Raw genomic sequence first — 115343 nt, forward strand, 5'->3', positions numbered from 1 at the left:
GGCGCACCGTGGGCGCGGGCATGGCCTGCCTGATCCTCTCGGTTGCGGCCGAGCTGTACCCGCCGCTGGTGTGGCAGCAGGTGGTCGATGTGGGCCTGGCGAACCGCGACTGGTGGTACATTGGCGAGAAGCTGGTGCTGCTGGTGGCGGTGTTTGGCGTCGGCCAGATCTGCTCGGCCGTGCGCGGCGTGCTGCTTGAGCGCGCCGGCCAGCGCCTGACGCTCGACCTGCGCTTGCGCCTGTACGCCAAACTCCAATCGCAGTCGGCGGCCTACTTCGCGCAGCGCCGCACCGGCGACCTGCTTTCGCGCATTACGTCCGACGTGGACAGCATTCAGGATGTGATGATTCGCGGCACCGACTCGGTGGTGGCGAACGCGCTGCGCGTGGCAGGCGTGGCGGGCATTTTCATTGCGCTGCAGCCTGCGCTCGGCCTGATTGTGCTCATCCCAATGCTGCTGGTGGGTCTGCTGCTGCGGCGCTACAATCGTCGCGTGCGCCCGATCTACCGCGCCGCCCGTCAGCGCCTGGGCGACCTGACCGCGCGCCTGGCGGATAACCTCAACGGCATTCGCGTCATCCAGTCGTTTGCGCAGGAACGGCGCGAGTCGATCAGCCTGGAAGCAACCGGCCGCGAGCTGTACGATCAGCAGGTGCAGGCCGTCACATTGCGCAATCGCGTGTTTCCGCTGGTGCGCTGGGTGGCGAACTTCGGCAATGTGCTGATGCTCGGCGGCGGCGTGCTGTTTATTATGCGCGGGCAGTTCACGCTGGGCGGCCTGCTGGCCTATCGCGGCTACGGGCGCTATTTCTACGGCCCGATCGACGACCTTGTGAACATCAACGACCTGCTGCAGCAGGCCGCCGCCGCTGGCCGGCGCATCTTCGAGGTGCTGGATGCCGACGTGACGGTGGCCGACCTGCCCGATGCGCAGCCGCTGCCCGCGCCTCTGCGCGGCGACATTCGCTTCGAAAATGTGCGCTTTGGCTACGACCCGGCGCGGCCCGTGCTGCAGGGCGTGAATCTGCACATCCAGCCGGGCGAGCGCGTGGCGCTATTGGGGCCGTCGGGTGTGGGAAAATCGACGCTGCTGGCACTTGTGGCGCGGCTCTACGACCCCGACGCCGGGCGCGTGCTGATCGACGGGTGCGATCTGCGCGGGGCGACGCTTCAGTCGCTGCGCAGCCAGATGGCGCAGGTGCAGCAGGAAACCTTTCTGTTCAACACCAGCGCGCTGGAGAATTTGCGCTATGGCCGCGCCGACGCCACCCGCGAAGAAGTTGAGCTTGCCGCCCGCGCCGCCAACGCGCACGGCTTCCTGAGCGCGCTGCCGCAGGGCTACGACACCCAGCTTGGCGAGCGCGGCATTCGGCTTTCGGGTGGGCAGAAACAGCGCCTGGCGGTGGCGCGCGCGCTGCTGGCCAACACGCCGCTGCTGCTGCTCGACGAGCCAACCAGCGCGGTTGAGCCCGAATCCGAGGCGTCGATCATCGAGGCGCTGGAGCGGCTGATGCACGGGCGCACGACCTTGATTGTGTCGCACCGCCTGTCGCTGGCGCAATCGGCCGACCGCGTGATCGTGGTTGCCGACGGCCAGATTGTCGAAGATGGTGCGCCGGGCGAGCTACTGACGCGGCCGGGCGGGCATTTCGCCGCCATGGTGCGCGCCGACTCGGCCTTTGCGCTGGCGGGGGAACGTGATGTTGAGGTTGTGGCAAGGTAAGGCAATTTCGCGAGCAACAAGAAGAGGAAGGCGCTATGCGCCTTCCTCTTCTTGTTGCTCGCGAAAAGAGTCTTACTTCATTTTCTCGCCGGTGTAGGGGTCGTACTTCCACTGCTCGACCGGGCGCGGGTGGTCGGGCAGGGCGACGGGCGTGCTGGCCGAATTGGTCAGCGCCTGCTCTTCGGGCATCACAATCCACAGCACGACATAAATCAGCGGGCTGGCGCCGCCGAGCACCACGGCCAGCACAAACAGCAGCCGCACAATCGCCGGGTCGATATTGAAGTAGCGTGCCAGGCCGCCACACACGCCGGCAATCATCTTGTCGTTTTTGCTGCGCACAAACTGCGAGTTCATTCTTACTTCCTCCACTATATTGTCGAACGCCGCACAGTTGCGGGTGTTCTGTTCTGCCCAATACGACGTTCAGCCCGCCAAAAGGTTGCGCCCCGCGCCCCGATTGTTCGCCCCGATTGGCGCGCTTTGTCTCTCGACAATTCGCCCGCCAGCATGGATACTTGCAGGCATCAGATGATCTGATCTGCTTCATATTACTAATCGGCTGGCATCATAGTGCGTCATGCGTAGTGCGTAAATGCTCATTACCTGTGGTCTATAATCGGCGAAATCTGCGTAATCTGTGGATGACTTTTTGGACTCTGACCCCTGACTCCTGCTAAAAGAAAGAACAGCCCAATGGAACAATCGGTTGCGCGCGAGCGCATGCCCGCCGAGACTGCGGGGCTCTGGTTTGGCCTGCTGGGGGTGCTGAGCTTCAGCCTGACGCTGCCTGCCACGCGCGTGGCGGTGGCGGTGCTCGACCCGACGGTGGTGGGGCTGGGGCGCGCGCTGCTGGCGGCCGCCGTCGGCGGGGCGCTGCTGCTCCTGACGCGGCAGCGCCGGCCCACGCGTGCCGAAGTGCGCAGCCTGGCAATCGTCGCGGCGGGCGTGATCTTTGGCTTCCCGCTGCTTTCGGCCTGGGCGCTGCGGCAGGTGCCCGCCTCGCACGGCGCAATTGTGATCGGCTTGCTGCCGCTGGCCACGGCGCTGGTTGCTACCCTGCGCGGCGGCGAGCGCCCATCGCGCCTGTTCTGGATTGCGGGCGTGGCCGGTAGCCTTGCGGTGGTGGGCTTTGCGGCCAGCGGCAGCGCGGGCGGCTTCGAGGGGGCCGACCTGGCGCTGCTGGGGGCGGTGGCGGCCGGCGCGGTGGGCTATGCCGAGGGTGGGCGGCTGGCGCGAACGCTTGGTGGCTGGCAGGTGATCTGCTGGGCGCTGGTGCTGGCCGCGCCGCTGGTCTGCCTGCCGGTCGGGCTGGCGCTGTGGCAGCACGGCGCGTCCGCCCCGCCGATGGTGTGGCTGTGCTTTCTGTATGTCGCGCTGGTAAGCCAGCTGCTGGGCTTTTTCGCGTGGTACCACGGGCTGGCGCTGGGCGGCGTGGCGCGTGTCAGCCAATTGCAGCTGCTGCAACCCTTTTTCACGCTGGTGGTCTCCGCGCTGCTGCTGCACGAGCAGATCACGCCCGCGACGATCCTTGTGGCGCTGGTGGTAATGGCGGCGGTGGCGGTGGGTCGGCGCGCGCCGGTGCGGCGGGTGCAGGGTTGAAGGTTTGCAGGTTGCAGGTTGCAGCCGCGGCGTATGGCATACGCATGTTTCAGGTTTGAAGGTTGCAGGTTACAGCCGCGGCGTATGGCATACGCATGTTTCAGGTTTGAAGGTTACTGCCGACTGCCGACTGCCGACTGCCGACTGCCGACTGCCGACTGCCGACTGCCGACTGCCAACTGCCGACTGCCAACTGCCGACTGCCTGGTTCTCGGTTAAACTGGTAGTACAATAGCTGCCCTGAACGCTGCCTGATGGAGGAACTATGACACCGCTTACGCTTCCGCGCTACGCCGACGAATTCCTGCTCCGCCCTGACATGGCCTTCCTGAACCACGGCAGCTTTGGCGCTTGCCCACGCCCGGTGTTCGAAACCTACCAGAACTGGCAGCGCCAGCTTGAAATGCAGCCGGTCGAATTTCTGGGCCGCCGCATCAACGAGCTGCTGGCCGATGCGCGCGCCGCGCTGGCACACTACCTGGGCACCGAGGCCAACAACCTTGTGTATGTGCCGAACGCGACCTATGGCGTGAATATCGTGGCGCGCTCGCTCGATTTGCAGCCCGGCGACGAGGTGCTGGCCAGCGACCACGAGTATGGCGCGTGCGACCGCGCCTGGCGTTTTGTGTGCAACAAGCGCGGCGCGCGCTACATCAACCAGCCAATCGACCTGCCATTGGAAAGCGCCGAGCAGTTTATCGAGCAGCTGTGGGCGGGCGTGACGCCGCGCACCAAAGTCATTTTCCTGAGCCACATCACTTCGCCCACCGCGCTGATCTTCCCGCTGGAAGAGGTGTGCCGTCGTGCGCGCGCCGAGGGCATTATGACGGTGATCGACGGGGCGCACGCGCCCGGCCAGATCGATCTTGCGCTCGACGATCTGGGCGCGGATTTCTATACCGGCAACTGCCACAAGTGGATGTGCGCGCCCAAGAGCGCGGGCTTTCTGTATGCGCGCCCCGAGCAGCAGGCGCTGCTGGAGCCGCTGATCATAAGCTGGGGCTGGGAAAGCAACAACCCGGGAACGTCGCCCTTTATCGATTACTTCGAGTGGCGCGGCACGCACGACCCGGCCGCCTACCTGAGCGTGCCCGCCGCAATAGATTTTATGACCGAGCGCAACTGGCCGGCGGTGCGCGCGGCCTGCCACGCCCTGGCGCTCGACGCCCGCGACCGCGTGGTGGCGCGCTACGGTCAGTCGCTGCCCGCCAGCGACGCATGGTGGAGCCAGATGACGCTGCTGCCACTGCCGCCCTGCGATGTGACCGCGCTCAAGCGCCAGCTCTGGGATGAGTTTGCGGTGGAAATCCCGAACATCGAGTGGAAGGGCCGCCAGTACCTGCGCATCTCGGTGCAGTGCTACACCGGCCCGCGCGACATCGACCGCCTGCTCGGCGCGATTGGCGAGCTGCTGCCCGAGTAGCGGTAACTGCCAATACGGGCGTATTGCAATACGCCCCGATACATTCGGCCGGCGACCGAAAAATTACCACGGAGGCACAGAGGCACGGAGGCTTCAAGATGCGGATTCTAGCACCTGCCGAGTGACGGAACATACCCCTCTCACATCCTGAGTAGGCCGAAGGCCGTATCGAAGGGTGCGAGAGGGGTATGTCATCAAACGTGCAACCTGCAAACGTGCAACCTGCCAACTTGCTAACTCACCCCACGCGCGCATTCAGCCATGCAATGATCTCGGCCAATACTTCGTTCTGCTCGGGCTCGTTATGGATCTCGTGGCGCAGGCCCGGCCATTCTTTGAAGGTGCAATCGGGCGCGCGCGCGGCGAACTCGCGGCTGGCCGCCGCCGAGGTGATTGGGTCGTTGGCGCCGTGCAGCAGCAGCAGGGGCAGCGGAAACTCGGCGGCATGTTCGAGTGCCCACAGCCCGGCAGTATATACGCCCATGTACAGACGCGCCGACATCTTGCTGTGCACCAGCGGGTCGGCGCGGTAGGCCGTGCCCACGGCCGGGTCGCGCGAAAGGCCCTCGGTGTTCAGGCCAGTATCCTGAATCAGCGCGGGGTAGACGCGATCCATCACGCGTGCCAGCGTCACCTGCCAGCGCGGCGGGTCGGTCACCAAGCGCAGCCACGGCCCGGTCGCCACCACACCGGCGAGCTGTGGGCGGCGGCGCAGCACATAGTTCAGCGTGAAATTGCCGCCCATGCTATGCCCGTAGATGAACTGCGGCACACCCGGAAAGCGCGTTCGGGCCGCTTCCAGCATTGCGCCAATATCGTCGAGAATATGCTCGTAGCTGGGCGTGTGGCCGCGCGCGCCGCCCGACTTGCCGTGCCCGCGGTGGTCGCCCGTCACCAGTGCGAAACCAGCATCGGCCAGCGCCGCCGCCACATGCTGGTAGCGCCCGGAATGTTCGCCATAGCCATGCACCAGCGTCACGGCGGCGCGCGGTGGCGCGTCTGGTTCGCAGCTCTGCAAATGCAGGCGAATGCCGTCGGCGCTGGTGCGCGCCCACTCAAATTGCTTCATGGTTCTGCCCTTTTCGTCGTGCGGTCGCACAATATCTTTGAGATGCTACGCAGTTGCGTATTTCTGGATCTCGACGCAGTGCATTTTGCCTGCGGCAGCAAGGAATTGCCAATATATTCTTGATGATTTTTGCGCATAGACATGGTTTCAGGCAGACCAAGCCAGCTTTACAGTCTTTCCCTGCCTGCTGACAGACAAACTCCCTAGTGGTATGGTTGAAGGGCCAACCACAACCAATCACTAGGGAGAACCCAATGGGTCGCACACATCCTAGCACGCCCGAGATGCGTGCACAATCCGCAGCGCTGCTGCTGGCACATCAAGGCGAGTATGGTATCGTGACACGCCTCAGCCGCATACATCACGTCTCGCGCCCGACCTTGTATGCTTGGCGCGAGCACGCCCGACGCGCCATCACGGCTGCCTTTTCGCCGCCGTCTGCTCACGCGCCTGCCCGCTCCAGCGCTCGCCACATTCTGACGCTGTGGATCGCGCATGCCTCTCAGCGTGGCATTCAAGCCGCGACCCAGGAATTGCTCGGACAGGGCCTCAGTTTGCCCACCATCGTCGCAGTCCTGCACCAGGCTCAGCAGCGCGCTCTGACCTGGATGCACACGCACCTTCCTTCTTCCACTCGCGCCTTGGCGCTCGACGAAATCTTTCCCGCTCACGGTCGAGCCGCCTATCTGAACGTGGTCGATGTGCACAGCGGCGCAGTTTGGGCCTCTGAAGGACCGCTGGCGGTCGATACCGAGAGTTGGACCTTGCTGTTGTGGAGCTTGCAGGAGCGTGGCCTGCGATGGGAGCGGGTTGTGATGGACGATGGCGCACCCATGCACAGTGCCTGCCAGCACGTCACGCCCGATGTGCTGGTGCAACTCGACCACTGGCATCTGTTCCAAGCCTGCTCGCTGGTGCAGGCTCGCCTGCAGCGCCGCCTGAGCCAGATGCACGCGCGTACAGCGGCAGTTGAGCGCCAAGCTGCCTGCCTCGAGCTTGGGACACGTCAGCGCGGTCGGCCGACCAAGCGCACGCTTGAGAGCCACAGCCAGGAATTGGCGGCAGCGACCGATGGTGTCGCTGCGCTGGCCTATTTGACCGACGAGTTGCATCGATTGCTGGCGGTGGTGGTGGTCGGGCGCAAGCGGTTGCTGAGCTTGGCCGAGCGGCAAGACGAACTGGACGCGCTGCTGAGCTTGTTGGACGAATTGGCAGAAAGCAGCGCGGGAGAGCAGCAGGCCGAACTGGGGCGCCTGGCGCGCCGCATTCGGAGGCAAATGCCAAAGCTGCTGAGTTTTGGTGCCCAGGTGCAGCAGGTGCAGCAGGAGCTGAGTGGAGTGCTGGCAGCCGAGCGGCAAGCGCTGCTGGGATGGGCTTGGCTGAGGCGGAAGGAATTGGCGTGGACCGATGCGGAGGTGATAGCGGCGGTGCCAGTGGACTGGCGTGCGGCGGCGCGAGTGCTGCTGACAGCCTGGCAGGAGGCGGTGCAGGTTTCGAGCGCGGTGGAGCGGTGGCATAGCATCCTGCGCCCACATCTGGCGGTGCGGCGAAGGCTGACAAACGGTATGCTGGCGTTGCTGGCAGTTTGGCACAACCATCGTGTGTTTACTCGTGGGAAGCATAAAGGTCAGAGCCCGCTGCATCTGAGCGGGATGCGCGATGCGCCGACTGACTGGCTGGTGGCATTAGGCTATCCACCAGCCAGCACGGAGCATTCACCAGCGCATCTGATGCCTGAGTGGACGCTGGCCGCCTAATCACAAACTGTAAAGTACCTACAAACCATGTCATAGCGCAAAAATCATCAAGGAAATGTATGGTATGCGACATAGCAATTACAGTACGGTGTTCGATTTTTCGTAGGGCGCGCAGAAAACCTGAATACAAAGCGAAAAAGCATTATTAGAGAGAATGCAATTTTTCAGAAAATGATGCTCTGCGTTCTCCCAAATCCCCATCCCCTAATCCCTAACACCCATCCCCCGCCCCATCTCACGCAGCGCATCCCCAAGCGCGCGGCGCTCGGCCGGGTCGTCGGTGGCGGCGAGGAGCGCGGCCAGCACCGGCAGCCACTCGGCGCGCACCGCTGCGGGCGCGTCGCCGCCCAGCCGCGCGGCCCAAGCCATGTCGCGGCGCAGCAGCGCCAGCTGGTGCTCGGCGGCTGTGTAGCAGCACACCGTCGCGGGCAGGCGGTCGGATTTGGCGGGCGGGTATGCGGTGCCGGCCACCAGTTCGTGCGGTGCGAGCTTGAACAGCCCGGCCAGCAGCAGCACCGTGCGCTCGCTCGGCAGCGCCAGCCCCAGCTCGAAGTGCGACACCGCCACGCGCGATGCCGCCAGCCGCGCCGCCAGCTGCTCCTGCGTCCAGCCGCACGCCGCGCGCAGCCGCGCAATTCGCGCCCCCAGCGACTCAGGCAGTTCGGGATGCTGTGGTATCATAGGCCGATTATACTGGCAAATTCGTCTGCGCGCGGCTAAGCCAGTTAGCAGACAGCGCGCCGCTTCGCGAGTATACTGCTGCGGCAGAGCAACACTGCGACGCCATGCATCGCGTCGCACAATAGGAGAAATTCGTTCACATGGCCAACAAAAAACGCGCCCTGATCACCGGCATCACCGGGCAGGATGGCAGCTACCTCGCTGAATTCCTGCTCGCCCAGGGCTATGACGTGATCGGCATGATCCGCCGGTCCAGCACCGTCAACTTCGAGCGCATCAAGCACATTCAGGACGATATTACCCTGACCACCGGCGACCTGCTCGACGAAGTCTCGATCATCAACCTGCTGCGCGAAAGCCGCCCCGCCGAGGTCTACAACCTGGCCGCGCAGTCGTTTGTGCAAACCTCGTGGGGCCAGCCGGTGTTCACGGGCGAAACCACCGCGCTGGGCGTCACGCGCATGCTCGACGCGATTCGTATTGTCGATCCGGATATTCGCTTCTACCAGGCCAGCTCGTCGGAAATGTTTGGCAAGGTGGTGGAAGTGCCGCAGCGCGAAACCACGCCCTTCTACCCGCGCAGCCCCTATGGCGTGGCGAAAGTGTACGGCCACTGGATCACGGTGAACTATCGCGAGAGCTATGGCATGCACGCCAGCAGCGGCATTCTGTTCAACCACGAAAGCCCGCGCCGTGGCCTGGAGTTCGTCACGCGCAAGATCACCAACGCGGTTGCGCGCATCAAGCTTGGGCTCGACAATGAGCTGCGGCTGGGCAACCTCGAAGCGCAGCGCGACTGGGGCTTTGCCGGCGATTACGTGAAGGCGATGTGGCTGATGCTCCAGCAGGATCAGCCCGACGATTTTGTGGTTTCGACCGGGCAAACGCAGTCGGTGCGGCGCTTCTGCGAGCTGGCCTTCGGCCACGTCGATCTCGACTACAGCAAGTATGTCGTGCTCGACGAGCGCTTTATGCGCCCGGCCGAAGTCGATCTGTTGGTGGGCGATTCGACCAAGGCGCGCGCGGCGCTGGGCTGGGTGCCCGAAACCTCGTTCGAGCAGCTCGTGACCATGATGGTCGAAGCCGACCTGGCGCTGCTGAAAAGCCAGCAGTAGCGGCAGCTTCTAAACTCGATCTCAGATTCGGCAATCGCTACGCACTACGCGCTCCCAAACAGGAAGTGCGTAGTGCGTAGTGCTCTGGAAAGAAAGTTCTTTCATACAACGGGCAAGCTTCCAGCAAGCTCATCTGGTTATCAGATTGACGCAAACTGGCTTGAGCTTCCTGGAAGCTGAGTACAGGGAATTTATTTTCCAGAGTAGTAGTTATAGTTGCGGAGGTGGCTTCACACACCATAGATGCGATCGAGCCGATCCTGCTCGCGCACGCACACCGTCTCGACAAAGCGATGAATGTCGCGCACTGACTGGATTGCGACAAAGCCAGTGCGCAGGAAACGGTGGATGTCGGCCATGCCAACCGTTTGGGCCAAACCCTGCGTGCTTTTCAACACCCCGCCGATTAGCGGGCGCTTGGCCATGCGGTAGACATTGTAGAGCGAGAGGCGCACCAGCTCGATCTGGCGCACCCGGTCGTCGTAGTTGTCGGCCGCAGCGTAGGCGCGCTCGTAGCTTTCCTCGTCGAAATCGAGCGGCGCGTCCACTGCCACGAGCGCCTGCGCGACCGCGTCGTCCAGCGTATTCGTCAGATCGATCAGCTCCAGCACATTTTGCACATCGCCGACGTTCAGGCCGGGCGCGAGGTGCGTAAACTGCTGCAACCTGCGGGCCTGTTCGTCGCGCGCGGCAAAATCGCGCGGGCCATACATTTCCTCGAAGAAGAACTCGCCAATATCGTGATATTGTGTTTCAGCTGCCAGGTCGGCGTGATCGCGGCGCAACCGTCGCGACTGAAAGGCCTGAAGTGCAGTCTTCATTTCTTGCAACGTTGCCATAGTATTCGTGTGGGCAAGCTGACGCGGGAAGCACAGCGCGGCCCGGTCATCCTGCCAGCGCCTCCTCGAAAATCCGCACCGCCTGGCGAATTTGCTCGGCATCGACGACGAGCGGTGGGATGAAACGAACCACATTGTCATACGAACCGCAGTTGAGCAGCAGCAGCCCGCGCTCGCGGCAGCCGGCCAGCACGCGCTTGCACAGGGCCGCGTCGGGGCCGCCATCGCTGCGCACTAGCTCAACGCCAACCATCAGGCCCAGGCCGCGCACATCGCCCAGGGCGGGATTGCGGCTTTGCAGTGCGGTCAGCTCGCTGCGCAGCAGCGCGCCCATGCTGGCGGCATTCTCCACGAGTCGATCTTCCTGAATGGCCGCAATTGTTGCCACGCCCGCCGCGCAGGCCAGCGCGTTGCCGCCATAGGTGCCGCCGTGCGAGCCGGGGTGCCACTTGTCCATCAGCTCGCGCCGCGCCGCAATGCCCGAAAGCGGCAGGCCCGAGGCAATGCCCTTGGCCATCACCATGATGTCGGGCGTGACGCCAAACTGCTCGACGGCGAAGAACGTGCCGGTGCGGCCAAAGCCGGTCTGCACCTCGTCGGCAATCAGCAGAATGCCGTGCTCGTCGCAGATTTCGCGCAAGCCCCACAGGAACGAGGCTGGGGGCACGATGTAGCCGCCCTCGCCCTGCACCGGCTCGACCAGCATGGCCGCGATCTCTTCGGGCACGGTTTCGGTTTGCAGCATGTGGCGCACCTGGCGCAGCGGGTCGCCGCAGCACTCGGCGGTGTTGGGCGCGGCGGCCGACATGGCGGCGGTGTTCTTGCCGGCGGCGCGGCCAACCGCGCACTGGTAGCAATAGGCGAAGGGCGCAATATGCACGCCCGAGGGCAGGGGCGCATAGCCGCCGCGATATTTGCCCTTGCTGGTTGTCAGCGCCATCGCGCCGGCGGTGCGGCCGTGGAAGCCGCCGCCAAACACAATCACGTCGGTGCGGCCGGTGGCCTGGCGTACTAGCTTCAGCGAGGCTTCAATTGCTTCGGCGCCGCTGTTGCTGAAAAAGAAGGTGTCGAGCGAGGGCGGCACCACGCCGCGCAGCGCCTCGACCAGCTCGAGCATTGGGCGGTGGTAGACGATATTGGCCTGGCCGTGCAGCAAGAGGCCGGCCTGCTCGCGGATGGCTTCGACCACGCGCGGGTGGCAGTGGCCGGTGTTCGTCACGCCAATGCCGCAGGTGAAATCGAGGTAGCTGCGGCCGTCGGCGGCATACAGGCATGCGCCCTCGCCGCGCTCGACCAGAATGTCGGTGTAGCGCGCCCACACTGGCGAAAGGTGCTGCTGCTGTTCGAGAAGCGTCATGGCTTGCTCCATTTCAAAAACCGTTATTCTCGCAAGCGATAGTTTACTGCTGTTTCAGGCGAGCCAGCGCCGTGCGCGCTTCGCCGGCCCACTCGCCGTTCGCGTTTTGCTCAAGCGCGCTTTCATACGATTGCACCGCGTCGGTGCGCTGCCCAAGCTGTTCTTCTGCCAGGCCCTGGTAGAAGCGTGCATCGGCATAATCGCCACTGCGGTTGGTGATGGCGGTTGCAAACTCGGCGCGGGCGTCCTTGGCTTTGCCTTGCGCCAGGTATACGCGGCCCAGCCAGTAGTGCGCTTCGGAGAAATTGTCCTGCAAATCGATGGCCGACTGGAGGTCGCTGGCTGCGCTGTCGAGGTTGTTGGCGCGCAGGTACAGAATGGCGCGGCGGTAGTAGGGTTCGGCGAGCTTGGTGCTGGTGTTGATCGCTCTGGTGTAGGAGCTCAGCGCCGCGTCGCGGTTGCCCTGCTGCTCGTACAGCGTGCCTTGCAGCAGCAGTGCCTCGGGGTAGTTTGGCTTGATCTGGAGCGCCAGCGCGAGGTTTTCCTGCGCCAGGTCGGGCCGTCCGTCGGCGGCCTGCGCCTGCGCCAGCCCGAAGTAGGCTTCGGGGTAGCGATTCTGGCGCAGCTTTAGCGCCGCAACATAGGCGTTGATGGCGGCGGGCGGGTTGGGCTGGCGAATGAGCGCCTCGCCCAGCCACAGCTGCGCCTCGGCCGACTCAGGATCGGCGGCAATCGCATCGTTGAAATGCGCCTGCGCCACCGTCCACTGATCCTGCGCGCCAGATGCGCGGCCCAGGCCAATATTCGCCGCCACGCGCTCGTCTTGGCTGATCGAGTCGAGCTGAAGCGCGGCTGTGTAGCGGTCGCTTGCGCCCTTGGGGTTGCCGCTTTGCAGCGCCACATCGCCCAGGCCCACCAGTGCGGCGGCGAAGTTGTTGTTGCGCAGCTCCAGCGCGCGCAGCTCATCGGTTTGGGCTTCGGTGAGCTTATCCTGTTTTAAGTTGGCCTGGCCGCGCCCGTGGTACAGGTCGGCCAGCAGGGCGTTGGGGTCGGTTCCATTGGCCAGCGGGGCCGGGTTGGTCGCCGTGCGCGCCGTAATCGCCTGATCGTAGGCGTCGGCGGCAGTGCTGTATTCGCCATTCTTCAGCAGCACATCGCCAATATCCTTCAGCGCCTGTGGGTCGTCGGCACCGGCGTGCAGCGCGATTTCATACTGCGCGCCCGCCTCGGTGTACATACCTTTGCTCGCGTAGAGCCGGCCCAGCGCAAGATGTGCCTGTGTGTTGGTTGTGTCGAGATCGACGGCGTGCTGGTAGGCGGCGAGTGCCGCATCCTGGTTTTTCTGCTCTTCCAGCAGCGTGCCATACTCAAACGCGACATCGGAATTCGTCGGGGCGGCTTGCTGTGCCCGCTCCAGCGACTGGCGCGCGCCTTCGGCATCACCACTTTGCTGGTACAGGCGGCTGAGCGCAATCATTGCGCCGATGTTGTTTTTGTTCGCCAGGGGCAGCAGCAGCGCTTCAGCTTCCTTCTTGCCGGCCTGATCGGTTTTGCTCAGCGCCTCAGCCAGCGCCAGGGTATTGGCATCGCTCGGTCGATTTTCCGCAAACCAGCGCCGCTGCACCACCACAGCAGCCCAGTCTTTGTCTTCTTCTGCCAGGGCAATCAGGCGCTGGCGTGCCGGGAAGAATGCCGGCTTGAGCGCGACCGCCTGGTTGAGCAGCTGCCTGGCGGTGTCGCGCTCGCTCTTGGCGAGGTGGGCCAGCGCCTGCCCATACACCGGCTCGGCGCGGTCGGGCGCGAGCGCGGCGGCCTTGTTGAACTGCGTCAGCGCGTTGTCGGGCTGGCTGTTCAGCAGCTCGCTGTTGCCGAGCAGCACGAGTGTATCGACATCGCCGGGCTGGCTGTTCAGCAAGTCTTGCAGAATGGCGCGCCCCTGCCCGGCTGGCGAGCGGTCGCCCGCGATTGCCGCCCAGATCGACGCAATCGTGTTGCTGGGCGCGCGCACGCCTTGCACACTGCCGCGCTCGAGCTCCACCAGCGCAAGCCAGCGCTGGCGCACACGCAATTGCGCCTGGGCACGCTGGGCCTGGTTGATCGCCACCTGACCGGCCACCAGATCGCTGGCCGCATCCTTCGCAGTTGCCAGGCGCGTCCATAGCTGGCCAACCACGGCAGTATCGTCCACTGTTTTCGACAAATTGTTGCGAATGGTGTCGAGCTGCTGGATGGTAAGTGCATCGCTGCCCAGCAATTCCCACTCCAGCGGGCCGCGCGCATTGGCACTCTGCGAAAGGTCGATCAGCACCTGTTCCATTTCGGCGTCGGCGGCGAGGCGGCCGCGCGCGCTGTTGCGCGATTCGGGCGTCATGCTGTTGCTGTCGATAGTGATGCCGCGCTGGGCCGCTTCAAGTGCTGCGCGCGCCTGCTCGAACTGCCCGTTCTGGCGGTAGGCTTCGCTGAGGGACAGCAGCATAGGCACGGGCGGGGTGTCGCTGCCGAGCAGGTTGGGCGTGCGCGCAATTTCCAGCGATGTGACTGCGTCTTTGGAATTGTTGTCGCGCAGGTTTTGCAGGCCGAGGTTGTAGCGCAGGGCGCTCAGGTCGCCGCCTTCCAGCGCCTTGATCGTGTCGTTGAAGCTGGCTGCGGCCCCGGCGTCGCCCGCATCCTGCTGAATCGCGCCGAGGTTGTTGAGCAGCAGCGCGGCCTGCTTGCGCTCTGGGGTGGTGCCAATTGCGCGAATGGCGGCCTGGTATTCCTCGATTGCCTGCTGAAACTCGCCACGCGCCCACAGGATGTTGCCGCGCAGTGCGCGTGGCAGCGTAGGCACCAGCATGGGGTAGCCGTCGGCAAGCTGGCCGAGCGAGGTAAAGGCGCTGTTGAGATGGCCGGCATTGTAGTCGGCCAGCGCGCCAAGCAGGTTGGGCAGAACGTCTGCGCCATTCAGGGGGCTGCTGGCAAGCGTATACTCGGTGGGCATGGCGAAGCGGCCGGCATACCCTTCCCATGTGAGCGGCGTCGACGTGCCACTCGGCCGGTAGGTAAGCTGCGGGCGCAGGGTTTCGCGATCCACCACCCCGCCGGCGGTGATTTCGCCCCACACCAGCGCATCGGCGCGCTCACGATTGAGCACCTGGAGGGCGGTGGCGCTGTCGGCCGGCGCATCGTTCAGCAGGCGCGCAATCACGCGCTGACCGCTGGCCTCGGGCAGGCTTACCGCCAATGTGCTCGCCACCTCGCGGCCAGTTTGCCCAACCGTGCCGCCCGGCTCGCGGAACGGCGCAACCAGCACCACAAACTGCTCGGGCGTGGGCGCGTTCGTCAGGCTGAAGATCTGCCAGCCGGCCAGCACAATAATCAGCGCCAGCAGCACCACCAGAATACGCTGGCGACGCATACCGGCGGCACGGATGCGCTCGCTCAGGCGTGGAGGCGCAGACTCTTCGCGAGGAGTGTATTCTTCACCATTTGGTTCGATGATGGTGAGACCGGTGTTGGCTGGTGGAGGGGGTGGGGGAAAGAAGCGTTGCCGGAGGCGGCCAATCTGGCTCGACGGCGACGCGCGAACTGCGAGAATGAGAGCGGCAGCGATGAGAACGAGCAGCAGCACTGCGATGAGAGAGAGGGGTGACATAGCTTCATCCTGCTATTTGTCGACGCGTTTCACTCCTGACGATGGAAAAATGGTTCGGTTGCCGCTTGAAATGCCGCTGGCTCAACCGGCTGGCGCAGCACAAGCTTGAAGCCATGCGCCTGAGCAGCAGTGGCGGCTTCATCGCTGTTCGCAATCGCCAGCAGCGGCACATCTGGCAGGTCGAGCTGCAATGTTTCGCTGAGCTCCCAAAGCTCAGCGCCTAACTGTGCATCGGCGATGATCATATCAGGCTCGGGCACCTGCTGCAGCAGGGCGTTGGCTTCCAGCAAACCGGATGCTTCCAGCACGCGCTGGCCCTGCTGGTGCAGGTAGCCGCGCAATGTCCGGCGCAGCGGCGATTCGGGCGCAACCAGCAGCACCACAGGCAACTTGCTGCCACGTCGCTCTTCCATCACCGTGCCGTCTTTGCTGCGCACATCAACCGCGTACGAACTGCCCGATTCCTGCTTGGCGAACTGCTTCATCTCCGCCGCCACGCGGCTCAGTTCCTCGTAATCAGCGAAGATACGATTGCGATTTGTTGCAACGCCAATTGAGAGCGACACAAGCGGGAAACGCCGCATAATGCCCTGCCGGTCGATGCCCTGCAGGAAGCCACGCGCGAGATCGCCTTCATCGTACAATAAACGCACGCGCTGATCAAATGCGGTCATCACCGCTTTGCACAGCGCTTCGAGCTTTTCGGGCGTCGTCAGCACTGCAAAGTCGTCGCCACCGATATGGCCAATGAAATCGGAGCCAGTGCCACGGGAATCGACCATCTCGGTGAGCACATCCGCCAGCAGCTTGATCACACGATCGCCGCGCGCCGGGCCGTAAGTGTCGTTAAAGGCCTTGAAATTATCGAGATCGACATACAGATAGGCAAATTCATCGGGCTGGTTCAGCCGGTATTTCAGCTCTTCGGCCAGCAGCACATTGCCCGGCAGGCCGGTGAGCGGGTTGCGCACTGGCTGCTGCGATGCGCGGCGCAGGTGCCCTTTGATGCGGGCCAGCAGCTCGGGGATGTTGAAGGGCTTGGTGATATAGTCGTCGGCCCCGGTTTCAAAGCCCGTCACCACATCATCGAGCGTGGATTTTGCCGTCAGAATAAGCATGGGCAAATGGGCGGTGCGCGTGTCGTTGCGCAGTTGGCGAATGGCCTCGTACCCATCCAGCTGCGGCATCATTAAATCAACCAGCACCAAATCGGGCACGCGCTCTTGTGCCATGCGCACGAGTTGCGCGCCGTTTGCTGCCAGCGCGACCTCATACCCTTGCCCAACCAATACAAGTTCCAACAGTTGCCGAACGGCGAGTTCGTCGTCGGCTATCAGGATGCGTGTTGTCATAGAGTTCGAAGCCACCAACACAGATCTGGGTATGATATTATACGAGGCCGCACCAAATTGTACAACAGATTATCCATATTGCGAAAAAGGCCTGCTGCCTAGTGCGCTTTCAGCGCAGGGTTTAGGGGATGGGGAATAGGGATTAGTCTTTGCAATGCTGGTGTTCTTCCCTGATTTCCGCATCGCTTTCTTGATAATGCACTAGATGACGAGCTGTGCATAGAGACTTTCCAGGCTGAGATCCTGCCGCACAGTGTCGATCGATTCGAGCGTGAGCGTTGCGGCGCTGACGCCGAGGCGCACCGCTTCGTCAACCGGGATGTCGTTGAGCAGCGCATAGATCACTGCACCCGTCAGAGCGTCGCCCGCGCCGGTCGGGTCGGTTATTTCAACTGAAATAGCGGGAACATAGCCGCTGGAATCGGCAGTGGCATACACCAGGCCAGCCTCGCCCAGGGTAATAATTGCGATGCTGACGCCCAGGCTTACCAGTTGCTTGGCGGCCAGTGCGCCTTGCTCGGTATTACCAACTGGCAAGCCAGTGAGCGCCTGCGCCTCCACCGCATTTGGTGTTACCAAAAAGAACTGGCCAGCCAGATCGCGGTAGCGCAGCGCCGGCGCATAGGCTACCGGCTCCAGCGCCACCGGCACGCCCGCCGCCCGGCAGATCGCCAGCAGAAGCTCGGCGCTTTCAAGCGGCACGTTCGCGTCGATTGCCACCATGCGCGCCTGTTCGAACAACTCGGCGTGCTCCTGAATATAGTCGGGGGTGAGCGCCTGGGCGGCGGCGGTATCGTCGATGCCCACCAGCATGGTGCCGCTGCTGCTCAGCAATGCCATATAGGCGGCCGAATGCTGCTCGCAGCTGATCAGCACGTGGTCGGTGTTGACACCGGCGCGCTCGGTTTGCCGCACCACAGTGCGCCCGAAATCATCCTGGCACACCACGCTCAGCAGCACCGTATTCAAGCCCAGCCGCGCCATATTTTCGGCGACATTGCGCGCGCAGCCGCCCACGCTGATACGCACATCGCCCGCATTCGAGGTGCCCGCCACAATGTCGCCGGCAATGCGCCCCTTGATATCGAGGCAGGCCGCGCCAACCACTACCACGTCGATCGCCTGATTGTCGGTGCCATGCTGCTGGGCCATGTGCCCTCACTTCATGCCTACATGCGGGTCGTGTTCATCTCGATGGTTGCTTCAGCCGCCGCATGAATCGCATCGAGCACAATATCACGCAACGAATCGGGTGAAAGATCGACGCCGGCTTCTTTCAATGCCTTCACCATTTCAGCCACGCGCATTGCCTCGGCCTGGGCCTGGGCTGCGCCGGTGACACGAATGCGCGTGGCCTCGCGCTCGGCCTTGATCTTTTCCATCAGGGTTTCGTCTTCGCGCACACCAGCTTTGTTGATGCCTTTAGCAATGTCAGGGTTGAAATCGACTTTCTCGATCTCCAGCGCCGACAGATCGATCCCCCAGCGGCGCACCGCGTCGGCCAGGCGCTCGTGCATCAGCTCGGCCAGCGAGTCGCGGTTGTTGTAGATCTCAACGGCATTCTGCGCGGTGGTATTGTTGAAAATAACCGTGCGCGCAATATCGCGCATCTCTTCTTCCATCTGCCGGTGAATGAGTTTTTCCCAGTACACCACATCGAGCCGCGCTTCGCGAATCGGCTTGCTCATCGACTTCGCGATATCGGCTTCGACCTGGCTGCGGTTTGGAATGCCGCTCAGAATGAGCTGCGGATCGCGCACCCGATATTCGGCGTGCAGCTCAAGCGCATCGACATTGTGCCGCCCACGCGTATTGAGCTTTTCGACCTTCACATCGCTGTGGAGCTGGTACATCGGAATTTCGGCCAGCTTGTACTCGACGCCGGGCGTCAGCGGGGGGGAGATCGGGCCTTCGGCCAGCCGCACGCCGCCGCTGTAGTAATTGCCAACCAGCACTCGCCGGTCGGGCGGCACGCGCATAATATTGCGCTGTGTCCACGAGAACATGCCCAGCAGCGCCACTGCCCACAGCGCAGGCACGACAATGCGGCCAACCCCGCCGAAAAGCGCCCGCCCAAGCAGCGCCGCCGCCACCAGCGACACCAGCGCAGCAAAAATAGCCATTGCGCCAATATCGCGCCAGCGCCGGCTTTGCCCAACGATCAGGCTGACCAGCATAATCAGAACCGATAAAAACAGCACCAGGCCATTTGCTGGAATAAGCAGATAGATCACGACCAGAGAAGCGAAGAGAAGCCCCAGAACGGCGGAAGAAGCGACGGTTTTGATGGCCATTCAGACCCCCTTGTGTATACAGTTGCGGTTGCTGGGCGCGTGGTTTGGCGGTATAGTTCGATGCAGAATGCCGCCCAGAGTTCTGCGTTGCCGATTGTATAACACGCCGGCTGCGCGCAGCGGGCGGTCGAAACCAGTTCAGTTCGTGTGTGGTGGGCGGCGTCGGGTGCCGTTGGCGGCCAGCGCTTGGCTGCGCCGGGAACGCTACACTCCGTTTTGGCGAAATGGCGCATCAGATTGCGCAATGATGCGCCGCGTCGTTGCATTATACTACAGCTCAAGCGGCAGATGCAATAGTGGCATGCTGCCCGCCAGGCCGGCGGGGACGTCACGCTACCGTATATATAATAAGGAAGCGAGCGCTATGCGAGTGATATTTCTGGGCACGCCCGAGTACGCGGCCATTCCTCTGCGCGCCCTCGCTGCCGACCCGCGCTACACGGTTGTTGGCGTGGTGACGCAGCCCGACCGGCCAGCCGGGCGCGGGCGCAGCGCCGAGCCGCCGCCAGTGAAGCGCGCCGCGCTTGAGCTGGGCCTGCCCGTGGTGCAGCCGCCCACCCTGCGCGACCCTGCCGTTGTGGCGCAGCTGGCCGAGATGCGCCCCGAGGTGGGCGTGGTGGCGGCCTATGGCGAGATATTACGACGGAATGTACTAGAGATTCCGCGGCTTGGCTACCTCAATATTCACCCCTCGCTGCTGCCGCGCTACCGTGGCCCCACGCCCGTGCACGCCGCAATTTTGGGTGGCGACGCCGAAACGGGTGTGACGGTGATGCGGCTCGATGCCAGGATGGACAGCGGGCCGATCCTGGCGCAGGAGCGCGTGCCCCTCCCGTCCGACGCGCGCAACGGCCCGCTTACCAATGAGCTGTTCGCGCATGGCTCGCGCCTGCTCCTTGGTGCGCTGGCCGCCTACGCCGATGGCAGCCTGCAGCCCGCGCCGCAGGACGACGCGCAGGCAACCTATTGCGCTATGCTGCAAAAAAGCGACGGCGTGATCGAGTGGAATGTGCCGGCCGCGCAGATCGAGCGCATGACCCGCGCCTACGACCCCTGGCCCGGCGCGCAGACCACCTGGCAGGGCCAGCCCTTCAAAATCATCGCCGCGCGCGCCGAGCCGGCTGCCTCGGGCGATGCTGCGCCCGGTACGCTGCTGCTGCGGCCAAATGGCGTGGCGGTGGCCACCGGCGACGGCGCGCTTGAGCTGCTGACCGTGCAGCCAGCCGGCAAGCGCCCACTGCCCGCGAGTGCATGGCGCAATGGCCTGCACAGCACCGCAGGCGCGCACCTGGGCGGCTGACTCACCAATCCTTCATCCCAAAGGTTAAGGCCAAATGGTATACTGACACTGCTTTTACGCCGGCCGCGGCGCGCGGTATGGGCGAGCTTTCGCAAGGAGCAGGCTACGGCCTGAGTGAAACATATGCGTGATTCCGTATCGCGGGTGATGCGAATCCAACTCCCCATCTGGCTGGTTGTGCCCATGGTGGCGCTGGCCCTGGTTGCTGGGGTGGGTGGCGGCTATTTCGGAGCTACCTTTCTTAACCTGAACCACAGTTCAAGCTGCCCTGAGTCGGCCGAGGTCTGCGCGAGCTTCGAAAACTTCTGGAAAACCTGGGACCTCGCGCGCGACGAGTATGTCGACCCGAGCGCGGTGGTGCCGCAGAAAATGATCGACGGCGCGATCGAGGGTATGCTCGACACGCTGGGCGACAATGGGCACACGCGCTACCTGCCGACCGACATTGCCAAGGCCGAGCGTGAAGAGCTATCAGGCAAGTTCGAAGGCATTGGCGCCTACATCGACGTCAAGAACGACCAGCCGATCATTGTGCAGCCAATGGAAGGGTCGCCCGCTGAGCAGGCCGGCTTGCGCTCCAACGACCAAATCCTGAAAGTCAATGGCGAGGATGTGCACGGCATTTCGGTTGCCGAGTTGCGCAACAAAGTGCGCGGCCCGAAAGGCACGCAGGTGACGCTCACCGTTCAGCACGCTGGCGAAACCGCGCCGGTCGACATCACCATCACCCGTGCCGAGATCACCTCGCCAAGTGTGACATGGCGCATGCTGCCTAACCAGGTCGCCATGATCCACCTCAACCAGTTTGCCGAGCGCTCGGGCGATGAGCTGAAGCAGGCGCTTACCGATGCGCGCCAGCAGGGTGCGGCTTCGATTGTGCTCGATCTGCGCAACAACCCGGGTGGCTACGTGAACGAGCTGGTGGCCGTTGCCAGCCAGTTCCTGCCGGCGGACACCACTGTGCTCCTTGAACAGAATCGCGCAGGCGACCAGACGCCCTACAAAACCACGGCTGGCGGCGTAGCAACCGACCTGCCGCTGGTGGTGCTGGTGAACAACAATAGTGCCAGCTCGGCCGAAATTCTGGCTGGCGCGCTGAAAGACGCCGGCCGCGCGCGCCTGATTGGCGATCCAACCTTTGGCACAGCCACGGTGCTGCGTACCTTCAACCTGAACGATGGCGCGCAGGTGCGAATCGGCACCACGCAATGGCTCACGCCCAAGGGCGAAGTTGTGCGTGGCAAAGGCATTCAGCCCGACGAACGCGTGTCGCTCGCGCCCGAGGTGGCCCCGCTGACGCCCGCCAACGCGGCCAAGCTCGATGCGCAGGCGCTGCTCTCTAGCGACGACGTGCAGCTTGTGCGCGCGCTCGAAGTGCTGAAAACACTGGCCGGCCATTAGCTGCAACAAAGTGCTGGGCGGCTGCGTCCTACGTGCATCGAACATAGTACGTTTGGCGAATGCTAAACGAGATGAGGTGTACAATGCAAGGCAAACGATTAGTGCGCAGCCGCAACGACCGGATGGTTGCCGGCGTGGCGGGTGGTATCGCCGCTGTTTTCAATATCGACCCGCTGCTGGTGCGGATTGGCTTTCTGGCGCTGGGCATGCTCAACGGCTTTGGCGTGGTGATCTACCTGGTGCTGTGGTTGCTGGTGCCGAACGAGGATAGCGTCACCGTCGATGCGCGCAGCCAGGTGCGCGAGAACGTCGGCGAGATGCAGTCGGCCGCTGAGTCGCTGGTGGATCGCGTGCGGGGCATGTTTAGCTAAACAGCACGGCAAAAGCAGCAAGAGCCGCCGGGTGCATATGCATCTGGCGGCTTTCTTATGAGGCCGATTGTAGCGGTGTGGCGTGCAGGTGCTGCCAGAAGTAGAAGGTCGCAATCGTTCGGTATGGCCGCCACGGCTCGGCCATGGCGCGGATCGCCGCCGCCTTGGGTAGTTCGGCCATCCCATAGGCGCGCTGAATCCCCGCCCGCAGCCCCAGGTCATCCACAGCCAGCACATCCAGCCGCCCCAGCGAAAAAATCAGAAACATCTCGGCCGTCCAGCGCCCAATGCCCTTCACCTGGCACAATTGCGCAATCACCGCTTCGTCATCCAGGGTCGGCAGGTGTTCGAGGTTCAGCGCGCGGCTGGCGATTTTGCTGGCAAGATCGTGCATGTAGTTGGCCTTGGCAGTGGAAAGCCCAACCGCCCGCAGCTGTTCAAACGGCACGTCCGCCAGTGCGTCGGCGTTCACCTGCTGGCCGGCGGGCAGCAGCGCCAGCAGCCGCCCCATGATCGCCGCTGCCGCCTTCACCGAAATTTGCTGGCCAACGATTGCCGACATCAGCGCGTACAGCGGCGGCCGGTTGCGCTCGCGCTCTACCACCCCATAGCGCGCAATCAGGTCGGCCAGCACTGCGTCGGCCTGTGCGAGGTGTTCGAGCGCACCGGGCGGGTACCCTGCCAGTACAGATTCATTCTGGCTCATTCGCGCCCCACGCAACGCCTGAGTCGGCATCGAGGTGCATGTCGGTCGTGAGCTGGCGTGGCTCGCCCAGGCGCAACGTTCCCGCTGCGTCGGTCTGCACGTCGGCAACCCACAGATCAAAGCTATTCGAGCCTGCCGTAGTGGCAAGAAAGGCGAGCATGTGCCCATCGGGCGAAAAGGCCGGCGCGCGCGCAAAGCCCATTGTGGTGAGCTGCACGGCTGCGCCGCCAGCCACAGGCATCGCATAAATATCGGTGCCGCTGCTGGTGCGCGCGGCACATGCCAGCCACTGCCCGTCGGGCGAAAAGGCCGGATCGTAGCTTTGCGGCGGCGCGCCGGGCAGAACTGCTGCGTGATCGCTGGCGAACGTATAACGATACAGAGCTGGCGCTTCTTCTTGTTTCACCGGGCTAAACGCAAACACAATTGTCTTGCCGTCGGGCGCATAGGTTGGCCGGCCAACGTGCCCATCTGCGCTGCCAAAGGCCTGGCGTTCGCGCGCCCCTTCAGCCGAGATGGTATACAGCGACATGCGATATTCAGCGGCGGGTGATCCAGCCGGCGGCCCAAACTGTGACGCAAAGGCCAGCGTCGCGCCGTCGGGCGACCAGGCTGGGTAAAACGCCCAGCGGCTGGCGTAGATGCGGTCGTAGCTATAGGTAGAAGGGTCGGGCGTGTTGTTGGTGAGGGCCAGCGGCGCAGGCCCCCCGCCCGAGCGCACCACAATATCGCTGCCGCTGGTGACACGGCGGGCATAGGCAATCTGCTGCCCGTCTGGCGAGATCGCTGGCTGAAAGGCATCGCCACTGCTCGTGAGCTGCTCGCCATTATCGCCGCGCCAGCGCCACAGGTTGCCTGCCTGCACAACAACCAACTGGCCCGGCAGCGCTTCACTGGAAGGGACTGGGCTTGGGCTGGCCTGGACAACCGATTGCGCAGCTGCGGTGGGCGCTGGCGCGACAAGCGTACTCGTTGGCGCAAGCACTGGTTGCAATGTTGGGGCAGCGTTTGTGGCCGAGCTGCAACCGCACAGCAGCAGGCCCAGAGAAAAAGCGGCCAGCCTGGCCAGCAAATGTTGAATTAACTGTGGTACGCGGAATGCGCTGATCATAGATGTTCTGCGGTGCCCTAACTACGCGACGCTGGCTGATGTTTGCTTGCGGGGCGTCGCTGCATCAGGCGGCCAACCAGCCTGCGCCAGGCATAGCGCGGTGGCTGCACCTCGGGCCGTACGAGATCTTCGGGCATCGAAGACGGCAAGAGCGCAATCAGCGCGCCCGGCACAGCCTGGAATGTCAGCGGTGTTTCGCCAATATGGTCGCCATCTACCTGAACGGGCACCGGGCGGCGTGTCGCGATCTTTACTTCGCGGGCGCGGTGATATTCAAGTTTTGGGTCGATATTGTAGCGCTGGGTAATGATCGAAAGCAGGCGAAACGGCGCGCTCCACAGCGTGCGCCCTTTAATAATGCACACATCGAGCAAGCCATCGTCGATGCTGGCGCGCGACGTGAGCTTAACCACGCCACCATAAAGCTGGCTGTTGCCAAGCACCACCATCAGCACGCGGCTGCGAATTGGCTTGCCATCGATAACTATGCGTGCCACCGTGCCGCGAAAGCGCGTGGCCAGGTTCACCGCGCGTAGCAGGTAGGCGAAAATGCCCAGGCGGCGCTTTTCGGACGAGCGAACCTCGGCCGTCACGGCGGCGTCGAAGCCGATCCCGCTCATCAGCAAAAAATAGCGGTCACCAGCGCGCCCCAGATCGATCGCGCGGGGGCGGCACGCCAGCAGCGCCTCGGCGGCGGCGCGCGGCTGCAGCGGAATGCCCAATTCGCGCACCCAAACGTTCATCGTGCCAATAGGCAGTGCGCCCAAAGCGGTTTTTGTGCCAGCCAGGCCGTTCACTACCTCGTTGACAGTGCCATCGCCGCCAGCTGCCACCACGACATCAAATCCACTGGCGGCCGCCTCGCGCGCAATGCGGGCGCCATCGCCGGGGCCACGAGTTGGCTGCAATTCGACCTGCCAGCCATTGGCCTGCCAGATATCGCGCGCCGTATGAATGTCGGCCTCGAGTGAGTTGGCCTGGCCAGCTGTAGGGTTAAAGATGATTAAAGCTCGGGTTGGCTGATGTTCGTGGTTTTGCATGCGCGAGAGTATACCACAGGCGCAAGCGCTTTAGATGAGGAAATGAGCTATGGAGATAGATCCGAGTCTGGCAAGCGTATCTTTATTCTCTAGAAGCTGCATGCGACTATTTGCCAGCCATAGGACCTTCTGATCCAGCCTGAAATCTGGCGCAAGATCTTTTACTTTTGCGATTGAGGAAAACATTCACAAACTCTATGGAATGGTTTCTTGTACCAAGATGAACGAATAGCCATAATATGTTCATCAAACTTGCCCTGTTTTACTACTTCGTGGCGTGCTACTTGCTGTAATGGACGTGCTAAGAATTTTCCTGGCTCACAATGCTGCCAGGGAAAATACACCCGGAACAATGCTACTAGATTGCGTTTTTGTCATAATTGAAAGGGTGGCCCCAAAGGGAATACGGCGTACAGATGCTGTAAACCCAAATATTTCCTGTTATGAGCTGGGAAATTCCCCCCACCCCCCTCATAACTAATCTCAAAGTGCTCGCGTTATATCATATAACCTGCACTTAAAGAACCATACGTGGTGCCTTCGGCGATGTAGCCAGGAAAGTGAGCTTGCTCACGACTGCAAAGCGTTTCCTAACAAAGGCAATTCATAGTCTAGAAGCGATAACTTGGCAAAAAGCCGGAAATCGGTGGTGGTGGTAGCTGGGTAGGGTTGTGTGAACTGCCAGATGTGGGCGCGCTCGACGCAGGCGCAGGTTGCTGCTGCCCAAATCGGTATTGCCGACGGGAAAGCACAGCTGCCTCGTCAATTCCAGAAATATTCTGACTACCGGAATCGTCTAAACATTTTGTTATTTGATCTTCGGTCAGCTTCATACGGGATTTACATGTTAATCCTATGATAAGCCTGACCAGCTAGGTTTTAACATAGTTGTGTATGTACGTTGATGTGGCGCAGAGATAAAAGAGCGTAAGATTGAGATTGGGCTTGCCTTTGTGCGTAAGATCATGGCCAAAGGAAAGCATCGCAAAACTATCATCTGATGTCATCACGAAGGAAGAGGACATATGAAGTCAATTCGCTGGCGAGTAGCCTTTACGATTTTATGGCTCAGCCTGTTATTTAATATAGAGCGGTTCGATTTCGAAAAAGGGGCAAATGTAAATCTCAGCTCTTCCTTCTATATTATTGCTGCCGTGACGGCCGCGCTGTTTTTGCTGGTGCGCATGCCCCAGCGTGTTATGTATGTGGCGAGCGCCGGCATCCTTGCTTTGTTCACGGTGACAAAAGTAACAAGCACCATTCCAGTATTTCAGGGGTTTCACAAATACATCACTATTACTGAAATTGTTGCCCTTCTTATTACGATTGCACTAACCTGGCTGGTAAACCAGGGCCTGCGCGACTTTGAAGATGCAGTGGAAGCGATTTCGCTGCCCAAGGGCCGGGTTGGAGTGTTAGATTACGACCAGATGCAAGAGCGCATTCGCACCGAGCTGGGGCGCGCCCGCCGCCACCAGCACCCCATGAGCCTTGCGGCGATCGAGATCGACGCAAGTTCCTCGAACGCGGCACTACACCGGGCCGTGCGTGATGCGCAGGTTGCCCTCCTGAAGCGGTATGTCCAGGTTCAGTTCGGGGTCTTCCTCAGCAAGAACACTCGCGAAACCGATGCAGTGGCGCATCACGACAACAACGGCCACTTCTTGCTGCTGGCACCCGAAACACCAGCCGACCAAACCGAAGGCTTGCTGAATCGGCTGTCGCATCAGGTTGAAGAGCATCTGGGTTTGCGCTTCCGTTTTCACGTTGCCGATTTCCCGAAAACGGCGCTGACTTCGGAAGAGCTTGTGCACAAGGCAACCGAAAAGCTCCGGCGTGAGACAGAGACGTCGAACGACCAACGGGCGAAGCCCGAACCGTCTGTGGCGACTCGAACTGCCGATACGTAGGATATCGGCACCTCTTCTCAACTCCCTCCGAGCAACGCAGATTGAGGAAGAGAATGGAACGGCTCACGTAAATCGTGTGGGCGTGAAGGAGTATGGTAATGGTACAGGATGTGACCAATCGGTCCAGGTCGGCTTCGCCCTGGTATCTCGATTTCGAGCCGCAGAATCGCATCATTCGCGGGAAAGCGTATTTCTTTGTCAAGCGAGCAATTGATGTGACAGCATGCCTGATGGTTGCGCCTATTGTGGGGCCCCTGCTGCTGCTGCTTACAATTTTGGTATATATTGACTCGCCGGGCCCAGTCTTTTTCCGCCAGCTGCGCACTGGCAAAGGCGGCCGGCGGTTCAAGATGTATAAATTTCGTTCCATGGTGCCGAACGCCGAAGAGCTTAAGATCAAATATGCGCACCTGAACGAACTCACGTGGCCGGATTTCAAGATCTCAAACGATCCGCGCATCACACGTGTTGGCAAATTGCTGCGGAAAACAAGCCTCGATGAACTCCCGCAGCTGTTGAATGTGCTGAAAGGTGATATGTCGCTGGTTGGCCCGCGCCCAACTTCATTCTCGCCAGAGACATACCGGCTGTGGCACACCGAGCGCCTTGAGGTCGTGCCAGGTCTCACTGGCCTTGGCCAGGTCAGTGGGCGCAGCAACCTCGACTTCGATCAGCGGTTGAAACTGGATATCGCCTATATTGAGCGCCAAAGCCTGATGATGGACATCCGTATTATCTTTCTGACTGTCGCTCAGGTTTTCATTGGCGATGGCGCGTACTAGCAAAAGCGGCTAGTAGCCATTCTGGCGGTAGATGGTCGCTCAGGCGGCAGATGCAGAGGCCCGGCGCCCGGGACTGGATCTGGAAGAAAATGATCGACGTGTGGTTCGCTGTAAATACTACAATGTAGCACGCGTGCCGGCACACCAAGCAAAACCGCTCGGCTGAGCGACAAGAAAAGTGGGTTGGCTCACTGCCAACCCAATCTCGACGGAGGAAAAAGAACTGTATGGAACTCAAGAATTATTTTTCGGTTTTTCAACGGTGGGGATGGATTGTACTTTTATGCACTGCTTTGGCCGGAATTACAAGTTACTGGTATTCATCGCAACTGCCACAGGTCTTCCAGGCGCGCTCGCGCTATCTGATTGGTTCGGTGCTGGATAATCCGAATGTAACCAGCAACGACCTGCGGGCGAGCACCCAGATTGGCCAGACCTATGACTCGCTGGTGAATAGCCGCCCGGTGCTGGAGAACGTTATTGCCAAACTGAAGCTGAACACCACAGCCGATGCGCTGACTGAGCAGGTGAGCGGTACGTGGATCGACACGACCCAGATCCTGAGCATTCGCGCCAATGCCAATAATGACAAGCTGGCGGCGGATATCGCGAACGCCGTCGGCGACGAGCTGATTGCTCTGAGCCCCAGCGGCCCCGGTAGCAAGCAGGTGGCTCGCCGGCAGGATGGTGAAGCCCAGATCGCCCGCTTGCAGGAAACTATCCGTGCAACGCAGGCCGAGATTGATCAGCTGACCAACCAGATCCAGCAGACCACCGAGGCCACCGCCCAGCGCGCCCTGATCATCCGCCTTGATGATCGCCGCGCCCAGCTGGCCGCCGCGCAGCGCGCCTACACCGACCTGTACCAGCTGCTGCTGACCAGCGATGTCAACAAGATCACGCTGGTTGAGCCGGCTGTGGCCGACCCCACGCCAATTGCGCCGGATGTCCAGCGCAACGTGCTGGCCGCCGTTATTGCAGGCCTGGTGCTTGGCCTGGCCGCGATGATGCTGCTCGAGTTCTTTACCGACGTCATCCACACCCCCGAAATGCTGCGCAGCGTGACTGGCCTGACCTATCTGGGTGGTCTGGCGCGTCACAAGAAGCTTTCGGGCAAGGATGGCGCGCAGTTGGTGACGCTGGCCGCACCTGAGACGCTGGCCGCCGAGAGCTTCCGCGTTCTGCGCACAAATCTGCAGATCCCGGGCACCGACCGCCACCTGCCGTCACTGCTTATTACCAGCCCGTCGCGTGGCGATGGCAAAACCGACGTTGCCGCAAACCTGGCGGTTTCCTTCGCCCGCACTGGCAAGAAAGTCATTCTGATCGATGCCAACATGCGCCGGCCGCAATTGGCTGCGCTGTTTGGCCTTGCCGACAAGGCTGGTCTTTCGAGCCTGTTCGAAGTGCGCGATCGCCTGCCGCAGCCGGTGCCTGTGCCGTCTGTTCCTGGTCTTTCGGTGATTACGGCTGGCACCAGCACCCCGAACTCGTCGGAAATCCTGGGCTCGCAGCGGATGTATGAGCTGCTGCAAATGTGCAAGGCTCACGCTGATATGGTGATCATCGACAGCCCGTCGCTATGGTACTCCGATACGCTGGCGCTGGCCCCGCAGGTCGATGGCGTGCTGCTGGTCGTCGGCAGTGGCTCGACCGGCCGCGAAACCACTATCAGCGCGGTTGAAAGCCTGCGTCTGGTGGGCGCCAACATCATCGGCGCGGTGATGAACCGCGTGAAGGCTGGCCCGGCCTACCAGTACTACCCAAGCTTTGCGGCTAGCCGCCCGGCGCTGGAAGGCCCGACCTCCTCGACGCCAGTGCGCGCGCTGAACAGTGGCACGCCCAGCTCCACCACGCAGGCGAACAAGCCTTCGGCACAGTCGACTGGTGGTGCGGTGGGAAAATCTCAACCGGCGGCACCGACGTCGAATAACACCAGCGCTTCGGCTCCGAACGCAACGGTGGTGCTCGACACAGTGTCGTCGGGTGAGCCAGTGGCAACACACCTCAACGGGACGGCAAACGACCCGAACGCCTCGCGGAAGAAATAACTTCCACGCCTTGGCTGTTATGTGGGCCAGCGTTACCTCACAATGCTGGCCCACGACTTTTGCAAAGCCAGGCAACTCCGAGCCGATTCTTCCAGTGTAATGAATTTGTTTGAGTAGAGATATAGGCGTGATCTATGCACACGTTGTTGCTTCATGTTTTCAAACAGCTAGAACAAACGCAGATTTGCTATTGTGTAATTCGTGGGTATGAAGAGCTAGAAACGCTGGATGATCGCGGCGATGTTGATTTGTTGGTCGCTGCTGATCAGATGCCCGAACTCCGCGCGATCCTTGCGCAGCTTCAGTTTGTTCGCTTGCCCAGCTGGGGGCACGCGCCGCACCAGTTCTATGTGGCGTATGATGAAACGACTGATCGCTGGATCAAGCTTGATATTGTTACTGAAGTTGTCTATGGCAAACCCATCCCAACGCTGGCAACCGACCTTGCCGCAGGCTGCCTGGCGCGCAGGCAAGGCCGTGGCGAAACATATGTGCCGGCCCCCGAGGATGAGTTAGTGACCCTGCTGCTGCACTGCCTGCTCGACAAAGGCGCGTTTGCGCCGCACCGGCTGGCACGCGTGCAGGAGCTCCGTCACGAAGTGCGCGACGAAGCTCTGATGAATCGTCTGCTGCGCAGTGCCTGGGCCGCCGATATGTCCTGGGCGCGGCTGGCAGCGCTGATCGACAGTAAATCGTGGTCGGCGCTGCTGGCTGCGGGGCCTGGCATCGCCCGGCGCTTGAAGCGCGGCCAGCGCCTGGCTGCGGTGCGGCGACGTGTTGGCGGGATGGCACTCCGCAAGCTCGATCGGGTGGCTGGCGCGCTTCAGCCGCGCTCGCTCACAGTGGCGCTGCTTGCGCCCGACGGCGGCGGCAAAACCACGCTGGCCACCGAGCTGGCGCGGCGCTTCTTCTTACCTAGCCGCTATATCTACATGGGCACGAATATCGAGGCAAGCACGGTGGGCCTGCCAACAACGCGCTGGATCCAGAAGAAATCGCGCAGCGGCTCGAAGCCATTGCGACTGCTGACGCGCGGGCTGCGCTTCCCCAACAACGTCGCCGAGCAGTGGTATCGCTATGGTGCCAGCTACTATCACATGCTGCGTGGCCGGCTGGTGCTGTTCGACCGCTATGTCTACGACGCGCCGGGTGGTGCCCGTAAAATGTCGCTCAAGTCGCGGTTGCGGCGCTGGGCGCTGGTGGCGATTGCGCCCGAGCCCGATCTGGTAGTGTTTCTCGATGCGCCGGGAGCAGTGCTCTATGCGCGCAAAGGCGAGCATAGCCCGACTATTCTTGAAGAACAACGCCAGCACTACCTTGGGCTTCAGCAGCATCTGCCCCAGATGGTTGTGATCGATGCAACTAACAGCGCCGATCAGGTGCGTCGCAAAGTCACCGCCTTGATCTGGCAATGGTATGCGAAAAACTTGCGCGGCGAAAAATCTCCGCGTCCGAAACGGCGTGCTGCCCTGGGAGATCGATGATGACGCTGCGGGCTTTGCGAAATGTGCAGTTCCAGCACTTGCTCAAGCGTGTGCAGCGCCCCTGGTCGCGTATGCTTGAGCGCCGTACGCTTGAGCGCGCTGATGCACTGGCCGGGCGCTTGCTTACCGAGCTCCAGCGCACTGGGCAGGGCGAGTGGGCGAACGGCGCACCACGCGTTATTTCCTCGCTCCTCACGCGCAGCGATGTGGTGGTAATGATGGTGAGCGACAGCCAGCAAGCTGCCCCGAACCAGGTGTTGAAGCTGCCCCTTTCGCCCGACGCCATTAGTAGCACCGATCGGCATCGCCAAGTGGTGGCAACACTGCACAGCATGCCAATGCTACAAAACTTCGTGAGCCTGGTGCCGCGTGCTCTGGCGTGGGGCGAGTTTGAGGGCCAGAGCTATTACCTGGAAACAGCCCAGGGCGGGATCGTTGCCAGCGACCTTGTGCGGCGAAAAGCTGAACCCGCTTCGTTCAAGGCCGATGCTGTACGCGCGATTCGCCGCCTGCATATCGGCAGCGCCCAACGCCGCGTTCTTGGCTCCGAAGGGTTTGCGCGCCTGGCTGGCGATGATTTTGCCGTGCTGTACCAGCAAAGCGCCAGCTGGCCTGCATCCGCAGCCATGCGCGACGCGCTCCAGTCGCTTGAGGCCTTTTTGCGGCGAAAGTTCATTGGCCTCGATCTGCCCTTTGGCTGGACACACGGCGACTACTGGCCGGGCAATATTCTGGTGCACTCGGGCGGCGGTATCAGCGGTATTATCGACTGGGATCGGGCAGCGCCGAATCAGCTTCCGTTGCTCGATATTCTGCATACATTTGCCTATGTGCACAAAATGCAGCAGCGCGTTGAGCTTGGGGAAGCACTGGTTGAGTATATGCTGCCGGCTGCTTTCGATGGCCAGGAGCGTATGCTGATTGATGAGAGCCTGGATCAGTACGGCTTGCCGGGGGATACAGAATTTTGGCGGGCAGCTGTTGTGCTGTATTGGCTGCGTTTTTCCGCCGCAAATCTTACGCGCTATCAGCGCTTGCAGAACGATGGTTTTTGGCTAGAGAAAAATATTTTTACTGTGTTGAAACGGGGAATTGGATGAACGTTTTAATTATAGATCGCTCGCCACCGTGTAATTTACTCCAGGGCAATGCCCTGATTGGCCAGCACGTTTTCCGGCGCCTGCGCCACCACCACCTGACACTGATTTGCCCGGCACCAGCGGAAGATATTGCACGCTACCAGGCCGAACTGGCAGATATGTTTGATGTCGTCCATCTAGTGCCGCGCGCGCGGCCAGTGTCGGCGTTGGTGGGAATGATGGAGCCAACCCTGAGCCGGCTGGGTGTCAAGCAGGCTGGCTCGGCCGAGCCGGAAGCTGCGCGCGCATTTGCGATCAAGCTGGGGCAGGTTTTGCGCGAACGCCCTTACGATGTGATCCACACGCGCCAGCTGCCAATGGCGGCCTTTAGTGGCAGTATCGATCATCCAGCCAAGCTACTAGAACTGATCGACTCCGAAACCCTGCAAGCCGCGCGGCGTGTGCGGGCCAGCGCGCCAAAAACAAAAGTGCGCGCCGCCACCGCCCGCATGATGGAACAGCGCGCGGTGCGGAAGTTCCACGCCTGCACCACCGTCGCCGATGCCGATGCCAAAGTCATTCGTGAGCTTGCGCCAAGTCTGCCGGTGTACGTTACACCCAATGGCGTCGATGCCGATTTCTTTCACCCGCTCGATTTGCCAGAAAATCCCGATACGGTTGTTTTCACCGGTGCGATGTCGTTCCCACCAAACGTCACCGCCGTAATGAATTACTACAACAATATTTTGCCGCTGGTGCGCCAGGAAATGCCGAATGTCCGTCTGATCATCGCCGGGCGCGACCCGGCACCCGAGATTGCCGCGCTGGCGAACGACCCATTTGTGACAGTGACGGGTTTTGTTGAAGATATTCGCCCGTGGCTGGCGCAGTCGTGCGTCATGATTTGCCCAATGACAAGTGGCAGCGGCATCAAAAACAAGGTGCTGGAAGCTATGGCGATGGCGCGGCCAGTGATTGCGACGACTCTGGGCATGGAAGCGCTGGAAGTCACCAACTGGCGCGAGCTGGTGGTGGCTGATCAGCCCGCCGAATTTGCGGCGGCGGTCGTGAAGCTGCTGCGCGACCCTGCCGAGCGCAAGCGCATTGGCGAGGCCGGACGCGACCTTGTGATGCGGCGCTATACATGGGATGCCTGCGCAGCCAGCTACGATGCGATCTACAGCCAGCTTGCTGCGCGGCGCGCCTACCCATCGGCGTTGTCAGTTGCCGTGCCCGAGCAGGGCGGACGCAGCAAATAAAGAACCATGAGAGGAGGTAACGAGCGAGAACCAAGCTAGTTTGGGCACTGATAAACACATCATCGACATACCAGTACAACATCAAATGAAGGGGTTGTGTGAGATGAAAAACGTAATTACTGCAATTCAAACTTCTGCTAAAGAATGGAATATTTCGTCGCGGACGGCCTGGTGGATGATTGCAATCCCACTGATTGGCGCGGTTTTGGTGGCTGCTTCGCGCGTTAACTATCAATTATTTCGCTTTTTGACCATGGAAGATGGCCCAATTGAGTGGCCGCAATTTTTCTGCTTCCTTGGTGCTTCGATTGCAGCGATGGGCGTGGCGATCAAGCGGCTGCGCGCCGGCCATCCCTGGCAGGGCTTGCTCTTCATTGGCTTTGCGCTGGCTACGTTTGTGATTGCCGGCGAAGAAATCTCATGGGGGCAGCGCATCTTCGGCTGGCAGACTCCAGAGGACCTTGCGGCGATCAATCACCAGGGCGAAACCACGGTGCACAACATCCGCTGGGTGCAGGAACTGCTGGGTAACCTGCTGATGGTTGCCAGTGGCATCGCAGTGGCGCTGCCCTTCCTGAACAAAAAATATGGCTTTGCCAAGCGCTGGGATCAGGGAAGCTTCTTGTTTGTTCCGCCGCTGTTTCTGATCACCTGCTTTGGCACCATGTTCCTCTACAAGCTTGTGCGCCTGGTCGCCTTCCAGACATCGGATTTCACCGTCACCAAGTACGGTGAGTGGCCTGAACTGTGCTTTGCCGCCGGCCTGATGCTGTTCGCCTACCTGAACTACCGCCGCCTCTCGGCGCCCGTGGCTACGCCCGCGCCGGCGGCGAGCAACCAGGCACCGGCTGCAAAATAAAGCCACGCCGACGTGGGGGGATATCGCACATCGCTTGGGTGCGTTCGCGCCCGGGCGATGTGTGTATTTATCGATGCGGACGTGACAATGTTCTCATCCAAGTAACTTTTAAGCCCATATTATGATTGAATTAGTAGAGAAAAAAGTTTGTTATAGCGTGTGATTAAGGAAACGAGCGAATGGCCATTACCGATCAGGCTGTTAGCCGGCGCGAGCGCGTACAGCTCAATTCTTCCAGTGCGCCGCCAGCCGTAAAAGTTGCATATATCATGTCGCGCTTCCCCAAACTGAGCGAGACATTCGTCCTTTACGAAATGCTTGCCTTGCAGCAGCAGGGCGTCGATGTCGAGGTTTTTCCGCTGATCAGCGAGCGCGCCAAAGTGGTGCACGACGAGGCCAAGCCCTTTGTTGAGCGGGCGCATTATCTGCCAGTGCTTTCGCTGCCTATTCTGAAGGCCAACCTGCATTTCCTGCGCACAAAGCCAGCCGCCTACCTGGGGGTGTGGCTCGAGGTGCTGCGCGGCACCTTGGGCAGCATGAACTACCTGATCGGCGGGCTGGGCATTATCCCAAAGGCGGCGAAATTTGCCTACGATATGCAGCGCATGGGTGTGCAGCATGTGCACGCGCACTTCGCTAACCACCCGGCCGTCGCGGCGCTGGTGATCAACCGCCTCACGGGTATTCCATTCAGCTTCACCGCCCACGCCCACGACATTTACGTCGACCAGCATATGCTGAAGGAAAAAGTGCAGGCCGCCAAGTTTGTTGTGGCGATTTCGGAATATAACAAGGCGCTGATCACGCGCCATGCTGGCGAGGCAATGCGCGACAAAATCAAGGTTGTGCATTGCGGCGTTGATACGAGTTTGTTCCAGCCGCGACAGCGACCGACCGGTGATGCCCCCTTCACAATTGTGTGCGTCGGTTCGCTGGAAGAGAAAAAGGGCCAGACCTACTTGGTCGAGGCGTGCCGCCTGCTGAAGCAGCGCGGCCTGCGCTTTGTGTGCCACCTGATTGGCGATGGTCAGAACCGCGCCGATCTGGAAGAACAGGTGCGCCGCGACAATCTCGGCGACGTTGTGAAACTCGCCGGGGGCATCCCGCGCGCCGAGGTGCTGAAGATGCTGGCAAAGGCCGATGTGGTGGCGCTGCCGAGCATTCGCACCAAATCGGGCAAGATGGAAGGCATCCCTGTTGCACTGATGGAGCCGCTCGCCTGCGAGGTGCCGGTGGTCTCGACGCAGACCTCGGGCATTCCTGAGCTGGTGGAAGATGGCGTGACGGGCCTGCTGGTGCCGCCGGAAAACCCTGCCGCGCTGGCCGACGCATTGCAGCGGCTGGCGAAGGACCCTGAACTGGGCCAGCGTATGGGCCGCGCCGGGCGCGAAAAAGTGCTCCGCGAGTTTGATCTGAACGACAATGCCGCAACGCTCGTGCAACTGATGATGGGAGGAGCACGATGATTCTTGCACTGCAAATCGTATTCTGGGCAGCGGTTGCGATTGCCGCTTTCACCTACGTTGTATTCCCCGGTATTATTTTTGTGCGCGGCCGGTTTGTGCGCAAGCCGTATACCACCGCCGAGATCACGCCGCCGATCTCGATGATTATTGCCGCCCACAACGAGGCCGATAATATCGCTGCCAAGCTGGATAATGTGCTGGCGATGGATTACCCGCGCGAGCAGCTTGAGGTGATCGTCGCGTCGGATGGCTCGAACGACGGCACGAACGACATTGTGCGCAGCTATGCCAGCCACAACGTGCGCCTGCTGGCGCTGCCGCGCCAGGGCAAGGCTCCGGCGCTGGATGCGGGCGTGGCGGCATCGCGTGGCGAGGTTCTGGTCTTCTCTGACGCGAACAGCATGTATCACCCGCAGGCGCTGCGCGCGCTGGCCCGCCCCTTCGCTGACCCCGAGGTGGGCGGCGTGGCCGGCAACCAGGTGTATACTTCCAAGAAAAGCGAAAGCCTGAGCGGCGACGGCGAGCAGAGCTACTGGAGTTTCGACCGCAAGCTTAAGCAATCGCAGAGCAAATCGGGCAATGCGATCTCGGCCACGGGTGCAATCTATGCCATTCGGCGCGCACTGTTCCGTGGCGTGCCTGTGGGCGTGACCGACGATTTTGCGGTTTCGACCGATGTGATTGTGCAGGGCTACCGGCTGGTATTCGCGCCCGACGCGATTGCCTACGAGCCGGTTGCCGGCACGGGTGGCGTGGAGTTTGGCCGCAAAACCCGCGTGATCACGCGCGGCCTGCGCGGTGTGCTGGTGGTGCGGCGCGAGCTGCTGAACCCGTTCCGCTATGGCTTCTACGCCTTTCAACTTTTCTCCCACAAAGTGCTGCGGCGGCTGGTCGTCTTCCCGCTCCTGCTCTTGCTAATCGTCAGCCCGCTGCTGTGGAACTCCGGTCTGATCTACCAGATTGCCACGGTCGCGCAATTTGCCTTCTACGGCTGCGCACTGGTTGGTATGCTGCTGAAGAACACGCGCCTGGGCCGGCTGAAGATCTTTACTATTCCGTTCTTTTTCTGTATGGTGAACGTGGCATCCCTGATCGCTGCAATCAATCTCATCCGCGGACACCGAATTGACTTCTGGGAACCTCAGCGCCAGGACCGGCCCGTTTCGGCCGTGGCCGACCAGGCAGCCCAGTCGAACGCCGTATCGGATCGCAGTCAAGCGGTTTCGCGGCAATAGCCCGCACATTCCACGCAGGAGGTTTGTATGTTTCAGGTCAATACGTTATACCAGCGTTTCCCGGCGCTCCGCAGCGGCATGCTAGTGCCGATTCTTCTGATGGCGCTGGCGGGCGTGCTGGGTCTTATTGCGATTGGGCAGGCCGCGCTGGCCACAACGATTATTCTGACGGTGATGCTGACACTGGCGATCCTGGCGTGGCCCGAGCTTGGCACGCTGGTGGTGTTGTTTGTGCTCTTCACCAATGCTGCTGTCATTGCCGTTAAATTTCACGATGTGCCCAGCCTGATCGGCGGCGCGCTGCCGGCATTGCTGGTGTTCCCATTGGCAACATTTATTGTCTTCCGCCGCGAGAAAATCATTATCAGCCCGATCTTGCTGCCGATCTTCCTGTTTATGGCGGTGCAGGTCGTGGGCGCGCTGTTCTCCGACTTCAAGGGTACAGCGTTGAGCAATGTGCAAACCTTCCTGCTCGAAGGGCTGGGCCTGTTTTTCATGCTGTCGAACGCCATTCGCAGCTCGGCAACCCTGCGGCACGCCACCTGGGCGCTGCTGATCGCGGGCGCATTTATTGGCGGATTGTCGCTGTATCAGCAGGCAACCGGCACGTTCAGTAATAACTACTGGGGCTTTGCCCAGCCCAGCGAGGCGGTGTTCAACGCTGGCCAGAAAGACGCGATCACCGGCGCGGTTGACCAGTGGCGTTTGGCAGGCCAGATCGGCGAGAAGAACCGCTATGCGCAGGTGATGCTGATGCTGGTGCCGCTGGGCATCTTCCGGATGCTGGGCGAGCGTAAGCTTTCGCTGCGCATGCTCGCAGGTGTGTGCACGGCGCTCAGCGCCACCGGCGCGGCACTGGCATTTTCGCGCGGTGCAGCGGTGGGCTTTGTGCTGATGCTCGCAATCATGGTCTTTATGCGCTATATCAAGTTCTACCAGATCGCAATCATCGCGGTGGGCTTGTATATCTTGCTGCTTGCGCTGCCACAGTATAGCCAGCGCCTTGTCTCGCTCGAAAGCTTTGGCTCGCTGTTCTCGGACGGCACCGAGGCGGTTGGTTCGACCGACGGCGCAACGCTGAGCCGCCTGACGGAAATGGGCGCGGCTGGCCTGGTCTTTCTCGATCACCCGCTGATTGGTGTCGGGCCGGGTACCTTCCCGAACTACTATCAGCAATACTCGGAGCTGATTGGCCTGCGCACACTGAACGAGGACCGGCAGGCGCACAACCTCTACCTCAGCATCGCCGCCGAAACTGGCATTGCTGGCCTGGGCTGCTTCCTGATGGTGCTGTATGTGACTATGACCGGCCTTGCACGCGCGCGTAAGCGCTGGATGAAAGCCGACCCGGAAATTGCCAATATGGCAACGGCCTATATGCTTTCGATCGTCACCTACCTGACGACTGGCCTGTTCCTGCACTTCGCATTCATCCGCTACTTCTGGATGTTTATTGCGCTGGCCGGCGCGGTTATGTATATCTCCGAACAGCGCGCGCGCGCAGCCGGCGAGGTGGCGGCCGAAGAAACTGCAGCAGGCGCGGCGCTGGCTACCTCGTAATTCTGGACCGTCATTCACGCATATGCCAAAGGAGGCTGCCTGCCCAGCAGCCTCCTTTGTAAAAGGATTTGATTTCATGGAAACAGCTTCGACCCCGCCAGTGGACGTTGTGAAGGGCGACACGCAGCCGCGTGCGAAGCACTCGTCTACCAATCGCCAAATCCGCGGCTCGAGCCTGATGCTGGTAGGCCGCACAATCTCAATGGTGGCGAATTTCGCCATTCAGGTACTGATTGTGCGCTATCTTTCAAAAGCGAATTATGGCGCGTTTGCCTATGCGATGTCGTTTGTAACACTCGGGCAGACGATTGCGACGTTTGGGCTTGATCGCGCGATTACGCGATTTGTGCCAATTTACCACGAGCGCCGCGATTATAATAAGATGTTTGGCACAATTCTGCTGGTGATTGGCACGATTGTGTCGCTTGGCCTGCTGATGATTGTTTCAGCATATATATTCCAGGGATTTATTGGCCAAACACTCCTGAATGAAAAGGAAGGCGATAAAGATCAAATCATTGCATTGTTGCTGATTTTGATTGGACTGGCCCCCGTGCAGGCGCTGGATGACCTGATCGCGTCGATGTTTGCGATCTTTGCCAGCCCGCGCGCTATTTTCTTCCGAAAGTATATTCTTTCGCCGGGCTTGAAATTGAGTGTTGTGCTGCTGCTGATGCTGTTCGGCAGCGACGAGTTCTTTCTGGCGAGTGGCTACCTGGCGGCTGGCATTCTTGGTACGACGGTGTATGGCTTTACGCTGTACCGCACCCTGAAAAAGCAGGAGCTGTTCAAGCAGTTCCACTTCAATTCGCTAACCGTGCCGGCACGCGAGCTATTTGCCTTCACCATTCCGTTGCTTACCTCCGACCTTGTGTATGTGCTGATGAGCTCGTCGGATGCGGTGCTGCTCGGGCATTTCCGCTCGACCACCGAGGTGGCGGCGTTTCGTGCCATTCTGCCATCGGCAGTGCTGAACCAGTTTGTGCTGCAAAGCTTCACGATCCTGTTTACGCCGATTGCATCGCGCCTTTTTGCGCGGCAGGACTACGAGAGCATCAACAACCTCTACTGGCAAACAGCGGTGTGGACGTCGGTGCTGTCGTTCCCGATTTTTGCGCTGACGTTCTCGCTTTCCAGCCCACTCACGGTGCTGCTGTATGGTGAGAAGTATGCGTCGTCGGCGGTGCTGCTGGCGCTGCTTTCCTTTGGCTATTACTTCAACGCGGCGCTGGGCTTCAATGGTCTGACGCTCAAAGTGTATGGCAAGCTGCGCTATATCGTTATAATTAATATCATCGCAGCGGTGGTGAACGTCATCATTAACCTGATGCTGATTCCGCGCTATGGCGCGCTCGGCGCGGCCTGTGGCACCTGCGGCACAATGATCATTCACAATTTCCTGAAGCAGGCCGGCCTGCGCTTTGGCACCGGGATCAGCCTGTTTGAGTTCAAGCATTTCAAAGTTTACCTGAGCATTATCATTGCCTCGGTGGCGCTGCTGGTCTTCCAGTCGGTGATGCCGCAGAACTATTCGCTCAAGCACCCGTATATCTATATTAGCTTTGCGGTGACTGGTGTGGTGGCGCTGGCGGTGGTTGCGCTCAATCGCAAGTCGCTGAATATCGAGCAGACCTTCCCTGAGCTGCTGAAAATTCCGCTGATGCGGAAACTGTTTACCTAGACACTAGCCGTAGCGAACATCTTGTCTTGTCGCATTCGGCGCTGGTTCGGCTTGCTTCGGCAGGTCGTGCCAGCGCCGAACCAAATAAAAGAGAATTTTGGCGCAGCTTCGCGGTGTGCTGCGTACTTCTGAAGAAAGCGATTGCCCTCTATGCTTGATATAACACTGGCAACCGAGTTTCTGCCCGGCACGAACGTGAAAGGCGAGGTTGCGGGCGCGAACTGGCTGTTTCTGTTACCACATATTGAAGTCGCGCGCGCGGTGTGCTTTGGCGCGCCGGCCCGCGCTGCCCTTGCGGCACTTGCCCGCGCCGCCGGTGAGCTGCTTGTGTGCGCCGACGGAACTGCGCTGGATGAAGTAAATACGGCGGCGTTAAGCCTTGGTTTGCTGAATGTGCGGCTTGTTACCGATACGCTGAGCTTGCCGCAAGGCAGCATCGATCTGGTGTTTGTTGCCAACGCCGAGCAGCTTGCGCGCTTTGGTGCCGATGCCGCGCTGGTGAGTGAGCTTCGGCGTTTGCTCGCGGCCAACGGTGTCGTGTATGTCGAGCAGCCCGGGCTGCTCGCCGGCAGGCGCGACCAGGCTGCCGTTCGCAAGCTGGCCGCCGCGGTTGGCACACCCCAGCGTTTCTGGCTGACGCCACTGGGTGGCGAGATGCACACCGCCATTCCCGAAAACGACCGCGCGACGACGAATTACTTTCTTCGCTATGGCCTGACGAGCCGCTCGGTGAATTTTTCGAACTTGAAACGCGCTGTGCGGGCGCGCGGCGCGGGCGGCAAAGGCACGCCGAAAACGCCCGGCCAGGCCCGCCCGAGCGGTGCACCGCGCGCCCGCCGTGGCCTGAAAACCAAAGTTAAGCGCTCGGCGCGCACCACGCTGGTGTCGGTGTATAACCAGGTGCAGAGTGTCTTCGACCGCGCCGAGCAGCGCCTGAGCCGCAGCGCCATGCTGGGCGAGCTGACACGGCGCTATGGCCTGCTGCTGCGCGCGGAGACCGATGCTGCGGGCGCGCCACCCCGCTACCTGCGCGAGATTGCCCATGGCGCGGGTGTGAACCTCGATCTGCACCGCTGGGGTCTGTCGGCACGCGGCGAGTATAGCTCGCGCAAGGTGCTGGTTTTCCTGTTTGGACCACGGAGCCAGCAGCCCGAGTATATTGTCAAAATGACCCGCGACCCGGCCCTGAACCCGCGCCTCGAAAACGAGTATCGCGCGCTGCGGCTGCTGGCCGACAAAAGCATTGGCGACGAAGAAACGCTGCCGCAGGTCGCGTTCTTCGGGCACCATAGCGGGCTGGCTATTGTGGGCGAGACGATTGTGGACGGCGTGCCATTCGAGCAGCGCTCGACGGGAACGCCCGCCTGCGCCTACATGCGCAACGCCGCTGATTGGCTCACCGACATGAGTGTAGCTACCACCAACTGGGATGCTGCCGCGCCCGCGCAGGTTGCAGAGGCGCTGAACGACCTGTTCGAGCGTTTTGCGGCGATCTACCCGCTGCTGCCCGAGCAACGGCGTTTTCTGGCCGGCCAGATCGAAACGCTGGGCCAGAGCCAGCAACCCTTCCCGCTGGTGTTTCAGCATGGCGATCCGGGCACCTGGAACATCTGGGTCACACCGTCGGGCCGCACCGCCTTTCTCGATTGGGAGGCGGCCGAAACGCAGGGCATGCCGCTGTGGGATCTGCTCTACTTCATTCGCACCTATGGCGCGTGGTCGGCGCGGGCCACCATTTCGGGCGATGTGACCAAGGGCTTTGGCGATCAGTTCTTGGCGGCCTCGCCATTTCAGGCGCTGATGGCCGAGGCGACGGCGCGCTACTGCGAGCGGGTTGGCCTGCCTGCGGAGTTCGTCGAGCCGCTGTTCTACACCTGCTGGATGCACCGCGGCCTGAAAGAAGCCACGCGCCTGACCCCAACGATGCTTGCACGCGGCCACTACTTCAATGTGCTGCGCGCCTCAATCGATCAGCGCGCCGCGCTTGCGCCTTTATTCGCGCTGCAAACACATGCGGTGAAATAGCCATGAAGCAGCGTTTCTTGCCAGCCGGGCGGCAGATTGGGCGTTGGTTGAGCGTGGGCATGCTGGCCGCCGTGCTGGCGGGCTGCGCGCAAACACCCGCACAAACGCCTACCCCTGCGCCGAGCGCTGCGGCTACTGCTGCCGCGCTGCCGCCCACGGCCGCCACAATTGCCGAGACTGCCACACCACCTCCTGCGGAAGCCACCGCCGCGCCGGCCGAGCAGCCAACCGCGCTGCCAGTGATAAATGCCGAGACGTTTCTGGCAATGCCGACCCTGGCGCGTGGCTACCTGACTTCGCCGAACGAGCTGCGCCGCATTGCGGTGCTGGCGGCCAATGGGCAGGAACCCTACGCCACTGCCGTCAAGGCCGAGCTGGCGTTTGCTGCCGACACGCTCGACGACAAGCCGATCAAAGTGCCCGATATCATTAATATCAACGACGATATCGACTCGCCCAAGTTCATTTCGGCCGGCGCGAAAAACGTGTACGCCTGGGCATTGGCGTACAACCTGCTGCGCGACCACGATCCCGAGCAGGCGGCGCTGTACGCGCAGGGCGTGCGCGACTGGATCATGGCGATGCCCGAGGCGCAGACGCAGGTGAAAGACTACGACCACAACACGCGCCTGAATTTGTCCGTATATATGCAGAATTTTGTGTACGCCGCCGACCTGATCGCCGACTGGACGCCCGACGGCGCGAGCCAGCCCTTTGCCGAAAGTGCCGACGCCCAAGCCTTCAAGCAGTGGCTGGGCGCGGTGATCGTGCGCTACCCCTACAACGCCGCGTTCACCCGCGTGAACAACTGGGGCGCGTGGGCACGCCTTTCGGCAGCAGTGATCGCCGATTATGTGGGCGATGCCGCGCCACTGTATGTGCAGGGCGTGCAGAAAAACCCGAACGGCGCGTATGAAATCGACCCGGCGCTGGCGTGCGAGTCGGGCGGGCTGGCCGATTGCAAGACCGTGGACGCCCAGACCATGTACACCGACGCGATTCGCCTGCACTACGATGCGGTGGATGGGCGTATGTACGAGTTCAGCGACTCAAGCTGCGATGGCAGCGGCGAGAAATCGATGATTCGCCCCGACGGTGGCATCCCCGACGAGCTGCGCCGCCAGTACGACTGTGCCGCGACAGCGATCCCCGACTCGTATGGCGCTGCGGCGCGCTATTCGCAGTTTGCGATCGAGGCAATGGTGTCGCTGGCGGAGGTGGCGTGGCGGCGCGGCGACCCTGGCCTGTACACACATATCGACGCCGACAATGGGCGCGGCGCGCTGTACCGGGCGGTGAACTTCCTGATCGAAAACAAGGTCACGCTGACGCGCGGCTCGATGCTCGAGATGGTCAATCGTTTCTACGCCTACCAGCTCACGCAGGCGAACATGGCACCGGCGCGTGATGAATACGAGCAGCTGCTTGCCCACGACCTGCCGGGTATTCTGAAACAGGAAGGCGATTGGCCGGAAGGCCCGGGCTTTGTGAGCTTCGGCACGCTGACCCACGGCTTTGCCGAGGGCGAGACCATCCAGCCGCCGCCGGCCGTCCCGGCGCGTTAAACAACACCAAACAGAAATGCGCAGGGCCGGTCGGGTATTCCCGACCGGCCCTGCGCCGTTGGTGCTACGCTGGATTAGAACGGAATGCCGTTGGTCAGGGTCGTCCAGCGCTCAGCCGAGTGGCCATCCGCGCCATACGGGCGGCGCTTCTGGATAATCGACTTGTAGGCCGGGTTCTGCCAGTGCTGGTAGGCGATCTCCCACAGCGGGTGGATGCTCGCCGACGCGCCGCTCGACCACGGCCACGAGCCCGGGTTCAGCACATATGGGGCCACATAGTCCACCGCCTGCTTGAAGCGGCCATAGCTCCACAGGTCGATGCCGCGCCGCTGGGCGATGACTACCACCGCGATTTTGTAGTCCAGCGCCTCCTGCGTGTAGTTGATACCACTGGTGCCGCGGCGGGTTTCCTCAGGAATGTGGCCGTCGGCGGCAATCAGGTCGACCAGCGACTTCCACTTGGCAACCGCTGCCGAGAAGCCAGCCGCGTCGCCCAGGTAGTCGGTCACGGCAGCGCGCAGGAAGGTACCGGCGTCGCCCCAGTTGTTGTTGCGAACCGAGGCGGTAGGCAGGATGACCGTGCGCAGCCAGTTGCGGAAGGCGGTGTCGTCGGCGGCCGAGAAGGCGCCTGACGGCTTGATCAGGTTGGCGGCGAAGACGAAGCCCGGGCCGACGCGACCGATAATCAGCGAGGTCTGGCACGAACCGCTGTCCGGGCAGGTGTTGCTGGTGCTCTTGGTCGTGTTCACCCACGCCATGATGTAGTCGCGCGATTTCTGGGCGTACTTGACATCACCCGTGCTGCTGTAGGCCAGCGCCAGGCCATAGGCTGCCGCCGTGTCGTCCACAAACGGGCCAGTTGTGCCGGGGATGTTCAGCGGGTTCTGCGGCGAAGGGCTGCTGCCCAGCTTGCCATTCGCAAAGCTCACCACGTCGCTGTAGGCCGACTTGTAGGGTTCGACGCCCTTGCTCGCCAGCGTTTTGCGCTGCGCCAGCTCAAGCGCGCTGCCCAGGTAGCCGCCCGTGGCCGGTTGTACCAGAACGACATTGCCGCTCGGGGCCGGGACGTTGGTCGGCACCGGGGTCGGGTTGGCCGGGCTGGTGGGCACAGTCGTCGGGTTCGAAGGGCTGGTCGGGTTCGACGGGCTGGTGGGCGCGGTGGTCGGCGCGGTGCCACCCGGCAGCGTGATGATCAGCTGCGGGCGATTCGCGGCGGTGCCGTCTTCGCGCGAGGCGTAGCCCACGGTGTTGGTGTTGCCGGCCGGGCCGCTGATGGCAAAGCTGTAGGTGCCGTCGGCAGCAATCGCCTTGGTCACGTCAACTTCTACCACCTGGTTCACAGCCACCGCGCCAAGCGTGGCAAGCTGCGCGCCATCGATGGCCGGGCGGGTGTTCCAGGTTGTCGCCTCAGGCCAGCTATTATTGCTGATCTTGGCCACAACGCCGCCGCTGGTCGAGTCGTTCGTGACGACCAGACGCAGCTTCGCGGATTGAATGGCCGTGCCAGCCGGGATGCCGCTGACATTGAAGCGCAGGAATGCCTGGCGGGCGTCGCTGCCGCCAACCGCATTGATCTGCGAGTTAGTGGCGTAGCTGCCCGTCGCCGTCGACTGGCGGACAAAGGTGTCGGCCACTGGCCCGAACAGCAGGGTGCTGCTGGCCGCGCCCGAGGCACCCGGCAGACCGACGGCGATGATGCTTGCGATAACACAGATGACCAGGATGGCTCCGCCAAGCAGCTTCATAAAATTCGACTGCTGGCGGCCCGTACTTCCAGGGTTCACTTTCATCGTGTGCGAGTTCATTGTAGTGCTCCTTGTGCCGATCGTGCGATGTTCGACGATGCGACAATGCGGGTGGGAGAATGAAAAGCGAGAGAGTCGTGTTGGCTCCAGCCGTCCACGCTGGCGTGAATGTGCCAGCGGGTGCGCGCTCGCCAGGGCGAAACGCGCCTTTTTTTGCCTTTGCTATCCGGTTTTTAAGGTGCCGGACCGCGTTAACGGTTCCTTAACCTGGCATTACGATAGCATTCGGAGCGTGCCAGCGTCTACGCCAGAATGTTCGCGCCATGCTCAGGGCTGGAAACGCACTATGAATAAAAGTTAAGAAGTGGTAAATAACCGATTGAGAGCGGGCGAAGGGCTGATTGAACGACCGGGGGTGGTAGGAAAGGGCTGTGCCAGAAAGGCTTGCCGCGCGTGCCAGCGGGCCTTGCCAGGTGGGGTTTGCCGGGGTGAAAAGCGGGCTTTGTGCGCCAGCAAAGGCAGTATGCTATAATGCCGCGGCGTTGTGCGGTCGGCTATGGGCCGGAGGAATACATGAACCTCACTGATCTTTTGTTTATTCTTGTTCTTCTGGGCGGCCTGGCGCTGGGATTTTTCCAGGGCACCATCAAGCTCCTTATTACCATTGTTGCGTTTTATGTGAGCATTGTGCTGGCCAGCCTGTATTTCCAGTCGGTTGGCAACTTTTACCGCGAGCGTTTTCACAGCAGCGCCGAGGTCGGGCAGATCACCGCCTTTGCCACCGTGCTGCTGGTGAGCTTTCTGCTGCTGACGCTTGCCGGCCTGTACACCTTTCGCTATTTCCGCATGCCGGCCAGCCTTGATTTTTTCGACAAGATTCTTGGCACGCTGCTGGGCCTGGTGATGGCGGCGCTGTTTATGGGCATTCTGGCAATTTTGCTGAAAGACCTGTTTATTTTCCGCAGCCCTGCATCCGATGCCTCGCTGCCGTTCGTCATTTCTATGCAGAGAAGTGTGCGCGCGTCGACGCTGGTACACTTTTTCGGCGATACCATCCTGCCGTTGATCTATACGACCGTGCGGCCCGTGCTGCCACGCGAGTCGAGCATTATTTTCCGAGTACAGTAAATGCCAATCAGTGAGCAAACGCTCGAAACCCTCGAGTTCCCAAAAATTCTTGAACGGCTGGCCCGCCACACGGCCTTTTCCGCCTCGCGTGAACTCGCGCTTGGTCTGCTGCCCAGCACCGACGCCTACACCATCCGCCGCGCAATTGAGCTTACCAGCGAGGCGCGCCGCCTGCTCGACGAGCGCCCCGACATTACGATCGGCGGCGCGCGCGACATTCGTGGCGCGATTGGGCTGGCGCGGCGCGGCGGCGTGCTGGAAGCCAGCGCGCTGCTGGAGGTGAGCGCGACCCTCGCCAGCGGGCGGCGATTGCGCGCCAGCCTGCTCAAGCTCGATTCTGCGCTCTTCCCCATGCTGAACGAGCTGGCCGCCGACCTGCCAAACCTGCCCGCAATCGAAGACGCCATCACCACCACGATTGGCGACGATGGCACTGTGCTCGATAGTGCCAGCCCGCTGCTTGGGCGCCTGCGCGCCGAGGTGCGCGTGGCGTTTGGCCGCCTGCAAGACAAGCTGCAGAATATCGTCAACTCGTCGCAATATTCCGACGCGCTGCAGGAAAACATCATCACCGTGCGCAATGGCCGCTATGTCGTGCCCGTCAAGGCGGCGAACAAACGCACTGTGCGCGGCCTGGTGCACGACCAGTCGGCCAGCGGCGCAACGCTCTACATCGAGCCGTTTGCGATTGTGGAGCTGAACAACAAGTGGCGCGAGCTGCAACTGGCCGAAGAAGAAGAAGTTGCCCGCATTCTGGCCGAGCTATCCACCCGCGTGGGCGAGTTCGCCGTGCCGATTGTGGCGGGCGTGGAAGCGATTGCCGGCATCGACCTGGCCTTTGCCAAGGCGAAATACGCGCTGGCGCTGCGCTGCACCCCGCCCGAGATCGTGGAAAGCAATGCCGAGGGCGCGCCAGCCGCAAACGGCGAGCCGCCGCTGCTGCTGAACCAGGCGCGCCACCCGCTGCTCGACCAGCAGACGGTTGTGCCGACGGATATGCGGCTGGGCGGCGATTTCCGCATGCTGCTGATCACTGGCCCAAACACGGGCGGCAAAACCGTTGCGCTGAAAACCACTGGCTTGCTGGCCCTGATGGCGCAAGCCGGCCTGCACATCCCGGCCAACGCGCCGGCGCGCCTGCCGGTGTTCGGCCAGATTTTCGCGGACATTGGCGACGAGCAAAGCATCGAGCAAAGCCTTTCGACCTTTTCGTCGCACATGACCAACATTATTCGCATCCTGCGCGCGCTTGAGGCCGCCCAGGCCAACTGGCAATCGACTGAGCCGCTGGCCGCGCTGGTGCTGCTCGACGAGCTGGGCGCGGGCACCGACCCGGTGGAAGGCGCGGCGCTGGCACGCGCAATCATCGAGCGCCTGCTTGAGCTGGGCGTGCTGGGCGTTGCTACCACGCACTACGCCGAGCTGAAAGCCTTCGCCTACGCGACCGATGGCGTTGAGAACGGCTCAGTGGAGTTTAATGTCGAAACGCTGGCGCCAACCTACCGCCTGACGATCGGCATTCCCGGTCGCTCCAACGCGCTGGCAATCGCCACGCGCCTGGGCCTGGAGGTGGCGCTGGTCGACCGGGCGCGTGGCATGATGGCGCGTGAAGACGCGCAGGTGGAAGACCTGCTGGCGGGCATTCACCGCGAGCGCGAGGCCAGCGCAGCCGAGCTGCAGCGCGTGGAAGATTTGCGCGCCGACGCCGAAAAGTACCGCGACCGGCTGGCCGCCGAGCTGCACGAGTTCGAGCGCAACCGCGACGCCGAGTGGCAGAGCGCGCGCGACCAGATCGACGCCGAATTGCGCGAGGTGCGCGGCCAGCTGCGCCGCCTGCGCGACGAGTTCCGCTCGGTGTCGGTGACGCGTCAGTGGATGGAAGAAGCCGAGCAGCGCTTGCAGGCCGCGCAGGCGCAGGCGAAAGATGTGCAGCGCCCGCAGCCGCCCAAAGCTGCCGAGGTGGTGGCCGCGCCCGCCCCATCCGAGCAGGCGCCGCGCCCGGTTCAGGTGGGCGATACGGTGCTGGTGCGCTCGGTCGGCCTTGAAGGCGAAGTGCTCTCGATCGATGAGGAAGAAAACACCGCCGAGGTGCAGGTGGGTGGCTTCCGCATGCAGGCCGACCTGGCTGAACTGCGCCGCCCGACGCGCAGCGAGCGCAACGCCAGCCGCACGGCAGCGGCACGCCGACCCGAGCCTGCCCGGGTTGCCACGCCCGCCGCGCCCGACGTGTCGCTGAATTTCGACATGCGCGGCTGGCGCGCTGGCGATGTTGCCGACCGGCTGGAGCGCTATTTGAACGACGCCTACCTGGCTGGGCTGCCGTATGTGCGGCTCATCCACGGCAAAGGCACCGGCGCGCTGCGCCAGATCGTCCGCGATGTACTGAAAGGCCACCCGCTGGTCGCCTCGTTTGGCGGCGGCGGCCCCGACGGCGGCGAGGGCGTGACGGTGGCGCGAATTGTTGAACGTTAGGCGGTTTCGGTTCGGTGGCGGGTAATGTGCGAATGTGGCTCGCCGCTGAACTGAAACCGTAGATGGATATGTCCCAAACAATTGTGTATCTTTTGCTGGCCCTGGCGCTGTTCCTGCCGCTGATTGGCGCGCTGGCATTGCGCGTGCTTGGCCCGCGCCTCAACGCCACCCAGTTCTATGGCTCGGCGGCGGCGATGTTCGCCATTACTCTGCTCAGCGTGTTTATGCTGGCGCGCAGCGACCTGCCGAGCTTGCAGCTTGGCCAGCTCTCGATCCTCCTGCCGGTCACCTCGCCGGGTGATGTTGCGGTCGAGCTGCCCCCAGAGCCGCCGCCCGAACAGCCAGCCGAACCTACCAGTGGCGCAGTCGCGAGCGAGGCCACCGCAGCCGCGCCAACCGAAGCGCCCAGCGCGGCGGCAACCGAAACCGCTGCCACTGAAGCGCCGACGGAAGTGCCAACGACTGAACCCACCGCTGCCCCAACCGACGTGCCGACCGCAACGCCCGCGCCAACAGAAGCACCAACCGCTGCGCCCGAACCAACCGCGCCGCCCGCGCCCGCCGGCCCGCGCAAGTACACAGTGCAGCCGGGCGACACACTGCGCTCGATTGCCGAGCAGTTTAATGTTTCGGTGAAGTCGATCATCGACGCGAACCAGCTTTCCGACGCCGAGGCCGACTCGCTGCGCGTGGGCCAGGAACTCGTCATTCCCGAATAATGGAAAGAAATCACCATCCCGGCCCGCGTTCCACCAGCCTGCCGCTGATCATCATCACGCTGCTGGCGGGGATTGCTTTGGGCTGGCTGTTGCGCGACCTGCTGGGCGGCACGCAGCGGCGGGAACCTGTTTCTTCACCCGTGCCAACCCTCATGCCGAGCGCCGCTGCCGAAGCACCAAGCAGCGTGCCAACGACTCAACCCGCGCCCACGCTCGCGCCTTCGTTCACGCCCGCCCCTGAGCCAACGCCCGCGCCAGCCGACACAGCCACGCTCCTTCCTGCCACACCCACCAGCGTGCCAACCGATGTGCCCACGCCCGTGCCAACCGAAGCGCCAACCGCCGCGCCCGCCGCAGCGCCGCAGGTGAGTGCCTACGCTGGCTATCTGGTGGTCGCGGGCGACACGCTCGAAAGCATTGCAGCGGCGGGCGGCAGCTCGCCCGAGCTGATTACGCAGTACAATCATCTGCCGGGTGCGCCGCCGCCGGGCCGCGCGCTGATCGTGCCGCAGATCGATGGGGCGAGCGCGACGCTTGCCAGCCAGCCCTTGCTGGTGCGCAAAGGCCCACCCGCGCAGCCCTGGGTGGCGCTCACGCTCGACGCGGGCGCTGGCTCAGAACCCACCGCCGACATGCTGGCGACCCTGCGCGCCCACAACGTCACGATCACCTTTTTCCTGACCGGGAAGTGGATCAGCGAGAACCCCGACCTGACACGCCAGATCGTTGCCGACGGCCACGAGATCGCCAACCACACCTTTACCCACCCCGACATGCGCAATCTGAGCGCGGAAGCGATCGCCAGGGAATTGAGCGATACCGAGGCGGCGCTGGCCGAAGTCGCGCCCGGCACCAGCGCGCGGCCATTCTTCCGCCCGCCCTACGGTGCCTACGACGAGCGCGTGCTGACGCTGGCCGAGGCGGCTGGCTACCTGCCGATCTACTGGACGCTGGATAGCCTCGATTCGGTTGGCGAAACCAAAACGCCCGAATTCCTGCTCGAACGGGTGACGGGCAAGCTCACGCCTGAGCAACTGCGCGGCGCGATCATTTTGGCGCACTGCGGCAGCCGCCCCACGGCCGATGCGCTGCCGGCAATTCTGGATCGCTTCGCGGAAATGGGTTTTGCGGTGAAGAAGCTCTCGGAGGTACTTGCGAGTGAATAGGGGTTACGCCTGGCTTTGTAGTGCGGCCAGCACGCGCTCGGGGCCAATCACTGCGCCAAGCGCGGCAAGCAGGTTTGGCTCCTCGGCCCACAGCCACTCTTCTTTCAGCCAGAAGCTGGGCAGCACTGCCGAGCGATAAATGCCACCGCTTTCGGGCGGCACTGGCTGGTAGCGGCCTTGTGCGTCGAGCACATGCAGGTCGACGCGCTGATTGCCGGCGCGTGGGTCGATGATCCAGTATTCGCGCACACCGCCGGCCTGATATTCATAGAACTTGTCGGCGCGGTCGCGCGCGACGCTCTCCGCAGAAATCACTTCAATCACAAGGTCGGCCGGGCCTTCGAGCGCGCGCTGAGTCAATCGCTCGCGGTGCTCCTGGGCGAGAAAGAAAAGATCGGGTTCGCGGGCGGGGCCGCCGGGCACGATGCGCATGGTGAAGGGAGCTATGCGCACGATGCCAAGCTGAAAAACTTGGACAAACATGTTCAGCAAGCTGGTAAGAAGGCCGACAATACGCTGATGGTCGTCTAATGGCGGCATATCAACAATTACCTCCCCATCGACCCATTCGCTCAGGCCGTCGTGTTCCCATTCCAGCCAGGCTTGGTAGCTCATTTGCAGCAGCGGGCTTGTCGGCGCAGTTGTGGCGGGCGTTTCGGTTGCAGTCATCGCGCACCTCCCTTCATATTCACCATTATACAGCAGCCTGCAATGCGCCGGGCGTTGCAGATGCGCCAAAACCGGGTATAATCCCCACAGGAAAAGGCAACCGTAAAGGCAAGAGGATGACAAACCAAGCGTCGCAGCGCCCCGCCGAAATGGCGAAAGCATATGAAGCCCAGCAGGTCGAACAGCGCCTGTATGAGTGGTGGGAAGAGTCAGGGTTCTTCAAGCCCGCCGACGACCCCGCGAAGAAACCCTTTACACTCTCCATGCCGCCGCCAAACGTCACCGGCGAGCTGCACATGGGCCACGCCATGTTCGTCACCATCGAAGACGTGATTGTGCGCTGGCACCGTATGCTGGGCGAATCGACGCTCTGGCTGCCCGGAACCGACCACGCGGGCATCGCCACGCAATCGCAGGTTGAGAAGCTGCTGCGCAGCGAAGGCACCAGCCGGCAGGACGTTGGGCGCGAAGAATTCCTGCGCCGCACCTGGGAGTGGAAAGCCAAGTATGGCGGCGAGATCACCCGCCAGCTGCGCCGCATCGGCGCGTCGTGCGATTGGTCGCGCGAGCGCTTCACGCTCGACCCGGGCCTGTCGCGCTCGGTGCGTGCCGCCTTCAAACGCCTCTACGACGACGGCCTGATCTACCGCGGCACCTACCTGGTGAACTGGTCGCCCGCGCTGCAAACCGCCGTCAGCGACCTGGAGGTCGAGCACGAAGAGCGCCAGGGCAACCTGTGGTATGTGCGCTATCCTTTGGCGGGAGTTGGGAGTCAGGGGAAGAGCGATGGAACTTCTCCTAACCCCTGGGGCAGCGGCACATGGGCCGAGGGCGTCACCGAGTGGATCACGGTTGCCACGACCCGGCCCGAGACGATCCTGGGCGACACGGCGATTGCCGTCAACCCCGAGGACGAGCGCTACGCCGACATGATCGGGCGCGAGGCGATTGTGCCCGCGACAGGCCGGCGCATCCCGATCGTGGCGGATAGCTATGTGGACGCGAATTTCGGCACTGGCGCGGTGAAAGTTACCCCCGCGCACGACCCGAACGACTACGCAATCGGCCAGCGCCACCGCCTGCCGATGATCAATATCATGAACCGCGACGCCACGCTTAACGCCGAGGCTGGCCCCTACGCCGGCCAGGATCGCTTCGAGGCGCGCAAAAACCTGGTGGCCGACCTTGAAAAAGAAGGCATGCTGGTCAAAACCGCCGCGCATACTCTGTCGGTGGGCATCAGCCAGCGCGGGCGCGAGGTGATTGAGCCGCTGCTGAGCGAGCAGTGGTTTGTTCGCACCAAGCCGCTGGCCGAAATGGCGCTGGCCGCCGTGCGCGAAGGCCGCACCAAGATCGTGCCCGAGCGCTTTGAGAAGGTCTACTTCCACTGGCTCGACAACATCGAGGACTGGTGCATCAGCCGCCAGCTCTGGTGGGGCCACCGCATCCCGGTGTGGTACACGCCCGAAGGCGAGATGATCGTGCCCGGCCCCGACGACCCCGAGCCAGAGGGCGAAGGTATTTACCAGGACACCGACGTGCTCGATACCTGGTTTTCCAGCGGTCTGTGGCCCTTCTCGACGCTGGGCTGGCCCGACGCAACCGAGGATCTTGCGCGCTTCTACCCCACCGACGTAATGGAAACCGGCTACGACATTCTGTTCTTCTGGGTGGCGCGCATGATGATGATGGGCTGCTACCTGACCGGCAGCGCGCCCTTCCACACGATTTACCTGCATGGCCTGGTGCGCGACAAGCAGGGCCGCAAGATGTCGAAAAGCTTTGGCAATGTCGTCAACCCGCTGGAAGTGATGGATCAGCAGGGCACCGACGCGCTGCGCTTCACGCTTGCCACCAGCGGCACGCCCGGCCAGGATCTCAACCTCAACCCCGACCGCATCGAGGCCGCGCGCAACTTTGCCAACAAAATCTGGAACATCACGCGCTTTGTGCTGACCAAGCTCGATGTGCCGGAGAATAAGGAAGCTGCCAGCGGTTCTCAGTTCTCGGTTCTTGGTTCTACCCTCGCCGACCGCTGGATTCTGTCGCGCTACAACCGGCTGGTGCAGGATGTCGACCGGCTGATGCGAGCATATAACTTTGGTGAGGCTGGCCGGCAGATTCAGGATTTCCTGTGGGGCGATTTTGCCGACTGGTATGTGGAAATTGCCAAAGTGCAGCTTGAGCCAACCGCCGGCGCAGAGCAGCAGGCCAACACGCGCGCCGTGCTGTATGGCGTGCTCGAAGGGTCGTTGCGGCTGCTGCACCCGTTTATGCCGTTTGTGACCGAAGAAGCGTGGCAGTACCTGACCAGTTCTCAGTTCTCAGGTTTGAATTCTGAGTTGCATGAAGAAATTCAAAATTCAAAATTCAAAACTCAACACTCGATCATGATTGCGCCTTATCCGGCCGCCGATGCGAGCCTGCTGGACGACGCGGCTGAGCGCGATTTCGCCCTGCTGCAAGAGCTGATTTCCAGCGTGCGCAACGTGCGCAACGAGTATAAGGTCGAGCCGGCGCGCTGGGTGGCGGCAACCGTGGCGGCTGGTGGGCGGGCGGCAATGCTGAATGAGCAGCGCGGTCAGATCGTGCGGCTGGCGCGCGTGGCCGACGATCAGCTCACCGTTGCCGAGCATCTGGACGCCAAGCCCGCCCAGGCGGCGGCGCTGGTGGTGGGCGGCGATGTCGAGGTGTTTCTGCCGCTGGCTGGCCTGATCGACCTGGCGGCTGAGCGCGCGCGCCTGAGCAAAGAACTTGAGCAGGCCGACGCCGAGGTTGGTCGGCGCGCCGCCAAGCTGGGCAACGTTGGCTTTGTCGATAAAGCGCCGGCCGCCGTGGTGCAGCGCGAGCGCGATGGCATGGCGGCGGCGCAGGTGACGGCCGAGAAACTGCGCGCGCGCCTGGCCGAGCTGGAAGCCGCATGAAACGCCTGATCGCCCAGTTCATATTGCGACTGATTGGCTGGCGTGCCGTGGGTGCGATGCCGCCACTGCCCAAGGCGGTGCTGGTGGTCGCGCCGCACACCTCCAACTGGGATTTCCCGGTGATGCTGCTGCTGGCGGTGGCGCTTGGCATCAAATGTACATGGATGGGCAAGCACACGCTGTTTCGCCCGCCGTTTGGCTTCATCATGCGCACACTGGGCGGTCTGCCCATCAATCGCTCGGCGCGACATAACGTGGTCGATCAGGCGGTGGAAGCCTTGCGCGCCAGCGACAAGCTCATTCTCGCGGTGCTGCCCGAAGGCACCCGCAAACTCGCACCCTACTGGAAAAGCGGCTTCTACCATATCGCGCAGAATGCTCAGGTGCCGATGGTGCTCGGTTTTGCCGACTACCAGCGCAAAGTCGGCGGCATTGGCGGCGTGGTGCAGCCCAGCGGCGACATCGACGCCGATATGGCGCAGCTCCGCGCCTTCTACAGTGGCATTGTTGGCGCACGGCCCGAGCAGTTTGGCGAGGTTCGCCTGAAACCCCCCACGGAGGAATCATGATGCGAGAGATCGGGCGCGTGCTGCGAGTGCAGATCCAGCGCTCTTCGTTGAAGGCCGGCCAGCGCCCCTTCGCCTACTACGACCCCGCGCCGCTGCTAGTGGTCGATCGCTTGCTGCTCGAAGCGAGCGGCGCGCGCGCCATGCACGACGGCCAGGAGCTGATCGACGTTCATAATGCCCGGCACCCCGAATCCCGCAACCGCGGCGAAAATGGCCTGTCGTTTGGTTTCGCCGGCCACTACGAGGCCATGCGCGAGCGATTTGGTTCCCACCTTGCCGATGGCATTGCCGGCGAGAACATCCTGATCGATACACCCGGCGTACTCACCATGGCCGATCTGGGCGCAGTAATCGTGTTTCGTGGCGACGACGGGCGCGAAGTGCGGCTGGTGGAAGTGGAGCACGCGCCGCCCTGTGTTGAGTTTAGCCAGTTCGCCGCGCAAAGCGACGGCCCGATGCGTCCCGAACAAACCCGCGCCACGCTGCAATTCCTGGGCGACGGCATGCGCGGCTTTTATGCGCGCCTCGATGGCGAGGCTGCCGAGCTGCGCCCCGGCGACCGCGTCTTCGTCGAATCGTAACCCGCCACATCTTCCCCGCATCCTGCCCCCTGCACAATCGAAAGAGGAGCGTATGTCTGCCCCGACCGCGACTCGGCCTTCGGCAAGCATCACCTGGCACCATAGCCCGGCCTGGCTGTGGCTGCTTTCGTTCGTGATCTGTATTGGCGGCGACTGGCTTCTGGGCCGCTGGGTGCTGCTGCCGCTGTACATTGCCGGCTTTTACGGCGGCATGGTTGTGATCGACCTGTTCACCTACCCGATGCTGGAGCGCTGGCGTGCCTGGCTGCAACCGCGCGGCGTGTGGGCCTGGTACATCGTCGAAGTTGGCCTGATGTGGATTGGCACCACGATTGTGCTGGCGCTGCTGGGCTTCTTCGGGCCGCGCTGGCTGGAATGGAGCTGGAACGGCCCCGTGGCGCTGCAAGCGCTTGGCGCGCTGATGGTGCTTGGCTCGGTGCTGGTAGGGGTGTGGGCGGTCGGGCAGATGGGCTGGGCGCGCGTGCTGTTTGCGGCGGCGCTGTTCCCGCCCGGTCGCGGCGCGAAAGAGCACGACATCCCGCAGAAGTTGGTGGTGCGCGGCCCGTACCGCTACGTGCGCAACCCGCTCTACGACACCGACATGACGCTGATTGCCGGCACTGCGCTGCTGACGCAAAACTGGGGCATCGTTGTTCTGCTGCTGGCCTACATCGCCCAGCTCGTGATGCAACTGCGCCTGGAAGAGCGCGAGCTGCGCAGCCGCTTTGGCGCGAGCTATGTGCGCTACTGCCAGCTTGTGCCGCGCTTCATCCCGCGCCTCACCCCCGTCGACCCGCAGGCGATTGAGAAGCCCTAGCCGCCATCACGAAAGAGCGAGCCACAGAGCGCACAGAGAACACGGAGTTAAACACTTCTTTTCTTGCGCTCTGTGCGCTCTGTGTTCTCTGTGGCTTCTTCCGCAAAACTGCATATCAGCCGCGCATCATTCACAAGATCGCGCGCCTGCGCAAAACTGTAGTATAATTCGCTGAACTGTGTGAGTAAATGCACGAACATGCCGTGGCTCTACGTTCGCGCCCTGGCGTGCGGCTCGTGGCGAGCCGAAGCACATTATCAGCACATCGGCGAAGGTGCCGCGTCTGCGACCGCATGTCGTGGCACGACTCGTGCCGCATGTCGAGCGGTCTGCTGGCATATGTGTTGATCTACGGGGTATATGAATGCGCCTTCCACGACGACGGCTCGTCCTTTTCGCAAGCCTCGGTGTTCTCATCCTTCTTACCATCCCGGCCATCTGGCTGGGCGTAAAATGGAACCGGGCTCTTTCCAACATCAATAAAATGATCGTGCCGACGGTGGTGCTGCCAACAACGGCACCCGCCACGCCCGAGCCACGTGCGGCGGCGAAAACGCCCGATCCTGAGCACACGCCGCTGCCCGAGCCAACCGCCGTTCCGCCGCCCGATGGTGTGCAGAACATCCTGCTGGTTGGCACCGACGCGCGCATTGGCGAAGATGTCAGCCGCACCGACACCATGGTGTGGGTGCATCTCGACGCACAGGCCAACCGCGTCAGCATGATGTCCTTCCCGCGCGACTTGTGGGTGAACATCCCCGGCTATGGCAAGAACCGCATCAACACGGCCTACCTCACCGGCGAAACCAAGCTCGGCAAGGGCTACGGCCCAGCGCTGCTGAAAAAGACCGTTGGCGATTTTGTTGGCGTGCCAATCGATCACTTTGTGCTGATCAACTTCGACGGCTTCAAGACCATCATCGACAAGATTGGCGGCATTTATGTCGATGTGCCCAAGGTCATCGACGACGCCAAATACCCGATGGATGAGTATGCCGGCGATGTTCGCACCATGAAAATCCACTTCGACGCTGGCCGCCAGCTGATGGATGGCTCGAACGCGCTGATCTATGCGCGCACCCGCCACGCCGACAGCGACTTTGGGCGCAATCAGCGCCAGCAGCAGGTGCTGATGGCAATCTTCGACCGCATGCGCGAGCAAGGGCTGCTGGGCCAGCTCACCAGCCTCGACGACTATACCGACGTGCTGAGCAACTACATCCGCACCGACCTGTCGCGCACCGACATGCTGGGCCTGGCAGGCATGGGTTCGCGCCTCCACTCCGAGAACATCCAGCGCTTTGCGATCGACGCAAAAATGGTGACGCCGCAGACCACGCCGGCCTATGTGCTGCTGCTGAAAGACCAGAAAGCCCTGCGTCTGCTGGTGAACCAGATGCTCGACCCAAGCGCGGCTGCGGCTGGCGGCGAAAACCCAGCCCCCTAAATGCGTCCTTTCAATCCAGTATGCGCTCGGGTTCCCGCTGTGGTAGCCCGGGCGCTTGTGTGTTATGAGCCAAGCAAGCGCCCCTAGCCCCGCCACCCCGCCCGCGCCGGCCGCCACGCTGGCGCGGCGCATCGCGATTGCCGCCATTCTGATCGCCGTTGGGAACATCGCCAGCCGCGTGCTGGGCCTTGCCCGCGAGTCGGTAATCGCCGGCACATTCAGCCGTGGCACCGCCGTCGATGTTTTCACCGCCGCGTCAACCATCCCCACCACGCTCTACGACCTGCTGATCAACGGCGCGATCAGCGCGGCGCTGGTGCCGGTGTTTAGCGAATATGCCGAAGGCGACGAGCGCGAGTTCTGGCATATTGCCTCGATCATCATCAACCTTGCGCTGGTGGTTGTTGCATTCGTCACTGCGCTGCTGATCTGGCAGGCGCCGCTGGCCGTCACCGTGCTGGCGGGCGGCTTCAAAGACGAAATTCGCGCCCAGGCGACACAAATGGTGCGGCTGCTGCTGCCGGCCGTGGTGTTTATGGCGCTGTCGGGCCTGGTGACAGCAATTCTGTATGCACGCCAGCGCTTTCTGCTGCCGGCCTTTACAACCAGCGCCTACAACGCGGGCATTATTGCCGGCGCGCTGCTGCTGACGCCCGTGCTTGGCCCGTTCAGCCTGGTGGCGGGCGTGCTGATTGGCGCGGTGATGCAGGTGGCGCTGCAGCTGCCCGGCCTGCGCGGCATGGAATATCGCCCGGTGATCGACCTGCGCCACCCCGGCGTGCGGCGCATTCTGCGGCTGTACGCGCCCGTGGCGATGGGCATTGGCTTTTCGATCATGGGCATTGTGCTGGATCGCAACCTGGCGTCGCGCCTGCCCAGCAGCGCCCTTTCGACCATGCGCTACGCGACCACACTGATCCAGTTCCCGCTGGGTCTGGTTGCGGCGGCGGTGTCGTTTGCGGTGCTGCCCACGCTGTCGCGGCAGGCCAGCGCGGGCGACGAAAGCGCGTTTCAGCGCACGCTGGCGATGGGCATTAAAGTCGTGTTGCTGCTGATTGTGCCGGCCACCGCCGGGCTGGCCGCGCTGGCGCTTCCAGTAGTGGCGGTGCTGTTCCAGCACGGCAGCTTTGCCGCGCAGGATACGCAGGCGGTGGCGCGGGCGCTGCTGCTCTACCTGCCCGGCCTGCCCGCCGCCGCCATCGACCAGATGCTGCTGTTCGCGTTCTATGCCCACAAGCGCACGCTTGCGCCGAACCTGGTGCAGGGCGCAGCGGTGGGGATTTACGCGATCACCGCGCTGAGCCTGCTGGCGCTGAACCTGGGCGTGAGCGCGCTGGTGCTGGGCAACTCGGCGCAGTGGGTGGGGCATATGCTGGTGCTGCTGGTGCTTTCGCGCGGCATTGTGAGCCTGCGCGGCGCGCGCGTGAGCGAGGCGCTGCTGAAATCGCTGCTCGCGAGCGCGGCGATGGTGGGCGCGATTCTGCTGCTGCTGCGGGTGCTGCCCGGTGGCGCGCTGGTACAGCTTGTGCTGGCGGGCGGCGCAGGAGCGGCGGTGTATTTTGGCGCAAGCGCGCTCTTGCGCGTCGAGGCGCTGGATTTCTTCATTGGCGCGCTGACGCGGCGGCTGCGCCGTTCGCGCACGTAGGGCGAAACTTTCCACAGATTACGCAGATTACACAGAAGAGAACTTTATCTGCGTAATCTGCGTAATCTGCGCATCAAAATTCCTAGCGCTCGATCCGCAGCCACAGTCCCGGCGCGGCTTCGGCGAAGCTCTCTCCTGCTTCCTCCACGAGCTCAAGTGCGGCCGCCCGCGTGACGCTCCTGATGTCGGCAGTGCAGGCGGCCAGCGGCGCGGCAAGCTCGCCAGCGGCAATGCTCAGGCGGGCCAGCGGCGCGCCCAGCCCAAGCTGCTGCGCGCTTTTGAAGCGCCGCGCCGCCGCCGTGATCGCCAGCAGCGCCGCGCCCACGCGCTCGGCCTCGGGGTCGCGCAGGGCCGCGTTGGTGGCGGGCCACGCGCTGGTGTGGATCGAGCGCGCGCCGCTGGCGGGGGCGAAGAGCTGCTGGTAGATTTCTTCGGTGATGTGCGGCATGATTGGCGCAAGCAGCTTGAGAACGGTTTCCAGCGTGTGCGCAAGCGCCAGCTGCGCGCTTTGCCGCTCGGCCCCGCTGCCGTCGTAGAGCCGCCCCTTCACCCATTCCAGGTAGTTGTCGCAAAAGGTGTTCCAGAAAAAGCGCTCGGTCGCGTCCAGTGCGGCGGGGTAGTCGTAGCGCTCGAAGCTGGCCGTGGCGCGGGCGGTTAATTCCTGCAGCCATGCGATCAGCGCCCGGTCGGTGCCGCGCAGGTTGGCGAGCGCAGCGTCGCGCTCGGCCGCGCTGGCCGGCGGTGTGCCGTCGGTCAGGTGCTGCTCGATCAGGCGAGCCGCGTTCCACAGCTTGTTGGCCAGGCGCGTGCCCTGCTTCATGGTCGTCTCGTCGATCGACTGGTCGCTGCCGAGCGCGCCGCCGCACGACCAGTAGCGCATTGCGTCGGCGCCATAGCGTGCCAGCAGGGTTTCGGGCGCAATCGGCGAGTTGCCCAGCGACTTGTGGATGCTGTGGCCGGAAGGGTCGAGCGCGTGCCCAGAGATCATAATTGTGTCCCACGGCAGCGCGCCAAAGTGAAAATGCGACTTGGCGATGGTGTAGAAGGCCCAGGTGCGAATGATGTCGTGGGCTTGCGGGCGCAGCTGCATTGGGCGCAGCCGCGTGCCGCGCAGCCGCTCTGCCAGCGGCGCGTCCTGCCCTTCGCCAGTCACGTCTTCCCAGCGCAGCGCGGCGATCTGCGGGCTGAGCGACGACGTGGCCCAGGTGTCCATCACATCGCTGTCGGGCCGCAAGTCGGCGTTGCCGCACTCACAGGCGCGCGGCGGCGCGGCGCTGCTCGGGTCAATCGGCAGCTGCGCCTCGTCGGCCAGCACCACCGCGCCGCAGGCATCGCAGTGCCAGGCCGGGAAGGGCACGCCATAGAAGCGCTGGCGCGAGATGCACCAGTCCCAGTTCAGGTTGGCGACCCAGTGCTCATAGCGCGTCTGCATATGCGCGGGGTGCCAGGTGATTGCGCGCCCGGCTGCGATCAGAGCGTCCTTGGCGTCGAGCACGCGCACATACCACTGGCTGGTTTCGAGAATTTCCAGCGGTGTTTTGCAGCGCTCGTGGATGCGCACCGACTGGCGGCTGGCCACTTCGCCAGCGAGCAGCCCGGCCGCACCCAGATCTGCCAGAATGCGGCGGCGCGTTTCGGCCAGCGTCAGCCCGGCGTAGGGGCCGCCTGCCTCGCCCAATCGGCCGTTGCGCGTCAGCAGCGCGATTAGCGGGAGCTTGTGGGTTTGCCACCACTGCACATCGGTGGCGTCGCCAAAGGTGCAGCACATCACCGCGCCGCTGCCCTTCTGCGGGTCGACGGCAGCGTCGGCCAGGATGGGCACGCGCCGCTCGGACAGCGGGACAATCGCTTCCCGGCCAATCAGCGCGGCATAGCGGCCGTCGTCGGGATGGACGAACACGGCGACACATGCCGGCAGAAGCTCGGGCCGGGTGGTGGCGATCTGTAAAGGTGAGGTATTCGCCTGCTCGGCGCGTGCGCTGCTATCGTGCTGAGCGAATGCTTCGCCCGTATTCGCAAGGTCGCCGCCAATCGCATTGGCGAGGCCGAATAGCAGCGTATAGAACGTGGTGTCGCGCTCGGCGTCGTCCATCTCGGCCTGAGCAATCGCCGTCTGGCATTCGATGCACCAGGGGTTGGGGGCCTGCGCGCGATAGATCAGCCCCTTACGGTGCAGATCGAGAAACGACCATTGCGAAATACGCCGCGCCTGCGGGTCGATGGTGGAATAGCGCAGCCGCCAGTCGACGCTGAAGCCCAGGCGCTTCCAGAAGCCCTCGAAGCGATCTTCGACGGTGCGCGAGGCGTCGAGGCACAGGGCGATAAACTCATCGCGTGGCAGGTCGCGGGCGCGCAGGCCGTTGCTTTTTTCGACATAGCGCTCGGTGGGCAGGCCATTATCGTCGAAGCCGAAGGGGTAGTAGACATTGCGCCCCTGCATACGCCAGAAGCGCGCCATGGCTTCGGCCTGAATGTAGGAATACACGTGGCCGATGTGCAGCTCGCCCGAAACGGTGGGCGGCGGCGTGTCGATCGCAAAGGGCGGGCGTGGGTCGGCCGGGTCGAAGGCATACAGCTGCGTTTTGTCCCAGTGCTGCTGCCAGCGCCCCTCGGCGTCGGTGGGGGAATAGCGTTGTGCCAGGCTCATACTTGTTCTCCTGCAAGGCTAGGGCATGCGCCGGCAGGAGCGCGGGGGGCGAGATCCTGCGGGGCTATGCCACTCGGTTCATCAAAGGGCCTACTACACCTACATCATCGCCGGTCATGGCGCTCACCGCCTTTCGGGCCGGGCCGCTGCCCATTCAATGAAACCAAAATAGCATGCCGCTGCGTAGTGTTCTGCAAGCACAGCGCCGCGCACCAACAAAAAAAGCCCCGCCCCATCTCGGGGCGAAGGCTGTGCCTGCGCGGTACCACCCAAGTTCAGCAGCGCGCGAGCGCCACCCTTGTGGGTGCGGTAACGGGCACACCCGGCGCCAGATACTAAGGAACGGAGCGTGCTATACAAGAATAAACACTGTTAGCACTAGCTCGGCGTTCACGGTTCCCCGGCGCGGTTCTGCCGCAAGCCACGTTCCGAACCTGCGTCCTTGAAGCGCTTGCAGCCGATGGCGCTTCATCTCTGGGAGGGCAGGGCCCGTACTCATCTTGCGAAACCTTGCGGGCATTGTAACCAGCGCAGCAGAGCATGTCAAGGGGTGGCGCGCTCGGCCATTCGGCCGATTTTACGGGGAATGTGAAATCTGGCGCACCCATGCGGCCGGCTGAATCGGTAGCCTTAGCAATGGCCGCGCGCGCTCGGCAGAACCTGCCGAGACGATACTGGTACCGCCAGACATGAGGACCATGGGACTACTGTGCTCGTTGCCGTATGCCGGACGCGGCTGGTACAATGTTTCACAACTAACACAAGGAGTACTTTCATATGTCAACTGTGGTCTCAGGGGCAATCATTATCGCCTTATTTGGCTGGTTTGCGACGATCATTGCGATTAGCCGCTCGAAGCTGAGTAGCCAGCGCAAACGAATGCTACTGGTGCCTTCGTGGATTCCCTGGCTGGTGATGGCGCTGGGCGCGCCAATTCTCAGCGGCCTGATTTCTTGGCAGGATGCGCTGAACCTGGGCGGGGCGATCACCACTGGCATGCTGGTCTCGGTTGTGATCTCGCGCTCGGGGCCGCGCCGCTAGCAAAAAAAAGCGACCGCGCGCCCGGCAGAATGCACAGGCGCTACGATCGCATGTCGTATAAATTCCAGGGACGCCAGAAGAACTAGGCGCGGCGCTCGACCAGCAGGCGAATCGCGGTGCGCTCTTCGTCGTCGATCGAAACATCGATGAACGACGGCGTGCAAACGATATCGACGCCTTCTTCGCTCAGGTAGCTGCGCGCAATCGCAACCGCCTTGATCGCCTGGTTGGTCGCACCAGCGCCGATCGACTGCACCTCGGCCATGCCGCTGTCGCGGATCACGCCGGCAATGGCGCCGGCGACGGCGCTCGGGCGCGAACGCGTTGAAACCTTGAGCACTTCGGCTGGGTGGCGCTCGGCGGCCATTGCCGAACTTTCGCCAACAGCTCGCGCGATCGGCGTGGCCTGAGATGTCGATGTCGTCATGCGTTCCTCCTCCGGTGCGGGTGAGTTTATTGTCGAAGCAGGTCGAATGGTCTCCGAGTTCGGGATGTCGGGGTCCATAGTCGAGACTCCTGTGGGGAAGAAGAGCATCGGTTTGCGCTGCATTGCGCTTGCCGATGCTCTATTAATGAGAAAGGACGTTGTGCTATCGGGCGTAATCGACGGCGCGGGTCTCGCGAATAACCGTTACCTTGATCTGCCCTGGATATTGTAAACTTTCTTCGATCTTTTTCGCAACATCGCGAGCCAGATGAATGCTGCCCAGATCGTCGATCGAGTCGGGTTGGACCATCACGCGAACCTCGCGGCCCGCCTGGATGGCGAAGGCGCGCTGAACGCCGTTGAAGGATGTCGCGACCGTTTCAAGCGCTTCGAGCCGTTTGATATACAGATCGAGCGTTTCGCGGCGCGCGCCCGGGCGGCCACCCGAGATAGCGTCGACAGCCTGAACAAGAAAAGCCTCGACAGTTTGTGGCTCTTCGTCGTTGTGGTGAGCTGCAATTGCGTGGACGATTGCAGGTGAACGGCCAAGCCGGCGGGCAATATCGGCGCCAATCAAGGCGTGGGGGCCCTGGACTTCGTGATCAACGGCTTTTCCGATATCGTGCAGAAGTGCTGCAGTCTTGGCAACACTGATGTTCGCGCCAAGTTCGGCGGCCATATGAGCGGCGAGGAGCGCACATTCGAGCGAATGCTGAAGGACATTCTGCCCGTAGCTGGTGCGGTATTTGAGCCGCCCAAGCAGCTTGATCAGATCCGGGTGCAAGCCCTGCACGTTGGCTTCGTAGGCCACGCGCTCGCCTTCTTCCCGCATGATCTGCTCGATCTCTTGCTGGGTTTTCGACACGACTTCCTCGATGCGTGTCGGGTGGATGCGGCCATCTTTGAGCAGTTTGATCAGCGCAACGCGGGCAACTTCGCGCCGTACTGGGTCGTGACAGGACAGGGTCACGGCTTCCGGGGTATCGTCGACAATAATATCGACGCCGGTGAACTGCTCGAAAGCGCGAATATTGCGACCTTCGCGCCCGATGATCCGCCCTTTGAGCTCTTCGCTGGGCAGCGCAACGGTTGAAACCGTCACTTCCGCGACGTACTCCGAGGCACATCGCTGAATTGCCAGCCCGATGACTTTGCGTGCCAGTTTATCGGCTTCGTCGCGCGCGGCTTTTTCGATCTCTCGAATACGCCGGGCCGACTCATCGCGAGCTTCTTCTTCCACGCGCTTAAGAATAATGGTGCGCGCGTCGTCCTGGCTCAGTGCCGAAATACGCTCGAGCTCGGTATGCTGCGTGAGGCGCAGCTGTTCAGCTTCGCGCTGGATCTGCTCGGTCTGGCGCTCGCGGGTTTGCACCTGCCGCTCGCGCCGTTCCAGCCCTTCCAGCTTGCGGTCGAGGTTTTCTTCTTTCCGCTGAAGCCGTTCTTCCTGTTTTGCTATCGATGCCCGGATCTCGCGGATCTGGCCTTCGGCGTCGTTCCGCAGGCGGAGCGCTTCGTCCTTCGCATTGAGAATGATTTCTTTCTGCTCGGAGCGGGCAGCCTCCAGCTGAAGACGGGCTTCGGTTTCGTTTTGCAAAATGCGGTTTTTCGTGTTGGTAGAGTAGAGAAAAAAGCTGATACCGTAGCCAGCAATCGCGCCGACCACGAGCGCCGGTACAGCTAATAGGAGCCAATCCACAGTGTCCTCCTATTCACTTTTTAAGGTGCAGCAGACGGCGGTTCAGTGGTTGTGAACCGTCATGCAGTGCAACCAGGAATATCGCTTCCGTTTGAGAGGTTACCAAGATTGCCTAATAATACTCGGAGTTCGCTTCTTCTGTCAAGGCGAGGTTAATTTACGCTATTTTGCTTGTTTTGGCGGTATTGTGATGAATATCTCAATAGTTAGGTGTGCATAGCGGCTGGAATGCCGTGCTGAAGCGGCTGGAATGCGGTGGTGGGCTTGAGCAAGGCTGTGGGGCGCAAAACAGCGGGCCGAGTGATTGATCACTCGGCCCGCTGTTTTTGGCTTCAGGAAGCCTTGAAGTTACGACGAAAGTTTAGCAGCCGTTTCGGCCAGGCGCGAGGTGTAGCCCCACTCGTTGTCGTACCACGCAGCGACGGAAAGCAGATCGCCCTGCACTGCGGTGAGCGGCAGGTCGACAATCGACGAGTGCGAGTCGCCCACAATGCGCGACGAGGCCCACTCATCTTCCAGCACGCCCATGATGCCTTTGAGCGGGGCTTCGCCGGCGGCCTTGCGGAAGGCGTCGTTCACGCTCTCGACGGTGACGGGCTTCTCGGTGAGCAGGTTGAGCTCGGCGATCGAGCCGGTGCGCACGGGCACGCGGTAGGCCTTGCCGGTGATCTTCAGGCCTGGCCAGATAAAGGACAGCGCCTTGGCCGCGCCCGACGACGAGGGGATGAGGTTTTCGGCGGCGGCCCAGGAGTCGCGGCGATCCTTCATCGGCTGGTCGGTCAGCGACTGGGTGTTGGTGTAGGCGTGCACCGTCGAGAACAGGCCGTACTTGATGCCGAAGCTCTCGATGATGACCTTCACCACTGGCGCGAGGGCGTTGGTGGTGCAGGATGCCATGCTGACGATCTTGTGCTTTTCGGGGTCGTACTGCTCCATGTTGATGCCCGGCAGCAGGAAGACATCGGCGTCGTCCTTGGTTTTGCTGGGCGCGCTGACGAGCACGCGCTTGGCGCCGCGATCGAGGTGGGCCTGCGCGCCCGCGCGCACGGTGGCGCGGCCGGTGCAGTCGATCACCAGATCAACATCGAGCGCCTTCCAGTCGGGCAGCTCTTTCATGGCGTCGAAGTACAGAATGTTGCGCCCGCCAACATCGAAGCCCTTGTCCATCGGATTTACATCTTCGTGCCAGCGGCCGTAGTTGGTATCGACCTCGAACAGCGCGGCGAGCGTGGGGATGTCGCGAATATCGGATATGGACACCGGGGTGAACAGGTTGCGCTTGAGCGCGATCCGCATTAGCGTGCGGCCGATACGGCCAAAACCGTGGATAGCGACGTTACCCATGCAAGGTACCTCCTCCATTACGTGTGGTGTGTATTCCACGCATTCATATTCCAGGCCCAGCCTGGGCCGGGATGACGACGAATAAACGACTCGCTCACCGGGTCTTCAGTATACACGCCATCGGCGAGCAGCTGGGTTAAGAGTTCGGCGAACAACTCGCGCAAAACCGTAACCCGGGCATCGTAGCCAGCGCGGTCGAGCGAGGGCGCGTTGAGCGCCGGCAGCACGCGCGCGGCGAAATCGGCTGGCAGCCAGGGCAGGCGCAGCAGGTACGACATTTCGCGGTTGCGCCAGGGCTGCCAGCGGCGGTTATAGGCGAACAGCGCCTGCACCAGATAGGAATAGGCGGCCTGCAATCGGTCGTGCGCGTGCGCGGGCGCGAGGCTCTGCCAGCGCACGTCGGGCATGTCGTCGCCGAGATGCTGGTCGAGCCAGGTGACGGCTTCGTCGAGCCGCTCGGTTCGCAGCTCCTCGGGGTAGGCGGTGCGCTCGGCCAGAAGCCGCCCAATCGCGCCCGTGCGATCATAGGCAAGCCAGCCATCGGCCAGCTCGGCGCGGCGGCCTTCGGGCCAGGCAAAGGCCGGGTTCGACCATTCACCGAGCGCAAGGCGCTGCATGTCAAGGTACAAACCATCGGGCTGCCACTCGGCGGGGACGTTGAAGATGCTGTGGAAGGTGCCGTCGGGGCGATGCCAGAAACACTCGGCGGGAACCACGTAGAGATCGTAGGGCTCCAGGAAGACAACCGCGTCGATATCGGAATCGGGGCGGGCGTGCCCGGTTGCGATGCTGCCGATGCCAACGACGCCCTGGACGGCAGGATGCGGGCTCAGAACCTCGGCGATGAAGCTGCTGAAATCTTGACGCTTCTGAAGTGTGACAGGTGTTGCCACGCCCTGGCCTCTGCAATCTCCTAACGAGGACGCTGCGCCGCTGCAAGTATACTCGTTTCCGCGCAGATCGGCAACTTTGGGCGGCGGGCGCGGGGCGCGGTTCCTGGTTGCAGGTTCGGGTGAGCCATGCTATAATCTGCGTGTCTGTGCGGTATTCGCCGGTGTAGCTCAGTGGCAGAGCAGCTGTTTCGTAAACAGCAGGTCGTCGGTTCAACCCCGACCACCGGCTCCACGGCTTTAGGGAGGGCAGAACGCCCTCTCTTTTTTGTGCCCAAAAAAGCAGTAGTCGGTGGTAGGTAGAATATCACCTAGCAGCAGGCTACATTTCAATTTCGAGTTTCGATTATGGCCCTCACCTGATTGGCTGCACCCGTGGGGGTGTTCCTACAGGCAAAGCCGTCTTCCCAGGTTTGATTATGATTTTTGTGGGCGTTGGATGAGGTGGGGGCGTAGTGTTCTGATTACCGAAGAAGCCAGTAAGGGCAAGCGCAGTAATGAGCGCAGCAATAGCTGAGATTAGTGCGGCAACGGCTCCCAAAAACCTGGACATAGCATTCCTCCCTTACTCATCTCACGCAGTGGTGGGCGAAATGACGGACAGCCAGAAGTGAAAGTAGGAGTTGTCCACGCTTCATTGAGTTAAACGAGTGCGGCATGGTTTTTGGTGGATTTTGAGTAACGATGAATCCTCACTATCGAGCTTGCAAAGACAGCTGGCGAATGGCTCGTAGCGCACGCAGAAGGCGAGCCAGGGGACATATACTTGCAAGCTGTGCATCTGCACATAAACGGCCAATCGCTGTGGGGGGCTGAGCAAACTGCGCTGAAGCTGGCACTGCCTGGGAGTAAAAAAGCAGCCTGCGCCCCAACCAGGCAACAATGAACCGAGAAATGCCAAACGGCCAGCACAAGCACCGCCCATACGGGCAGAGATGAGCCGCCGCGTGCTTCTTGCTCAGTGGCGCGCAACGCCATTGCGTGCGATAATCAAGCCCCACACCGGGCAGAATCTGGTACAAAGCAGTCATGTCTGAGCTGCAGGCTGGCATAGTCACGCTGAGGCTGCTGCTTCTTGGTTCTGGCATGAATGCTGCGCTGCTGAATCATATGAACGCGGTCGCTGATCGCAGTTCTAAAAGGCTCCTATCTTCTGAATTCTCAGATCTGCCTGCCGCCAGAGCTGCCACAAACGCCAAAGGAGGAAACCCGTGAACAATGATGTTGTCGCAGGTACCCAACGACAGACCGTGACCGAAACGTTCCGCGCCGCACGCGACTTCTTGCTCCAGCACCGCACCGACTACGCTACAGCCGTGCGCGAATTCCAGTGGCCGCAGTTCGCGCAGTTCAACTGGGCGCTGGATTGGTTTGATGCGATTGCGCAGGGCAACCAGCGCGCAGCGCTGGTGATTGTTGAGGAAGATGGCAGCGAGGCACGCCGCTCGTACGCCGAGATGAGCGAGCGTTCCAACCGCGTGGCGAACTGGCTGCGGGCGCAGGGGGTGGCGCGTGGCGACCGCATTATCGTCATGCTTGGCAACCAAGTCGAGCTGTGGGAAACGATCCTTGCCGCCATGAAGCTCGGCGCGGTGATCATTCCCGCTGCCACGCTCCTGCGCCCCGACGACCTGCGCGACCGGGTGACGCGTGGCGGGGCGCGCCATGTGGTCGCCCGCGCTGCCGACACGGCCAAGTTCGCAGATGTCGCCGGCTCATACACGCGCATCGCCGTGGGCGAGGCGGCGGAAGGCTGGCTGTCGTTTGCCGATGCCGACGCCGCATCCGGCCAGTTTCAGCCCGATGGCCCTACGCAGGCCAGCGACCCGCTGCTCCTGTATTTCACCTCGGGCACCACCGCGCTGCCCAAGCTGGTCGAGCACACCCATGTTTCCTACCCGGTTGGCCACCTTTCGACCATGTACTGGATCGGCCTGCAACCCGGCGACGTGCATATGAACATTGCCTCGCCCGGCTGGGCCAAGCACGCCTGGAGCAATGTGTTCGCGCCCTGGATTGCCGAGGCGACGGTGTTCCTCTACAACTACACGCGCTTCAATGCGAAGGCGCTGCTGGAACAGATTAGCCGCCAGGGCGTAACCACCTTCTGCGCGCCGCCGACGGTTTGGCGCATGCTGATTCAGGAAGATCTGAGCGCGTGGCAGGTTCCGCTGCGCGAGGTGGTTGGCGCGGGCGAACCGCTCAACCCCGAGGTGATCGAGCAGGTGCGCCGCGCCTGGAACCTGACCATCCGCGACGGCTTTGGGCAGACCGAAACCACTGCGCAGGTTGGTAATTCGCCCGGCCAGGAACTGAAAATCGGCTCGATGGGGCGGCCGCTCCCTGGCTACACTGTCGCCCTGATCGATCCGATCAGCGGGCAGGTGGCCGATGAAGGCGAGATCTGCCTCGACCTGAGCGCGCGGCCGCTTGGCCTGATGGTCGGCTACCGCGACGACGCGGCCCGCACCGCCGACGTGATGCGCGACGGCTTCTACCACACTGGCGACGTGGCCGCGCGCGACGCCGATGGCTACATCACCTATGTCGGTCGCGCCGACGATGTGTTTAAAGCTTCGGACTATCGCATCTCGCCGTTCGAGCTGGAAAGCATGCTGATCGAGCACGAAGCCGTGGCCGAGGCCGCCGTGGTGCCCGCGCCCGACCCGCTGCGTCTGGCGGTGCCAAAAGCCTATGTGGTGCTGGCGGCTGGCTGGGAACCCAGCGCAGCAACTGCCGAAACGCTCTTCCGCTTTTGCCGCGAGCGCATGCCGGCCTATAGCCGCATCCGCCGGCTCGAGTTTGCGGAACTGCCGAAAACCATCTCGGGCAAAATTCGGCGCGTAGAGCTGCGCGAGCGCGAGCAGCAGTTGCAGAGCGGCGCAAGCACAACCAGCGCCGAGTTCCGCGAAGATGACTTCCCCAACCTGAAGCAGTAAACCGCGCTGAGCATCGCTATTCGCTCGGCTCGGGAATGCGGCACTGGGGTTTTCAGCGTTCTGCAGGCTGAAAACCCCAGTGCTCGTTCATGTTTTCTCCTCAAGATGTGCGTGCCTCAGTCTGGCGGGCGCCTGCGTGCCGACATTCGCTACTATTTTGCTTCGAAACATTCATTTCGTTGACACTGCACCCGCCAGCCTCACCGCCTATACTCGTGCCATGGTGTCGGGCGGCTGCACGATTATGGATCTTGACCCTCGGGCCGGCAAATACTCAACTTCTTCTCCGTTTCTTGCATTTTGGCCCAACTCACGCAACATCATTTCACGCGTATCATAGCCGAATATTCGCTAAAAACGCCACATGTGTGATCTTCTCCCCATGCTGATCGCGCAGCGCCGACCACACAAAATCGGCGCGATTTCGATCTATCGCAGGCAGCCCGGCACCTCCGGTTCACTGTTTCCGGCCATCCGCAAGCTATTCGGTAGCCGGTCCCTCGCAAAGGAGTGTGTATGTTTGCTCTGGCCAGGAATGCGTGGTCTTCTGTGCGATTGCGCCACATGTCTCGTCTCTTGCTGTTCGTTGCGCTGCTCGTTAGCTCGCTTCAGCCAGCGCCTAACGCTCACGCCGCCGCGCTGGCCTTCACCAGCGGCGTGCCGGCAAGCGGCACCTATGGCACGCTCTACCTGCACACCTTCACAACGAACAATGTGGCCACCTTCAGCGTTAGCAGCGGCACGCTGCCGCTTGGCCTGGCGCTGGCACCAACCGGCACACTGACCGGTATTCCGCTGCAGAGCGGCCAGTTTGCGCTCACCGTCAAAGCGCAAAGCCTGCTCGAATCGGCCACGCAATCGTTCACGCTGACGATCAATAAGCGCGGGCTGACCCTCACCGCCGACAATCAGGGCATGACCTATGGCGGCACGCTGCCCGACCTGACCTATACCGCGACTGGACTGATCAGCGGCGACACGCTTGCGTCGGTAGTGACGGGCGCGCCCGCAACCAGCGCAACATCCGGCAGCCCGGCGGGCAGCTACGCCATCACGCAGGGCACGCTCGGCGCGCTGAACTACCTGATCACCTTTGTGCAGGGCACGCTGACGATTGCCAAGGCCACGCTCACCGCCACCGCCGACAGCCTGACTCGCACCGTGAATACCGCCAACCCGCCGCTTACCCTCCACTACAGCGGCTTCCTGAATGGCGACACCGCCGCCGGCCTGGGCACGCCGCCCAGCGCAAGCACCACCGCCACCACCAATAGCCCGGCCGGCAGCTATCCGATCGTGCTGAGCGGCGGCACTGACGGCAACTATCTGTTCAACCTGGTGAATGGCGTGCTGACCGTCTCCAGCCTGAGCGTGCCTGAGATCGTCTGGAACGACCCGGCCGCGATAACCTATGGCACGGCGCTTGGCGCGGGCCAGCTCAATGCCACCGCCACCTTTGGCGGCCTGCCGGTAAGCGGCACATTCACCTATGACCCGCCGCTTGGCACGGTGCTGAGCGCCGGCAACGGCCAGGCCCTGCATGTCACCTTTACGCCGCTCAACACCGGGCTGTATTCGATTGTGGCCGGCCAGGCGCTGCTCGATGTGGCGCGCGCGCCGCTCACCATCACGGCCGCAAACCAGAATATCACCTACGGCGGCAGCGTGCCCGACCTGACCTACACCGGCAGCGGGCTGGTGAATGGCGACACGCTTGCTGCGGTGGTGACGGGCGCGCCCAGCACCAGCGCAACCGTCACAAGCCCGGCCGGCACGTACACCATTTCGAAGGGCACGCTCGGCGCGCTGAACTACCTGATCACCTTTGTGGAAGGCACGCTGACGATTGCCAAGGCCACGCTCACTGCCACGGCCGACAGCCTGACCCGCACGGTGAATACCGCCAACCCGCCGCTCACGTTCCACTACAGCGGCTTTGTGAATGGCGACACCGCCGCCAGCCTGGGCACGCCGCCCAGCGCCAGCACCACCGCTACCATCGCCAGCCCGGTCGGCAGCTACCCGATCGCGCTCAGCGGCGGCAGCGACACCAACTACCTGTTCAACCTGGTGAATGGCGTGCTGACCATTACCAGCCTGAGCGTGCCAACGATTGTGTGGAATGACCCCGCGCCAATTACCTATGGCACGGCGCTTGGGGCCGGCCAGCTCAACGCCACGGCCACGTTTGGCGGGCAGGCAGTGAGTGGAACATTCAGCTACGACCCGCCGCTTGGCACGGCGCTGAATGCCGGAGTTGGGCAGGTGCTGCACGTTACGTTCACGCCGGCCAATGGCGCGCTCTACGCGATTGTGGCCGGCCAGGCGCAGATCAGCGTGTCGCGCGCGCCGCTGACGATTACGGCGGCAAACCAGACCATGACCTACGGCGGGACGCTGCCCGACCTGACCTACACCGGCAGCGGGCTGGTGAATGGCGACACCCTGGCCTTTGCCGTGACGGGCGCGCCCGCAACCGGCGCGACGGTGACGAGCCCGGCCGGCACGTACACAGTTGGGCAAGGTACGCTTGGCGCGCTGAACTACCTGATCACCTTTGTGGAAGGCACGCTGACGATTGCCAAGGCCACGCTTACCGCCACGGCCGACAGCCTGACCCGCACGGTGAATACCACAAACCCGCCACTCACGCTCCACTACAGCGGCTTCCTGAATGGCGACACCGCCGCCAGCCTGGGCACGCCGCCCAGCGCCAGCACCACCGCCACAATCGCCAGCCCGGTCGGCGGCTACCCGATCACGCTCAGCGGCGGCAGCGACACCAACTACCTGTTCAATCTGGTGAATGGCGTGCTCACCGTCACAAACCTGAATGTTCCACAGATCGTGTGGAGCGACCCCGCGCCAATCACCTACGGCACGGCGCTTGGGGCCGGCCAGCTCAACGCCACGGCGACTTTTGGTGGCCAGCCCGTAAGCGGCAGCTTCACCTATGACCCGCCGCTTGGCACGGTGCTGAATGCTGGCAGCGGGCAGGTGCTGCGTGCCACCTTCACGCCGGCCAATGGCGTGCTGTACGCGATTGTGGCGGGCCAGGTGCCGATCAGCGTGTCGCGCGCGCCGCTGACGATTACGGCAGCGAACAAAACCATAACGTATGGCGGGACGCTGCCCGACCTGACCTACACCGGCAGTGGGCTGGTGAATGGCGACACGCTGGCTTCCGCCGTGAACGGCCTGCTCGCAACCAGCGCAACCGTCACAAGCCCGGCCGGCAGCTACACAATTGGGCAGGGCACGCTTGGCGCGGCCAACTACCTGCTCGACATTGTGGAGGGCGTGCTGAACATTGGCAAAGCGCCACTGACCGCCACCGCCGCCGACCTGACGCGCCTGGTCAACACCGCCAACCCGCCGCTCATCATTCACTACAGCGGCTTTGTAAATGGCGACACCGCCGTGGTGCTCGACACGCCGCCGAGCGCAAGCACCACTGCCACCATCGCCAGCCCGGTCGGCAACTACGCGATCACGCTCAGCGGCGGCACCGATGGCAACTACACCATATCGCTGATCGATGGCACCATGAAAATTACCAGCAAGAACGTGCCGCAGATCGTGTGGAACAACCCGGCCGCGATTACCTACGGCACGGCGCTGAGCGCGACCCAGCTTAACGCCAGGGCGACCTTTGGCGGCCAGCCAGTGAGCGGCACATTCGCCTACGACCCGCCAGCCGGCCGGGTGCTCAACGCGGGCAATGGCCAAGTGCTGCACACCACCTTCACGCCGCAAAACAGCAGCAGCTACGAAACGGTTTCCGCGCAGGTGCAGATCAATGTGGCGCGCGCGCCGCTGACGATCGGCGCCAACAACCTGACCATGATCCAGGGTCACACGCCGCCAACACTCACAGCGCGCTACACTGGCTTCAAGAATGGCGACACCGCCAGCGTGCTTGATCGCCCGGTGATTCTGCGCACCAGCGCCACGCCGCAAAGCGCACCCGGCACCTACCCAATCGTGCCGAGCAACGCCAGCGACGCGAACTACACAATCTCCTTCGCCAATGGCACGCTGAAAGACCTGTGGGGGATGTATCTCCCAGTGACACGGCGCTAGCCGAACGACGCCCGCCTGTGCCGCGCCCAGCCACTTTCGTGGCTGGGCGCGGCATTTTTGCGCACGCCAGCCGCTTATGGCGGCGCGATCGAGTCGCCCAGGGGCGCGGGCGGCAGCCCAAACCAGTCCCGGCTCACGGAATTGCTCAGCGTCAGGCCGGCCAGAATCGCCAGCCAGACACAGTCGCTGGCCGCGAAGATCCACGCCAGCCGGCTGCTGAAGCGCACCGCCGGTGCCGAACTGGTGCGCGACCAGGCTGTGTTATACCAAGCCTGCGGCCACCAGCTCTCGTCCATTGAGCCCCTCTGTATGGCAAATAGGGCGAAAAACGTTGGGTGGCTACGCTGAGATGGTGCTCTGTGTGGCTGGCGTGTCTGCCAATGCCGTGGCGGGGATTCAGCACGTATCGATCATCTGCGGATATGATCTGCGGCCAGGTGCTGTGATTGGCTGATTATAAATTGAGATAGCGCAAATACAAGGAACCGTGTATCAGAAAATCCGTTGGGCGTGGCTTGAAATGGCCGCGCTGCCATGTTCGCCGCAGTGCGGGCGTGTGCAAGGCCTGGCGCGATTATGGCCCCGCCGCCTGTGCCAGCAGATCGGTGCCGAGCAGGCGGTTCAGCGCGCCCGCAGCCTGTTCGAGCAGGGTGCGCTGCACGCCGCCGGCCGGGTATTCCACACCCACCACCAGGCTCAGCGCGCCATTCACATGCGCCAGCGCCGCGCGCCAGTGCGCGGCTTCTTCGGGGCTGGCCGCGCCGCGCAGTTTGCCAATCAGCCGGTCGCGCAGAAACACCACCGCGCGCTCGGCCTCGTCCACATCTTCGCTCAGGTGGCGCGGCTGGTCCGCCTGCGCCCGCGCAATCAGCTCGGCAGCGTGGCGGCACTGCTCAGCCAGCGTGCGCTGCGCGGCGTCCTGCCGCTCGTGCGCAATCGAATCGCTGCTCATTGCTCGTCCTTTGGCGCTTGCGTGAAGCGAAAATAATCTTCCGGGCGCGTGGCCGATTCGTTGCCTGCCATAACCACCACGGCGCGCTGCGCCAGCCCGCCCGCGATCGTGGCGCTGGCCGCCAGCACGGTCAGCGCGCGCGACTCGCGCTTGCGAAACAGGTTGATCGTGTGCAGCACCAGCGGCAGCACAATCCCCACGCCCAGCGCGCCGCCACGGTACAGCAGCGCCAGCGGCTGGCGGCGCAGCGGCGCATCGACTTTGTTCGCGCGCCAGGCTTGCTCAGTTGCGGCGGCCACCCCCAGCTCAGCTGCGCCCACCACCAGCGCGAGGCGGCTCAGGCCCGTGTGCGCCTCGCGGCGCGCGCCCGCCAGCGCCAGCACAAGCGACAGCGTGGCCGAGGCGGTGGCCGTGGCCGAAAGGCCGAACAGCGCAGACAGGCGGCGCCCGGCGGCGGCCCAGAAAGGCACGCTGGTGGCGGCAAGCAGTGTGCCGGTATACACCGACATCATTGCGCCAGCCGCCGCCGCCGGCAGGCCCAGCAGCCGCGCCAGCGTGCGCCCGCCGCGCCAGCCCAGCAGGTCGTCGGCGGCTTGCCCAAGGGCAACCAGCCCGCTCAGCGCGCCAAAGATCGAAAGCACCCACGAGCCGATCGACATGGCCGAGCTTTTGCGGAAAATGCGCAGCATGTTGTACCAGCGCGCCGGCGCGTGGAGGTCGGCAATCAGCAGAATCGGGCTGATCATAGCGCCGGCCAGCGCCACGTAGCGCCCCGCCCGCACCACCGGGCGGTCGTGCCTGCGGCCGGCCAGGTCGGCAATCGTGGCAATGAGCTGCGCGCCCCCGGCAATGCCACCCACTGCAAAGTAGACGATGATCTGCCAGCCGTAGGTGGATTTTTTGATCGCGGGCCGCCCGTAGTAGGTTTCGCCGGCATAGGGCTGCGCTGTTCCCGGCTCGCCGCGCCGCTCGATATGGCGGCCATATGGGGCGCGCTGCGCTTCGCGCTTGGGCATGGTGGAACTCCTCTTGTGCGAAAACCGACGAAGGACGAAAGACCAATGACGACGGACGACCGACAACCGACGACCGAAAATACAACCACAGAGACACGGAGGCACGGAGATGTGGGGTTGCAAGTTACCTGCCAACTGCATACTGCCGACTGCTGACTGTCATCCGCTCACCGCTTCCGCCCCACCAGAAAGGCCAGCGCCGCCGCTGCCGCAACGCCGCCCATGGTCGCCAGGCCAGTGAGCAGGCCAGGCACGACGCGCCGCGAGGGCAGCGTGGGCGCGGCGGGCAGGTTGTACACCTCGGGCCGGTCGAGCAGCAGAAAGAAGGCGTTCAGCTGCTCGATGCCGCCGGTTGCGCCGGGCGTGTTGGGTGCGCCATACAGGTAGGCGTTCGGCACACCCTGGTCGTGCAGCGCCGCCACCCGCTGCTCAGCGCGCTTGTGCAGCTCGTCGAGCGCGCCAAACTGAATGGCGTCGGTCGGGCACGATTTCGCGCAGGCCGGCTCCAGCCCGCCTTTCAGCCGGTCGTAGCAGAGCGTGCATTTGTGGGCATGCCCGTCGAGCATATTCAACTCGACCACGCCGAAGGGGCAGGCCGGCACGCAGTAGCCGCAGCCGTTGCAAATATCCTGCTGCACCACCACGGTGCCAAACTCGGTGCGGAACAGCGCGCCGGTCGGGCAGGCTTCCAGGCAGGGCGCGGGGTCGCAGTGCTTGCACACGTCGCTCATCATCAGCCAGTTGCTCTGGAAGGGCGGCATTTCCGTCGCGCGCTCGCCGCCTTTGCTGATCTGCTCGACAAAGGCGACATGCCGCCAGGTGTTGGCCGAAAGCGTGCCAGTGTTGTCGTAGCTCTGGCCGGTCAGGCCAATGTCGTCGGCGGGCAGCGCGTTCCATTCCTTGCACGCAACCTCGCAGGCCTTGCACCCGATGCACACGCTTGTGTCGGTGAAAAAGCCATAGGCGCGGCCCGGCTGGATGCGCGTGCCGGCCGTCAGCACCGCTTCCTCGGGGATCAGCGCCGGCAGGATCGATTGTGTATGCTCAAGCGCCCGCGGGTGAACGCTCATTGGTGTTTCCTTTGCTTGCCATATGTGCAGGTTCATTGCAGGCGTATGCAATGCGCCCGTTCACTCACTCGCCCGTTCACTCACTCGCCCGTTCACTCACTCGCCCGTTCACTCGCCCGTTCACTCACTCGCCCGTTCACTCGCCCGTTCACTCACTCGCCCGTTCGCTCGCCGGTTCACCGCCGGTTCGCTCGCCCATTCACTCGCTCGCCCGTTCACTCGCCCGTTCAGTCGCTCGCCCGTTCAGTCGCTCGCCCGTTCAGTCGCTCGCCCGTTCAGTCGCTCGCCCGTTCGCTCGCCCGTTCGCTCGCCCGTTCGCTCGCCCGTTCACTCGCTCACCCTCTCACCCTCTCACTGCTGGAGGCGCCCTTTGCGCAGGTCGCATGTAAAGGCCTTGCCTTCGTGAATGGTCGTGTTTGGGTCGCCCACAATTGCCGAAAGGGTGTTGGCAATGTCGCCTGTGGCGTAGCCTTCCCAGCCGAAGTGCCAGGGCAGGCCGATCTGGTACACGCGCCGCCCATCGATTTCCAGCGGCCAGACGCGCTCGGTCACCAGCGCGCGCGTTTCAATCGCGCCACGCGCCGTCGAGATCACCACCCAGTCGAGGTTTGCGATGCCTTTTTCGCGCGCCAACTCGGGCGGAATTTCGGCAAAGCCCTCGGGCTGAAGCTCGGCGGTGGCGGGCACCATGCGCGTTGGGATGCCGCCCGAGTGGTGCTCGGTGAGCCGGTAGGTGGTGAGCACATACGGGTAGCGCGCGTCGCCAACTGCGTGGTAGGGGTTGTCGCGCCGCTGCCACTTCTTGGCGGCCGGGTTGTCCTGCTGCGTGTACAGCGGGTTTTTCACGGGCGACTCAACCGGCTCGTAGTGGGCCGGCAGCGGGCCGTCTTTCAGGCCGGTGGGCGAAAACAGCTGCGCCTTGCCGTCGGCCATCATAATGAATGGCGATTTGCCATCCTGCGCGTCGGTGCCGTGCGGGCGCTGCGACCAGTCGGGCTCGAAGCCGGGCGCTTTGGTCGGCTCGAAGTCAAGCTGGTCGTACGATTCCCATTTCTGTTCCTGCTCGTTCCACCAGGCGTAGCGCTTGCGCTCCGACCAGGGTTTGCCTTCGGGGTCGGCGGCGGCGCGGTTGTAGAGCATGCGGCGGTTGGCCGGCCATGCGAAGGCCCAGCCGAGGTGCGTGCCCGGCCCGTCGGGGCCGTCGGGCTTGCGCGAGCGGGCCTGGTTGTGGTCGTTTTTCGGGAAGACGCCCGTATAGATCCAGCAGCCGCACGCCGTCGAGCCGTCGTCCTTCAGCTTGGCGAAGCTGTCGAGCTGGGTGCGATCGGCCCAGGTGTAGCCGTTGATCTCCTGCAAAATCGCCTCGGCCGACGGCTCGGCGAGCGGGCCGATTTCGGGGTAATCCCAGCGCAGGTTGCGGATGGGCGCGTCTTTCGGGTCGTCGCTGTCGGCGTACAGCTCCTTCAGGCGCTTGCCGAGGTGGTAGAAAAACCACAGGTCGGAACGAATGTCGCCGCGCGGCTCGACGACCTTGTCGTGCCACTGGATCAGGCGGTGCGTGTTGGTAAAGGTGCCTTCCTTCTCGCCCGGCAGCGCGGCCGGCAGCATGAAAATTTCGGTCTGGATGTCTTGCGGGCGCAGCTCGCCGCGCTCGACCTCGGGCGATTTGTACCAGTAGGAAGCGGTTTCGTTTTCGAAGGTTTCGCGCACGACTAGCCACTCCAGGTTGGGCAGCGCCTGGCGCACCATGTGGGTGTTTTGCCCGCCAACCACCGGGTTCTGGCCGGTCAGGAACATGCCGCGGATCGTGCCGTCGCGAATGGCCAGCATCATGGGCGATTGCGAGTGGTCGCCGGTGATCTTCGGCAGCCATTCATAGCCCCACTGGTTGGCCTTGCTCGCATTTTCGCCATACCAGGCGCGCAGCAGGCTGACGGTATATTTCGGCAGGTTGTGCCAGAAGCCGGTTGGCTCGGCCTCGACTTCCAGGTAGGCATCGAGCGTTTTGTGCGGCTTGGTGGCGTCGGGCTGGGGCAGGTAGCCGGGCAGCATGTGGTACAGCGTGGGGATGTCGGTGCTGCCCTGGATGCTGGCATGCCCGCGCAGCGCCAGAATGCCGCCGCCGGGCCGGCCAATGTTGCCCAGCAGCGCCTGGATGATCGCCGCCGCGCGGATCATCTGCACGCCGGTGGTGTGGTGCGTCCAGCCCACCGCGTAGCACCACGCGCCGGTGCGCTCGCGCCCGCTGTTGCGGGTGATCGCCTCCGCGACTTTCAGAAAGGTTGCCTGCGGGCAGCCCGACACGCGCTCGACCATTTCGGGCGTGTACTGGGCGTAGTGCCGCCGCAAAATCTGGTAGACGCACATGGGATGCTGGAGCGTCGGGTCGCTTGGCGGCGGGCCGGCGGTGAGCTTCGCTTCTTCTTCCTGCGCATTGCTGCCGTTGGGCGCGTAGTGCTCGGCCAGCGGCGAGGGCGTGGGCATGCCTTTATATTGCCAGGTTTCAAACGAGTAGGCATTCTTTTCCGGGTCCCAGCCCGAAAAGAAGCCATCCAGCTCGCTGGCATCCCTGAAGTCGTCTTCGATGATCGTGCTGATGTTGGTATAGTTCAGCACATAGTCGCGGAACCACAGGTCGTGCTCAAGGATGTAGTTGATCAGCCCGCCAAGAAAGGCAATGTCCGAGCCGGGGCGCACTGGTGCGTAGATGTCGGCCAGGGCCGAGGTGCGCGTGAAGCGCGGATCGACATGAATGAGCGTTGCGCCTTTTTCCTTGGCCTGCATCACAAAGCGAAACGCGACCGGGTGGTTTTCGGCCATGTTCGAGCCCATCACCACCACACAGTCGGCGTTGGCGAGGTCCCATTGCGCGGTGGTTGCGGCGCCGCGACCGTAGCTAGCGCCCAAACTGGGCACAGACGAGCTATGTCAGATACGGGCCTGGTTTTCGATCCAGGTCATTCCCAGGCCGCCGCTGCACAGCTTCTTGATCAGGTAGTTTTCTTCGTTGTCGAGCGTTGCGCCGCCAAGCTGGGCGATTGCCATGGTGTGGTTCACCACCGTGCCGTCGGGCAGCTTTTCGACAAAGGTTTCGTCGCGGGTGCGCCTGGTGAGCTGTGCAATGCGCTCCATCGCCCAGTCGAGCGGCTTGTCTTCCCAGTGGTCTGCGCCGGGCGCGCGATACTTCACCGTGGTGAGCCGCTGGGGGTTGAGCAGCCAGCTAAAGGTGGCCGCGCCTTTCGGGCAGAGCGTGCCCGCATTGATCGGGCTGCGCGGGTCGCCCTCGATGTGGATGATGTCGTTGCCCCGGGCGTACACAAGCTGCGCGCAGCCAACCGCGCAGTAGGGGCAGATGCTGGTGCCAACTTTGTCGGCGTCTTCCAGGCGCGGGCGCAGTTGCCGCGAGCGGGAAGATTCAGCAGCCGTGCTGTTTGCATCTTCGCCATGCAGCTGGCGCAGCACCGACCAATCGCGCAGCCATTCGCCTGCGCGGCCCAATAGCCCTTCGCGCACTCGCGCCATGGGGAACTCCTTCTAGAGCGTATGAAACAGAGGATTGTATTATATGCCATGGGGCCGCGGCGCACCATCGCGTGGCCGGGCAGCGAATGGGCATTCGCGCCAGGCTTCTCTTATTCTAGCGCGCGAACACTCCGTGCCGCGCCGCTGGCAAGCTCGGGCGTGCCGTCGTACTCGACTTCCACATACGTGTGCGCCGCGCAGAACGCGCGCAGTGCCGCCGCGTCGGCGTTGGCGTTGTGCGCAAGCGTGAGCAGCAAACCCTGGCCGCCATCGGCCTGAAGCTGGAAGCGCTGCTCTTGCACGACAGTGATATAGCCGCAAACGCGGCGAACGCTTGAAGCAGACAAGATGTTTATTTCTGTGTATTTGAGATGACCAACAGACCTACCAGCAAAGAATGTGCCAGCGGCGCGGCCTTTGTGCATCATCAGGAAGGCGGCGCGGGAGTCAGGAAGCCTGTTCCCCATGCCCTAACCCTGCGCTGAAGGCGCATGAGCACTCTGTCAACTAAGTTACCTTGCACTCAGCTTCCAGGAAGCTCAGGCCAGTTTTGCTTCAATCTGATAGCCCGCTTAGCTTCCTGGAAGCTTGCCTGTTGTACGAAATAACGTATTTTCCAGAGTAATGAATGCTCTGTCAACTAAGTTACCTTGCACTCAGCTTCCAGGAAGCTCAGGCCAGTTTTGCTTCAATCTGATAGCCCGCTTAGCTTCCTGGAAGCTTGCCTGTTGTACGAAATAACGTATTTTCCAGAGTAATAAATGCTCTGTCAACTAAGTTACCTTGCACTCAGCTTCCAGGAAGCTCAGGCCAGTTTTGCTTCAATCTGATAGCTCGCTTAGCTTCCTGGAAGCTTGCCCGTTGTACGAAATAACGTATTTTCCAGAGTAATGAATGCTCTGTCAACTAAGTTACCTTGCACTCAGCTTCCAGGAAGCTCAGGCCAGTTTTGCTTCAATCTGATAGCTCGCTTAGCTTCCTGGAAGCTTGCCTGTTGTATGAAATAACGTATTTTCCAGAGTAATGAATGCTCTGTCAACTAAGTTACCTTGCACTCAGCTTCCAGGAAGCTCAGGCCAGTTTTGCTTCAATCTGATAGCCAGATAAGCTTCTTGGAAGCTTGCCTGTTGTATGAAATAACGTATTTTCCAGAGTAATGAATGCTCTGTCAACTAAGTTACCTTGCACTCAGCTTCCAGGAAGCTCAGGCCAGTTTTTCTTCAATCTGATAGCCCGCTTAGCTTCCTGGAAGCTTGCCTGTTGTACGAAAGATTTCTTGCCAGAGTACTGAGCCATTCGCGTGCGGGGCCCCGAATTTCTTTTTCTGGCCAGGACTTTCGCTTGCGGCAACGCCTCGGATCAATTCCCTGGCACTTTTTGCGCTGCAGCACAAAAAAGCGACAAGAAAAAGAAAGTCTTTCTTGCCCGCCGGCTCCCCTGAGCTTGCCGAAGGGCAGGCGTAAAATCCGTCTGAGCGAAAGTCCTGCTGGCGCAGCACCAGAAACAAAAATGATCAAACGGTGTTGGTATAATTTAACCCGCAGCCATGAGCTAATGGCCGTATAATGACGTAGCTGGGGCACGCGGCGCTTGCTGCAAACGCCTAACGGCATGAAGCAGCCGGGAGAACGCAATGGCGCGGATTTTAGTCATCGACGACGAGCCGCTGAATGGCGAACTGCTGGTGAGGATGCTGGGCTACCATGGCCACGACATGCTCCTTGCGGGCGATGGCGAAGCCGGGCTGCGCATGGCGCGCGAGCGGCGCCCCGATCTGATCATCGCCGACATTCTCATGCCCGGGCTGGATGGCTACGCGCTGGTGGCGCGTCTGCGCGCCGATCGCGAGCTGGTGAACACGCGGGTGATGCTCTACACCGCGCTGGACCTCGACAGCGAGGTGCGCCAGCTGGCAGCCTCTGCGGGTATTTTGCACATTCTCACCAAGCCGGCCGAGCCCGAAACCATCCTTGCAACCGTGCGCGACGCGCTGGCACGGGTGCCGCCGGCCGCGCCAGCCAGCACCGAAACGCTCGATCAAGCCTACCTGCGGCAGCTCACTGGCATGCTGCACGAGCATGTCGAAAGCCTGAAGGCAGAGATCGAGGCACGCACCGAGGCCGAAGCGGCGCTGCGCGCGCAAACGGCACGCCTGAAAATTCTGGCCGATGCGTCGCACGCCTTTGCGCGCGCCAGCCAGGATTACCCGGCCACGCTCGATCTGGTTGCGCAAACCGTGGCCCAGTCGCTTGGCGATGCATGCATCATCTGCCTGCTGGCCGGCGAGGACGAATCGCTGCCCCTGCTAGCCATGGACGACACCAGCCCGCCCGTGCTTGCGCAGCTGCGCGCGCGCTGGGAAGAACAGCCTTTCGACATTGCCAGCGACCCCTGCGCTCAGCGCGCGCTCGCCAGCCGCTCGCCACTGCTGCTTGTTGCCGGCGAAGATCTGCCAAAATGCCCCTTGTTTAGCTACCTTGCCAGCGCGAGCCTGATCATTGCGCCGCTGCACACCGAGGCGCGAGCGATTGGCCTGCTCTGCTTGCTGCGCGACCGGCACGAGCGCGCGCCCCACACCGCCGACGACCTTCAGCTTGCGCAGAACCTGGCCGATCGCGCCGCGCTGGCGATTCGCAACGGCCAGCTTGTGGCCGAGCTGCAAGGCCAGCTCGGCCAGCGCCTGCGCGCCGAAACCGAAATGCGCCGCCTCAACCGTAACCTCAGCGACAGCCAGGCCCAGCTGGTCAGCATTATCGACTCCGCGATGGACGCAATTATTACGGTGGACGATACACAGCGCATTGCAATTTGGAATGCGGCAGCCGAGCGCATGTTTGGCTGCTCGGCGCGCGAGGCCCATGGCCAGACCCTGGATCGATTTATTCCCACGCAATACCGTGCTGCCCACCGCTCGTATATTCAGGCATTTGGGCGCACTGGCGTCACGGCGCGGGCCATGGGCGCGCTGCGGCCGATTACGGCATTGCGCGCCGACGGCACCGAGTTCCCAATCGAGGCGTCGATCTCCAGCGTTGCGGTTGGCGAGCGCCAGCTCTTTACCGTGATCCTGCGCGACATCAGCGCGCGTGTGCAGGCCGAAACCGCGCTGCGCAGCTCGGAAGACCGCTTCGCCACGATCTTTCAGCACAGCCCCGTGGCCATGGTGATCAGCGCGCTCGAGAGCCGGCGCATTCTCGATGTCAACGACAGTTTCGTGCGCTTCGCCGGCTACTCGCGCGCCGAATTAGTAGGAATGAACTCCAGGGCTGTGGAGATGTGGGAAGATGCCGCCGAGCGCGAGCGTATCAACGGGCTGCTGCACGCCCACGGCAGCCTGCACGATATCGAAGTGCGCATTCGCACCGCCGCTGGCCGCCAGCGCAATGTGCTGCTGTCGATCGACAGCTTGCAGCTTGGCGACCAGTGCTGCCTGATCAGCTCGCTGTACGACATCAGCGAGCGCAAGCAATCGGAGCTGGCGCTGCAAGCCACCACCCAGCAGATGAAGGATCTGTCGCGCCGCCTGGTAGCAATTCAGGAAGCCGAGCGCCGCAATGTCGCGCGCGAGCTGCACGACGAGATCGGCCAGATGCTCACTGGCCTCAACCTCATGCTCGAAACCGGCGCAACGTTCCCGCTGGCCGCGCTGGTTGGCCGTTTGCACGAAGCGCAGGCGCTGGTGACCGACCTGACAGCGCGTGTGCGCCGGCTGTCGCTCGATCTGCGCCCCTCGATGCTCGACGACCTGGGCCTGCTGCCAACGCTGCTGTGGCATTTCGAGCGCTACACCACCCAGACTCAGGTGCGCGTGGTCTTCAAGCATCGTGGGCTGGATGCCCCGCTCGACCCGCTGATCGCCGTGGCGGTGTATCGCGTGGTGCAGGAAGCGCTGACGAATGTGGCCCGCCACGCCCAGGTGGGCGAAGTGGCAGTGACAGTGTGGACGCAAGGCGGCCTGATTGTGCTGAGCATCGAAGATCAGGGCGTGGGCTTCGATTTCGAGGCGGCGCTGGCTGCGCGACGCTCCAGCGGCATGACAGGGATGCACGAGCGGGTGGCGCTGCTTGATGGCCAGCTGTTTGTCGATACAGCTGTGGGCCGGGGCACGCGGATTCTGGTGGAATTGCCGCTGCGCCGCCCAAACACAGCAATGGAGGCGCGCAATGAGTGATCTGACGATTGTGCTGGCCGACGATCATCAGGTGGTGCGCAGCGGCCTGCGCACGCTGCTGGAAGCAAACCTGGGCGCGCAGATTGTGGGCGAGGCGGCGGATGGCCTGACCGCGCTGCAGCTGGCCGAGCGCCTGCAGCCCGACGTGCTGGTAGCCGATTTGGTGATGCCCGGCCTGACCGGCCTGGAGATAGCCCGGCGCATGCGGCACCGCGCGCCACGCACGCGCGTGGTGGTGCTTTCGATGCACGCCAACGAAGCCTATGTGCGCGAGGCCCTGCGCGCTGGCGCGATTGGTTATGTGCTGAAAGAAGCGCCCGCTGCCGAGATCATCCAGGCCGTGCGCGCTGCTGCCGAAGGCCGCCGCTTCCTCAGCCCGGCACTTTCGGAACGCCTGATCGATGCCTATGTCGAGCAATCCAGCGCCACCACCGACGACCCCTACGACCTGCTGACCGAACGCGAGCGCGATGTGCTGCACCTGGCTGCGCTGGGCCATACCGCGCCCGAGATCGCCGAACGGCTGGTGCTAAGCGCCCGAACTGTCGAAAACTACCGCGCCGGCATCCTGCGCAAGCTCGATCTGCACAACCAGACCGACCTGGTGCGCTATGCGATCAAGCGTGGCATTATTACGCTCGACAGCTAGGGCGGGCATGCGCCCAGCACAATCGTAAATCGGGTGCCACCAGGGCGAATCGTGCATCGAAAATGCAATAGGTAGATTTCACTGCCAGAATATGGTACTTGTACGCTCGACACCCGAACACCCAATTGCTATGCTCCCTTTAAACTCTCACTCAAGTGGCGCTTGACCCGAGATTGATATCGTCTTGCCGGGGAATGCTGCCCGCAAATCAGCATTGCGCACGTCCAGCCGGGCGGGGCGCATTTTTGGCCCTTGAAGGTTGAACACATGCAGCCACTCTCTGTGCTCGTCGTCGACGCAAATCAATCGTTTCTGGGCTTCACTGTTCGCTACCTTGAAGAAACCTACGCTGGGCGCGTGTGTGTTGCAGGCGCGGCGCGGCCAGACGAAGCCCTGGCGCTGGCGGCGGAAAGCCGGCCGCAAATGGTGCTGGTGGGCCTGAGCGGGCCGGTTGGCGCGGCGCTGGCGCTGATCGCCGAATTGCGGCAGTGCGGCGTGCATCATGTCGTTGCGATGAGCCAGCTGGGTTCGGCTGGCTATGCACACGCTGCGCTGGCGGCCGGTGCCACTGCGTTTGCCGACAAAGATCGGCTGCAAATCGAGCTGGCATCAATTCTGAATGGGCTCATCAATCACTGGGCCTACGAGCGGGGAGTGTAGAACCAAAATCTCTTTGGCATCGGCTGGGCGGCTTGCCACGCCCGAAAGAAGCCATCATATCACCACGATATACGTGATTACAATGCTACAACGTATGACAGAAAAGATCAGACATGGACGCCCCGCGATGGGCCTGCCCGAGCGCATAGCCGATACGACGCAGCGCACTGTAGTGCTGTATGGCCTCGTGCTGGCACTCACTGGTGCTGTATGGGTGGCCCGCACGACGCTGGGCCTGCAAGCCGGTGAACCACTGCTGGAAATCTTTCTTGTGCCGATTTTAGTGGCGGCCTACCTGGGCGGGCTGTGGCCGGGGCTCTTCGCAACACTGCTGGCAGTGCTTGGAAGCCTGTATGCGCTTTTTCCGATTTCCCTAAATCTGCCCCACACGATTGCCTGGCTGAGCCTGCTGCTCGAAGGTGTGCTGGTGAGCGTGCTGAGCCAGGGCCTGCACCGCGCGCGGCAGCAGGCGCTCGACGACCAGCAGCTGCAAGCCTCCACGCTCACCAGCATTGGCGATGCCGTGATCGTCACCAATGCGCAAGGCCAGGTGACATTTCTGAACGCCGAGGCCGCGCGCCTGACCGGGTGGCAGCCCGCCGCCGCGCTTGGCCAGCCGCTTGAGCGCATCTACCCCGTTCTGGAGGAAAGCAGCCGTGCGCCATTCGAATCCCTGCTGGCTGCGCGTTTGCAGCACAGCCTTTCGCCAGGGCGCAGCCAGGCCATTCTGCTGTGCAATCGCGATGGCAGCGAAACGCCGATCGCCGAAACCGTCACCCTGATTAACTCACCTGCTGGCGCGCTGCTTGGCGCGGCTTTCATCTTTCGCGACACGACACTTGAGCGCCGCGCGGCTCGCGAGCTGCACGAAAGTGAAGAGCAGTTTCGCCTGCTGCTTGAAGGCGCGAAAGACTACGCCCTGTTCATGCTCACTCCCGAAGGGCGGGTCGCTTCGTGGAACAGCGGCGCGGAACGTATCAAGGGCTACGCTGCCGAAACAATCATTGGGCAGACGTTTGAAATGTTCTACCGGTCGGATGATGTTGCGCGCGGCCTGCCCGCCCAGCTGCTGGCGACAGCTCGGGCGCACGGCACTGCCGAACATGAAGGCTGGCGCGTGCGCGCCGATGGCAGCGAGTTTTGGGCCAGTGTGCTGATCACGGCCCTGTACGATGAACGCGGCCAGCTGCGCGGCTTCTCCAAGCTCACGCGCGACATCACCGAACGGCAGGTGGCCGAGCTGGCGCTGCACGAAAGCGAGGCGCGGCTGAACAACCTGCTGGAAAACCTGCCCGAGTGTGCGATCTACCAGCTCGAGAATACGCCGGAAAAGGGCATGCGCTTTATCTACATCAGCGAAAATGTCGCCCAGCTTTGTGGCGTGCCTGCCAGCGAGGTGCTGCGCGACCCTGCCGCCCTGTATGGCTTGCTTGAGCCCGAATGGCGCGAACGCGTGAGCGCTGCCGAGCAGCAATCGCTTGCGCTCATAGCGCCCTGCCGCGTTGAGGTGCCACTGCGCCGCGCCGATGGCCAGCTGCGCTGGTTCCGCCTGAGCTCGGTGCCACAGCGCATTGCCAGCGGCGCAATTGTTTGGGACGGAGTGATGATCGATATCACCGAGCGCAGGCAAACCGAGGCAGCCCTGCGCGAAGAGCGCGATCGCTTCATTACCCTGGCCGAAACGGTTCCCGGCGTGGTGCATTCGTTTCAGCTCCGCCCCGATGGCAGCAGCTGCTTTCCCTATATCAGCGCCCGCATTTCCGATCTGCTGCCACTCGCTCCCGAACAGCTTTCCCACGATGCCTCGATGTTCTCGGCCTTCTGGCACCCCGAAGATTGCGGGCGCGTGCTGGCGGCGCTGGAACAATCCTACCAGCAGTTTACGCCCTGGAATACCGAATTTCGCGTCATCAGCCCCGAGCGCGGCGAGCTGTGGATCGAAGCGCACGCCCTGCCGCGCCGCCAGCCCGACGACAGCGTGATCTGGTATGGCGTGCTGCAGGATATTACCTCGCGCAAACAGGCCGAGGCCGAACTGCGCACGCGCGAAGAACAACTGACCCTGGCCTATGATGCTGCCAACATGGGCACCTGGCGCCTCGACCCAGTTAATTCGCTGGTGTCATTCGATATGCTGGCCAAACAGCACTTCGGCGTTGCAGCCGCCGTTATGCCGGTTGAAGAAGTGCTGATGCGTATGCATCCCGACGACCTGGCGTCGGTGCGCATGCACCTCGAGAAGGCGCTTAACCCCGAAACGGGTGGGCGCTACAGCGCCGAATTTCGCATCATCCACTCCGATGGCTCCCCGCACTGGCTGGCTGCACATGTGCGCATGTATTTCCGCAATCAAGGGGGGGGGCAAAATTCCTTTGCTGGGCGTTGGCACTGTTCAGGATGTGACGCTGATTCGGCAGGGCGAAGAGCAGATACGCCAGCAAGCCGCGCGTTTGCAAGTGCTTTCCGATGCATCGCGGGCATTTTCTGCCGTCGGCCCCAATTACCAGACCGTGCTGGATGAAATCACCACGACGATCTCGCGCGCGCTGGGCGATGTTTGCACGCTCCGCCTGCTCGATCCCGATACCAAACGCTTTGGCGATGCCGCGATCTATGACGATACGCCTGAGCAGCACGCGATCATGCGCGACATTATGCGCAATGTCCCGGTCGATACAGCGATGCTGCGAACCAGCAAGCAGGTGATGAACAGCGCCCAGCCGCTGCTGCTTGCCCCATTCGATAACGCTCGCCTGCGCGCTGTGCTGCCGGATCGCTACCATACGCTGGTGGATAAACTCCATATTCATAGCGCCATTATTGCGCCGTTGCGCACCCAGGGCGTCAGCTTTGGTGTGCTGTATGTGTCGCGCCACCGCCCCGAGCGCCCCATGTTCGACATCAACGACCTGAGCCTGGTGCAGGATCTGGCCGACCGCGCTGCCTTGGCAATCAGCAATGCGCAGCTCTATGGCGCGCTTCAGCAATCGCACGCGGCGCTTGAGGCGCGCGTCACCGAGCGCACCGCCGAGCTGCGCGCTGCGCTCGAACGTGTGCGTGCGCTGTATGCAATTACCAACGACGCGATCGGCTCCGACGATTTAGATGATGCGCTGCAACGCACAATCGAGCGCGTGGCTGCCACGCTCCGCGCTGATCGGATTGTGATGGCAACATTTGATCTGACCGGGCAGTGCATCGAGCGGCAAATCGCCGGCGGGCCAAACCGGCATACCATTCAGCAATCGGCAACATTCGAACACTATTTCAACGGCCTGGCTGGCTGGGCCATGCGCGAGCTGCGCCCGGCCATTTCGGCCAAAGGGCGGCCCGACCAGCGCGAAAACGCCGAAATCCAGCAGCTGCGTCAGCGCAGCCAGACGGGCTCGATGATCGTCGCGCCGCTTATTTCCATGGACGAGGCATTTGGCGTCCTTATGGCCATAAACTCGCTCGACGACCCCGATTTCACTGCCGAAGATGTCGACCTGATGGTGGCAGTTGCCAGCCAGGTTTCCGTTGTATATGCACGCAACCGCCTGACGGCGCGCCTTCAGCACACCAACATCGCGCTGGCGAATGAGATCGCCGAGCGCACCGAGCTGGCGCGCTGGCAGCAACAGCAGGCCGAACAAGCCATTGGGCTGGCGGCACTTTCGCAGGCAATGGCCGAGATCAGCCTCGATCTGCAAGCCTTGTTCAACACCATCACCCAGCGTATTGCCTGGCTGATGAAAGATCTCTGTGTGCTTTCGCTGCTGTCGGAAGATCGCTTGTGGATGCAGCCGGTTGCGATCGCCGGCCCGCGCTCGGAAGAAGTTGCGCTGCTGAAAAATATTGTCCATGCCGCGCCCGATCGCGCCGATACCGGCTGGAGCGCCACTATTGCGATCTCGGGCCAGGCCTTGCTGCTTGCCAACGTCCCAGTTGCGTATGTGCGCAGCCAGGTTGGCGCGCGCTACGTTGAGTTTCTGGAAGGGCTTTCCGAAATCCACCTGCTGATCGTGCCATTGCGGGCGCGTGGGCGGGTGCTTGGCTCGATCTGCCTGACGCGCCTGGCTTCTCACCCGCCCTACAGCCGCGCCGACGAGCGCTTTTTGCAGGATCTGGGCGACCGGGCCGGCCTTGCGATTGAAAATGCGCGCCTGTTTGCCGAGGCCGAGCTGGCACGCGCCGAAGCCGAGCGGGCCAACCGCGCAAAGAGCGCGTTTCTGGCGAGCATCAGCCACGAATTGCGCACGCCGCTCAACGCGATCGTTGGTTTTACGGGCACTTTGCTCATGCGCCTGCCCGGCCCGCTGACAGCCGATCAGGAGCGCCAGCTTACAACCATTCAGCGCAGCAGCCGTCACCTGCTGGCGCTGATCAACGATTTGCTCGATCTGGGCAGGATCGAGTCGGGCCGGGCTGAGATCTGCCTGGCGCCGGTTTCCTGCCGGGAGCTGCTGGCCGAAGTGGTGGCGAGCCTGCGCCCGCTCGCCGATGCGAAGCATATTGGTTTGTACACGCGCATGCCCGATGCCGCCGTTCATATTCAAAGCGACGCGCGGGCGCTTCGCCAGATCCTGATCAACCTGGTGAATAATGCCGTCAAGTTTACCGACAATGGTGAGGTGTGGGTGGTGCTGGAGCGCCATGCGCAGCAGATCCATATAGCCATCACCGACACTGGCATCGGCATCCGGCCCGAAGATCAGGCGCGCTTGTTCCAGGAATTCGGGCGCGCCGACACCGCCGAAGTTCGCGCGCGTGAGGGCACCGGCCTGGGCCTGCGTATTTCACGCAAACTGGCAGACGTGCTTGGCGGCACGATCGAGCTGGAAAGCGAATTTGGCAAAGGGAGCACGTTTACCCTGATATTGCCGATAGAACATACACCTATTGCTGAAGAATAATGTATGATAGATCAAAACATCATGCAAAGCCAGCAGAATGCCGCCATGACAATACCGCTGCGCATCCTTAGCCTCGCATATCTTGAGCCCAACGCTGGCGCGGTGCTGAATGCCTTGCACGAGTGCGGCTTTGCGCCAGATTGTACATACGTTGCAAGCGAGCATGAGTTTGTCGCTGCTGTCAGCCCGGTTTTCGACCTGATACTTGTGGGAAATACCCTGCCACACGGGGGGGCACTGCGTGCGCTTGAGCTCGCCCAGGCTTGCGACGGCGCGGTTCCGGTGATTGTGGTGGCGTGTGAACGCGATGAAGAACAGGTGGTAGCTGCGATGCGATGCGGTGCGGCCGATTATATCTGCACCGACCGGCTGGCGCGGCTTGGCTCCTCTGTGCGGCGCGCACTCGATCAGCGTGCCGCAGCAGAAGCGAAACAGCGTGCGCATGCACAGGTGCTTGCCACCGAGCAGCGCTTCCGCGCCATGATCGAGCAAAGCGCCGATGGCTATGCGTTAGTGGAAGCGGGCGGGTTTATTATCTACGGCGGGCCGTCAACATATAGCATATTGGGGTATACTGCCGAGGAACTGCTTGGCAAACACTGCCTGGCACTCCTGCATCCCGACGATGCCAGCAAGGCGCATGCCCTGCTTCAGGCGCTGCTTACCGAGCCTGGCCAGCAGGTGCTGGTTCCGCTGCGCGTGCGCCATGCGAATGGCGATTGGCTGTGGCTGGAAATTGCCGCCAGCAATATGCTCGCCGTGCCGAACGTTGCCGCCCTGGTGCTGAATTATCGCGATATCAGCGGGCGGATGCGCGCCGAACAAGCGCTGCGCGCCGCCGAGCTCACCTACCGTACCCTGCTTGAGCACCTGCCGGCGATTGTATACCAGGTGCCGCTCGACGGCAGCGACAGTACGCTGTATATCAACCGGCAGATCGAAAAAATTCTTGGTTTCATGCCCGAAGAATGGGCCAGCGATCCGCAGGGCTGGCTGGCGCATCTGCACCCCCACGATGTTGGGCAGGTGCTGCGCCAGATCGCCGCCGCACCGCACAACGGTGCGCTTTTTCGCTCGGAATTTCGGTTGCTGGCACGCGATGGGCGCGTTTTATGGTTCAGCGACGAAGCAACCGTCGTGCGCGATGCCGGGGGCCAGCCGCTGTTCTTGCAGGGCATTATGTTCGAAGTAACATCGCGCAAGTGGGCAGAAGAGCAGGTTGCTTCCGAGCGCAATAAACTGCGCGCCCTGATCGACAATATTCCCGACCTGATTTTTTTGAAGGATCGGCACAGCCGCTTTCTGATCGCAAACCAGGCCACTGCCGATTTTCTGGGCGCGCGACAGGCCAGCGAGCTGATTGGGAAAACCGACTTTGATTTCTACGCACCGGATCTGGCCAGGCATTTTTACGAAGAAGAGCAACAAATCCTTGCCACGGGCGAGCCAATCATTGGGCTCGAGAAAGAGCAGCGCGATGTTTTTGACCATGTACACTGGTTTTCGACGATCAAGCTGCCCTTGTCCGATCAGGATGGCCAGCTGATTGGCCTGGCGGGCATCGAGCGCGATATTACGGCGCGCAAGCAGGCCGAAGACCAGATCAGCAAGCTGAATACAAGCCTGGAGCAGCGAGTTGCTGCGCGCACGGCCGATTTGGCGCAGGCCAACGCCAAGCTCCAGGCCGAAATCGCCGAGCGCGCCCAGCTCGAGGCGCACATCCACCGCAATGCCGCGCAGGCAACCATTCTGGCCGAGCTTTCCAAGGCACTGGCCGAGGCAAGCCTGAACCTGCACCCGTTGTTCGAAACAACGGTGCGCCATGTCAGCCAGGCAATTGGCGACGCATGCATTCTTACGCTGCTGTCGGATGATCGGCAGCGCATGGAGGCAGTGGAAATTTGCCACGCCGACCCGGAAGTGGCTGCGTTTATGTACAAGCTGCTGGGTGGCGCATACCCGGCAACCGAAGGCATGGCAGGCAAAGTGGTTACCAGCGGGCAGGCACTTCTGATCCCGGTGGTATCGCTGGAGCTTGCCTACAGCCAGATCAAGCCCGAGTATCGGCCCTACCTCGATCAATTTGGCATGGCCAGCCTGCTGATTGTGCCGCTGCGCGCGCGCGGGCGCATCCTGGGCACGCTGGGCCTTTCGCGCGACCGCCCGGGCCGGCCGTATACGGAAGCAGACCAGCAATTTTTGCAGGAGCTGGCCGACCGCGCCGGGCTGGCGCTTGAAAATGCGCGCTTGTTTGCTTCCGAGCAGCAGGCGCGCGCCGAAGCCGAACGCGCCAATCGCGCCAAGAGCGCTTTTCTTTCCAGCCTGAGCCACGAGCTGCGCACGCCGCTGAACGCCATTATCGGTTTCACTGGCACGCTGCTCATGCGGCTCCCCGGCGCGCTCAACACCGATCAGGAACGTCAGCTTCTGAATGTTCAGCGCAGCGCGCGCCACCTGCTGGCCCTGATCAACGACTTGCTCGACCTCGCCAAAATCGAGTCGGGGAAAGTTGATTTGAAACTCGTACCCGTTGTATGCCAGGATGTTATAACAGAAGTGACGACAAGCCTGCGCTCGCTGGCCGAAGAAAAACAGCTTGATTTTGTTATCGATATGCCCGCCGAGCCGATTGTGCTGCCCAGCGATCGCCGGGCGCTCAGCCAGATCCTGATCAACCTGATCGGCAATGCGATTAAGTTCACCGACGCGGGCGCCGTGCGGGTTGCGCTGGCACGCCGGCCCAATCGGCTGCTGCCCGGCATCGCTGCCGAGAATGAAGATCGCTATTCGCTGGTGTTCTGCATTGCCGACACGGGCATTGGCATCCGGCCCGAAGACCAGGCGCGCTTGTTTCGCGAGTTTGGGCGCGTCGATTCGGCTACCGTGCGCTCGCGCGAAGGCACCGGCCTGGGTTTACGCTTGTCGCAGCGATTAACCGAGGTGCTCGGTGGGGTTATAACTGTGCAAAGCGAATATGGTGTTGGGTCTACATTTACAATAGTTTTCCCGGAGGAAAGCTATGACACTGGTGCTCATCATCGAGGATAACGAGGCAAACCTCGAACTTATGACATATCTGCTCGTTGCGTTTGGCTATCGCACCCTGGGTGCGAGTGGTGGCATGCAGGGCCTTGCGCTGGCGCGCAGCGCCAGTGTGGATCTGATTATTTGCGATATCCAGCTACCTGCTATCGATGGCTACGAAATTGCGCGCCAGCTTAAGGCCGACACCACGCTTCAGGCGGTGCCACTGCTTGCCGTTACTGCGCTGGCAATGGTTGGCGACCGCGACCAGATCCTGGCGGCGGGGTTTGATGGCTACCTCGCCAAGCCAATTGTGCCCGAAACATTTGTGAAAGAAGTGGAAGCCTTTTTGCCCGCCGAAAAACGTACTCCTGGCATACCTGCCAGCGTGGCCACCCCGAGCACCGCAGCAGCCTCGCCGCGCAAGCAGCAGGGCGTAACCATTCTGGTTGTCGACGATCAGATCATGAACCATGAACTGATGCGCAGCGTGCTCGAGCCATTTGGCTACGCGGTGCTGACGGCTCATGGCGTGAGCGAGGCCATGCACCTGGCCGAGGCATTTCACCCGCAACTGATCATTTCTGACCTGCACATGCCATACCAGAGCGGCTTTGACCTCATTCGCGCCATTAAAGCCGATGCCGCCCTGCGCCATATCAAAATCATGATTCATTCGGCAACCGTTCGTTCCGAACGCGACCATAACGAGGCGCTGCGGCTTGGTGCAAGCGCATTTATTACCCGGCCAATGGAGCCGGCGGTGATCCTGGCCGAAATAGCAGAATGCCTTCAGGGTTCAGTGGAGCACGACTATGGCAACAATCCTGGTTCTTGATGATCGCCCCGACAACCGGGCCTTTTTAAGCACACTGCTGGGCTACCTTGGCCACGCGCTGCTGGAAGCTGCCGACGCCGAACAAGCCCTTGCGCTGGCACGAACCGCCCACCCCGACCTGGTGATCGCCGATGTGCTGATGCCCGATGTCGATGGCTTTGAGTTTGTGCGCCGCCTGCGGGCCGAGCCACAGATCGCGCACACGCGCGTGATCTTCTACACCGCCGCATATATGGAAGCTGAGCTGCGCACGCTGGCGCAGGCGTGCGGGGTTGCGCATGTGCTTACCAAGCCCGCCGAGCCGCAGCAGGTGCTTGATGTGGTGCAGCATGTGCTTGGCGCGCCCGCGCCAGCTGTGGTTGCGCCGCCGCCGGCCGAAGCTTTTGCGCAGGAACATCAGCGCGTGCTGCTGGGCAAGCTGGCGCAAAAGGTCGACGAGCTTGAGCAGTTCAATGCCGAGCTAGAGATGCGCGTGTCGGCACGCACCGCCGAGCTGGCCGAGGCCAATGCGCGCCTGAGCGAGCTGAACCTGTTCAAAGACAATATGCTGGCGCTTACCTCGCACGATCTGCGCTCGCCGCTTGGCGCGATTCAGAACATGGCCGAGCTGCTGATCGACGATACCGAGCTGCCTGAAGAAGCGCGCCACTTTGCGCAAAATATCTTCAATTCCAGCCGCCACCTGATCAATCTGGTGAGCCAGATGCTGGATATGGCGCAGCTTGAGGCGGGCAAAGTGAAGCTCGAATGTGTAGAAATGTGCATCAGCGATGTGGCGCGGTGGGTGCTCGATTCGCTTGAAACGACGGCGCGCGCCAAGTCGATCACGACTATTCTGGTTGCCGAGCCAGGTGAGCGCCCCATTCTTGCCGACTGGATGAAGATGTCGCAGATTTTGACGAACCTGGTGGGGAACGCGCTCAAGTTTACGCCCGAGCACGGCCGCGTTGTGCTGACGGTTGGGCCAACGCCCGAGGGCATTTTTGTGCGCGTGACCGATAGCGGGGTGGGTATTGCGGCGAAGTACCTGCCATATCTGTTCGAGCGTTTTCGGCAGGTGCATACGCGCGGAACCAATGGCGAGCGCGGCACGGGCCTGGGGCTGGCAATTGTGCGCCAGCTGGTGCAGCTCCATGGCGGCACCATCGACGTGGCCAGCGAGCAGCAGAAGGGCAGTGTGTTCACGCTCTATCTGCCGGCAGCGCCGGGCGCCAGCGCGCCGCGTGCCGATGAGCCGCACGCCATCACGGTGTTTCCGCGCCCGCCCGCGAAAAGCGCCTGATTGCTTGGGCGACAAAGAACTTTATATACAATCGGCAAGCTTCCAGGAAGCTAACCTGCCTATCGGATTTAAGTAACACTGGCTTGAGCTTCCTGGAAGCTGAGAGCAGGGAATTTTATTTTCCAAAGAACTGAGCGCCCTTACGCGATCCACACCGAAGCAAGCGCAGTGCGCGCTGTGGCGGGCGTTTCGCGTATCTCACCACGGCGCGCCAGCAGCGTCGCCCCATCCGACCCCAGGTCGAGTATTTCGCCGCGCAGAAAGACGTTCACGCCATACGGAATGCCCGTCGCCGCAATGCGCCCGGCCATGCAATAGCGCAGCCACGCCTGCCGCTCGCTGATTGCCCCAGCGTCGCTGGCGTGCACGTCGGCGGGGGCTGGCCCGCCATTGTAGCCCGGCCAGGGCTGCTGCCAGATAGCACTCGTTTCGAGATACGACGGTACGGCCAGCATTTCCACGCCCTGCCCGGCCAGCGCCGCATAGCTGGCGGGGTAGAAGGCGTCGGCGCACACCAGCACGGCCAGGCGGCCGGCCGGCGTGCCGTAGATTGCGGGGGTGGGGCACGCGGCTGGCGCAACGAATGGCTGCTCGGCGGCGGTGAGAAAATGCTTGCGCGCCAGCCGCTCGTCGGCCAGGCCGCTGGGGTGGAACACGGCGGCGACATTTTCGAGCGCGCCACGCCCAGGCAGCACGCGCCCGGCCCGCACATATGGCGCGGGCAGCAGGATCGAGCCAGCCACAAGCATCACACGCCAACGCCGCGCCAGCGCGCCAAACACTTCGGTGTAGGCATGCGCCATTGCGCCGGCCCGTGCCCGGAACAGCGCATGTTTCACCCGGCCGAGCGCGGGCGCACCGAGCAGGCCGGCCAGAAATGCCCCGGCGTGGCGCAGCGCCAGCCGACCCATCGCTGGCCCCATGCGTGTGGCGCGAAACAGCGCGGGCGGCTCATTCACCGCCACCAGCCAGGTGCCTAGATACTCGGGCAGCACCGCCACCGTGCGCGCACCTAGCCAGCCACGCTGCGCGGCCGCCGCGAAATAGCCATCCAGCGCGGCGTAGAGGCTCCCGGCCGAGCGGTAATCGCGAATGTGCATCCACGGCTGGATGCCCAGCAGATTGCCGCGCCCGGCGTCGCTTCCCGCTTGTATCCAGGCATCAAGACATACGCCCATCGGGATATTCCTCATTACTCTGGAAGGAAAGTTCTTTTCTACAACGGGCAAGCTTCCAGGAAGCTAATCTGAGTATCAGGTTGAAGGAGAACCAGCCTGAGCTTCCTGGAAGCTGAGTGCAAGGAAATGTATTTTCCAGAGCACTCATCAGCGTCGACCTCAGGCTATGGTATCATCTTGCGGGCATATCAACAACGGAGGATCCATGCTGAACCAATGGTATGATCGCACAATCGCATTTCTGCCGAACCTGATTCTGATCGCCGTGATTCTGGTGCTGACGCTGATCATTTCGCGGCGCAGCCAGAGCTTTGTGTACCGCCTGGCCGAGCGCACGCAGGCCCCGCCCGAGATCACCGAGCTGCTGGGCCGGCTGGCGCGCATTGGCATCGTGGCGATTGGCACGCTGCTGGTGCTCGACCGGCTGAACCTGAGCGGGGCCGTGCTGAGTTTTGTGGCCGGCCTCGGTATCGTTGGCATCATAATCGGCTTTGCGCTGCAGGATATTGTGAAGCAGTTCGCGGCCGGCGTGCTGCTGCTGATGCTGCGACCTTTCCGCGTCGGCGATGATGTGAAGATTGGCGCGTTCGAGGGGCGGGTGATGGAGGTGCAGCTGCGCGCCACCGTGCTGAAAACCCTCGGCGGCGACGAGGTGCTGATTCCCAATGCCGACGTGTATAGCACGGCGATTGTGAATACCAGCCGCTACGAGCTGCACCGCCGCACAATCGCGCTCACGCTCCCGCCCGATTCCGACCTGGGGCGCAGCCGCGCCGCGCTGATGCAGATTCTGACGAGCGTGCCCGGCGTGGTGGCAAACCCCGCGCCCGAGATCGCGGCGACCGGGCTGGTGGGCAAAACTGTGCAGCTCGAAGCGCGCTTCTGGATCGACGAGCGCGCCAGCAATGTCGATCAGGTGACCACGGGTGTGGTGGCCGCGCTGCGCAATGCAATGGGCCAGATCGGCGTGGAGGGAGCGACCGCGTAGAAGCCGCGGGGATGGGGCGCCCTGACCACCGACCACCGACAACCGACCACGGGCTTGTCGTCAATCGTCGGCAGGGCCTGTCAAAGCTGGAAAAGAGGCGAGAGCTATCCACAGATTACGCAGATTACGCAGATATGGGCCTATAATCTGTGTAATCTGCGTAATCTGTGGATGAATTTTGGGACTTTGGCATGGCTTTGGGCCGTCGCTCGCCGCAACAAAAAAACGGGCCGTGAAAGAATATTCTTTCACGGCCCGCTGCGTTTGCACGAAAAGCGCTACTGCTCTTTGTCTTCCTCGCGCGCGAGGTAGTAGGTCATGCTGTGCAGCACCGCCACCGGGTCGATATGGCGTACCCAGACGTTTTCCGGCACCTGAATAACCATCGGCGCATAGTTCAGGATGGCGCGCACACCCGCCGCCACCAGCATATCGGCAACTTCCTGGGCGCGCGTGGCGGGCACCGCAATAATCGCTAGCTTCACGCCCTGTTCGCGCATCGCATGCTCGATATGCGTGTCGTCCTGGATCGTCAGGCCGTTGATGTCGGTGCCGATCTTGTTTGGGTCGCTGTCGAACAGCGCAGCGATGCGGATGCCCTGGCGGCGGAAGCCTTCGTAGCGGGCAATTGCCTCGCCTAGGTGGCCAATGCCAATCAGGCCAACCGGCCATTCCTGATTCAGCCCAAGAATGCGCTCGATTTGGTTCAGCAGCTTTTCAACATTATAGCCGATGCCCTGCTTGCCAAACTCACCAAAATATGACAAGTCCTTGCGGATCTGCGCGGCGGTGACATTGATACGCTCGCCAAGCTCCTGCGACGAAACCGAGCGCACATCTTCCTGAAGCAAGTAGCGCAAACTTCGGGCATACAATGGCAGCCGGCGAATAACAACATCCGGCGGGGTCTCTATGCGATCCACACGATCCTCCGAAGTGCGGGCCGGCAAGCCGGCGAAGGGGGAAAACACCGTATCGTGAAGTGTAGCACTATGTCGCGGGCATTGTCAAGGTTATCACAAAGTCGTTATCTGCTTTCACAGGCACAGAGCAACCCGCGTGCCAAAACCCCCAAAAGCAGCGCGTGCGTGCTATAATGATCGCACTGCCCCTCACGAGGTCCGAATGCGCCTGGTCTACACCGCCGATTTGCACGGCGACGCCGCCGCCTATCGCGCGCTGCTCGAATGGGCCGGCGCGAGCGACGCGCGGGCCGTGATCGTTGGCGGCGACCTGCTGCCGCACGCGATTGCGCTGGGCAGTGCGCTTGCGACGCAGCGCGCCTTTATCGGCGGAGAGCTGCGGCCGCTGCTGCGTGAGTTTCGCGCCCGGCAGCCCGATTGCGCAGTGTACCTGCTGCCCGGCAACGACGACTGGGCCGCCGCAATCGCCACGCTTGCCGAGCTTGAACAGGAGGAACTTGCCCACCTGCTCCACGAGCGGGTTTTCTTGCTCACCCCACGGGATGCGCCGCTGTGGCTGGCTGGCTACGGCTGTGTGCCGCCCACGCCGTTCAGCATCAAAGATTACGAGCGGCGCGACGACGGGCCGCTGCCGCCGTTCGATTTCGGCATGGCCTATGTAAGCCGCGGCGACGCGATTGTGCCGATTGGCCGGGCGGAGTTTGCCGCGCAGCCAAGCATCGCCGACGACATGGCCGCGCTGGCGCGACGCAGCGACCCGGCCCGCACGATCTATGTCTGCCACGCGCCGCCGGCCAACACGCCGCTCGACCAGCTGCCGCGCGGGCGGCACATCGGCAGCGCGGCAGTGCGGGCGTTTATCGAGCGGCACGCGCCGCCGCTGACGCTCCACGGCCACGCCCACGAATCGCCCGACGAAAGCGGGCAGTACGCAGCGCGCATCGGCCCGACATGGTGCGTAAATGCCGGCCACAGCGCCGGGCGCTTCCAGGCTGTCGCGCTCGACACCGACGACATTGGCGGCACGCTGGTGCATACGGTGTTTGGGCGGTTGAACGTTGAAGGTTAGAAGGTTCGCATGTGTGAAGGTTAGACCGAAGTGATCTCGGCTGCGAAGAAACTCATCGCACAACCTGCAACGTGCCAACTTTCAAACGTGCAACATGCTAAAGCGAACTTATGATGAAATACCTGTTCAACAGAAAGGCTCACAACGTGTTTAACGCGATAAGCGAAGTGCGTGAAGCGCTTGGCACCCAGCAATATATTGCCTCCGACGAGATCGCCACGGTGATGTTCCTGGCCGAAAAACTCGGCAAGCCAGTGCTGGCGGAAGGGCCGGCCGGCGTGGGCAAAACCGAGCTGTCGAAGGCGTGGGCTGGCGCGAGCGGGCGCGAACTCATTCGCCTGCAGTGCTACGAAGGGCTGGACGAAACCAAGGCGCTGTATGAGTGGGAATACGCCAAGCAGCTGCTCTATACCCAGCTGCTGCGCGACAAGCTGACCGACCTGCTGGCCGGCTCGAAGACGCTGGGCGAGGCCGCCGACCGGCTGGCCGCCGAAGAAGATGTCTTCTTCTCCGAGCGCTTTCTGCTGCCGCGCCCGTTGCTCAAGGCGCTCACCAGCGAAAAGCCGGTGACGCTGCTGATTGACGAGATCGACCGCGCCGACGCCGAGTTCGAGGCGTTTCTGCTCGAAATCCTGAGCGACTTCCAGGTGAGCGTGCCCGAGCTTGGCACGATCAAAGCGAAGCACCAGCCGATTGTGCTGCTCACCAGCAACAACACCCGCGAGCTTTCCGAAGCGCTCAAGCGGCGCTGCCTGTACATTCACATCGACTACCCCAACTTCGACTCAGAGCTGCAGATCGTCAACCTGAAGGTGCCCGGCCTGCCGCCGCGCCTGGCCAGCCAGGCCGTCGAGCTGGTGCAGCGCCTGCGCGGCATGGATCTGAAAAAGCACCCGAGCGTGTCGGAAACGATCGACTGGGCGCGCGCGCTGGTGGAGCTGAACGCCAAGCACCTCGACCGCGCCACAATCGATACGACGCTGAGCGTGCTGCTGAAATACGAGAGCGACCTGAACAAGGCGCGTCGGGAAGTCAGCCGCGACGGCAACCGCGGGCGGGCCAATTAAGTGTACACAGTGGGCAGTAGCCAGTAGGCAGTATCATTGAATTTCATAGATATTCATCGGTTCTGCCTACTGCCTAGTGCCTCCTGCTTACTGGAGCAGTTATGGACGATCGAATCATCCAGTTCATCGATGCGCTGCGCGGCGCGGGCGTGCGCGTTTCGGTGGCCGAAAGCGCCGACGCACTGCGCGCGATCGAGGCGACCGGCATCAACGATAAAGACCTGTTTCGCCTGGCCATGCGCGCCACGCTGGTGAAGGAAGCGCACGACATCCCCGAGTTCGAAAAGCTGTTTCCCAGCTTTTTCGGCACTGGCGCGCCGCCGATGCCCAACCAGCCCGGCGGCGGCATGTCGCAGGAAGATCGCGACAAAATGGCCGACATTCTTGAGCAGATGCTGCAAAACATGACGCCTGAGCAGCTGCGCGAGCTATTCGAGGCCATGATGACCGGCCAGAACATGAGCCGCGAGCAGATGCAGCAGATGCTGGAGCAAAGCACCAACCCCGGCCAGATGACCAACCCCTACTACCAGCCCTGGATGGCGCGGCGGGCCATGCGCGAGCTTGAGTTCGACCGGCTCGACGAGTTGTTGCAGGAGCTGATGGAAAAGCTGCGCGAGGCCGGGCTGAACGAAGAAACCATTCAGCAGATGGCCCAGGAAGCGCGCGAAAACCAGAACGCGCTGGCCGAGCAGATTGCGCAGGAGGTGGGCGCAAACATGCACCGCCGCGCCGCCGAAGAGCGCCGCCAGCAGCCGCCGATCGACGAGCTGCTCGACCGCCCCTTCGACCGGCTGCGCTACGACGAGATCGACGACATGCGCAGCGTGATCACGCGGCTGGCGGCGCAACTGCGCTCGCGCGCTGCCCTGCGCCAGCGGCGCGGCAACAAAGGCCAGCTCGACGCCAAGGCCACTATTCGCGCCAACCAGCGCTTTGCGGGCGTGCCGCTCGATGTGCGCCACAAGAAAAAGCACCTCAAGCCCAAGCTGACCGTGATTTGCGACCTTTCGACCTCGATGCGGCCAATCGTCGCATTCATGCTCATGCTGGTCTACGCGCTGCAGGATCAGGTCAGCCGTACGCGCTCCTACGCCTTTGTGTCCGATTTGCACGACATCTCAAACGACTTCAACGAGGCGCGGCCCGACCTGGCGATCGAGGCCGTGCAGGAGCGCATTCGCCCCGGCCACTACACCACCGACCTGGGCAACAGCCTGAAAACATTCGCCCGCGATCATATGGGTACGGTCGACCGCCGCACCACGGTCATTATCCTGGGCGACGGGCGCAACAATCACAAAGACCCGAACCTGCGCGACTTCGAAGATATCAAGCGGCGGGCACGCAAGGTCGTGTGGTTCAACCCCGAGCATCCGCGCATGTGGGGCAGCGGCGACAGCGACATGCTGGAATATAAGCCACTTTGCGATGTGGTTCACCGCGTCAGCAACCTGCGCGAGCTGGTAGCTGCCGTCGATTCGCTGTTCGTCACGCGGCGCTAGGGCGCGCGAAACGAGGTTTGACCAAACACGCCGCTATGCGCGAAATCGCGTAGCGGCGTGTTTGTGCATTATCAAATATAGGAGGCAGTTTTAGCCTTCGGCAGAGCGGTGCTTTACGATTAATACCAAATACGGGTGAACACTTATGGTATGGTCGGTTTGGGCCACCAGTGAAAGAGGGTGTGCGTGCGAATGATCTCCGGCTGCTCACGCAAGCGACGGCAGCGTTCTGTTTGTGCCTCAATCAAGGCGTCCAAATCACTGAAATGCTCATTCACCAGCGCTTCGTCGCTCAATGTCCACAACCGTTCGGCCGGCTGCACCTCCGGCGAATACGGCGGCTGAAACACTCCATGCACGCCTTGCGGTACTCCCACCTTACTGCTACTGTGCCAGCCGGCTTGATCGATCACCAGCACAATCTGTTTGCTCGGACCAGCCCCGACTGCAGCGGCAAACTCGGCCAGCACCAGCGTCCACACTGCCACCGCGACCCGTGGCAGCAGCAGCCAGAAACTCTCGCCCCGTTGCGGACAGACAAACCCATACAGGTAGGTCCATTTGTAACGCGGCTGAACCGTCACAAGTGGCCGCTGCCCTTTCTTGCACCAGACCCGCCGCAGGATCGGTTTGAGGCCGATGCGATGTTCATCCTCGCCCCAGACCTCCACGCTGGCGTCAGGATGCTCGGCTTGGATCTGGGCGACGGCTTGCGGAAGCGTTTTTTTTAAACTGCTCTTGCGCCTCAGTATCGGCCTTGATATGGCGCGGACGCGGGACATAGGAGCGATAACCAAGCTGCTGCAAGACTTCCCAGCCGCGTGGCGCGTGTACCTTTCGAGCGAGCTTGCTGCTCATCCAGTCGGCGACTTTCGGGCCAGTCCACACGCCACCATCGGGGGCAGGACCTTCGAGGGCTTTGTCGAGTTCGGCACGCAGGGCGGGCGAGAGCAGCGGAGCCTGGCCAGGGTTGTGATGACGGCGGTCGCCGACGTGGTCAGGACCATCGGCGTTGTAGCGGCGGACAATCGCGTACAACCAGGTCAACGAGTAACCACAGACCTGTGCGATTTCGGTAGGGGAACGGCCTTGGCTCAGCAACCAGAGCATCTGCCAATGACTGCGAGCGACAGGATCGGCGGCCTGGCGATAGCGCTGCCCGAGTTCCTCAACCGTCAGATGTTCAGCCAGTTTCAGTCGTCTCATGCTGTAAGTATACACCCGTATTTGGTATAAGGTGTGCCAATTTTGGCGCGAAGCGCCAAAATTGGCACGCAAAAATAAATTAGTACCTTGCTGCCGCAGGCTAACGGCTAGGCCACGCGGGCTACCGCGTAAGCACTGACAATTTATGGCTATTGCTACGTTCTTATTTGTAAGCTATTATTTTGCCTGTAACTTCTCGCCGCAACATAACGCGCTATTTCAAGCAGAAAGTGCGCCGCCATGGCTGATGGGTTGCACCAGCTTGGGAAATACCAGATCGCCGAAGAGCTTGGCGCGGGCGGCTTCGCCACGGTCTTTCGAGCCAACGACACTACGCTTGATCGCGAGGTGGCGCTCAAGATTCTGCACCCGCCGCTGCTGGCCGACCGCCATTTCGTGCAGAATTTCCGGCAGGAAGCGCGCACGCTGGCGCGCCTGCGCCACCCGCAGATCATCACGATCTACGAAGTTGGCGATATCGACGGGCGTTTGTTTATTGCCATGGACCTGGCGCGCGGCGTAAGCCTCGGCAAAGCGATTGCCGCCCGCCAGCGCATTCCGTGGAACGAGACGCTGGCCCTGCTCAAGCCAATTGCCGACGCGCTCGACTATGCCCACGCGCAGGGTGTCGTTCATCGCGATCTCAAGCCTTCCAACATCCTGATCGACTCCCAGCATGGCGCGCTGCTAACCGATTTCGGCTTTGCCAAGCTGCTGGCCGAAAATCCGGTCAGCGTTGCGATGAGCAGCGGGATTGTTGGCACGCCCGGCTATATCGCGCCCGAGGTGTGGGAAAACAACGCCGCCGACCCGCCCGTCGATATTTATGCGCTTGGCTGCATTGCCTGCGAGATGCTGACTGGCGCGGTGCTGTTCAAAGGCGCGACGCCCATTCAGGCCATGCGCGCGCATGATCGCGGGCCGCAGTTCCCGGCAGAATGGCCCACCGATGTGCCGCCTGCTATTGCCAATGCGCTGAGCACGGCGCTTGCCCGCGACCCGGCCGAGCGCTACCCAAATGCGGGCGCGCTCTGGCAGACGCTGTCGCGTTTGGGGCAAGCTGCCCCGGCTGCTGCAGTGGCGCTTCCGCCTGAAAGCGCCACCGTGCTGGAGAATGCAAAACCGACCGAGGTACAGAAAGTCCCGGCAGCCCCACCAAGTATAACGCCTGCCCCAAGCGTTTCCGCCGCCGAAGCCGAACGACCATTTGCGAGCCTGCCGCCCGCCGAAAACTCAGCGGCAGACCCAACGCCCAAAGTAGACCTAACGCCCACAACTGTTGCTTCAACTCGGCGCAGCTACCTGCCCCTGGCGCTCATGCTGCTGCCGCTCTCAATCGCGCTCGATATTGGTGGCGGCGAGCTGGTGAAACGCTTCCAGTTGCCACTCTGGCTCGACAATGGCGGCACCATTCTGATGGGCATGCTGTTTGGCCCCTGGCTAGCCGCGCTGGCCGCGCTGGCTGGGCGGGTGGTGTGGTGGCTGCTGGGGTGGAACGACGCTTCGCTCTGGTTTTCGCCCAGCGTAATTGCTACTGGCCTGCTGGCGGGTTTTGCTGGCCAGTTCGACCTGTTTCGCTCCAGCCCGCCCCGCTGGCTGTCGGCTGTAATTGGGGGCGTGCTGGGCTTTGGGATGCCGTTACTCGCGCTCCAATTCCTTAATATATCGCCCCATGAAGGGTCCTGGCCTTAGCTGCCAGCCGCGAGCGACCTTGTGGCAAATCACGGCTCGCTGCTTTTGGTGGCAACGGCTCTTGGTGCAGCGCTTGGTTTCTATCTGCTGAAGCAGATGGGCTATGCCGGATTGGCAGGCTTGAGCGTCGGTGCAGTCGCTGGAACTATAGCTGCACCATCGGAGGTTGTGCTCTTTGGTAGCGAGTTGGGCGGCAGCATTAGCGCAGCGCTCTTTGGTCAAAATCGTGTGTCCGACCCACTCGATAAATTGATTTTGTTTTTAATACTATTCTACGTTGTGCGCACGCTGCCGCGCCCACTGCTCCAGCGCTTCCCAAACACGCGCGCTCGTGAAGCTGTTGAAGCTGAGGAACAGGAAGTTTAACCACGTCATTCGCAATATTTCAGCTGAACACACAAATGCTACCAATCTTCTGCCCAACCTGCGACACCCTCATCCTTGACGCGCCAGCCTGCCCGGCGTGCGGCTGGCAGCGCCCCGCCGCGTCCGGCGATGCAGGCAAGGCGCTCTGGCGCGCTGAGCTGGGCCGGGCGCTGCCACGAAGCCAGGCTGCGGCGGTGGTGGCTGGCGAGCATTTCTGCGTGGCAAGCGATGATGGAGTGCTCGTTGCGCTGGATGCCGTCAGCGGCGCGGTGGTGTGGGGGCGCGTCGCCCCTGCGCGCCCGCGCCTGGTGCTGGCAACTGATAATACGCGCCTGTTTGTTGCCCCGATTGATATGCAACCCATCCCCGCGCCCGGCGCGGCGCTAATTGCGCTCGATGGCGCGACTGGCGGCGAGTTGTGGAAATTTCCGACTCCAGCGCACAGCATCTCAACGCCCTGCCCCGCAGATGGCGCGCTGTATTTCACGGCCTCGAATGGGCAGCTGTATGCGCTTGATGACAAAACTGGCGCGCTGCGCTGGTCGGTGGCGCACGGCGGGTGGGGCGACCAAGCGCCGGCAGTCGCGGCGGGCGTGGTGGTTGCGGGCGGGGCCGACAATGAGTTGCGTGCCTATGCGGCGAGCAATGGCGCGCAGCTTTGGCGCGTTGCTGCGGCAGCGCCATTCGCCGGGGCAATCCGCATTGCTGGCGAGATCGTGTACGCCAGCGCCTGGGACGGCAGCCTGCACGCGCTCGATCTCCGTTCGGGCGCGCTGCGCTGGCGGCTCGCACCCGAGCGCGGCGAAGGGCTGACGTCCGCGCCAGTTATTGACGAAGGGCGGGTATTTGTTGGCAGCCGGGTGTTTCTGGAGCGCGCGGCGCGAACCGGCAATGGCTACGCGCTGCTGGCGCTCGACGCCACGACTGGCAGCGAGCTGTGGCGCTTCAACACACCCAAATATATCACGCCCGCGCCGGCCGCCTCCGACGATACGGTATTGTTCTGCGTCGACAACGGCACGCTCCACGCGCTCCAAGCGGCGAACGGCCAGCCGCGCTGGCAGGCCACCCTGGAAAAGCGCGCCGTGGCTAGCCCACAGCTCAGCGGCGACGCCCTGCTGCTTGGCGACCGCGCCGGGACGATTTATGCGTTTCGCTGGCGCGCTGAACCCGCTACCGAGCTGGAAGACCCGCAAGCATATATACAGCGCGGCGAGTTCGAGCAGGCCGCCGAAGCCTACGCGCTGCGCGATGAGTTCGAGCCAGCCGCGCAGCTATATGCGCAGGAATTAGCCGAGCCACGCCACGCCGCCCAGCTCTACGAGCGCGCTGGACTGGCCGAACGCGCTGCGCAGCAGTGGGAACGAGCCGGCGATCCGCGCCGCGCCCGCGAGCTGTACGAGCGTAGCGGGCGCATGCTCGACGTTGCGCGTATGTGGGCCGACGCTGGCGAGTTGCTGCAAAGCGCGCAGCTCTACGAAGCGCAGGGCGAGCTTTTACAGGCAGCGGTGCTCTTCGAACAGTCTGGTGATCGCGGCAAGGCCGCAATGCTCTATCACCAGGCCGGCCACTACGACGAAGCTGTTCGCATCTGGCAATCGCTGGGCGACTGGGAGCGCCTGGCCGATGCCCTGGCCGAAGATTGCCAGTTCGGCGCAGCCGCCGACGTGCTGGCGCAGCACGGGCAGATCGAGCGCGCAGCACAGCTCTACGAGCAAGGCGAACAGCTTGCCCGAGCGCTGCGCCTGCGCGTGGAGTTAGGCCACTGGGAGCGCGCCGCCGACCTTGCGCTGCGCGTGGGCGAGTACGAGCAGGCTGGCGCGGCTTACGAGCATTTGAACCAGACCGTGCCAGCGGCGGGAGCCTACCAGCACGCGGCGAAAGCTCTTGCCAGCGCCACGCCCCCCGATGAGGCACGCATTGCGGAACTGTATGAGCGGGCGGCCCAACTGTTCAGCGCCGCATTCGAAGAAGAACAGGCATTGCTCTGCTGGCGCGAGGTGCGCCGCTATCGCCACCTGCCCGAAATCGTTGTTACGTGCGGGGCGCAGCAGGTTTTTGTGGAATTCGAGTGGAACACTCTGCTCATGCGCGTCGAAAATACGGGCTATGGGCCGGCTCTTGGCGTTCGTATTGCGCTGCGCGGCCCATTCGATGTGCGCGGCAACGACACGGTTGTGCGCCTCCCTGCCGGGCGCGTGCAGTCGCTCGAAATCTATGCGCGCCCGCACCGCGACGAATATGGTCCGAAAGTGCCGCTGGAAATTACTGTCGCCTACGCCGATGCGCGGGGCGAACAGTACCAAACGACGTATCACATTTCGATCCATGTGTTGAAGCAAGGTAGCGAGCAGCCCAATGCAACGCCATTGCAAATAGTTGTCGAAAGCGGCAGGCTGCCAACCGCGACAGGCACTTCAATTCCAACAGAGCAAGCGCAGAAGGAAAGGGATATGGCGAACGAGGAAGAGATTCTTCAGCAGGAACAACTGCTAAGCGCGCACCGCAATACACTGGCCCACCTGCTGCGCCAGAAAGCCCTGCACGGCTCGGCCTATGCGCCGCCAGGCGTGCTCACCGGCATCGACGAGGCGCGCGCCGAGATCGCGCGGATCAAAGCCGTGCTGCGCGGCTGGGGCATCGACGCCGACGACGCGCCCGACGACAGCGAAGCGCCTGCCCGTGCAGCGCAGCCAGCCGCCACATCCGCGCCACCAATCGACCGGCGCGCGCTGCGCGAGGCGATGATCGAGCACTTTAGCATGGAAGAGCTTGCGACGCTCTGCGAAGATATCGAGCAGGATCTTGCCGCAAACGGCATCGACCTGCGCGTGAACTTCGAGGATATTGCGGGCTACGGTAAAGAAGGCAAGGTGCGCGAGCTGATCGGCTACCTTGAGCGGCGCGGGCAGCTTCCCGCCCTGCTTGCAGCCGTGCGCAAGGAGCGACCGGGCGTGGTATAGCACACAAAAAGGCTGAAGGACGGTCGCCCGATCCTTCAGCCTTTTGCTGGCGCGTAACCGTACCCCCGATTCTGTTCGATGGCCGCCATCTCTCTCTGCGCCATGCGGCGCAGGCCGCTCCTGGCCTGATGGGCGCTACCCACCCTCACCGTTGCGGCGGCGATGCGAACGAGCGCGGTGGTACGAACGCCTTGCGGCTCCCACACGATAAGCCCGCCCCACGCACCTTGCTCCCCATCGGCCAGCGCAGTCGCCTAGCCGCCGACATCGCTGCCGACGCTGGTGCGCTTTTACCGCACCCTTTCACCCCTTACCAGCTTGCAGACGGCAGGATGCAGTCGCCAGCGGCGCGGGCTACTGCCAACTGCATTCTGCCGCCTGCAAACGGCGGGACTGCTCTCTGTTGCCGGCTTGCGTCGCGCTGCCGTTGCCAGCCGCGCGCCCCCGCTTGCTGTTTCGCGGGGTAGCCTTCCTTGCGAAGTTTTGAGGTGTGAATGTTGAATTTTGGGTTAGAAATCTAACTCAAAACTCAGCACTCAGCACTCAGCACTTCCCAAGGGCGAGGAGTCGGGAAGTTCCTCTGGGAAATCCCAGCGGCGGCGCGCTACGCGCCGGGCCGGACGAGCCGGCCACTGCGTGCATTATACTCTATCGCGGAAGCGGCCCTGCCGCTGGCCCGCCACCACTGCTATAATACGCGCACTGAGAAATTGCCGTGGGGCTGAAGCCCTCGGCTACACTCAGCGAAGGCCACCTTCGTGGCCTCTTCGAGCCCGCTCGTTATGGTGCTTTACAATGTAATCCAGACAGCCCGCGAAGGCGGGCTTTGCTGCAATGGAGCCTGCTGCTTTAGCGGCCGGGGCGAAAATGGCTGCCGGCTTGTTTTGTAAATCTTCATTACGGGCCGCGCCCTGCGAGCCACCGCGTAAGCCATATAGTTGAAACAATGGAGGAGCGCGCCATGAGCGAACTGCACGATCAAACCCTGCCCGGCGACGGCGATTTCTACCAGCTTACCAGCCTGCTGAGCGTCGAGGATCAGCAGATCCTGGCGCGGGTGCGTGAATTCATGGAAACGCAGGTCGCGCCAATCATCAACGACTACTGGGTGCGCGCGGCCTTCCCGTTCGACCTCATCCCCGGCATTCGCGACCTGAACGTCGCCGGTCTTTCTTACCAGGGCTATGGCTGCGCCGGCAAAAGCACGCTGCTCGACGGCTTTCTGTCCATGGAAATGGCGCGCGTCGACCCCTCGATCGCCACCTTTTTTGGTGTGCACAGCGGCCTCGCCATGGGCTCGATCTACCTGTGCGGCTCGGAAGACCAGAAGCAGCGCTGGCTGCCGCCCATGGCGCGCTTCGAAACGATTGGCGCATTTGGCCTGACAGAGCCCGACGTGGGTTCGGGTGTGGCTGGCGGCCTGGCCACCACCGCGCGCCGCGACGGCGACGGCTGGGTGCTGAATGGGCAGAAAAAGTGGATCGGCAACGCGACCTTTGCCGACCTCACGATCATCTGGGCGCGTGACGAGGCCGACGGCCAGGTCAAGGGATTTCTTGTCGAGAAGGGCACGCCCGGCTTTGCCACCGAAAAGCTCGAAGACAAGATTGCGCTGCGGGTGGTGCAGAACGCCCTGATCACGCTCACTGACTGCCGGGTGGACGACGAGCACCGCCTGAAGAATGCGCGCACCTTCCGCGACACCGCCGATGTGCTGCGCATGACGCGCGCGGGCGTGGCATGGCAGGCGGTTGGCTGCGCGCGCGGCGCCTACGAAAACGCGCTGGCCTACGCCAAAACGCGCCAGCAGTTCGGCCGGCCAATCGGGCGTTTCCAGCTTGTGCAGGACTTACTCGTGCGCATGCTCGGCAACATCACCGCCTCGGCCTGCATGGTCGCGCAGCTCTCGCAGATGCAGGATGCCGGCCGCATGAGCGACGAGCACGCCTCGCTGGCAAAAGCCTTCTGCACCGTGCGCATGCGCGAAACCGTGGGCTATGCCCGCGAGCTGATGGGCGGCAATGGCATCCTGCTCGAACATAACGTTGGGCGCTTCGTCGCCGACGCCGAGGCGATCTACTCCTACGAAGGCACCCGCGAAATCAACTCGCTGATCGTCGGGCGCGCAATCACCGGCTTCAGCGCATTTGTGTGAGCCAGGCACTTGCCTTTTACCACGAAGGCACGAAGACACGAAGAGTTGGGCGTATCGCATACGCCCTTCGGTGTTTGGGCGTATCGCATACGCCCTTCGGTGTTTGGGCGTATCGCATACGCCCTTCGGTGTTTGGGCGTATCGCATACGCCCTTCGGTGTTTGGGCGTATCGCATACGCCCCCCGTTTGACGCGCCGGCCCGCGCCCGCTATACTTGCGCGCCGTGAGCCAACACGCCCATCGCACACCGCTACGTCGCCGCCTGGTCGCCCTGCTGCCGCTGGCCGCGCTGCTCTACCTCGCGCTCGGCGGCTTTGTGCTGGCCGACAACGGCAGCAACCGCGGCGTCACCTTTGCGCCCGGCCAGCAGCCTGTCGCCTGGGCGGATGTGCCGCAGCTTGGCGTGAACCTGTACGGCATCCAGCACGAAGCCGACCCGGCCAACGTCACGCGCACGCTCGAAATGGCGCGCGACATGGGCGCGCGCTTCGCCCGCATTCAGATGCCGTGGGAAGATGTCGAGATCCATGCGCGCGGCGATTTCGAAGATCGGCGCAACCCGGCCGCGCCCCGCAGCGCCTGGCAGAAGTACGATTTCATCATGGCCGAGGCCGCGCGCGTGGGCATCGCGCCGATTGTGCGGCTCGACCGCCCGCCCGACTGGGCGCGCCCCAGGGCGCTTGCCTCGCCCGCATTCCAGGAGCGCAAGGCCATCAATGGCGCGGCCACCGGCCCGCCCGACGACTACGCCGACTATGCGAACTTCGTTAGTGCGGTGGTGCGGCACTACCAGGGGCAGATCCGTTTCATCCAGCTTTGGAACGAGCCAAACCTGATGGATGAATGGAACGGACAGCGCCCGTCGCCATCCGAATTTGTTGCGCTCATCAAGGCTGCCTACACAAGCGCCAAGGCTGCTGATCCCCAGATTGTTGTGCTGTTCCCAAGCCTTTCGCCCACCGACGGGCTCGACAAGACCGCGCCCTACACCGACCTCGATTTTCTCGACGAGGTTTACCAGCTTGGCGGCGGGCAGTTCTTCGACATCATGTCGGCGCAGGCCTATGGGCTCGGCCAGCCGCCCGACGAGCATCGCTACATCCGCCCGCGCACCGACAACTGGGCCCGCCCGATCGACTCGCGCATCGACGTGTCGCGGGTGGTGCTGCTGCGCGAGGTGATGGAAAATCGCGGCGACGCGGGCAAGGCGATCTGGATCAGCGAGTTCGGCTATGTCACCGACTCGCCCACTATTCCGCCCGAAAAGCGTTTCACCTGGGGCGCGCCGGTGACGCCCGCGCAGCAGGCCGAGTACACGGTTGGGCAGCTCGAACGCGCGCGTCGCGAGTGGCCCTGGCTGGGCGTGATGAATGTGTGGTTTCTGCGCTGGGGTGGCGAGCCGCCCGACCCACGCGACCCCACGCAGCAGTTCGCCATTCTCACGCGTGATTACGCCACCACGCCCGCCTACGATGCCCTGAAGGCGTACACGGCGCATGGCGCGGTGGCCGGGCCGGGCGCGCACGCCTGGAGCCACCCGGCTGTGCTGGCCGGCCCAGCGGCGAATATGTGGACCGTGCGCTTTGAAGGGACAGAGATCGCGCTGCGCGGGATGGCTGGCCCGGTCGAGGCTGCCATCGACGGCGGGGCGGCGCGGCCGATCAACCCAGACCCCGAGGGTGGCGCTGTTTCGCTCGCCAGCGGCCTGCCCGACGGCGAGCACACGCTGGTGCTGCGCAGCCCGAACGGCGCTCCCGCCGTGTTTCTGGTAGGGCGGGCGCAGCCGCTGGCCTGGCTGTGGGCGCTCGCTCCGGCGCTGCTGCTGGTGGCGCTGGCCGTGGTCGGGGCCTTGATCAGTTTGCGGGTTGCAGGTTAGAAGGTTCGCAGGTTACAAGTTAGAAGGTTTGCACGTTACAAGTTAGAAGGTTCGCGCGTTTGTAGACTGCCGCCGAGGCGTATTGCATACGCCCCGGCAACCTGCAACTTTCAAACTTTCAACCTGCAAATCACCGCGCCCAATCAAGCCCGCCGTGGTCGCCGGTCTGGTCGATGCGCCGCAAACTGCTGCCATCCGCATTCATGCGGTAGATTCCGCCGAGCGCCATCACCGCAGCTTGCTTGCCGTCGGGCGCAAACGCCACCATCGGCAGATCCTCGTAGAAGCTGGTGACGCGCCGCAAGCCGCTGCCATCCACATTCACCTCCCACAGATCCCACGGCAGGCCGTGCGCCTCAGCCGTTGCGGGCGCGAACAGGCTGGCGGCGCGCTCCAGCAGCGAGGGCGCGACGGCAGCCTTGGGCTTGCCCTGCGCATCGGTTTCTGGCCCGCCAATCGCCGAAACCATGATTTTCGTGCCATCGGGTGTGAAGCGCGGCGCGTAGAAGCCCTGGAAATCTTTGCCGCTAATCAGCTCACGCGGGTTGCTGCCATCGGGCGCGGCGACATTCAGCGTCATGGTGTAGCCGTCGGGGCTGAGCTTGAGGAAGGCGAGCTGTGTGCCATCGCGCGACAGCGTGGGGTCGAGCGCGTCGCGCAGAATGGGCGTGGGCGTGCCGCTCGCAAGATCGAAGCGCGCAATCGTCAGCTGGCGGTCGGCCGATGTGTCGCCCAGGCCAAGCGACACGCCATTCGCGGCAATCAAAACCGCCTGCCCATCCCGCGTCCAGGTGAACAGGCTGAGCAAGCCTTCTTTCGGCTGCCATGCGGCTTTCAGGTCGCTGCCGTCGGCGTTCATCACATACAGTGCCGAGGAAGGCAGCATGGTCGTGCTGTCGGCTGGCGGCGGCGCAATAGCCACAAAGGCGATGCGCTTGCCATCGGGTGAGAAGGTTGGGTATTCGGCGTAGTTGCCGTCGGGCAGTTGGGTGAGCTGCGTGGGCGCGCTGCCATCGCCGGCGCTGCGCCAGACATTCCCGCGCCGCGCAAACACAATCGGTGGCAGGGGTTCCTGCACGGTTGGCACGCTTCCGCCAGTGGTTTGCGCCTGCCCGGTGGGCTGAAGCGCCGGGCCGACCTGGCCAAATGTGCGGACATAGCGCACCAGCTGCCAGATCTGCTCGTCGCTGAAGCGCTCGCCCCAGGCTGGCATGGCCGAGTTCGGGAAGCCGTTCTTGATCCACAAAAACACCTGGCCGTCGCTATGCTTGCCCGGCACCATATGCTGCGTGAAATCGCCCGGGCGCGGGTTGAGCGACGCGCCAGCCGGGCCGTCGCCGCGCCCGCTTGCGCCGTGGCAGGGCGTGCAGTTCGCCACATAGATCTTCTGGCCGGCCAGGATCGTCGCCGCGTCATTCGGCAGCGGGTTGGTTGGGCCGCTGGCCTCGCCCGGCGCGGCAATCGCCAGCGTGAATGGCACCTGCACCTCGTTCTGGCCCACGCGCACCACCACCGTATCGACGCGCCAGCTGCCCGCCATGCTAAAGAACTGGCCGCGCGCCTGGAAGCGCCCCGCGCCAATCTGCTGCGCAAC

At 62.6% G+C, this 115343-nt stretch carries 82 protein-coding genes and 1 tRNA gene (2 of these 83 running past the window's edge); 52 read left to right on the top strand and 31 right to left on the bottom strand.

The window, feature by feature from the left end; all coding sequences use genetic code 11:
• Positions 1-1724, top strand: partial view of an ABC transporter ATP-binding protein gene (locus tag M1P90_RS27775; RefSeq protein WP_483698919.1) — the 3' portion only. It extends 76 nt beyond the left edge of the window; only the last 1724 of its 1800 coding nucleotides appear in the window; the start codon falls outside the window, past its left edge; it ends in the stop codon at positions 1722-1724.
• A 72-nt stretch (positions 1725-1796) separates the two neighbouring features.
• On the opposite strand, the gene M1P90_RS27780 is transcribed toward M1P90_RS27775, so the two are convergent.
• Positions 1797-2081, bottom strand: coding sequence for a PspC domain-containing protein (locus tag M1P90_RS27780; protein ID WP_483698920.1), 285 nt, complete (start codon positions 2079-2081; stop codon positions 1797-1799).
• Between the two features lie 339 nt (positions 2082-2420).
• On the opposite strand from M1P90_RS27780, the gene M1P90_RS27785 reads away from it, so the two are divergent.
• Positions 2421-3326 (top strand): DMT family transporter, encoded by a 906-nt coding sequence (locus tag M1P90_RS27785; RefSeq protein ID WP_483698921.1) that lies wholly within the window; start codon positions 2421-2423, stop codon positions 3324-3326.
• 265 nt (positions 3327-3591) lie between these two features.
• Positions 3592-4749 (top strand): aminotransferase class V-fold PLP-dependent enzyme, encoded by a 1158-nt coding sequence (locus M1P90_RS27790; RefSeq protein WP_483698922.1) that lies wholly within the window; start codon positions 3592-3594, stop codon positions 4747-4749.
• Between the two features lie 238 nt (positions 4750-4987).
• Here M1P90_RS27790 and M1P90_RS27795 read toward each other — a convergent pair whose 3' ends face one another.
• A complete protein-coding gene (locus tag M1P90_RS27795; RefSeq protein ID WP_483698923.1) occupies positions 4988-5818 on the bottom strand; it encodes a lysophospholipase in 831 nt (276 codons plus the stop codon).
• Positions 5819-6072: 254 nt separating this feature from the next.
• Between M1P90_RS27795 and M1P90_RS27800 the strand changes: the two genes are divergently transcribed.
• Positions 6073-7575, top strand: a complete 1503-nt coding sequence (locus M1P90_RS27800; protein ID WP_483698632.1) for a hypothetical protein — start codon at positions 6073-6075, stop codon at positions 7573-7575.
• 204 nt (positions 7576-7779) lie between these two features.
• Here the strand turns inward: M1P90_RS27800 and M1P90_RS27805 are convergent, their stop codons facing one another.
• A complete protein-coding gene (locus M1P90_RS27805) occupies positions 7780-8256 on the bottom strand; it encodes a helix-turn-helix domain-containing protein (protein ID WP_483698924.1) in 477 nt (158 codons plus the stop codon).
• Positions 8257-8396: 140 nt separating this feature from the next.
• On the opposite strand from M1P90_RS27805, the gene gmd reads away from it, so the two are divergent.
• Positions 8397-9371 carry a GDP-mannose 4,6-dehydratase gene (gene gmd, locus M1P90_RS27810; protein ID WP_483698925.1) on the top strand — a complete coding sequence of 325 codons (975 nt, stop codon included), beginning with the start codon at positions 8397-8399 and terminating at the stop codon, positions 9369-9371.
• A gap of 230 nt (positions 9372-9601) precedes the next feature.
• Here gmd and M1P90_RS27815 read toward each other — a convergent pair whose 3' ends face one another.
• The 6 genes from M1P90_RS27815 to M1P90_RS27840 form a co-directional block, all read right to left on the bottom strand.
• Complete coding sequence (locus M1P90_RS27815) at positions 9602-10210, bottom strand: FFLEELY motif protein (protein WP_483698926.1); 609 nt, start codon at positions 10208-10210, stop codon at positions 9602-9604.
• 46 nt (positions 10211-10256) lie between these two features.
• A complete protein-coding gene (locus M1P90_RS27820) occupies positions 10257-11567 on the bottom strand; it encodes an aspartate aminotransferase family protein (protein ID WP_483698927.1) in 1311 nt (436 codons plus the stop codon).
• 43 nt (positions 11568-11610) lie between these two features.
• The gene (locus tag M1P90_RS27825; protein WP_483698928.1) at positions 11611-15201 is read right to left on the bottom strand and encodes a tetratricopeptide repeat protein; all 3591 of its coding nucleotides are present in this window, start codon (positions 15199-15201) and stop codon (positions 11611-11613) included.
• Between the two features lie 29 nt (positions 15202-15230).
• Entirely contained in the window at positions 15231-16553 is a 1323-nt protein-coding gene (locus M1P90_RS27830) for a response regulator (protein WP_483698929.1), read from the bottom strand.
• Positions 16554-16754: 201 nt separating this feature from the next.
• A complete protein-coding gene (locus M1P90_RS27835) occupies positions 16755-17705 on the bottom strand; it encodes a carbohydrate kinase family protein (protein ID WP_483698930.1) in 951 nt (316 codons plus the stop codon).
• Positions 17706-17722: 17 nt separating this feature from the next.
• Positions 17723-18847, bottom strand: coding sequence for an SPFH domain-containing protein (locus M1P90_RS27840; protein ID WP_483698931.1), 1125 nt, complete (start codon positions 18845-18847; stop codon positions 17723-17725).
• 364 nt (positions 18848-19211) lie between these two features.
• On the opposite strand from M1P90_RS27840, the gene fmt reads away from it, so the two are divergent.
• The 3 genes from fmt to M1P90_RS27855 all read left to right on the top strand — a co-directional run bounded on the left by fmt (position 19212) and on the right by M1P90_RS27855 (position 21919).
• Positions 19212-20147 carry a methionyl-tRNA formyltransferase gene (fmt, locus tag M1P90_RS27845; protein WP_483698933.1) on the top strand — a complete coding sequence of 312 codons (936 nt, stop codon included), beginning with the start codon at positions 19212-19214 and terminating at the stop codon, positions 20145-20147.
• Positions 20148-20294: 147 nt separating this feature from the next.
• Positions 20295-21548: a S41 family peptidase gene (locus M1P90_RS27850; RefSeq protein ID WP_483698934.1), complete on the top strand. Its 1254-nt coding sequence runs from the start codon at positions 20295-20297 to the stop codon at positions 21546-21548.
• Positions 21549-21631: 83 nt separating this feature from the next.
• Entirely contained in the window at positions 21632-21919 is a 288-nt protein-coding gene (locus M1P90_RS27855; RefSeq protein WP_483698935.1) for a PspC domain-containing protein, read from the top strand.
• Positions 21920-21974: 55 nt separating this feature from the next.
• Here the strand turns inward: M1P90_RS27855 and M1P90_RS27860 are convergent, their stop codons facing one another.
• From M1P90_RS27860 to M1P90_RS27870, 3 genes are read right to left on the bottom strand one after another with little or no spacing between them, the layout of a single operon-like run.
• Positions 21975-22625 carry a DNA-3-methyladenine glycosylase family protein gene (locus tag M1P90_RS27860; RefSeq protein WP_483698936.1) on the bottom strand — a complete coding sequence of 217 codons (651 nt, stop codon included), beginning with the start codon at positions 22623-22625 and terminating at the stop codon, positions 21975-21977.
• On the bottom strand, positions 22612-23736 hold the full coding sequence (locus M1P90_RS27865) for a TolB family protein (protein WP_483698937.1): 1125 nt from the start codon (positions 23734-23736) through the stop codon (positions 22612-22614). The genes M1P90_RS27860 and M1P90_RS27865 overlap by 14 nt, the downstream gene beginning before the upstream one ends.
• Before the next feature lie 17 nt (positions 23737-23753).
• A complete protein-coding gene (locus M1P90_RS27870; protein WP_483698938.1) occupies positions 23754-24776 on the bottom strand; it encodes a diacylglycerol/lipid kinase family protein in 1023 nt (340 codons plus the stop codon).
• 1025 nt (positions 24777-25801) lie between these two features.
• Here M1P90_RS27870 and M1P90_RS27875 point away from each other — a divergent pair.
• The 13 genes from M1P90_RS27875 (at position 25802) to M1P90_RS27935 (ending at position 43732) form a co-directional block, all read left to right on the top strand.
• Entirely contained in the window at positions 25802-26686 is an 885-nt protein-coding gene (locus M1P90_RS27875) for a GGDEF domain-containing protein (RefSeq protein ID WP_483698939.1), read from the top strand.
• 98 nt (positions 26687-26784) lie between these two features.
• Positions 26785-27468, top strand: a complete 684-nt coding sequence (locus M1P90_RS27880) for a sugar transferase (RefSeq protein ID WP_483698940.1) — start codon at positions 26785-26787, stop codon at positions 27466-27468.
• A 227-nt stretch (positions 27469-27695) separates the two neighbouring features.
• Positions 27696-29519 carry a tyrosine-protein kinase domain-containing protein gene (locus M1P90_RS27885; RefSeq protein WP_483698942.1) on the top strand — a complete coding sequence of 608 codons (1824 nt, stop codon included), beginning with the start codon at positions 27696-27698 and terminating at the stop codon, positions 29517-29519.
• A gap of 269 nt (positions 29520-29788) precedes the next feature.
• Positions 29789-31003 (top strand): nucleoside/nucleotide kinase family protein, encoded by a 1215-nt coding sequence (locus tag M1P90_RS27890; RefSeq protein ID WP_483698943.1) that lies wholly within the window; start codon positions 29789-29791, stop codon positions 31001-31003.
• Positions 31000-32103 carry a phosphotransferase gene (locus M1P90_RS27895; protein ID WP_483698945.1) on the top strand — a complete coding sequence of 368 codons (1104 nt, stop codon included), beginning with the start codon at positions 31000-31002 and terminating at the stop codon, positions 32101-32103. The genes M1P90_RS27890 and M1P90_RS27895 overlap by 4 nt, the downstream gene beginning before the upstream one ends.
• The gene (locus M1P90_RS27900) at positions 32100-33341 is read left to right on the top strand and encodes a glycosyltransferase (RefSeq protein WP_483698947.1); all 1242 of its coding nucleotides are present in this window, start codon (positions 32100-32102) and stop codon (positions 33339-33341) included. The genes M1P90_RS27895 and M1P90_RS27900 overlap by 4 nt, the downstream gene beginning before the upstream one ends.
• A 40-nt stretch (positions 33342-33381) precedes the next feature.
• Complete coding sequence (locus M1P90_RS27905; protein WP_483698949.1) at positions 33382-34200, top strand: hypothetical protein; 819 nt, start codon at positions 33382-33384, stop codon at positions 34198-34200.
• A gap of 179 nt (positions 34201-34379) precedes the next feature.
• Complete coding sequence (locus tag M1P90_RS27910) at positions 34380-35666, top strand: glycosyltransferase (protein WP_483698951.1); 1287 nt, start codon at positions 34380-34382, stop codon at positions 35664-35666.
• Positions 35663-36901, top strand: coding sequence for a glycosyltransferase family 2 protein (locus M1P90_RS27915; protein ID WP_483698953.1), 1239 nt, complete (start codon positions 35663-35665; stop codon positions 36899-36901). Before M1P90_RS27910 ends, M1P90_RS27915 begins: the two co-directional genes overlap by 4 nt.
• A 27-nt stretch (positions 36902-36928) precedes the next feature.
• Entirely contained in the window at positions 36929-38461 is a 1533-nt protein-coding gene (locus M1P90_RS27920) for an O-antigen ligase family protein (protein WP_483698955.1), read from the top strand.
• A gap of 76 nt (positions 38462-38537) precedes the next feature.
• The gene (locus M1P90_RS27925) at positions 38538-40142 is read left to right on the top strand and encodes a flippase (RefSeq protein ID WP_483698957.1); all 1605 of its coding nucleotides are present in this window, start codon (positions 38538-38540) and stop codon (positions 40140-40142) included.
• A 150-nt stretch (positions 40143-40292) separates the two neighbouring features.
• On the top strand, positions 40293-42167 hold the full coding sequence (locus tag M1P90_RS27930) for a phosphotransferase (RefSeq protein ID WP_483698959.1): 1875 nt from the start codon (positions 40293-40295) through the stop codon (positions 42165-42167).
• A gap of 2 nt (positions 42168-42169) precedes the next feature.
• Positions 42170-43732: an alginate lyase family protein gene (locus tag M1P90_RS27935; protein WP_483698961.1), complete on the top strand. Its 1563-nt coding sequence runs from the start codon at positions 42170-42172 to the stop codon at positions 43730-43732.
• A gap of 74 nt (positions 43733-43806) precedes the next feature.
• On the opposite strand, the gene M1P90_RS27940 is transcribed toward M1P90_RS27935, so the two are convergent.
• Positions 43807-45537, bottom strand: coding sequence for a CBM96 family carbohydrate-binding protein (locus M1P90_RS27940; protein WP_483698962.1), 1731 nt, complete (start codon positions 45535-45537; stop codon positions 43807-43809).
• Between the two features lie 513 nt (positions 45538-46050).
• On the opposite strand from M1P90_RS27940, the gene M1P90_RS27945 reads away from it, so the two are divergent.
• The 4 genes from M1P90_RS27945 to M1P90_RS27960 all read left to right on the top strand — a co-directional run bounded on the left by M1P90_RS27945 (position 46051) and on the right by M1P90_RS27960 (position 50962).
• Positions 46051-46605: a CvpA family protein gene (locus M1P90_RS27945; protein WP_483698963.1), complete on the top strand. Its 555-nt coding sequence runs from the start codon at positions 46051-46053 to the stop codon at positions 46603-46605.
• Positions 46606-49077: an endonuclease MutS2 gene (locus M1P90_RS27950; RefSeq protein ID WP_483698964.1), complete on the top strand. Its 2472-nt coding sequence runs from the start codon at positions 46606-46608 to the stop codon at positions 49075-49077.
• A 62-nt stretch (positions 49078-49139) separates the two neighbouring features.
• Positions 49140-49796, top strand: coding sequence for a LysM peptidoglycan-binding domain-containing protein (locus M1P90_RS27955; protein WP_483698965.1), 657 nt, complete (start codon positions 49140-49142; stop codon positions 49794-49796).
• Positions 49796-50962, top strand: a complete 1167-nt coding sequence (locus M1P90_RS27960; RefSeq protein ID WP_483698967.1) for a polysaccharide deacetylase family protein — start codon at positions 49796-49798, stop codon at positions 50960-50962. The genes M1P90_RS27955 and M1P90_RS27960 overlap by 1 nt, the downstream gene beginning before the upstream one ends.
• A 3-nt stretch (positions 50963-50965) precedes the next feature.
• Here the strand turns inward: M1P90_RS27960 and M1P90_RS27965 are convergent, their stop codons facing one another.
• Positions 50966-51631, bottom strand: a complete 666-nt coding sequence (locus M1P90_RS27965) for a Uma2 family endonuclease (RefSeq protein ID WP_483698968.1) — start codon at positions 51629-51631, stop codon at positions 50966-50968.
• A 116-nt stretch (positions 51632-51747) separates the two neighbouring features.
• Between M1P90_RS27965 and M1P90_RS27970 the strand changes: the two genes are divergently transcribed.
• The 6 genes from M1P90_RS27970 (at position 51748) to murJ (ending at position 59614) form a co-directional block, all read left to right on the top strand.
• Positions 51748-54555 carry a valine--tRNA ligase gene (locus M1P90_RS27970; RefSeq protein ID WP_483698970.1) on the top strand — a complete coding sequence of 936 codons (2808 nt, stop codon included), beginning with the start codon at positions 51748-51750 and terminating at the stop codon, positions 54553-54555.
• Positions 54552-55124: a lysophospholipid acyltransferase family protein gene (locus M1P90_RS27975; RefSeq protein WP_483698972.1), complete on the top strand. Its 573-nt coding sequence runs from the start codon at positions 54552-54554 to the stop codon at positions 55122-55124. Before M1P90_RS27970 ends, M1P90_RS27975 begins: the two co-directional genes overlap by 4 nt.
• Positions 55121-55705: a hypothetical protein gene (locus M1P90_RS27980; protein ID WP_483698973.1), complete on the top strand. Its 585-nt coding sequence runs from the start codon at positions 55121-55123 to the stop codon at positions 55703-55705. Before M1P90_RS27975 ends, M1P90_RS27980 begins: the two co-directional genes overlap by 4 nt.
• A gap of 52 nt (positions 55706-55757) precedes the next feature.
• Entirely contained in the window at positions 55758-56522 is a 765-nt protein-coding gene (locus tag M1P90_RS27985) for a methyltransferase family protein (RefSeq protein WP_483698974.1), read from the top strand.
• A gap of 364 nt (positions 56523-56886) precedes the next feature.
• Positions 56887-57969 carry an LCP family protein gene (locus M1P90_RS27990; RefSeq protein WP_483698975.1) on the top strand — a complete coding sequence of 361 codons (1083 nt, stop codon included), beginning with the start codon at positions 56887-56889 and terminating at the stop codon, positions 57967-57969.
• A gap of 64 nt (positions 57970-58033) precedes the next feature.
• Positions 58034-59614 (top strand): murein biosynthesis integral membrane protein MurJ, encoded by a 1581-nt coding sequence (murJ, locus tag M1P90_RS27995; protein WP_483698976.1) that lies wholly within the window; start codon positions 58034-58036, stop codon positions 59612-59614.
• Between the two features lie 82 nt (positions 59615-59696).
• On the opposite strand, the gene M1P90_RS28000 is transcribed toward murJ, so the two are convergent.
• Complete coding sequence (locus M1P90_RS28000) at positions 59697-62261, bottom strand: valine--tRNA ligase (protein ID WP_483698978.1); 2565 nt, start codon at positions 62259-62261, stop codon at positions 59697-59699.
• 777 nt (positions 62262-63038) lie between these two features.
• Between M1P90_RS28000 and M1P90_RS28005 the strand changes: the two genes are divergently transcribed.
• Complete coding sequence (locus M1P90_RS28005; RefSeq protein WP_483698979.1) at positions 63039-63302, top strand: hypothetical protein; 264 nt, start codon at positions 63039-63041, stop codon at positions 63300-63302.
• Positions 63303-63384: 82 nt separating this feature from the next.
• Here M1P90_RS28005 and M1P90_RS28010 read toward each other — a convergent pair whose 3' ends face one another.
• From M1P90_RS28010 to M1P90_RS28025, 4 genes are all read right to left on the bottom strand, one after another.
• Positions 63385-63729, bottom strand: a complete 345-nt coding sequence (locus tag M1P90_RS28010) for a stage V sporulation protein S (protein WP_483698980.1) — start codon at positions 63727-63729, stop codon at positions 63385-63387.
• A 163-nt stretch (positions 63730-63892) separates the two neighbouring features.
• Positions 63893-65425, bottom strand: a complete 1533-nt coding sequence (rny, locus tag M1P90_RS28015; protein ID WP_483698981.1) for a ribonuclease Y — start codon at positions 65423-65425, stop codon at positions 63893-63895.
• 348 nt (positions 65426-65773) lie between these two features.
• A complete protein-coding gene (locus M1P90_RS28020; RefSeq protein WP_483698983.1) occupies positions 65774-66769 on the bottom strand; it encodes a type I glyceraldehyde-3-phosphate dehydrogenase in 996 nt (331 codons plus the stop codon).
• Between the two features lie 17 nt (positions 66770-66786).
• The gene (locus M1P90_RS28025) at positions 66787-67662 is read right to left on the bottom strand and encodes a nucleotidyltransferase domain-containing protein (protein WP_483698984.1); all 876 of its coding nucleotides are present in this window, start codon (positions 67660-67662) and stop codon (positions 66787-66789) included.
• 157 nt (positions 67663-67819) lie between these two features.
• Here M1P90_RS28025 and M1P90_RS28030 point away from each other — a divergent pair.
• The 3 genes from M1P90_RS28030 to M1P90_RS28040 all read left to right on the top strand — a co-directional run bounded on the left by M1P90_RS28030 (position 67820) and on the right by M1P90_RS28040 (position 74681).
• Positions 67820-67894, top strand: a tRNA-Thr gene (locus M1P90_RS28030).
• A gap of 976 nt (positions 67895-68870) precedes the next feature.
• Positions 68871-70598, top strand: coding sequence for an AMP-binding protein (locus M1P90_RS28035; protein ID WP_483698985.1), 1728 nt, complete (start codon positions 68871-68873; stop codon positions 70596-70598).
• 564 nt (positions 70599-71162) lie between these two features.
• Complete coding sequence (locus M1P90_RS28040; RefSeq protein ID WP_483698986.1) at positions 71163-74681, top strand: MBG domain-containing protein; 3519 nt, start codon at positions 71163-71165, stop codon at positions 74679-74681.
• Positions 74682-74755: 74 nt separating this feature from the next.
• Here M1P90_RS28040 and M1P90_RS28045 read toward each other — a convergent pair whose 3' ends face one another.
• The 7 genes from M1P90_RS28045 to M1P90_RS28075 form a co-directional block, all read right to left on the bottom strand.
• Positions 74756-74977 carry a hypothetical protein gene (locus M1P90_RS28045; protein ID WP_483698987.1) on the bottom strand — a complete coding sequence of 74 codons (222 nt, stop codon included), beginning with the start codon at positions 74975-74977 and terminating at the stop codon, positions 74756-74758.
• Between the two features lie 278 nt (positions 74978-75255).
• Complete coding sequence (locus M1P90_RS28050; protein ID WP_483698988.1) at positions 75256-75633, bottom strand: hypothetical protein; 378 nt, start codon at positions 75631-75633, stop codon at positions 75256-75258.
• On the bottom strand, positions 75630-76649 hold the full coding sequence (nrfD, locus tag M1P90_RS28055; RefSeq protein WP_483698989.1) for an NrfD/PsrC family molybdoenzyme membrane anchor subunit: 1020 nt from the start codon (positions 76647-76649) through the stop codon (positions 75630-75632). Before nrfD ends, M1P90_RS28050 begins: the two co-directional genes overlap by 4 nt.
• 167 nt (positions 76650-76816) lie before the next feature.
• Positions 76817-77719 carry a 4Fe-4S dicluster domain-containing protein gene (locus tag M1P90_RS28060; protein WP_483698990.1) on the bottom strand — a complete coding sequence of 301 codons (903 nt, stop codon included), beginning with the start codon at positions 77717-77719 and terminating at the stop codon, positions 76817-76819.
• A 351-nt stretch (positions 77720-78070) separates the two neighbouring features.
• Positions 78071-80635, bottom strand: a complete 2565-nt coding sequence (locus M1P90_RS28065) for a molybdopterin-dependent oxidoreductase (protein WP_483698991.1) — start codon at positions 80633-80635, stop codon at positions 78071-78073.
• A gap of 12 nt (positions 80636-80647) precedes the next feature.
• The gene (locus M1P90_RS28070) at positions 80648-81241 is read right to left on the bottom strand and encodes a hypothetical protein (RefSeq protein WP_483698992.1); all 594 of its coding nucleotides are present in this window, start codon (positions 81239-81241) and stop codon (positions 80648-80650) included.
• 110 nt (positions 81242-81351) lie between these two features.
• The gene (locus M1P90_RS28075) at positions 81352-81588 is read right to left on the bottom strand and encodes a hypothetical protein (protein ID WP_483698994.1); all 237 of its coding nucleotides are present in this window, start codon (positions 81586-81588) and stop codon (positions 81352-81354) included.
• 1286 nt (positions 81589-82874) lie between these two features.
• On the opposite strand from M1P90_RS28075, the gene M1P90_RS28080 reads away from it, so the two are divergent.
• The 8 genes from M1P90_RS28080 to M1P90_RS28115 all read left to right on the top strand — a co-directional run bounded on the left by M1P90_RS28080 (position 82875) and on the right by M1P90_RS28115 (position 96760).
• A complete protein-coding gene (locus M1P90_RS28080) occupies positions 82875-85412 on the top strand; it encodes a PAS domain S-box protein (protein ID WP_483698995.1) in 2538 nt (845 codons plus the stop codon).
• On the top strand, positions 85405-86061 hold the full coding sequence (locus M1P90_RS28085; protein ID WP_483698996.1) for a response regulator: 657 nt from the start codon (positions 85405-85407) through the stop codon (positions 86059-86061). The genes M1P90_RS28080 and M1P90_RS28085 overlap by 8 nt, the downstream gene beginning before the upstream one ends.
• A 267-nt stretch (positions 86062-86328) precedes the next feature.
• The gene (locus tag M1P90_RS28090; RefSeq protein WP_483698997.1) at positions 86329-86721 is read left to right on the top strand and encodes a response regulator; all 393 of its coding nucleotides are present in this window, start codon (positions 86329-86331) and stop codon (positions 86719-86721) included.
• Between the two features lie 94 nt (positions 86722-86815).
• Positions 86816-89242 carry a PAS domain S-box protein gene (locus M1P90_RS28095; RefSeq protein WP_483698998.1) on the top strand — a complete coding sequence of 809 codons (2427 nt, stop codon included), beginning with the start codon at positions 86816-86818 and terminating at the stop codon, positions 89240-89242.
• A complete protein-coding gene (locus M1P90_RS28100; protein WP_483704697.1) occupies positions 89127-91616 on the top strand; it encodes a GAF domain-containing protein in 2490 nt (829 codons plus the stop codon). Before M1P90_RS28095 ends, M1P90_RS28100 begins: the two co-directional genes overlap by 116 nt.
• Before the next feature lie 3 nt (positions 91617-91619).
• Positions 91620-94664 (top strand): PAS domain S-box protein, encoded by a 3045-nt coding sequence (locus M1P90_RS28105; RefSeq protein ID WP_483699000.1) that lies wholly within the window; start codon positions 91620-91622, stop codon positions 94662-94664.
• Positions 94636-95478: a response regulator gene (locus M1P90_RS28110; protein ID WP_483699001.1), complete on the top strand. Its 843-nt coding sequence runs from the start codon at positions 94636-94638 to the stop codon at positions 95476-95478. Before M1P90_RS28105 ends, M1P90_RS28110 begins: the two co-directional genes overlap by 29 nt.
• Complete coding sequence (locus tag M1P90_RS28115) at positions 95456-96760, top strand: ATP-binding response regulator (RefSeq protein WP_483699002.1); 1305 nt, start codon at positions 95456-95458, stop codon at positions 96758-96760. Before M1P90_RS28110 ends, M1P90_RS28115 begins: the two co-directional genes overlap by 23 nt.
• Positions 96761-96900: 140 nt before the next feature.
• Here the strand turns inward: M1P90_RS28115 and M1P90_RS28120 are convergent, their stop codons facing one another.
• Positions 96901-97938 (bottom strand): nitrilase-related carbon-nitrogen hydrolase, encoded by a 1038-nt coding sequence (locus M1P90_RS28120; protein WP_483699004.1) that lies wholly within the window; start codon positions 97936-97938, stop codon positions 96901-96903.
• A 205-nt stretch (positions 97939-98143) separates the two neighbouring features.
• On the opposite strand from M1P90_RS28120, the gene M1P90_RS28125 reads away from it, so the two are divergent.
• Positions 98144-98926, top strand: coding sequence for a mechanosensitive ion channel family protein (locus tag M1P90_RS28125; RefSeq protein WP_483699005.1), 783 nt, complete (start codon positions 98144-98146; stop codon positions 98924-98926).
• 278 nt (positions 98927-99204) lie between these two features.
• Here M1P90_RS28125 and M1P90_RS28130 read toward each other — a convergent pair whose 3' ends face one another.
• A complete protein-coding gene (locus M1P90_RS28130) occupies positions 99205-99849 on the bottom strand; it encodes a redox-sensing transcriptional repressor Rex (RefSeq protein WP_483699007.1) in 645 nt (214 codons plus the stop codon).
• Between the two features lie 202 nt (positions 99850-100051).
• On the opposite strand from M1P90_RS28130, the gene M1P90_RS28135 reads away from it, so the two are divergent.
• The 3 genes from M1P90_RS28135 (at position 100052) to M1P90_RS28145 (ending at position 103490) form a co-directional block, all read left to right on the top strand.
• On the top strand, positions 100052-100918 hold the full coding sequence (locus M1P90_RS28135; protein WP_483699009.1) for a metallophosphoesterase family protein: 867 nt from the start codon (positions 100052-100054) through the stop codon (positions 100916-100918).
• Between the two features lie 146 nt (positions 100919-101064).
• On the top strand, positions 101065-101985 hold the full coding sequence (locus M1P90_RS28140) for an AAA family ATPase (RefSeq protein WP_483699010.1): 921 nt from the start codon (positions 101065-101067) through the stop codon (positions 101983-101985).
• Between the two features lie 101 nt (positions 101986-102086).
• Positions 102087-103490 carry a vWA domain-containing protein gene (locus M1P90_RS28145; protein ID WP_483699011.1) on the top strand — a complete coding sequence of 468 codons (1404 nt, stop codon included), beginning with the start codon at positions 102087-102089 and terminating at the stop codon, positions 103488-103490.
• 143 nt (positions 103491-103633) lie between these two features.
• Here the strand turns inward: M1P90_RS28145 and M1P90_RS28150 are convergent, their stop codons facing one another.
• Entirely contained in the window at positions 103634-104161 is a 528-nt protein-coding gene (locus tag M1P90_RS28150; RefSeq protein ID WP_483699012.1) for an IS630 family transposase, read from the bottom strand.
• Positions 104162-104168: 7 nt separating this feature from the next.
• Complete coding sequence (locus tag M1P90_RS28155) at positions 104169-104696, bottom strand: winged helix-turn-helix domain-containing protein (RefSeq protein WP_483699014.1); 528 nt, start codon at positions 104694-104696, stop codon at positions 104169-104171.
• 240 nt (positions 104697-104936) lie between these two features.
• Here M1P90_RS28155 and M1P90_RS28160 point away from each other — a divergent pair, with 240 nt between their 5' ends.
• From M1P90_RS28160 to M1P90_RS28180, 5 genes are all read left to right on the top strand, one after another.
• The gene (locus tag M1P90_RS28160) at positions 104937-106388 is read left to right on the top strand and encodes a serine/threonine-protein kinase (protein WP_483699015.1); all 1452 of its coding nucleotides are present in this window, start codon (positions 104937-104939) and stop codon (positions 106386-106388) included.
• 21 nt (positions 106389-106409) lie between these two features.
• Complete coding sequence (locus tag M1P90_RS28165; protein ID WP_483699016.1) at positions 106410-106754, top strand: hypothetical protein; 345 nt, start codon at positions 106410-106412, stop codon at positions 106752-106754.
• A gap of 35 nt (positions 106755-106789) precedes the next feature.
• Complete coding sequence (locus M1P90_RS28170; protein ID WP_483699018.1) at positions 106790-109717, top strand: outer membrane protein assembly factor BamB family protein; 2928 nt, start codon at positions 106790-106792, stop codon at positions 109715-109717.
• Positions 109718-110678: 961 nt separating this feature from the next.
• Complete coding sequence (locus tag M1P90_RS28175) at positions 110679-111872, top strand: acyl-CoA dehydrogenase family protein (protein ID WP_483699019.1); 1194 nt, start codon at positions 110679-110681, stop codon at positions 111870-111872.
• Positions 111873-112096: 224 nt separating this feature from the next.
• Positions 112097-113749 (top strand): polymerase, encoded by a 1653-nt coding sequence (locus M1P90_RS28180; protein WP_483699020.1) that lies wholly within the window; start codon positions 112097-112099, stop codon positions 113747-113749.
• A 130-nt stretch (positions 113750-113879) separates the two neighbouring features.
• On the opposite strand, the gene M1P90_RS28185 is transcribed toward M1P90_RS28180, so the two are convergent.
• A protein-coding gene (locus tag M1P90_RS28185) for a c-type cytochrome (RefSeq protein ID WP_483699022.1) crosses the window boundary here: on the bottom strand, positions 113880-115343 show its 3' portion. Its footprint extends 273 nt past the window's final position; 1464 of the gene's 1737 nt are visible here — the last part of the coding sequence; its start codon lies off the right edge, out of view; its stop codon occupies positions 113880-113882.

It is taken from the genome of Kouleothrix sp. 19917 (genome assembly GCF_057073505.1).

Excerpts from the sequence above, each read along its gene's own strand:
- M1P90_RS27780 (WP_483698920.1), bottom strand. The coding sequence starts at position 2,081 with ATGAACTCGCAGTTTGTGCGCAGCAAAAACGACAAGATGATTGCCGGC.
- M1P90_RS27785 (WP_483698921.1), top strand. The coding sequence starts at position 2,421 with ATGGAACAATCGGTTGCGCGCGAGCGCATGCCCGCCGAGACTGCGGGG.
- M1P90_RS27790 (WP_483698922.1), top strand. The coding sequence starts at position 3,592 with ATGACACCGCTTACGCTTCCGCGCTACGCCGACGAATTCCTGCTCCGC.
- M1P90_RS27795 (WP_483698923.1), bottom strand. The coding sequence starts at position 5,818 with ATGAAGCAATTTGAGTGGGCGCGCACCAGCGCCGACGGCATTCGCCTG.
- M1P90_RS27800 (WP_483698632.1), top strand. The coding sequence starts at position 6,073 with ATGGGTCGCACACATCCTAGCACGCCCGAGATGCGTGCACAATCCGCA.
- M1P90_RS27805 (WP_483698924.1), bottom strand. The coding sequence starts at position 8,256 with ATGATACCACAGCATCCCGAACTGCCTGAGTCGCTGGGGGCGCGAATT.
- gmd (WP_483698925.1), top strand. The coding sequence starts at position 8,397 with ATGGCCAACAAAAAACGCGCCCTGATCACCGGCATCACCGGGCAGGAT.
- M1P90_RS27815 (WP_483698926.1), bottom strand. The coding sequence starts at position 10,210 with ATGGCAACGTTGCAAGAAATGAAGACTGCACTTCAGGCCTTTCAGTCG.
- M1P90_RS27820 (WP_483698927.1), bottom strand. The coding sequence starts at position 11,567 with ATGACGCTTCTCGAACAGCAGCAGCACCTTTCGCCAGTGTGGGCGCGC.
- M1P90_RS27825 (WP_483698928.1), bottom strand. The coding sequence starts at position 15,201 with ATGTCACCCCTCTCTCTCATCGCAGTGCTGCTGCTCGTTCTCATCGCT.
- M1P90_RS27830 (WP_483698929.1), bottom strand. The coding sequence starts at position 16,553 with ATGACAACACGCATCCTGATAGCCGACGACGAACTCGCCGTTCGGCAA.
- M1P90_RS27835 (WP_483698930.1), bottom strand. The coding sequence starts at position 17,705 with ATGGCCCAGCAGCATGGCACCGACAATCAGGCGATCGACGTGGTAGTG.
- M1P90_RS27840 (WP_483698931.1), bottom strand. The coding sequence starts at position 18,847 with ATGGCCATCAAAACCGTCGCTTCTTCCGCCGTTCTGGGGCTTCTCTTC.
- fmt (WP_483698933.1), top strand. The coding sequence starts at position 19,212 with ATGCGAGTGATATTTCTGGGCACGCCCGAGTACGCGGCCATTCCTCTG.
- M1P90_RS27850 (WP_483698934.1), top strand. The coding sequence starts at position 20,295 with ATGCGAATCCAACTCCCCATCTGGCTGGTTGTGCCCATGGTGGCGCTG.
- M1P90_RS27855 (WP_483698935.1), top strand. The coding sequence starts at position 21,632 with ATGCAAGGCAAACGATTAGTGCGCAGCCGCAACGACCGGATGGTTGCC.
- M1P90_RS27860 (WP_483698936.1), bottom strand. The coding sequence starts at position 22,625 with ATGAGCCAGAATGAATCTGTACTGGCAGGGTACCCGCCCGGTGCGCTC.
- M1P90_RS27865 (WP_483698937.1), bottom strand. The coding sequence starts at position 23,736 with ATGATCAGCGCATTCCGCGTACCACAGTTAATTCAACATTTGCTGGCC.
- M1P90_RS27870 (WP_483698938.1), bottom strand. The coding sequence starts at position 24,776 with ATGCAAAACCACGAACATCAGCCAACCCGAGCTTTAATCATCTTTAAC.
- M1P90_RS27875 (WP_483698939.1), top strand. The coding sequence starts at position 25,802 with ATGAAGTCAATTCGCTGGCGAGTAGCCTTTACGATTTTATGGCTCAGC.
- M1P90_RS27880 (WP_483698940.1), top strand. The coding sequence starts at position 26,785 with ATGGTACAGGATGTGACCAATCGGTCCAGGTCGGCTTCGCCCTGGTAT.
- M1P90_RS27885 (WP_483698942.1), top strand. The coding sequence starts at position 27,696 with ATGGAACTCAAGAATTATTTTTCGGTTTTTCAACGGTGGGGATGGATT.
- M1P90_RS27890 (WP_483698943.1), top strand. The coding sequence starts at position 29,789 with ATGCCCGAACTCCGCGCGATCCTTGCGCAGCTTCAGTTTGTTCGCTTG.
- M1P90_RS27895 (WP_483698945.1), top strand. The coding sequence starts at position 31,000 with ATGATGACGCTGCGGGCTTTGCGAAATGTGCAGTTCCAGCACTTGCTC.
- M1P90_RS27900 (WP_483698947.1), top strand. The coding sequence starts at position 32,100 with ATGAACGTTTTAATTATAGATCGCTCGCCACCGTGTAATTTACTCCAG.
- M1P90_RS27910 (WP_483698951.1), top strand. The coding sequence starts at position 34,380 with ATGGCCATTACCGATCAGGCTGTTAGCCGGCGCGAGCGCGTACAGCTC.
- M1P90_RS27915 (WP_483698953.1), top strand. The coding sequence starts at position 35,663 with ATGATTCTTGCACTGCAAATCGTATTCTGGGCAGCGGTTGCGATTGCC.
- M1P90_RS27920 (WP_483698955.1), top strand. The coding sequence starts at position 36,929 with ATGTTTCAGGTCAATACGTTATACCAGCGTTTCCCGGCGCTCCGCAGC.
- M1P90_RS27925 (WP_483698957.1), top strand. The coding sequence starts at position 38,538 with ATGGAAACAGCTTCGACCCCGCCAGTGGACGTTGTGAAGGGCGACACG.
- M1P90_RS27930 (WP_483698959.1), top strand. The coding sequence starts at position 40,293 with ATGCTTGATATAACACTGGCAACCGAGTTTCTGCCCGGCACGAACGTG.
- M1P90_RS27935 (WP_483698961.1), top strand. The coding sequence starts at position 42,170 with ATGAAGCAGCGTTTCTTGCCAGCCGGGCGGCAGATTGGGCGTTGGTTG.
- M1P90_RS27940 (WP_483698962.1), bottom strand. The coding sequence starts at position 45,537 with ATGAACTCGCACACGATGAAAGTGAACCCTGGAAGTACGGGCCGCCAG.
- M1P90_RS27945 (WP_483698963.1), top strand. The coding sequence starts at position 46,051 with ATGAACCTCACTGATCTTTTGTTTATTCTTGTTCTTCTGGGCGGCCTG.
- M1P90_RS27950 (WP_483698964.1), top strand. The coding sequence starts at position 46,606 with ATGCCAATCAGTGAGCAAACGCTCGAAACCCTCGAGTTCCCAAAAATT.
- M1P90_RS27955 (WP_483698965.1), top strand. The coding sequence starts at position 49,140 with ATGGATATGTCCCAAACAATTGTGTATCTTTTGCTGGCCCTGGCGCTG.
- M1P90_RS27960 (WP_483698967.1), top strand. The coding sequence starts at position 49,796 with ATGGAAAGAAATCACCATCCCGGCCCGCGTTCCACCAGCCTGCCGCTG.
- M1P90_RS27965 (WP_483698968.1), bottom strand. The coding sequence starts at position 51,631 with ATGACTGCAACCGAAACGCCCGCCACAACTGCGCCGACAAGCCCGCTG.
- M1P90_RS27970 (WP_483698970.1), top strand. The coding sequence starts at position 51,748 with ATGACAAACCAAGCGTCGCAGCGCCCCGCCGAAATGGCGAAAGCATAT.
- M1P90_RS27975 (WP_483698972.1), top strand. The coding sequence starts at position 54,552 with ATGAAACGCCTGATCGCCCAGTTCATATTGCGACTGATTGGCTGGCGT.
- M1P90_RS27980 (WP_483698973.1), top strand. The coding sequence starts at position 55,121 with ATGATGCGAGAGATCGGGCGCGTGCTGCGAGTGCAGATCCAGCGCTCT.
- M1P90_RS27985 (WP_483698974.1), top strand. The coding sequence starts at position 55,758 with ATGTCTGCCCCGACCGCGACTCGGCCTTCGGCAAGCATCACCTGGCAC.
- M1P90_RS27990 (WP_483698975.1), top strand. The coding sequence starts at position 56,887 with ATGCGCCTTCCACGACGACGGCTCGTCCTTTTCGCAAGCCTCGGTGTT.
- murJ (WP_483698976.1), top strand. The coding sequence starts at position 58,034 with ATGAGCCAAGCAAGCGCCCCTAGCCCCGCCACCCCGCCCGCGCCGGCC.
- M1P90_RS28000 (WP_483698978.1), bottom strand. The coding sequence starts at position 62,261 with ATGAGCCTGGCACAACGCTATTCCCCCACCGACGCCGAGGGGCGCTGG.
- M1P90_RS28005 (WP_483698979.1), top strand. The coding sequence starts at position 63,039 with ATGTCAACTGTGGTCTCAGGGGCAATCATTATCGCCTTATTTGGCTGG.
- M1P90_RS28010 (WP_483698980.1), bottom strand. The coding sequence starts at position 63,729 with ATGACGACATCGACATCTCAGGCCACGCCGATCGCGCGAGCTGTTGGC.
- M1P90_RS28020 (WP_483698983.1), bottom strand. The coding sequence starts at position 66,769 with ATGGGTAACGTCGCTATCCACGGTTTTGGCCGTATCGGCCGCACGCTA.
- M1P90_RS28040 (WP_483698986.1), top strand. The coding sequence starts at position 71,163 with ATGTCTCGTCTCTTGCTGTTCGTTGCGCTGCTCGTTAGCTCGCTTCAG.
- M1P90_RS28045 (WP_483698987.1), bottom strand. The coding sequence starts at position 74,977 with ATGGACGAGAGCTGGTGGCCGCAGGCTTGGTATAACACAGCCTGGTCG.
- M1P90_RS28050 (WP_483698988.1), bottom strand. The coding sequence starts at position 75,633 with ATGAGCAGCGATTCGATTGCGCACGAGCGGCAGGACGCCGCGCAGCGC.
- nrfD (WP_483698989.1), bottom strand. The coding sequence starts at position 76,649 with ATGCCCAAGCGCGAAGCGCAGCGCGCCCCATATGGCCGCCATATCGAG.
- M1P90_RS28060 (WP_483698990.1), bottom strand. The coding sequence starts at position 77,719 with ATGAGCGTTCACCCGCGGGCGCTTGAGCATACACAATCGATCCTGCCG.
- M1P90_RS28070 (WP_483698992.1), bottom strand. The coding sequence starts at position 81,241 with ATGGCGCGAGTGCGCGAAGGGCTATTGGGCCGCGCAGGCGAATGGCTG.
- M1P90_RS28080 (WP_483698995.1), top strand. The coding sequence starts at position 82,875 with ATGGCGCGGATTTTAGTCATCGACGACGAGCCGCTGAATGGCGAACTG.
- M1P90_RS28085 (WP_483698996.1), top strand. The coding sequence starts at position 85,405 with ATGAGTGATCTGACGATTGTGCTGGCCGACGATCATCAGGTGGTGCGC.
- M1P90_RS28090 (WP_483698997.1), top strand. The coding sequence starts at position 86,329 with ATGCAGCCACTCTCTGTGCTCGTCGTCGACGCAAATCAATCGTTTCTG.
- M1P90_RS28095 (WP_483698998.1), top strand. The coding sequence starts at position 86,816 with ATGACAGAAAAGATCAGACATGGACGCCCCGCGATGGGCCTGCCCGAG.
- M1P90_RS28105 (WP_483699000.1), top strand. The coding sequence starts at position 91,620 with ATGATAGATCAAAACATCATGCAAAGCCAGCAGAATGCCGCCATGACA.
- M1P90_RS28110 (WP_483699001.1), top strand. The coding sequence starts at position 94,636 with ATGACACTGGTGCTCATCATCGAGGATAACGAGGCAAACCTCGAACTT.
- M1P90_RS28115 (WP_483699002.1), top strand. The coding sequence starts at position 95,456 with ATGGCAACAATCCTGGTTCTTGATGATCGCCCCGACAACCGGGCCTTT.
- M1P90_RS28120 (WP_483699004.1), bottom strand. The coding sequence starts at position 97,938 with ATGGGCGTATGTCTTGATGCCTGGATACAAGCGGGAAGCGACGCCGGG.
- M1P90_RS28125 (WP_483699005.1), top strand. The coding sequence starts at position 98,144 with ATGCTGAACCAATGGTATGATCGCACAATCGCATTTCTGCCGAACCTG.
- M1P90_RS28135 (WP_483699009.1), top strand. The coding sequence starts at position 100,052 with ATGCGCCTGGTCTACACCGCCGATTTGCACGGCGACGCCGCCGCCTAT.
- M1P90_RS28145 (WP_483699011.1), top strand. The coding sequence starts at position 102,087 with ATGGACGATCGAATCATCCAGTTCATCGATGCGCTGCGCGGCGCGGGC.
- M1P90_RS28155 (WP_483699014.1), bottom strand. The coding sequence starts at position 104,696 with ATGAGACGACTGAAACTGGCTGAACATCTGACGGTTGAGGAACTCGGG.
- M1P90_RS28160 (WP_483699015.1), top strand. The coding sequence starts at position 104,937 with ATGGCTGATGGGTTGCACCAGCTTGGGAAATACCAGATCGCCGAAGAG.
- M1P90_RS28170 (WP_483699018.1), top strand. The coding sequence starts at position 106,790 with ATGCTACCAATCTTCTGCCCAACCTGCGACACCCTCATCCTTGACGCG.
- M1P90_RS28175 (WP_483699019.1), top strand. The coding sequence starts at position 110,679 with ATGAGCGAACTGCACGATCAAACCCTGCCCGGCGACGGCGATTTCTAC.